The organism is Nonomuraea spiralis (assembly GCF_014648435.1).
Lineage (GTDB): Bacteria > Actinomycetota > Actinomycetes > Streptosporangiales > Streptosporangiaceae > Nonomuraea > Nonomuraea spiralis.
The window spans coordinates 350,169-462,087 of the sequence record NZ_BMRC01000001.1; the positions used below are offsets into that span (position 1 = coordinate 350,169).

At 72.6% G+C, this 111,919-nt stretch carries 107 protein-coding genes and 2 riboswitches (1 of these 109 running past the window's edge); of the genes, 54 read left to right on the forward strand and 53 right to left on the reverse strand.

Features of this window, described 5'->3' with window-relative positions; all coding sequences use genetic code 11:
• The 4 genes from IEZ27_RS01565 to def all read right to left on the reverse strand — a co-directional run.
• Nucleotides 1-190: the 5' portion of a CBS domain-containing protein gene (locus tag IEZ27_RS01565; RefSeq protein WP_189645527.1), read on the reverse strand. Its footprint begins 227 nt before the window's first position; the window shows 190 of its 417 coding nt (coding positions 1-190); it begins with the start codon at nucleotides 188-190; its stop codon lies off the left edge, out of view.
• Nucleotides 191-320: 130 nt separating this feature from the next.
• Nucleotides 321-1,724 carry a pyridoxal phosphate-dependent decarboxylase family protein gene (locus IEZ27_RS01570; protein ID WP_189645528.1) on the reverse strand — a complete coding sequence of 468 codons (1,404 nt, stop codon included), beginning with the start codon at nucleotides 1,722-1,724 and terminating at the stop codon, nucleotides 321-323.
• Entirely contained in the window at nucleotides 1,717-2,337 is a 621-nt protein-coding gene (locus IEZ27_RS01575; RefSeq protein WP_125637515.1) for a helix-turn-helix domain-containing protein, read from the reverse strand. The genes IEZ27_RS01570 and IEZ27_RS01575 overlap by 8 nt, the downstream gene beginning before the upstream one ends.
• A gap of 7 nt (nucleotides 2,338-2,344) precedes the next feature.
• On the reverse strand, nucleotides 2,345-2,890 hold the full coding sequence (gene def / locus IEZ27_RS01580; protein ID WP_379478539.1) for a peptide deformylase: 546 nt from the start codon (nucleotides 2,888-2,890) through the stop codon (nucleotides 2,345-2,347).
• Between the two features lie 147 nt (nucleotides 2,891-3,037).
• On the opposite strand from def, the gene IEZ27_RS01585 reads away from it, so the two are divergent.
• Complete coding sequence (locus IEZ27_RS01585; protein ID WP_189645529.1) at nucleotides 3,038-3,832, forward strand: class I SAM-dependent methyltransferase; 795 nt, start codon at nucleotides 3,038-3,040, stop codon at nucleotides 3,830-3,832.
• A gap of 99 nt (nucleotides 3,833-3,931) precedes the next feature.
• Here the strand turns inward: IEZ27_RS01585 and IEZ27_RS01590 are convergent, their stop codons facing one another.
• Nucleotides 3,932-4,447 (reverse strand): hypothetical protein, encoded by a 516-nt coding sequence (locus IEZ27_RS01590; RefSeq protein ID WP_125637512.1) that lies wholly within the window; start codon nucleotides 4,445-4,447, stop codon nucleotides 3,932-3,934.
• Between the two features lie 94 nt (nucleotides 4,448-4,541).
• The gene (locus tag IEZ27_RS01595; RefSeq protein WP_189645530.1) at nucleotides 4,542-5,498 is read right to left on the reverse strand and encodes a hypothetical protein; all 957 of its coding nucleotides are present in this window, start codon (nucleotides 5,496-5,498) and stop codon (nucleotides 4,542-4,544) included.
• Between the two features lie 243 nt (nucleotides 5,499-5,741).
• On the opposite strand from IEZ27_RS01595, the gene IEZ27_RS01600 reads away from it, so the two are divergent.
• Nucleotides 5,742-6,677, forward strand: a complete 936-nt coding sequence (locus tag IEZ27_RS01600) for a GNAT family N-acetyltransferase (protein ID WP_189645531.1) — start codon at nucleotides 5,742-5,744, stop codon at nucleotides 6,675-6,677.
• A gap of 30 nt (nucleotides 6,678-6,707) precedes the next feature.
• Here IEZ27_RS01600 and IEZ27_RS01605 read toward each other — a convergent pair whose 3' ends face one another.
• Both IEZ27_RS01605 and IEZ27_RS01610 read right to left on the reverse strand, forming a co-directional pair.
• On the reverse strand, nucleotides 6,708-7,475 hold the full coding sequence (locus IEZ27_RS01605; protein ID WP_229823070.1) for a nucleotidyltransferase domain-containing protein: 768 nt from the start codon (nucleotides 7,473-7,475) through the stop codon (nucleotides 6,708-6,710).
• Nucleotides 7,472-8,110, reverse strand: coding sequence for a nucleotidyltransferase domain-containing protein (locus tag IEZ27_RS01610; protein ID WP_189645532.1), 639 nt, complete (start codon nucleotides 8,108-8,110; stop codon nucleotides 7,472-7,474). Before IEZ27_RS01610 ends, IEZ27_RS01605 begins: the two co-directional genes overlap by 4 nt.
• 57 nt (nucleotides 8,111-8,167) lie before the next feature.
• On the opposite strand from IEZ27_RS01610, the gene IEZ27_RS01615 reads away from it, so the two are divergent.
• Together IEZ27_RS01615 and IEZ27_RS01620 are read left to right on the forward strand one after the other, a co-directional pair.
• Entirely contained in the window at nucleotides 8,168-10,033 is a 1,866-nt protein-coding gene (locus tag IEZ27_RS01615) for a propionyl-CoA synthetase (protein ID WP_189645533.1), read from the forward strand.
• Between the two features lie 75 nt (nucleotides 10,034-10,108).
• Nucleotides 10,109-12,919, forward strand: coding sequence for an NACHT domain-containing protein (locus tag IEZ27_RS01620; protein ID WP_189645534.1), 2,811 nt, complete (start codon nucleotides 10,109-10,111; stop codon nucleotides 12,917-12,919).
• Here IEZ27_RS01620 and IEZ27_RS01625 read toward each other — a convergent pair.
• Entirely contained in the window at nucleotides 12,904-14,043 is a 1,140-nt protein-coding gene (locus tag IEZ27_RS01625; protein ID WP_189645535.1) for a sensor histidine kinase, read from the reverse strand. The genes IEZ27_RS01620 and IEZ27_RS01625 overlap by 16 nt on opposite strands.
• Entirely contained in the window at nucleotides 14,040-14,696 is a 657-nt protein-coding gene (locus tag IEZ27_RS01630) for a response regulator transcription factor (RefSeq protein ID WP_189645536.1), read from the reverse strand. The genes IEZ27_RS01625 and IEZ27_RS01630 overlap by 4 nt, the downstream gene beginning before the upstream one ends.
• Nucleotides 14,697-14,853: 157 nt before the next feature.
• On the opposite strand from IEZ27_RS01630, the gene IEZ27_RS01635 reads away from it, so the two are divergent.
• The 6 genes from IEZ27_RS01635 to IEZ27_RS01660 all read left to right on the forward strand — a co-directional run bounded on the left by IEZ27_RS01635 (nucleotide 14,854) and on the right by IEZ27_RS01660 (nucleotide 22,105).
• Complete coding sequence (locus IEZ27_RS01635; protein WP_189645537.1) at nucleotides 14,854-16,293, forward strand: hypothetical protein; 1,440 nt, start codon at nucleotides 14,854-14,856, stop codon at nucleotides 16,291-16,293.
• Entirely contained in the window at nucleotides 16,290-17,423 is a 1,134-nt protein-coding gene (locus IEZ27_RS01640; protein WP_189645538.1) for a sensor histidine kinase, read from the forward strand. Before IEZ27_RS01635 ends, IEZ27_RS01640 begins: the two co-directional genes overlap by 4 nt.
• The gene (locus IEZ27_RS01645; protein ID WP_189645539.1) at nucleotides 17,420-18,067 is read left to right on the forward strand and encodes a response regulator transcription factor; all 648 of its coding nucleotides are present in this window, start codon (nucleotides 17,420-17,422) and stop codon (nucleotides 18,065-18,067) included. Before IEZ27_RS01640 ends, IEZ27_RS01645 begins: the two co-directional genes overlap by 4 nt.
• Before the next feature lie 109 nt (nucleotides 18,068-18,176).
• A complete protein-coding gene (locus IEZ27_RS01650; protein WP_189645540.1) occupies nucleotides 18,177-20,147 on the forward strand; it encodes an MMPL family transporter in 1,971 nt (656 codons plus the stop codon).
• Nucleotides 20,148-20,196: 49 nt separating this feature from the next.
• Nucleotides 20,197-21,084 (forward strand): hypothetical protein, encoded by an 888-nt coding sequence (locus IEZ27_RS01655; protein WP_229823073.1) that lies wholly within the window; start codon nucleotides 20,197-20,199, stop codon nucleotides 21,082-21,084.
• An 85-nt stretch (nucleotides 21,085-21,169) separates the two neighbouring features.
• Nucleotides 21,170-22,105 carry a hypothetical protein gene (locus IEZ27_RS01660; protein WP_229823074.1) on the forward strand — a complete coding sequence of 312 codons (936 nt, stop codon included), beginning with the start codon at nucleotides 21,170-21,172 and terminating at the stop codon, nucleotides 22,103-22,105.
• Here the strand turns inward: IEZ27_RS01660 and IEZ27_RS01665 are convergent.
• Together IEZ27_RS01665 and IEZ27_RS01670 are read right to left on the reverse strand one after the other, a co-directional pair.
• Complete coding sequence (locus IEZ27_RS01665; protein WP_229823075.1) at nucleotides 22,045-23,331, reverse strand: UDP-N-acetylglucosamine--N-acetylmuramyl-(pentapeptide) pyrophosphoryl-undecaprenol N-acetylglucosamine transferase; 1,287 nt, start codon at nucleotides 23,329-23,331, stop codon at nucleotides 22,045-22,047. The genes IEZ27_RS01660 and IEZ27_RS01665 overlap by 61 nt on opposite strands.
• A gap of 4 nt (nucleotides 23,332-23,335) precedes the next feature.
• Nucleotides 23,336-24,151: a formylglycine-generating enzyme family protein gene (locus IEZ27_RS01670; protein ID WP_189645929.1), complete on the reverse strand. Its 816-nt coding sequence runs from the start codon at nucleotides 24,149-24,151 to the stop codon at nucleotides 23,336-23,338.
• A gap of 267 nt (nucleotides 24,152-24,418) precedes the next feature.
• On the opposite strand from IEZ27_RS01670, the gene IEZ27_RS01675 reads away from it, so the two are divergent.
• Both IEZ27_RS01675 and IEZ27_RS01680 read left to right on the forward strand, forming a co-directional pair.
• On the forward strand, nucleotides 24,419-25,378 hold the full coding sequence (locus tag IEZ27_RS01675; protein WP_189645541.1) for a Ppx/GppA phosphatase family protein: 960 nt from the start codon (nucleotides 24,419-24,421) through the stop codon (nucleotides 25,376-25,378).
• A gap of 58 nt (nucleotides 25,379-25,436) precedes the next feature.
• Nucleotides 25,437-25,793, forward strand: a complete 357-nt coding sequence (locus tag IEZ27_RS01680; protein ID WP_189645542.1) for a hypothetical protein — start codon at nucleotides 25,437-25,439, stop codon at nucleotides 25,791-25,793.
• A gap of 112 nt (nucleotides 25,794-25,905) precedes the next feature.
• Here IEZ27_RS01680 and IEZ27_RS01685 read toward each other — a convergent pair whose 3' ends face one another.
• Complete coding sequence (locus IEZ27_RS01685; RefSeq protein ID WP_189645543.1) at nucleotides 25,906-26,337, reverse strand: ATP-binding protein; 432 nt, start codon at nucleotides 26,335-26,337, stop codon at nucleotides 25,906-25,908.
• 92 nt (nucleotides 26,338-26,429) lie between these two features.
• Nucleotides 26,430-26,978: a TetR/AcrR family transcriptional regulator gene (locus IEZ27_RS01690; protein WP_189645544.1), complete on the reverse strand. Its 549-nt coding sequence runs from the start codon at nucleotides 26,976-26,978 to the stop codon at nucleotides 26,430-26,432.
• A 97-nt stretch (nucleotides 26,979-27,075) separates the two neighbouring features.
• Here IEZ27_RS01690 and IEZ27_RS01695 point away from each other — a divergent pair, with 97 nt between their 5' ends.
• Entirely contained in the window at nucleotides 27,076-28,650 is a 1,575-nt protein-coding gene (locus IEZ27_RS01695; RefSeq protein WP_229823076.1) for an MDR family MFS transporter, read from the forward strand.
• Here IEZ27_RS01695 and IEZ27_RS01700 read toward each other — a convergent pair.
• Complete coding sequence (locus IEZ27_RS01700; protein ID WP_189645545.1) at nucleotides 28,631-28,951, reverse strand: STAS domain-containing protein; 321 nt, start codon at nucleotides 28,949-28,951, stop codon at nucleotides 28,631-28,633. The genes IEZ27_RS01695 and IEZ27_RS01700 overlap by 20 nt on opposite strands.
• Before the next feature lie 68 nt (nucleotides 28,952-29,019).
• On the opposite strand from IEZ27_RS01700, the gene IEZ27_RS01705 reads away from it, so the two are divergent.
• A complete protein-coding gene (locus IEZ27_RS01705; RefSeq protein WP_189645546.1) occupies nucleotides 29,020-29,952 on the forward strand; it encodes a GNAT family N-acetyltransferase in 933 nt (310 codons plus the stop codon).
• A gap of 13 nt (nucleotides 29,953-29,965) precedes the next feature.
• On the opposite strand, the gene IEZ27_RS01710 is transcribed toward IEZ27_RS01705, so the two are convergent.
• From IEZ27_RS01710 to IEZ27_RS01730, 5 genes are read right to left on the reverse strand one after another with little or no spacing between them, the layout of a single operon-like run.
• Nucleotides 29,966-31,243 carry an AAA family ATPase gene (locus tag IEZ27_RS01710; RefSeq protein ID WP_229823077.1) on the reverse strand — a complete coding sequence of 426 codons (1,278 nt, stop codon included), beginning with the start codon at nucleotides 31,241-31,243 and terminating at the stop codon, nucleotides 29,966-29,968.
• The gene (locus IEZ27_RS01715) at nucleotides 31,240-32,667 is read right to left on the reverse strand and encodes a hypothetical protein (protein ID WP_189645548.1); all 1,428 of its coding nucleotides are present in this window, start codon (nucleotides 32,665-32,667) and stop codon (nucleotides 31,240-31,242) included. Before IEZ27_RS01715 ends, IEZ27_RS01710 begins: the two co-directional genes overlap by 4 nt.
• Nucleotides 32,664-33,794 (reverse strand): hypothetical protein, encoded by a 1,131-nt coding sequence (locus tag IEZ27_RS01720; protein WP_189645549.1) that lies wholly within the window; start codon nucleotides 33,792-33,794, stop codon nucleotides 32,664-32,666. The genes IEZ27_RS01715 and IEZ27_RS01720 overlap by 4 nt, the downstream gene beginning before the upstream one ends.
• Complete coding sequence (locus tag IEZ27_RS01725; protein ID WP_189645550.1) at nucleotides 33,791-34,561, reverse strand: hypothetical protein; 771 nt, start codon at nucleotides 34,559-34,561, stop codon at nucleotides 33,791-33,793. The genes IEZ27_RS01720 and IEZ27_RS01725 overlap by 4 nt, the downstream gene beginning before the upstream one ends.
• Nucleotides 34,562-34,611: 50 nt before the next feature.
• Nucleotides 34,612-35,292, reverse strand: a complete 681-nt coding sequence (locus tag IEZ27_RS01730; protein WP_189645551.1) for a class I SAM-dependent methyltransferase — start codon at nucleotides 35,290-35,292, stop codon at nucleotides 34,612-34,614.
• A 53-nt stretch (nucleotides 35,293-35,345) separates the two neighbouring features.
• Between IEZ27_RS01730 and IEZ27_RS01735 the strand changes: the two genes are divergently transcribed.
• Both IEZ27_RS01735 and IEZ27_RS01740 read left to right on the forward strand, forming a co-directional pair.
• Entirely contained in the window at nucleotides 35,346-35,765 is a 420-nt protein-coding gene (locus tag IEZ27_RS01735; protein ID WP_125637490.1) for a hypothetical protein, read from the forward strand.
• Nucleotides 35,762-36,343 (forward strand): TetR family transcriptional regulator, encoded by a 582-nt coding sequence (locus IEZ27_RS01740; RefSeq protein WP_189645552.1) that lies wholly within the window; start codon nucleotides 35,762-35,764, stop codon nucleotides 36,341-36,343. The genes IEZ27_RS01735 and IEZ27_RS01740 overlap by 4 nt, the downstream gene beginning before the upstream one ends.
• Before the next feature lie 12 nt (nucleotides 36,344-36,355).
• Here the strand turns inward: IEZ27_RS01740 and IEZ27_RS01745 are convergent, their stop codons facing one another.
• The 3 genes from IEZ27_RS01745 to IEZ27_RS01755 form a co-directional block, all read right to left on the reverse strand.
• Nucleotides 36,356-37,291 (reverse strand): phosphotransferase family protein, encoded by a 936-nt coding sequence (locus IEZ27_RS01745; protein WP_189645553.1) that lies wholly within the window; start codon nucleotides 37,289-37,291, stop codon nucleotides 36,356-36,358.
• Nucleotides 37,288-38,478: an acyl-CoA dehydrogenase family protein gene (locus tag IEZ27_RS01750; RefSeq protein ID WP_189645554.1), complete on the reverse strand. Its 1,191-nt coding sequence runs from the start codon at nucleotides 38,476-38,478 to the stop codon at nucleotides 37,288-37,290. Before IEZ27_RS01750 ends, IEZ27_RS01745 begins: the two co-directional genes overlap by 4 nt.
• Nucleotides 38,479-38,718: 240 nt before the next feature.
• Nucleotides 38,719-38,904 (reverse strand): hypothetical protein, encoded by a 186-nt coding sequence (locus tag IEZ27_RS01755; protein ID WP_125637484.1) that lies wholly within the window; start codon nucleotides 38,902-38,904, stop codon nucleotides 38,719-38,721.
• Between the two features lie 340 nt (nucleotides 38,905-39,244).
• Here IEZ27_RS01755 and IEZ27_RS01760 point away from each other — a divergent pair, with 340 nt between their 5' ends.
• On the forward strand, nucleotides 39,245-39,589 hold the full coding sequence (locus IEZ27_RS01760) for a DUF6285 domain-containing protein (RefSeq protein WP_125637483.1): 345 nt from the start codon (nucleotides 39,245-39,247) through the stop codon (nucleotides 39,587-39,589).
• 3 nt (nucleotides 39,590-39,592) lie between these two features.
• Here IEZ27_RS01760 and mctP read toward each other — a convergent pair whose 3' ends face one another.
• The 4 genes from mctP to IEZ27_RS01780 all read right to left on the reverse strand — a co-directional run bounded on the left by mctP (nucleotide 39,593) and on the right by IEZ27_RS01780 (nucleotide 42,800).
• On the reverse strand, nucleotides 39,593-41,176 hold the full coding sequence (gene mctP, locus IEZ27_RS01765) for a monocarboxylate uptake permease MctP (RefSeq protein ID WP_308427241.1): 1,584 nt from the start codon (nucleotides 41,174-41,176) through the stop codon (nucleotides 39,593-39,595).
• An 8-nt stretch (nucleotides 41,177-41,184) separates the two neighbouring features.
• Complete coding sequence (locus IEZ27_RS01770; protein WP_125637481.1) at nucleotides 41,185-41,394, reverse strand: DUF3311 domain-containing protein; 210 nt, start codon at nucleotides 41,392-41,394, stop codon at nucleotides 41,185-41,187.
• A 228-nt stretch (nucleotides 41,395-41,622) separates the two neighbouring features.
• Nucleotides 41,623-42,252 (reverse strand): carboxymuconolactone decarboxylase family protein, encoded by a 630-nt coding sequence (locus tag IEZ27_RS01775; protein ID WP_189645556.1) that lies wholly within the window; start codon nucleotides 42,250-42,252, stop codon nucleotides 41,623-41,625.
• Nucleotides 42,252-42,800 carry a VOC family protein gene (locus tag IEZ27_RS01780; RefSeq protein WP_189645557.1) on the reverse strand — a complete coding sequence of 183 codons (549 nt, stop codon included), beginning with the start codon at nucleotides 42,798-42,800 and terminating at the stop codon, nucleotides 42,252-42,254. Before IEZ27_RS01780 ends, IEZ27_RS01775 begins: the two co-directional genes overlap by 1 nt.
• Nucleotides 42,801-42,877: 77 nt before the next feature.
• On the opposite strand from IEZ27_RS01780, the gene IEZ27_RS01785 reads away from it, so the two are divergent.
• Nucleotides 42,878-43,792, forward strand: coding sequence for an SDR family oxidoreductase (locus IEZ27_RS01785; protein ID WP_189645558.1), 915 nt, complete (start codon nucleotides 42,878-42,880; stop codon nucleotides 43,790-43,792).
• Here the strand turns inward: IEZ27_RS01785 and IEZ27_RS01790 are convergent.
• Together IEZ27_RS01790 and IEZ27_RS01795 are read right to left on the reverse strand one after the other, a co-directional pair.
• A complete protein-coding gene (locus IEZ27_RS01790; RefSeq protein WP_189645559.1) occupies nucleotides 43,783-44,757 on the reverse strand; it encodes a helix-turn-helix transcriptional regulator in 975 nt (324 codons plus the stop codon). The genes IEZ27_RS01785 and IEZ27_RS01790 overlap by 10 nt on opposite strands.
• The gene (locus IEZ27_RS01795; RefSeq protein ID WP_189645560.1) at nucleotides 44,739-46,331 is read right to left on the reverse strand and encodes a CocE/NonD family hydrolase; all 1,593 of its coding nucleotides are present in this window, start codon (nucleotides 46,329-46,331) and stop codon (nucleotides 44,739-44,741) included. The genes IEZ27_RS01790 and IEZ27_RS01795 overlap by 19 nt, the downstream gene beginning before the upstream one ends.
• Before the next feature lie 89 nt (nucleotides 46,332-46,420).
• Between IEZ27_RS01795 and IEZ27_RS01800 the strand changes: the two genes are divergently transcribed.
• On the forward strand, nucleotides 46,421-47,206 hold the full coding sequence (locus IEZ27_RS01800; RefSeq protein ID WP_189645561.1) for an SGNH/GDSL hydrolase family protein: 786 nt from the start codon (nucleotides 46,421-46,423) through the stop codon (nucleotides 47,204-47,206).
• Nucleotides 47,207-47,273: 67 nt separating this feature from the next.
• Here IEZ27_RS01800 and IEZ27_RS01805 read toward each other — a convergent pair whose 3' ends face one another.
• The 4 genes from IEZ27_RS01805 to IEZ27_RS01820 all read right to left on the reverse strand — a co-directional run bounded on the left by IEZ27_RS01805 (nucleotide 47,274) and on the right by IEZ27_RS01820 (nucleotide 53,508).
• Entirely contained in the window at nucleotides 47,274-50,771 is a 3,498-nt protein-coding gene (locus tag IEZ27_RS01805; RefSeq protein WP_189645562.1) for a S8 family serine peptidase, read from the reverse strand.
• A gap of 138 nt (nucleotides 50,772-50,909) precedes the next feature.
• The gene (locus IEZ27_RS01810; RefSeq protein ID WP_189645563.1) at nucleotides 50,910-52,349 is read right to left on the reverse strand and encodes a glycosyltransferase family 39 protein; all 1,440 of its coding nucleotides are present in this window, start codon (nucleotides 52,347-52,349) and stop codon (nucleotides 50,910-50,912) included.
• Between the two features lie 11 nt (nucleotides 52,350-52,360).
• Entirely contained in the window at nucleotides 52,361-52,984 is a 624-nt protein-coding gene (locus tag IEZ27_RS54855; protein WP_125637475.1) for a TetR/AcrR family transcriptional regulator, read from the reverse strand.
• On the reverse strand, nucleotides 52,981-53,508 hold the full coding sequence (locus IEZ27_RS01820; protein ID WP_189645564.1) for an SDR family NAD(P)-dependent oxidoreductase: 528 nt from the start codon (nucleotides 53,506-53,508) through the stop codon (nucleotides 52,981-52,983). Before IEZ27_RS01820 ends, IEZ27_RS54855 begins: the two co-directional genes overlap by 4 nt.
• Before the next feature lie 277 nt (nucleotides 53,509-53,785).
• Here IEZ27_RS01820 and IEZ27_RS01825 point away from each other — a divergent pair, with 277 nt between their 5' ends.
• The 6 genes from IEZ27_RS01825 to thyX all read left to right on the forward strand — a co-directional run bounded on the left by IEZ27_RS01825 (nucleotide 53,786) and on the right by thyX (nucleotide 62,562).
• Complete coding sequence (locus IEZ27_RS01825) at nucleotides 53,786-55,912, forward strand: anthranilate synthase component I (RefSeq protein ID WP_189645565.1); 2,127 nt, start codon at nucleotides 53,786-53,788, stop codon at nucleotides 55,910-55,912.
• Nucleotides 55,913-56,017: 105 nt separating this feature from the next.
• Nucleotides 56,018-57,163 (forward strand): amidohydrolase family protein, encoded by a 1,146-nt coding sequence (locus tag IEZ27_RS01830; RefSeq protein WP_189645566.1) that lies wholly within the window; start codon nucleotides 56,018-56,020, stop codon nucleotides 57,161-57,163.
• Nucleotides 57,164-57,221: 58 nt separating this feature from the next.
• Nucleotides 57,222-58,118 (forward strand): ABC transporter ATP-binding protein, encoded by an 897-nt coding sequence (locus IEZ27_RS01835; protein ID WP_189645567.1) that lies wholly within the window; start codon nucleotides 57,222-57,224, stop codon nucleotides 58,116-58,118.
• Nucleotides 58,115-58,879 (forward strand): ABC transporter permease, encoded by a 765-nt coding sequence (locus IEZ27_RS01840; protein WP_189645568.1) that lies wholly within the window; start codon nucleotides 58,115-58,117, stop codon nucleotides 58,877-58,879. The genes IEZ27_RS01835 and IEZ27_RS01840 overlap by 4 nt, the downstream gene beginning before the upstream one ends.
• Nucleotides 58,880-59,017: 138 nt before the next feature.
• Nucleotides 59,018-61,657 carry a M4 family metallopeptidase gene (locus IEZ27_RS01845; RefSeq protein WP_189645569.1) on the forward strand — a complete coding sequence of 880 codons (2,640 nt, stop codon included), beginning with the start codon at nucleotides 59,018-59,020 and terminating at the stop codon, nucleotides 61,655-61,657.
• A 122-nt stretch (nucleotides 61,658-61,779) separates the two neighbouring features.
• Entirely contained in the window at nucleotides 61,780-62,562 is a 783-nt protein-coding gene (gene thyX, locus IEZ27_RS01850) for an FAD-dependent thymidylate synthase (RefSeq protein WP_189645570.1), read from the forward strand.
• Nucleotides 62,563-62,566: 4 nt separating this feature from the next.
• On the opposite strand, the gene IEZ27_RS01855 is transcribed toward thyX, so the two are convergent.
• Nucleotides 62,567-62,875 carry a ubiquitin family protein gene (locus IEZ27_RS01855; RefSeq protein ID WP_125637467.1) on the reverse strand — a complete coding sequence of 103 codons (309 nt, stop codon included), beginning with the start codon at nucleotides 62,873-62,875 and terminating at the stop codon, nucleotides 62,567-62,569.
• A 15-nt stretch (nucleotides 62,876-62,890) separates the two neighbouring features.
• Complete coding sequence (locus tag IEZ27_RS01860; protein WP_189645571.1) at nucleotides 62,891-63,970, reverse strand: WD40/YVTN/BNR-like repeat-containing protein; 1,080 nt, start codon at nucleotides 63,968-63,970, stop codon at nucleotides 62,891-62,893.
• Between the two features lie 174 nt (nucleotides 63,971-64,144).
• On the opposite strand from IEZ27_RS01860, the gene IEZ27_RS01865 reads away from it, so the two are divergent.
• The gene (locus IEZ27_RS01865) at nucleotides 64,145-64,957 is read left to right on the forward strand and encodes a helix-turn-helix domain-containing protein (RefSeq protein ID WP_189645572.1); all 813 of its coding nucleotides are present in this window, start codon (nucleotides 64,145-64,147) and stop codon (nucleotides 64,955-64,957) included.
• 4 nt (nucleotides 64,958-64,961) lie between these two features.
• Here IEZ27_RS01865 and IEZ27_RS01870 read toward each other — a convergent pair whose 3' ends face one another.
• On the reverse strand, nucleotides 64,962-66,080 hold the full coding sequence (locus IEZ27_RS01870) for a globin domain-containing protein (protein ID WP_189645573.1): 1,119 nt from the start codon (nucleotides 66,078-66,080) through the stop codon (nucleotides 64,962-64,964).
• A 263-nt stretch (nucleotides 66,081-66,343) separates the two neighbouring features.
• On the opposite strand from IEZ27_RS01870, the gene IEZ27_RS01875 reads away from it, so the two are divergent.
• From IEZ27_RS01875 to IEZ27_RS01895, 5 genes are all read left to right on the forward strand, one after another.
• Entirely contained in the window at nucleotides 66,344-66,634 is a 291-nt protein-coding gene (locus tag IEZ27_RS01875) for a hypothetical protein (RefSeq protein ID WP_125637464.1), read from the forward strand.
• Between the two features lie 150 nt (nucleotides 66,635-66,784).
• Entirely contained in the window at nucleotides 66,785-67,471 is a 687-nt protein-coding gene (locus IEZ27_RS01880) for a gamma-glutamyl-gamma-aminobutyrate hydrolase family protein (RefSeq protein ID WP_189645574.1), read from the forward strand.
• Nucleotides 67,472-67,480: 9 nt separating this feature from the next.
• Complete coding sequence (locus IEZ27_RS01885; protein ID WP_189645575.1) at nucleotides 67,481-68,395, forward strand: alpha/beta hydrolase; 915 nt, start codon at nucleotides 67,481-67,483, stop codon at nucleotides 68,393-68,395.
• A complete protein-coding gene (locus IEZ27_RS01890; RefSeq protein WP_189645576.1) occupies nucleotides 68,392-69,171 on the forward strand; it encodes an enoyl-CoA hydratase/isomerase family protein in 780 nt (259 codons plus the stop codon). The genes IEZ27_RS01885 and IEZ27_RS01890 overlap by 4 nt, the downstream gene beginning before the upstream one ends.
• Nucleotides 69,172-69,228: 57 nt before the next feature.
• Entirely contained in the window at nucleotides 69,229-69,780 is a 552-nt protein-coding gene (locus IEZ27_RS01895) for a hemerythrin domain-containing protein (RefSeq protein ID WP_189645577.1), read from the forward strand.
• A gap of 4 nt (nucleotides 69,781-69,784) precedes the next feature.
• Here the strand turns inward: IEZ27_RS01895 and IEZ27_RS01900 are convergent, their stop codons facing one another.
• Complete coding sequence (locus IEZ27_RS01900; protein ID WP_189645578.1) at nucleotides 69,785-70,966, reverse strand: acyl-CoA dehydrogenase family protein; 1,182 nt, start codon at nucleotides 70,964-70,966, stop codon at nucleotides 69,785-69,787.
• Nucleotides 70,967-70,992: 26 nt separating this feature from the next.
• The gene (locus tag IEZ27_RS01905) at nucleotides 70,993-71,583 is read right to left on the reverse strand and encodes a class I SAM-dependent methyltransferase (RefSeq protein WP_189645579.1); all 591 of its coding nucleotides are present in this window, start codon (nucleotides 71,581-71,583) and stop codon (nucleotides 70,993-70,995) included.
• Nucleotides 71,584-71,711: 128 nt separating this feature from the next.
• On the opposite strand from IEZ27_RS01905, the gene IEZ27_RS01910 reads away from it, so the two are divergent.
• The 5 genes from IEZ27_RS01910 (at nucleotide 71,712) to IEZ27_RS01930 (ending at nucleotide 75,822) form a co-directional block, all read left to right on the forward strand.
• The gene (locus IEZ27_RS01910) at nucleotides 71,712-73,304 is read left to right on the forward strand and encodes a sensor histidine kinase (protein WP_229823079.1); all 1,593 of its coding nucleotides are present in this window, start codon (nucleotides 71,712-71,714) and stop codon (nucleotides 73,302-73,304) included.
• A complete protein-coding gene (locus IEZ27_RS01915) occupies nucleotides 73,301-73,999 on the forward strand; it encodes a response regulator (RefSeq protein ID WP_189645580.1) in 699 nt (232 codons plus the stop codon). The genes IEZ27_RS01910 and IEZ27_RS01915 overlap by 4 nt, the downstream gene beginning before the upstream one ends.
• Nucleotides 74,000-74,062: 63 nt before the next feature.
• Complete coding sequence (locus tag IEZ27_RS01920; RefSeq protein WP_229823081.1) at nucleotides 74,063-74,482, forward strand: hypothetical protein; 420 nt, start codon at nucleotides 74,063-74,065, stop codon at nucleotides 74,480-74,482.
• Nucleotides 74,483-74,492: 10 nt separating this feature from the next.
• On the forward strand, nucleotides 74,493-75,083 hold the full coding sequence (locus IEZ27_RS01925; protein ID WP_189645581.1) for a phosphoribosylanthranilate isomerase: 591 nt from the start codon (nucleotides 74,493-74,495) through the stop codon (nucleotides 75,081-75,083).
• Nucleotides 75,076-75,822 carry a GNAT family N-acetyltransferase gene (locus IEZ27_RS01930; protein ID WP_189645582.1) on the forward strand — a complete coding sequence of 249 codons (747 nt, stop codon included), beginning with the start codon at nucleotides 75,076-75,078 and terminating at the stop codon, nucleotides 75,820-75,822. The genes IEZ27_RS01925 and IEZ27_RS01930 overlap by 8 nt, the downstream gene beginning before the upstream one ends.
• A gap of 4 nt (nucleotides 75,823-75,826) precedes the next feature.
• On the opposite strand, the gene IEZ27_RS01935 is transcribed toward IEZ27_RS01930, so the two are convergent.
• Nucleotides 75,827-77,464: an aspartate-alanine antiporter-like transporter gene (locus IEZ27_RS01935; RefSeq protein WP_189645583.1), complete on the reverse strand. Its 1,638-nt coding sequence runs from the start codon at nucleotides 77,462-77,464 to the stop codon at nucleotides 75,827-75,829.
• Between the two features lie 179 nt (nucleotides 77,465-77,643).
• Here IEZ27_RS01935 and IEZ27_RS01940 point away from each other — a divergent pair, with 179 nt between their 5' ends.
• The 8 genes from IEZ27_RS01940 to IEZ27_RS01975 all read left to right on the forward strand — a co-directional run bounded on the left by IEZ27_RS01940 (nucleotide 77,644) and on the right by IEZ27_RS01975 (nucleotide 87,664).
• Nucleotides 77,644-78,225, forward strand: a complete 582-nt coding sequence (locus tag IEZ27_RS01940) for a CDP-alcohol phosphatidyltransferase family protein (protein ID WP_125637453.1) — start codon at nucleotides 77,644-77,646, stop codon at nucleotides 78,223-78,225.
• Nucleotides 78,226-78,228: 3 nt separating this feature from the next.
• Nucleotides 78,229-80,733, forward strand: a complete 2,505-nt coding sequence (locus tag IEZ27_RS01945) for a mannose-1-phosphate guanyltransferase (protein ID WP_189645584.1) — start codon at nucleotides 78,229-78,231, stop codon at nucleotides 80,731-80,733.
• A gap of 262 nt (nucleotides 80,734-80,995) precedes the next feature.
• A complete protein-coding gene (locus tag IEZ27_RS01950; RefSeq protein ID WP_125637451.1) occupies nucleotides 80,996-81,508 on the forward strand; it encodes an FHA domain-containing protein in 513 nt (170 codons plus the stop codon).
• Between the two features lie 64 nt (nucleotides 81,509-81,572).
• On the forward strand, nucleotides 81,573-82,226 hold the full coding sequence (gene ftsR, locus IEZ27_RS01955) for a transcriptional regulator FtsR (protein ID WP_189645585.1): 654 nt from the start codon (nucleotides 81,573-81,575) through the stop codon (nucleotides 82,224-82,226).
• Between the two features lie 136 nt (nucleotides 82,227-82,362).
• Nucleotides 82,363-82,833: a bifunctional nuclease family protein gene (locus IEZ27_RS01960; RefSeq protein WP_090771501.1), complete on the forward strand. Its 471-nt coding sequence runs from the start codon at nucleotides 82,363-82,365 to the stop codon at nucleotides 82,831-82,833.
• Between the two features lie 147 nt (nucleotides 82,834-82,980).
• Nucleotides 82,981-83,601, forward strand: a complete 621-nt coding sequence (locus tag IEZ27_RS01965; RefSeq protein WP_189645586.1) for a MerR family transcriptional regulator — start codon at nucleotides 82,981-82,983, stop codon at nucleotides 83,599-83,601.
• 48 nt (nucleotides 83,602-83,649) lie between these two features.
• Nucleotides 83,650-83,746, forward strand: a riboswitch (glycine riboswitch).
• A riboswitch (glycine riboswitch) is annotated at nucleotides 83,747-83,858 on the forward strand.
• Nucleotides 83,859-83,912: 54 nt separating this feature from the next.
• A complete protein-coding gene (gene gcvP, locus IEZ27_RS01970) occupies nucleotides 83,913-86,738 on the forward strand; it encodes an aminomethyl-transferring glycine dehydrogenase (RefSeq protein WP_189645587.1) in 2,826 nt (941 codons plus the stop codon).
• 125 nt (nucleotides 86,739-86,863) lie between these two features.
• On the forward strand, nucleotides 86,864-87,664 hold the full coding sequence (locus IEZ27_RS01975; RefSeq protein ID WP_189645588.1) for a hypothetical protein: 801 nt from the start codon (nucleotides 86,864-86,866) through the stop codon (nucleotides 87,662-87,664).
• A gap of 28 nt (nucleotides 87,665-87,692) precedes the next feature.
• Here the strand turns inward: IEZ27_RS01975 and IEZ27_RS01980 are convergent, their stop codons facing one another.
• Entirely contained in the window at nucleotides 87,693-88,046 is a 354-nt protein-coding gene (locus tag IEZ27_RS01980; protein ID WP_189645589.1) for a hypothetical protein, read from the reverse strand.
• 82 nt (nucleotides 88,047-88,128) lie between these two features.
• On the opposite strand from IEZ27_RS01980, the gene IEZ27_RS01985 reads away from it, so the two are divergent.
• Entirely contained in the window at nucleotides 88,129-88,764 is a 636-nt protein-coding gene (locus IEZ27_RS01985; protein ID WP_189645590.1) for an alpha/beta hydrolase family protein, read from the forward strand.
• On the opposite strand, the gene IEZ27_RS53555 is transcribed toward IEZ27_RS01985, so the two are convergent.
• Complete coding sequence (locus IEZ27_RS53555) at nucleotides 88,721-88,918, reverse strand: DUF5999 family protein (protein WP_125637444.1); 198 nt, start codon at nucleotides 88,916-88,918, stop codon at nucleotides 88,721-88,723. The genes IEZ27_RS01985 and IEZ27_RS53555 overlap by 44 nt on opposite strands.
• A 198-nt stretch (nucleotides 88,919-89,116) precedes the next feature.
• Nucleotides 89,117-89,677: a TetR/AcrR family transcriptional regulator C-terminal domain-containing protein gene (locus tag IEZ27_RS01990; RefSeq protein WP_185844849.1), complete on the reverse strand. Its 561-nt coding sequence runs from the start codon at nucleotides 89,675-89,677 to the stop codon at nucleotides 89,117-89,119.
• Between the two features lie 122 nt (nucleotides 89,678-89,799).
• On the opposite strand from IEZ27_RS01990, the gene IEZ27_RS01995 reads away from it, so the two are divergent.
• A complete protein-coding gene (locus IEZ27_RS01995; protein ID WP_189645591.1) occupies nucleotides 89,800-90,198 on the forward strand; it encodes a hypothetical protein in 399 nt (132 codons plus the stop codon).
• Between the two features lie 76 nt (nucleotides 90,199-90,274).
• On the opposite strand, the gene IEZ27_RS02000 is transcribed toward IEZ27_RS01995, so the two are convergent.
• From IEZ27_RS02000 to IEZ27_RS02010, 3 genes are all read right to left on the reverse strand, one after another.
• Nucleotides 90,275-91,606, reverse strand: coding sequence for an RNA polymerase sigma factor (locus IEZ27_RS02000; protein ID WP_189645592.1), 1,332 nt, complete (start codon nucleotides 91,604-91,606; stop codon nucleotides 90,275-90,277).
• A 171-nt stretch (nucleotides 91,607-91,777) separates the two neighbouring features.
• The gene (locus IEZ27_RS02005) at nucleotides 91,778-92,092 is read right to left on the reverse strand and encodes a hypothetical protein (RefSeq protein ID WP_125637441.1); all 315 of its coding nucleotides are present in this window, start codon (nucleotides 92,090-92,092) and stop codon (nucleotides 91,778-91,780) included.
• 43 nt (nucleotides 92,093-92,135) lie between these two features.
• Nucleotides 92,136-93,281 (reverse strand): AMP-binding protein, encoded by a 1,146-nt coding sequence (locus IEZ27_RS02010; RefSeq protein ID WP_189645593.1) that lies wholly within the window; start codon nucleotides 93,279-93,281, stop codon nucleotides 92,136-92,138.
• A gap of 82 nt (nucleotides 93,282-93,363) precedes the next feature.
• Here IEZ27_RS02010 and IEZ27_RS02015 point away from each other — a divergent pair, with 82 nt between their 5' ends.
• Nucleotides 93,364-94,257, forward strand: a complete 894-nt coding sequence (locus IEZ27_RS02015; RefSeq protein ID WP_229823206.1) for an o-succinylbenzoate synthase — start codon at nucleotides 93,364-93,366, stop codon at nucleotides 94,255-94,257.
• Complete coding sequence (gene menD, locus IEZ27_RS02020) at nucleotides 94,254-95,915, forward strand: 2-succinyl-5-enolpyruvyl-6-hydroxy-3-cyclohexene-1-carboxylic-acid synthase (protein WP_189645595.1); 1,662 nt, start codon at nucleotides 94,254-94,256, stop codon at nucleotides 95,913-95,915. Before IEZ27_RS02015 ends, menD begins: the two co-directional genes overlap by 4 nt.
• On the opposite strand, the gene IEZ27_RS02025 is transcribed toward menD, so the two are convergent.
• Both IEZ27_RS02025 and IEZ27_RS02030 read right to left on the reverse strand, forming a co-directional pair.
• Nucleotides 95,905-96,798, reverse strand: a complete 894-nt coding sequence (locus tag IEZ27_RS02025) for a 5'-3' exonuclease (protein ID WP_189645933.1) — start codon at nucleotides 96,796-96,798, stop codon at nucleotides 95,905-95,907. The two genes, menD and IEZ27_RS02025, sit on opposite strands and share 11 nt — an antisense overlap.
• Nucleotides 96,799-96,808: 10 nt before the next feature.
• A complete protein-coding gene (locus IEZ27_RS02030) occupies nucleotides 96,809-98,110 on the reverse strand; it encodes a PP2C family protein-serine/threonine phosphatase (protein WP_189645596.1) in 1,302 nt (433 codons plus the stop codon).
• 191 nt (nucleotides 98,111-98,301) lie between these two features.
• Here IEZ27_RS02030 and IEZ27_RS02035 point away from each other — a divergent pair, with 191 nt between their 5' ends.
• The 5 genes from IEZ27_RS02035 (at nucleotide 98,302) to IEZ27_RS02055 (ending at nucleotide 102,589) form a co-directional block, all read left to right on the forward strand.
• Nucleotides 98,302-99,402, forward strand: a complete 1,101-nt coding sequence (locus IEZ27_RS02035; RefSeq protein WP_189645934.1) for a M24 family metallopeptidase — start codon at nucleotides 98,302-98,304, stop codon at nucleotides 99,400-99,402.
• A gap of 5 nt (nucleotides 99,403-99,407) precedes the next feature.
• Complete coding sequence (locus tag IEZ27_RS02040; RefSeq protein WP_189645597.1) at nucleotides 99,408-100,175, forward strand: protein phosphatase 2C domain-containing protein; 768 nt, start codon at nucleotides 99,408-99,410, stop codon at nucleotides 100,173-100,175.
• 196 nt (nucleotides 100,176-100,371) lie between these two features.
• A complete protein-coding gene (locus IEZ27_RS02045) occupies nucleotides 100,372-101,238 on the forward strand; it encodes a terpene synthase family protein (RefSeq protein ID WP_189645598.1) in 867 nt (288 codons plus the stop codon).
• Nucleotides 101,239-101,486: 248 nt separating this feature from the next.
• Nucleotides 101,487-102,080, forward strand: coding sequence for a GTP-binding protein (locus IEZ27_RS02050; protein WP_189645599.1), 594 nt, complete (start codon nucleotides 101,487-101,489; stop codon nucleotides 102,078-102,080).
• Nucleotides 102,081-102,103: 23 nt separating this feature from the next.
• Nucleotides 102,104-102,589, forward strand: coding sequence for an Lrp/AsnC family transcriptional regulator (locus tag IEZ27_RS02055; RefSeq protein ID WP_189645600.1), 486 nt, complete (start codon nucleotides 102,104-102,106; stop codon nucleotides 102,587-102,589).
• Nucleotides 102,590-102,617: 28 nt separating this feature from the next.
• Here the strand turns inward: IEZ27_RS02055 and IEZ27_RS02060 are convergent, their stop codons facing one another.
• The 6 genes from IEZ27_RS02060 to IEZ27_RS02085 are packed head-to-tail and all read right to left on the reverse strand — an operon-like array spanning nucleotide 102,618 to nucleotide 109,278.
• The gene (locus tag IEZ27_RS02060; protein ID WP_189645601.1) at nucleotides 102,618-103,592 is read right to left on the reverse strand and encodes an N-acetylglucosamine kinase; all 975 of its coding nucleotides are present in this window, start codon (nucleotides 103,590-103,592) and stop codon (nucleotides 102,618-102,620) included.
• Entirely contained in the window at nucleotides 103,592-104,851 is a 1,260-nt protein-coding gene (locus IEZ27_RS02065; protein ID WP_189645602.1) for a 6-phospho-beta-glucosidase, read from the reverse strand. The genes IEZ27_RS02060 and IEZ27_RS02065 overlap by 1 nt, the downstream gene beginning before the upstream one ends.
• Nucleotides 104,848-105,738 (reverse strand): carbohydrate ABC transporter permease, encoded by an 891-nt coding sequence (locus IEZ27_RS02070; RefSeq protein WP_189645603.1) that lies wholly within the window; start codon nucleotides 105,736-105,738, stop codon nucleotides 104,848-104,850. Before IEZ27_RS02070 ends, IEZ27_RS02065 begins: the two co-directional genes overlap by 4 nt.
• Entirely contained in the window at nucleotides 105,735-106,679 is a 945-nt protein-coding gene (locus IEZ27_RS02075) for a carbohydrate ABC transporter permease (RefSeq protein WP_125637429.1), read from the reverse strand. The genes IEZ27_RS02070 and IEZ27_RS02075 overlap by 4 nt, the downstream gene beginning before the upstream one ends.
• A 6-nt stretch (nucleotides 106,680-106,685) precedes the next feature.
• Complete coding sequence (locus tag IEZ27_RS02080; RefSeq protein ID WP_229823083.1) at nucleotides 106,686-108,047, reverse strand: ABC transporter substrate-binding protein; 1,362 nt, start codon at nucleotides 108,045-108,047, stop codon at nucleotides 106,686-106,688.
• Between the two features lie 34 nt (nucleotides 108,048-108,081).
• Nucleotides 108,082-109,278 (reverse strand): ROK family transcriptional regulator, encoded by a 1,197-nt coding sequence (locus IEZ27_RS02085; RefSeq protein WP_189645604.1) that lies wholly within the window; start codon nucleotides 109,276-109,278, stop codon nucleotides 108,082-108,084.
• 315 nt (nucleotides 109,279-109,593) lie between these two features.
• Here IEZ27_RS02085 and IEZ27_RS02090 point away from each other — a divergent pair, with 315 nt between their 5' ends.
• On the forward strand, nucleotides 109,594-111,795 hold the full coding sequence (locus IEZ27_RS02090; RefSeq protein ID WP_229823084.1) for a HelD family protein: 2,202 nt from the start codon (nucleotides 109,594-109,596) through the stop codon (nucleotides 111,793-111,795).
• Nucleotides 111,796-111,919: the final 124 nt, after the last annotated feature.

Below are 111,919 nucleotides of genomic sequence, written 5' to 3' on the forward strand. Positions count from 1 at the left end.
CCCGCTCGTCGGCCACCACGCGGATCGTGATGTCGCGGTCGGTGACGATGCCCTTCATGCGCCCGTTGTCGTTGACGATCACCGCGCCGGCGTCGTGGTCGCGCATGAGTGACGCGGCGACCGACACCGGCTGGTCGCTCTCGACCGTCGCCGGGTGCGTGGTCATCACGTCTGCCACGGTCTGTGCCATGGGATCCTCCTGATTGCTCTGTCCGGGCGGCCTCCTACCCGGGCCCATGGGGCACTCACAGGGCTTTGCCGGATCCCGGCGCATGGCCATGCGTGTCCGGTACGTCCCTGGAGGAAACCTTTACCGGGCTTCAGAGCGTCTTGGCCGCCAGGCGGATCTCCTCCAGCAGGAGCACGAGGTCGTCCTCGGTGGTGTCGGGGTGCAGGAAGCAGGCGCGCAGCGCGTCCCGGCCGCCGAGGCGGGTGCCGGTGATGAAGGTGTTGCCGCGCGCCTGCACCGCGCCCGGTACGGCCCGGTTGAGCGCGTCGAGCCCGCCGTCCCGCGGCGTGTGGCGGAAGGCCGTGATGGAGGTGGCGACCGGCGCGAGCAGTTCGAAGTCCGCGGCCCGCTCGACCATGGCGGCGAGCGTGCGGGCCAGGCCGGAGGTGTGCTCGACCAGGCGCGTGATGCCCTCCCTGCCCAGGTACGACATCGTGGCCCAGGTCTTCAGCGCCCGGAACGGGCGGGTCTGCTCGGGGCCGTACTCGGAGAACCAGCCCAGGTCGTCGGCGTTGTCGTCGACCAGGTACGACGGCACCAGGCTGAAGGCGGCCCGCGCGGCGGCCGGGTCGCGCAGCAGCGCGCAGCCGCAGCCGACCGGGACGCCGAGCCACTTGTGCGGGTCGAGGGCCAGGGAGTCGGCCCGGTCCAGCCCGGCGTAGGCCGGCGCCGAGCGCGCGTCGAGCACGCCGAGCGCGCCGTACGCGCCGTCCACGTGGAACCAGAGGCCGTGCTCGGCGGCCACATCGGCGATGGCGTCGAGCGGGTCGACCGCGCCGGAGTTGACCGTGCCCGCGCTGCCCGCCACGCAGAACGGCCGCAGGCCCGCCGCCAGGTCCTCGGCGATCATCGTACGCAGCGCGCCGACGTCCATCCGGTAGGAGGCGTCGACCGGCACCTTCCGGACGTTGCGCGCGCCGAGACCGAGGAGCTGGGCCGCCTTGTGCAGGCAGCTGTGGCCCTCCTCGGTGACGTAGAGGACCATGGGCGGGCGGCCGTGCAGGCCCTCCTCGCGGGCGTCCCAGCCGTCGGCGAGCGCCGCCTGCTGCCGGGCCGTGGCCAGGCAGACGATGGTGGCCATGGACGCGCCGCTGGTCAGCAGGCCGCCGCCGGGCGGGTGGGGGAAGCCGACCAGCTCGGCCAGCCAGCGCACCACCGTACGCTCCAGCAGCGGGCCCGCGTGGTCGCCGCCGGCGACGCTCGGGTTGAGCGCGGCGGCCAGCGGCTCGATCAGCACGCCCGCGGGGGAGGGCGGCGAGTTCACCCAGCCGAAGAAACGCGGGTGCCCGTTGCCCATCGGGTACGGCAGCACATGGGCGTGTACGTCGTCGAGCAGCGCGTCGAGGGGACGCCCTGCCTCGGGCAGCCGCAGCCCGCCCAGCCAGGCGCGCCCGGCCTCGGGCACCGGCTGCCAGACCGGCCCGGCGGGCACACCCTCCAGATGGCCGGCCACGATCTCGGCCGCCCTGACGCCGGCCCGGCGCAGCTCATCCATGTGGCGATTCCCTCCAAGTCTCGTGGTGGCCGCCGCCACCCAGCTCCATGGCCAGGTAGAAGACGCAGTCGGCGGCGCCGTCGTTGGCGAAGGCGTGGCGGTGGTCGCCGGGGTAGCTCGCCGAGTCGCCGGCCGCCAGCTCGTACGGGCGGTCGTCGATCGTCAGGCGCAGCGTGCCGCGCTCCACGGCCAGGTACTCGCGCGAGCCCCGGGCGTGCGGCGCGAACTCGCCCGCGTCCACGCCGGGGCCGATCGTCGTGCGCATGAACTCGAACTCGACATCGGCCAGCACCGGCGACAACACCCGCCGCTCCCAGCCCGACGGGTCGCGCAGCACCCGCTGGCGGTCGTGGCGCAGCACCCGCACCGCCTCGCCCGCCGGCTCGTCGAGGAGCCGGGAGATCGACGTGCCGAGGGCCGTGGCCAGCCGGTCGAGCACCAGCACGGTCGGCGACTTGGCGCCGCGCTCGACGTCGGAGACCATGCTCCTGCTGATGCCGCTCAGCTCGGCCAGGCGCTCGACCGAGAGCCCGCGCCCGCGCCGCTCGGCCCGGATGCGCCCGCCCAGCTCGGCCAGGGACAGGCCGCTGGACAGTACGCCTTCACCTTGCATTTATCCACTATAGCGGAGAAATGTCCTCTTTAGCGGCCTTGGTCTGCTCGTAGGCGGCCAGCACCTGCTTGCGGCGTTTGGTGGGCAGCCGGTCGATGTACAGGTAGCCGTCGAGGTGGTCGGTCTCGTGTTGCAGGCAGCGCGCCAGCAGGCCGGTGCCCGAGACGGTGACGGGCCCGCCCGCCGCGTCGAAGCCGTGGACGGTCGCGTGGTCGGGACGGGGGAGCGGGGCGAACTGGCCGGGGACCGACAGGCAACCCTCCTCGTCGGGATCGAGGCGGCGCTCGCCGAGACCGGGCAGCTCCAGGGAGGGGTTGACGACGACGCCCTTGTGGTTGACGCCCTCGGCGTCGGGGCAGTCGTAGACGAACACGCGCAGCGGCACGCCGATCTGGTTGGCGGCCAGGCCCACGCCGTCGGCCGCGTACATGCTCGCGAACATGTCGTCGACCAGCGCCGCGAGCTCGCCGTCGAACCGGGTGACCGGCTCGCACGGATGATGCAGCACCGGGTCGCCCACGTGCACGATCGGCCGGACCTCTCCCACGACCACGCCTTCCTCTTTGCCGGAACGTTGCCGTGACCAGTCTAGGAGCGGGTCACGCACGGTCGAACCAGTCTCATATGACAAGACACATCCTCTTGAATGGTGAGACCGCCGCTAGGGTACGAGTACACATCGTCGTGAAGGAGTCTTGCGATGGACGCCGTCTACACCCATGGTCATCACGAGTCCGTGCTGCGCTCGCACCGGTGGCGTACCGCGGAGAACTCGGCCGCGTACCTGCTGCCGCACCTCCTGCCGCACATGAAGGTCCTCGACGTGGGCAGCGGGCCGGGCACGATCACCGCGGACCTGGCCGCGCGGGTCGGCCACCTGACGGCGTCGGAGGTCACCGAGGAGGCCCTGGAACTGGCCAGGACCGAGGTCGCCGCGCGGGGGCTGCGCAACGTCGACTTCGCCGTCGCCGACGTGCACGCCCTCGACTTCCCCGACGACTCCTTCTGCGTGGTGCACGCCCACCAGGTGCTCCAGCACGTGGGCGACCCGGTACGCGCGCTGCGCGAGATGCGCCGGGTGACCAAACCGACGGGCTACGTCGCGGTCAGGGACAGCGACTACTCCGCCTTCACCTGGTACCCGCACCTGCCCGCGCTGGACGAGTGGATGGCCCTCTACCAGCGGCTCGCCCGCGCGAACGGCGGCGAGCCGGACGCCGGCCGCCGCCTGCTGTCCTGGGCCCGCGCCGCCGGCTTCGAGGACGTCACCGCCACCTCCTCCACCTGGTGCTTCGCCACCCCCGAAGACCGCGCCTGGTGGGGCGGCATGTGGGCCGAACGGGTCCAGGAGTCGGCCCTGGCCCGGCAGGCGCTCGCCACGGGCGCGGCCACCGAACGGGACCTGCGGCGCATGGCCGACGGCTGGCTGGAGTGGGCCGCCCACGGCGACGGCTGGCTGTCGGTCCTGCACGGCGAGATCATCTGCCGCGCCTGACGCCGGGGCCCGCCGGGCCCCGGCGGCCGGGGGCGAAGAGGGCGAGCGGGCGAGCGGGCGAGCGGGCGAGCGGGCGAAGAGGAGGAAGAGGGTGAAGGGTCAGAGACCCAGTGTGCGGGTGCGCTGCCACTGCGGGTCGCGGTAGAGCACCTGGTCGGTGCCCAGCAGCTCGTCGGGCGCCGACAACATGGCGATCTCGCCCGCGGCCTGGAGCTGCAGCAGCAGGTCGCGCACCCGCGGCCCCACCGGCAGCCGCCCGGCCGGCAACCCGAACCCCGCCCGTACCGTGTCGGCGATCTCCGACAGATGGAACGGCCCGTCGTACCCGGCCACGATCCCGCGTACGACGGTCATCGTGATCAGCTCCTCGGCCTCGGTGTGGGCGAGCTGCCAGGTGATCTGCTCCTTGCGTCCCCCGGTCGCCGCGCAGACCGTGCAGCCCCGCGTCAGCCCGGGGGCCACCTGCTCGACCGCCGAGCCGAGACAGGCCGAGCATCGGCCGTTCTCGGCGGCGTGCAGCTCGGCCGCCATCCGTCCGGCCAGTACGGCGCCGCAGTCGCAGCCGAAGCCGTCACCCAGGATGCCGCTCTGCGGCGAGATCGTATGCTTCGTCATCGAGCCGACTCTACCGGCCGGGACCGGCGCCCCCGGCGAGCCGCCCGGACCGCGGGCCGCACGGGTCGCCGGGGCGGCGGGGCGGCCGGGCGTGTCAGCCTCGGGTGTCGGCCAGGCCGTGCAGGCGGCGCAGGGCCTTGCGGGCCGCGGCCGAGACCTGCTCGTCCGGGTGGTGGTCGATGAGCACCCGCAACACCCGGCCCGTCCAGGGGTGGTCGCCGAAGGCGAGGATGGCGATCGTGCCCGCCTGCTCCTCCGCGTCCATCCCCATGGCGATCGACTCGATCACCTCGCCCGCCTCGCCGCCGAACTCCAGCAGCGCCGCCGCCATGTCCACCAGCACCCAGGCGATCTCGTCGGGAGCCGTCCGCCGCTCCTCGCGGCCCGTCCTGGCCGCGACCACCGCGCCCAGCCTCGGCTCCTCCAGCAGCCCGTTCAGCGCCCGGCGGCCCTCGTCGCCGAGGCCCGTCGCCAGCAGCTCCACGCCGACCGCCCTGCTGAGCGGGCTCACGCCGGCCAGCGCGGTGGCGATCTCGGCCGCCCCCTGCCCGGCGTCGCGGCCGGCCAGCCAGCCCGCCAGCTCCTCGGCCCGTTCGGCCTCGGGATAGGAACGCAGGCCGTGCAGCAGCGCGGCGGCACCGGCGTCGGCGAGGGAGCCCATGACGGGGATCTCCTGCCCGGCGGTCTCGGCGATGATCAGCCGCGCCACCCACAACCCCAGCCAGCTCAGCGTGTACGGCTCCGCCTGCCGTACCAGCCCCAGGTCGGTCAGCGTCTGAGGCACCCGCCCGGCGACCGGCTCGCGGGACAGGAACATGCGGATGAGCTCCAGCAGCAGCCCCTCGTCGGCGGCCAGCCGCGTCCGGCACACCTCCGCCCAAGCCTCCAGCACCCGGGTGTCGTCCTCGGCCCCGCGGTCGTGCTCCGGGTCGAGCGCCGCCTTCAGCTCGCCGGAGAGCGGCGCGGCGCGCACCGCGGCGGCCAGCGTGGCGGCGGCGGGAAGCCGGATCGGCGGTTGCAGCGGCAGCGTGTCGTCGTCGTAGGACCTCACGAGCCCATCCTGTCCTCTTCGTCCCGCTGGATCGAAAATCGTCCCGCCGGATCGGGAAACGCCGGAAACTGAACGCGGTCCAGCGTACTCACGTCGCTGCCCGGCCACGAGGGGAAGATCACGCCGGTGGAAAACGGGAGGCGACCGAAGACGACATGCACTACAGTGCCACGAAATGTCGGCAGAAAGGAGGCTCTGAGATGTTTGTCAATATAAGGGCGCTTTCTACTTCTCGGAGGAACCGTGCAATTCCGCCCTGCGGCCGAGGCTGACCTCGACCGCCTGCTCGGCTGCGTCGTCGACGAGTCCATCAGCTGGGCCCATGCCGACCGGCTGCTCTCACTCCTGGAGAGCCGGAACTACCGCTTCGACCGTATCTGGCTCGCCGAGGAGAACGGCGAGATCATGGCCCGCGCCGTCTGGTGGGGCTTCGCCGGCGAGGAACGGCCGCTCGCCCTCGACTGCGTCTACGTCCACCCCTCGGTCGAGGACCGTGTGGGCCTGGCCGCCGAGCTGCTGAACCACGCCCACGCCGCCTTCGGCCAGAAGCCGGCCTACCACGTCTTCGTCTCCAACGGCTGGCGCGACAACCCGCAGAGCTCCGCGGCCATCGCCTGGCGCTGGGAGGCCGCCGGCCGCGCCGGGCTGACCGAGGAGCTCGAACGCCTGCGGTACGCCTGGACGTCCGGATCGCCCGTGCCCGAGCCGTCCAAGCGGCTGGTCTTCCGCGGCGAGGACGACGACGAGGTGTTCGTGGACGCCTTCCGCCAGGTCGCCGAGGGCACGCTCGACTTCTACACCCGCCAGGCCCTGATGACCACGGACCCCGTGGAGCAGGCCCGCGAGGACGTGCGCGACAACAAGTCGATGAAGGGCGACCGGTCCTGGTGGCGGCTCGCCTACGACGAGGCGGGCGACCTGGCCGGCATCGCGCTGCCGTCGGCCAACGACGCCGGGCCCGTGGTCGGCTATCTCGGCGTGGTGCCCTCGCACCGGGGCCGCGGCCTCGTCGACGACCTGCTCGGCGAGATCACCCGCTTCCACGCCGAGCGCGGCGTGCAGCGGATCGTGGCCGACACCGACGCGGGCAACGTCCCGATGGCGCGGGCGTTCGAACGCGCCGGTTACGACAACTTCGCGATCCGGCTGGTCCTGTCGGCCGATCCCGGAGCCGCCTGACCTTCCCTGACGGGCCCCTCCCGGGGCCCGTCAGGCAAGGGCCGCGAGGCGCGCCCGCACGACCAGGTCGTGCAGGGCGTCGCCCGCGGTGGCGCGCTCGGGCAGCGCCGAGCTCTCGCGCGCCGCCTCCAGCGCGGCCGTCATCCGCTCCACGTCGGCCGCCACACCGTCCAGCGCGGGCGCCGTGCCGTGCTCGGCCTCCCGTTTGGCCGCCACCAGCTCCGGCAGGTACGGCGGCCCGTACGCCATCAGCCGCGTCAGGTCGGCCTCCAGCTCCCCGGTACGCATCAGATGCGTGCCCGTCGCCAGCACCCGGAAGGTGTACAGCAGCGGCTTCAGCTCACCCGTACGCCCGAACAACCGCCACTGCGTACGCGCGAACCCCAGGTAGTGGTGGGCGTGATGCCGCGTCAGGCAGGCCGGCGCGAGCGACACCAGTTCGTCGTGCACCGGCGAGGAGGCCACCACCAGCGGCGACAGGAGCTGTTCCAGCACGTAGCCGTTGCGGTTGAGCAGCAGGCGGCAGAACTTGACCAGGTCGTGCGTGACCAGGTCCACCTCGACGCCGTCGCGCGTCCATGTCCGGTCGAGGGTCTGCGGCCCGGTGCGCAGCCCGACCACCTCCGCGACCGGCAGCACGTGCGTGCCGCGCAGGTCGACGTCGGAGTCCACGGACGGGAAACCGTACAGGTGGGCGCCGCTCACCGTGGCGAAGACCACCGGGTACGGCTGCTCGCCCGGGATCTCCGGCAACCACGACGGCAACCACGACGGCAACAAGGACGGCAGCCCGTTCACAGGTGCTCCTTCCGCACGCCGACGAGGAAGTCCTCCACCCGCTCCCGGTCCGGCCGCTCGGGCAGGACGGTCGGCGCGGCGGCCAGCTCGGCCGTCAGTTCGGCCCGCCAGGCGTCCACCTCGGCCCACGGCACCTCGCCGCGCTTGATCGCCAGCAGCCGCTCCCGGTACGCCTCGACCCCGACCAGCGGCTCGCCGTGCCGTACCAGGTGCAGGCCGCTGATCAGCAGCCGCAACATGTGCATGGCCTGCTTCAACTTGGGCGCCCGTGGGTCCAGGCGGCGGAACTGCGCCGCGGCGTACCCGGCGAACGTCTCGTGCGCCCGCCGCGACAGGAACGCCCCGCGCAGCTCCAGCAGCCGCCGTCCGGCGGGCGTGGCCACCTCCACGATCGGCGACCACAGGCACTCCAGCACCGTCGGGTTGGCCTCCAGCGCCAGCACGCAGAAACGTTCCACCTCCCACGAGAACTGCTCGGGCAGCGGCCCGTCGCGGTGGGTGGGCGGCTTGGTCAGCCGCCAGAAGTCCGCGGTGGGGGCCACGAACACGCCGCGCCGGTCGGTGTCGGACCCTTCGGTCTCCAGCCCGTACGCCCGCGAGCCCACCACGACGGACAAGATCAGGTCTTCGTTCACCCGGACACCCTCCCACGGGTCTTGCGTTCGGGGGCCGGCGGCTGATCTGATCGACAAGTGGGCGGCTATGACGAGGCGTACCGGCGCAGCATCGAGCGGCCGGAGGAGTTCTGGGCCGAGGCGGCACTCGACATCGACTGGGACGTCGCGCCCGCCGCGGTCAGCGGCGGGGGCCGCTGGTTCCCCGGCGGGCGGCTCAACACCTGCCACAACGCGGTCGACCGGCACGTCGCGGCCGGGCGCGGCGGCCAGGCGGCGCTGATCCACGACAGCCCGGTCACCGGCACGGTCCGCACGATCACGTACGCGGAGCTGCTCGACGAGGTGGCGCGGACGGCGGGCATGCTGAAGGGGCTCGGCGTGACGGCCGGCGACACCGTGGTGATCTACATGCCGATGGTGCCCGAGGCGGTCGTCGCGATGCTGGCCTGCGCCCGGCTCGGCGCGGTGCACTCGGTGGTGTTCGGCGGCTTCGCGGCCAGGGAGCTGGCCCTGCGCATCGAGCACGCCGAGCCCAAGGTGGTGCTCTCGGCCTCCTGCGGCATCGAGCCGGCCCGCGTGGTGGCCTACAAGCCGCTGCTCGACGCCGCCCTGGAGCAGTCGGCCCACCGGCCCGCCCATTGCGTGATCCTCCAGCGCCCGCAGTGCCCGGCCGAGCTCACACCGGGCCGCGACCTCGACTGGCACGAGTCCGTACGCGCCGCCGCCCCCGCCCCGTGCGTGAGCGTGGCCGCCACCGACCCGCTCTACGTGCTCTACACCTCCGGCACCACCGGCCTGCCCAAGGGCGTGGTGCGCGACAACGGCGGCCACGCGGTCGCGCTGCGCTGGAGCATGACCAACGTCTACGGCGCGTTCCCCGGCGAGGTCTTCTGGGCCGCCTCCGACGTCGGCTGGGTCGTCGGCCACTCCTACATCGTGTACGCGCCCCTGCTGACCGGCTGCACGACCGTCCTGTACGAGGGCAAGCCGGTCGGCACGCCCGACCCCGGCGCGTTCTGGCGGGTGACCGCCCAGCACGGCGTACGCACGCTGTTCACCGCGCCCACCGCGATCAGGGCCATCAAAAAAGAGGACCCCTCCGGAAACTTCGCGAAAAAGTGGGACCTGTCCGGGTTGCGGCACCTCTTCCTGGCGGGCGAGCGCCTCGACCCCGACACCTACCACTGGGCGAGCGACCTGCTCGGCGTCCCGGTCATCGACCACTGGTGGCAGACCGAGACCGGCTGGCCCGTCGCCGCCAACTGCGTCGGCATCGAGACCCTGCCGATCAAGCCGGGCTCGCCCACCAAACCCGTCCCCGGCTACGACGTGCGCGTCCTCGACGCCGAGGGCCGCGAGTGCCCGCCCGGCGTGGAGGGCGCCGTCACCGTCAGGCTGCCCCTGCCGCCCGGCTGCCTGCCCACCCTCTACCGCGACGAGGAGCGCTTCGCCGCCTCCTACCTGACCCGCTACCCCGGCCACTACCTGACCGGCGACGGCGGCCACATCGACGCCGACGGCTACCTCTTCGTCATGGGCCGCATCGACGACGTGATCAACGTGGCCGGCCACCGCCTGTCCACAGGCACGCTGGAGGAGGTGATCGCCGCCCACCCCGACGTCGCCGAGTGCGCGGTGATCGGGGTCGCCGACGAGCTGAAGGGCCAGCTCCCGGTCGGTTTCGTGGTGCTCAAGTCCGGCTCGGAGCGCGACCCGGCCGACGTCGAACGCGAGCTGACCGCCCTGGTACGCGAGCACGTCGGACCCGTCGCCGCCTTCCGCCGGGCCGTCGTGGTCGCCCGGCTGCCCAAGACGCGCTCGGGCAAGATCCTGCGCGCCACCATGCGCGACATCGCCGACGGCAGGCCGTACACCACGCCGTCCACCATCGAGGACCCCGGCGTGCTGCCGGAGATCGCCGATGCCGTGAACGGCCCATAGCGGAGCGGGCATCAGAGGAGCGCCGCGGCGCGGCCTGGCACATGATGGGACCTCCCGGTCCCGGAGAGAAGGCTGATGATCGAGACGCCGAGTTACGCCGACGCCCTGAGGGTGCTGGGCTGCAAGGAGGGCAGGCTCGTCAAGGTGGTCGGCTTCGCCGCCGCGGCCGCCCGTACGGGATGGGCGCTGGCCGGGGGCGGGCTGCTCACCATGAGCCTGGCCGACCTGCGTGCCGACATCGTGCGCTACGGCGAGGAGGTCATCCGCAGGATGCCCGAGCTGAAAGGGGGCGTGGACCGTTACACCCGCACCCAGCGCCTGGCCGCCGCGCACGCCGTCATCGTCGTGTCGGCCTGGTTCGAGGCGCTCGGGGAGGCCAAGCTGCCCTTCACCCTGGAGCAGCTCGACCGGGCCGACAAGATCTCCCACGGCGTGCCCACCCCCGAGCGCTTCGCCCGCCTGGTGGCCGGGCTGCTCATGGAACGCCTGCCCACCCCCGAGCCGCACGTGCCCTTCGCCGAGACCCGCCAGGCCGTCGAACGCGCGTACCTGCGCATGTCGGAGGCGATGGCCGAGTTCGTCGGCGGTCTGAGCGTGTGGGACGAACTGCCGGTCGACGACCAGCTCCTGTTACCCCGCATGCTGGCCGAGGGCCCGCCCCCGCACGCGCTGCGCATCTACGACGAGGACTTCCGCTCGTTGTCGCTCGACAGCCACGAGTTCGGCGTGCGCAGCCTGGTCACCGACCGCCAGACGCCGGGCACCGGCCTGTCGCGGGTGGCGTGGCTACTGGCCGAGCTGGCCCCGCCGCGGGTCGGCGACCGTCCCATGATCCATCAGGCCCGCATGGCGGCCAACGCGCTCGACCGGCCGCTGCTGGCCGCGGGCAAGCTGCCCGAGGACGTCTCGCTCCCGCTGCTCGGCGAGGGCTATCTCAGCCCGCGCTGCCGGGTGGCCGAGCTGACCCGCGAGTCCGACCCGTCCTCCATGGGCTGGTGGCAGGACCAGCGCCTGCTGCCGGACGCCGAGGCGTTCCTCGTCGGCCACCTCACCTCGCTGCGCGCCACCCAGGCGCCGCTGCTGGTGCTCGGCGAGCCCGGCTCGGGCAAGTCCAAGCTGACCGAGGTGCTGGGCGCCCGCCTGGCCAGGTCGGAGTTCCTGCCGATCAGGGTGGAGCTGCCGCGCGTCCCGCCGCGCGCGCCGGTCACCGAACAGATCGAGCGGGCCGTCGCCGCCGTGCTGGAGGAGGAGGTCGAGTACGCCGACCTGGTCGCCGCGGGCGGCGGCGCGCAGCCGGTGATCCTGCTCGACGGCTTCGACGAGCTGCTGCAGGGCGGCGTCAACCGCTACGACTACCTCGGGCACGTCCAGGAGTTCCAGCGCCGCGAGGCCGCGCTCGGGCGGCCCGTCGTGGTGATCGTGACCAGCCGGACCGTCGTGGCCGACCGGATCAGGTTCCCCGACGGGCTGCTGGCGCTGCAGCTCCAGCCGTTCGAGGACGACCAGGTGCGCCAGTGGCTGGACATCTGGGACCACTCCAACCGCGCCCTGCTGGCCAGGCGCGACCTGAAACCCCTGCCCGCGGCGACCGCGCTGGCCCAGGGCGAGATGGCCAGGCAGCCGCTGCTCCTGCTGCTGCTGGCGCTCTACGACGCCGGCGGCAACGCGCTCCAGCGCGACCACGGGCCGATCGGCCGCGCCCGCCTGTACGAGGCGCTGCTGCGCGACTTCACCGAACGCGAGACCGCCACCCCGCGGCGCGTGGTCATCGACAGCGAGCTCGTCCTGCTCGGCACGGTGGCCCTGTCCATGCTGGCCCGCGGCAGCCAGGTCATCACCGAGGACGCGCTCGCCCGCGACCTGCCCGCCCTGTGCGAGGGCGGCGACGACGAGCCCGACGAGCCGGCCCCGCCGGTCGACTGGGCCCGCAGGGCCACCGACCGCTTCTTCTTCATCCGCCGAAACGGCTACTCCTTCCTCCACTCCACCTTCGGCGAGTTCCTGACGGCCTGGCTGACCGTGTACGCCCTGCGCGACCTCGACCGGCGCCGCCGCCTGGCCGGGGACGAGCCGCTGGCCCTGGCCCAGAGCGTGGACGACGACCTGCTGTACGCGGTCACGTCGTTCTCCTGCCTGGCCGAGCGCGGGCCGACGATCGGGTTCATCCTGGAGCTGCTGGACGAGGTGCCGGCGGCCGTACGCGCCCGGTGCGTCACCCACCTGGCCGGACTGCTGCGCCGGTCCCTGCACGAGCGCCGCCGCCGCTGCTTCACCGGCTTCCGGCCGGTACGCCATCCGGTCACCCGCCGCCTGGCCGCCTACTCGGCCAACCTGGCGCTGCTCATCGTGGCCGCCGCGCAGGAGCCCGTACCCGTCTCGCACATCCTGGGCGGGCCCGACCCGCTCGACCGCTGGGCCTCCTTCAGCCACCTGTGGAAGGGCCAGCTCGGGCAGGAGGGCTGGACCGGCCTGGTCAACGCCCTGTCGGCGCACCGCGTCGCCGGGCTGGAGGAGGTGATCCTCGGCGGCACCGAGGGCACCGCCATGGGGGACGTGATCGTCGCCGCCGCCACCGGCCACGCGCCGCGCAACCGCAGGCTGCTCGACCTGCTGATGCTCGCCGTGGGGGAGGGGCGGTCCCTGCACTTCCGCGACCGGGTGGCCCTCCTGCGGGAGCTGGTCGAGACCGCCGCGGTACGGTCACCCGCGGTGCACCGGGCGCTGGGCGCCATGTGGCGCGCGGACGGCGCCGACCACGAGGCGCTGCGCGCGCTGCTGCACACCGTGCTGGCCGACCCGACCGAGCGCGTGGCGACCTGGGAGCAGCTCGTCAGGGCGGGTGTGCCGGAGGAGGAGCTCTGGCAGATCCGTCAGGGGACCGACTGATCTACCGGCAGCTCCACGGTGATCGTCAGGCCGCCCTCGTCCCGTGGCCTGGCCGACACCGTGCCGTCGTGCGCCTCGGCGATGACCCGGACGATCGACAGGCCGAGCCCGCTGCCCCGCTCCGAGCGCAGCCGGTCGCCGTGCAGCCGCCGGAACGGCTGGAAGATCGTCTCGATCTCGTACGGCGGGACGTGCAGCCCGGTGTTGGCCACCACCAGCTCGACCTGCTCGGCCCGCCGCCGCGTCGTCACCCAGACCTCGCCCTTGGGGTGGTTGTGCCGGATCGCGTTCTCCACCAGGTTCTGCACCAGCCGCTCGACCAGCACCGCCTCGCCCTTGGTCGGCGCCTGGTCGAGCAGCCGGTGGATCGTCACCTCCCGCTCGACCGCCTCGTCGCCGGCCTGGTCGAGCACGTGCTCGGCGACGTCGGTCAGGTCGAACGGCCGCCGGTCGAGCACTGACTGCTCGCCCTCGGCCAGGGCCAGCAGGCCGTCGATGAGGCGTTCGTGCCGGGCGTTGACCAGCAGCAGCGACTCGCCGAGGCGCTTGACGTCGTCCGTGGCGTCGGGACGGCGCACCGCCACGTCCACCAGCGTGCGGTTGATCGTCAGCGGGGTGCGCAGCTCGTGCGAGGCGTTGGCGACGAACCGGCGCTGCCCGTCGAAGGAGCGCGCCAGCCGGCCGAGCATGGTGTCGTAGATCTCGGTCAGCTCCTTGACCTCGTCGCGCGGGCCCTGGTAGTCGATGCGCTCGGTCAGGTCGTGGCTCTGGGCCACCCGGCGGGCGGTCTCGGTCACCGACTTGACCGGCCGCAGCACCCATCCCGCCGCCCGCCAGCCGAGCCCGAACGCGACGGCGGTGGCGGTCAGCACGATGATCCCGCCGACGGTGCGCACGCCGCTCAGCGTCTCGCGCTGGTAGGCCGCGCGCACCCGCTTCGCGTTGCTGTAGGAGCGCTCGTAGGAGTCGCCGTAGGAGTACTCACGGGGGAAGTCGGGCTTGATCAGGTCCGCCCGGAACTCAAGCTGCGACCGGACGACGAAGTACACCCCGGTCACCGCCAGGGCGCCGAGGAAGAGGAACACTCCGGCGCAGGCCAGGGCGAAACGCATGCGTACGGTCATGGGATGCGGTACCCCGATCCCGGCACGGTCTCGATGACCTGGGGCTCGCCGAGCTTCTTGCGCAGCTTCATCATCGTCGTACGAACCGTGTTGGTGAACGGGTCGATGTGCTCGTCCCAGACCTTCTCCAGCAGGTTTTCGGCCGAGACCACCGCGCCCTGGGCGCGCAGCAGCTCGGCCAGCACGCCGAACTCCTTGCGGGCCAGCGGGACGTACACGCCGTCGCGGAACACCTGGCGGTGCGCCCAGTCCAGCCGCACGCCCGCCCGCTCCAGCATCGGCGGGTCGGCCCGGCGGGCGCGGCGGCCGAGCGCGTGCACCCGCGCCACCAGCTCCTCGAACGCGAACGGCTTCGGCAGGTAGTCGTCGGCCCCCAGCGACAACCCCGACACCCGCGACCGCACGTCGCCGGACGCGGTCAGCATGAGCACCCTGACCAGCCACTCCCGCTCCACGACCGTCCGGCACACCTCGTCGCCGTGCACCCCCGGCAGGTCCCTGTCCAGGATCAGCACGTCGTAGTCGTGCACGCCGAGCCGCTCCAGCGCCGCCTCCCCGTCGTAGGCGACGTCGACGGCCAGCGCCTCGCCCCGCAGCCCCTCGGCGATCGAGTCGGCGAGCATGCGCTCGTCCTCGGCGACCAATACCCGCACTTGTAGCCCCCAACAAGATCATGAAATGCCGCAAGTCTGGACCAGACCCCATAACGCGGGCATAACCACTTCAGGTGACGCCAAGGTTATCGGCGGATCGCTGGACTGCCCTCCGAACGACCGGGATCGGCCCGGTCGCCGACGGGGGAGAAAGTCCATGGCACTCACACTGGCGCGGACGCGCCCGCGCGCGCCCGCCGCGCGCCGCCTGCCCGGCCACGGACTGTTCGCCGGCGCGCTGGCCCTGGCCGTCGCGCTGCGGGTGCTGGTCATGCTCGGGTACGACACCGCGCAGCTCTACTGGTACGACTCCTTCACGTACCTGGACACCGCCGTGCACATGCGGCCCCAGGCGGCCTTCCACCCCGCCGGGTACTCGTGGTTCCTGTGGGCGCTGCGTCCCTTCCGCAGCGTCGAGCTGATCGCCGGGGTGCAGCACGCGATGGGCCTCGGGATCGGCGTGATGATCTACGCGCTGCTGCGCCGCCGTTCGCTGCCCGGCTGGGGGGCGACGCTGGCGGCCGTGCCGGTGCTGTTCGACCCGGCCTTCGTCCGGCTGGAGCACGCCGTGTTGTCGGACCTTCAGGTCATCTTCCTGATCATGGCCGCGCTGCTCGTCCTGATGTGGCGCAACGACCCGTCCGGGGGATTGTGGCCGGGGCTGCCGTCGGGGCGGGCGGCGGCGGTGGCCGGGCTGCTGCTCGCGCTCGCCGGGCTGACCAGGACGGCCGCCGTGCCGCTGCTCGCCCTGGCCGCCGGCTGGCTGGTGCTGCGCCGGGCGCCCTGGCGGCGGGTGGCCGCGCTGGTGCTGGCCGGGACGCTCCCGCTGGTGGCCTACGCCGGCTGGTACGCCCAGCACCACGGCAGGTTCGCCCTCAGCGGCTCCGACGGCGTCGCCCTGTGGGCCCGTACCATGACCTTCGCCGACTGCTCGATCATCCAGCCGCCGCCCGCCGAGGCCCCGCTCTGCCCGAACGGCACCGTCCTCGACGCCGCCTCCGAGTACGTCTGGGACCCCGCCGCCTCGCTCAACCGGCTGCCCGGCGACCGGTTCGCCCACAACGACCTGGCCAGGTCGTTCGCGGTGCGCGCCATCGCCGCCCAGCCGCTGGACTACCTGCGCGAGGTCGTCCGCGACACCTCGCTCGCCTTCACCTGGCAGCCGGTCGCCCACCCCAAGCGGGTGAGCCCGTCCACGACCTTCCCCAAGGGCTCCTGGCCGCTCCCCGAGCAGCACGCCCTCATCGCCGAGGTACGCGCCGAGTACGACCCCGGCATCCGCGGCATGAGCTCGGCCGAGCCGGCCGCCTCCGTCCTGGCCGCCTACCCCTACCCGTGGGCCCTGCACGGGACCGTGTTCGGCGTGCTGCTCCTGGCGGGCGCGCTGGGCTCGGCCGGCCGCCGGCGGGCCGCGCTGCTGCCGTGGGCGATGGCGGCGTTCCTGCTCGTCGCGCCGGTGGCCGCCCTCGACTTCGACCACCGGTACGTGCTGCCCGCCATCCCGCTCGCCTGCGTCTCTGCCGCGCTGGCCGTAGCGGGGGTACGGCGACGGCGGTATCGCGCGAGGGAGAAGGAGCGCACTACCGTGCCGGTATGAGGACGATCGCGCTGGTGTGCGGCATGGCGGCGGTGGTGTTCGCCTCCACCGTCATGGCCTACGCCAACCAGCCGCAGGCCCGCCCCCTCGACGTGCTCGGCTGGACGCTCCTGGCCCTGAACGTGCTCGCCCTGGCCTGGCTCCCCGGCCGCGCCCCGGCCGTGCTGGCCGCCACGGCCGCCGCCACGGCGGCCTTCTTCGCACTCGGGTACGCCCTGGCCCTGTGGCCCGCGCCCGCGCTGGTCGCGCTGTTCTCGGTCGTCGCGGCCGGGCGGCGGGCGCTCGGGTGGGCGGGGGCGGCCTTCCTGGTGGCGGTGCCCGCCGCCGTGCTGATCCCGGCGCCGGAGGCCGACAACGCGGCGGGGGTGGCCCTGTGGGCGCTGATCGTGACGGCCGTGGCGCAGCTCGCCGAGGCGTCCGGGGCGCGGCGCGCCCGTGCCGCCGAGGCCGAGCGGCGGGCCGCCGAGGCCGAGCGCACCCGCGAGGAGGAGGCGCGTCGCCGGGCCCAGGAGGAACGCCTGCGGGTGGCCAGGGAGCTGCACGACGTCACCTCGCACACGGTGTCGGTCATCGCCCTGCACGCCGCGGTCGCCGCCGAGGCCGTCGCCCGCGCGGGCGGCCCGCCGGAGGCCGCCGAGGCGCTGCGGGTCATCCGCGCCTCCAGCCGCCAGGCGCTCACCGAGATGAAGGCCGTCCTGGGCGTCCTGCGCCCGCCGCACGCCCCTGGGGACGGGTACGGGGACGGTGGCGGTGGCGAGCCCAGGAGCCCGTCGCCGGGGTGCGCGCAGCTGCCCGGACTGCTCGGCGCCGCCGGGCTGCCCGTGACGCTCGACGTCGAGGGGGAGCCCCGTACCCTGCCGCCCGCCGCCGACCTGACCGTCTACCGTGTGGTCCAGGAGGCGCTGACCAACACCATCCGGCACGCGGCCGCCACCCGCGCCCGCGTGACCCTCACCTACGAGACGGGAGCCGTGACCGTGCGCGTGGACGACGACGGGAAGGGCAGCCGGGCCCCGCGCGGCCACGGCCTGACCGGCATGGCCGAGCGCGTCGCCGCCGCGGGCGGCCGCCTCGACACCGGCGACGGCCCCGGCGGCGGATTCCGGGTCGCCGCCCGGCTGCCCGCGTGATCGCCGTCCTGCTGGCCGACGACCAGCCGCTGGTCAGGGCCGGGCTGCGGGCGCTGCTGGAGACCGAGGACGACCTGACCGTGGTGGGCGAGGCCGCCGACGGCGCCGAGGCCGTACGGCTGGCCGGACGCCTGCGGCCCGACGTGGCCCTCATGGACATCCGCATGCCCGGCACCGACGGCCTCCAGGCCACCAGGACCCTGGCCGGCGGCCCCACCCGCGTCGTCGTCGTCACCACCTTCGACCTGGACGAGTACGTCTACGAGGCGCTGCGCGCCGGGGCGAGCGGCTTCCTGGTCAAGGACGCCGAACCCGCCGAGATCCGGCACGCCGTACGGGTGGCCGCCCGCGGCGACGCGCTCCTGTCGCCCGGCGTCACGCGGCGGCTGATCGAGGAGTTCACCGCCCGGCCCGCCGTCCTCGACACCGGCCGCCTGGCCCCGCTGACCGGACGCGAGCGCGAGGTCCTGGCCGGGGTCGCCCGCGGCCGTACCAACGCCGAGATCGCCGCACATCTCCTGATGAGCCCTGCCACCGTCAAGACGCACGTCAACCGTATGATGGCCAAGCTCGCCGTGCACGACAGGGCCCAGCTCGTCGTCCTCGCCTACGAGAGCGGCCTCGTCCGGCCGGGAGCGGGCTGACCGCACCCCGGCGTACTCCGGCCGGGAGCTGGCGGTACCGCGGCGGGTGCAGCCGGTCGCCCGTGCAGGGCCGATGCCTCCGGGCGGCCGCGGTTCCTACCGTCGCCCCATGATCCGATTCTGCCTACGCCACCGGCGCCTGGTCGTGCTGATGTGGCTCGCCCTGTGCGCCGCCCTCGTCACCGCCGCCGCGCTCGCCCCCGGCCCCTCCCACGACGACTTCAGCCTGCCGGACTCCGAGAGCGGCCGGGCCGCCGCGCTGCTGGGACCGGCCGCCGCCGAGCCGAAGGGCGCGATCGTCGTCTCCGTCCCCTCGGGCGTCCAGGACGCCCACGTACGCCGGGTGACCGCCGCCCTCGCGCTGCCCGGCGTACACACGGGACCCGCCGTCCTGTCCGGGGACGGCACCGTCGCCCGCGTCCCGCTGGACTACCCGGACGAGGACACCGCCCGGCGGCTCAAGCAGGCACGCGACGGCCTGCGCGTCCCCGGCGCGGACGTCGAGCTGTCGGGCGGCGACTTCGCCGACTTCGCGCCGGGAGGGCTCACCGAGGGCGTCGGCCTGCTGGCCGCCGCGGTGATCCTGTTGCTCGCCCTGCGCTCCGTGATCGCCGCCGCGCTGCCCCTGGTCGTCGGCGTGGCGGGGGTGACCTGCGGCGTCGCGCTCCTGACCGTGCTGAGCAACCTCGTGGACACCCCCGCCTTCGCCGTCTACCTGACGATCATGCTGGGGCTCGGCGTCGGCGTCGACTACGCCCTGCTGATCGTCACCCGCCACCGCGCCGCCCTCCATGAGCACGGCGACGTCGAACGGGCCGTCACCGAGGCCATGCGCACGGCTGGCCGGTCGGTGCTGTTCGCCGGGCTGATCGTGATCGCCACCGGCTCGGGCATCCTGTTCCTCGGCCCGGCGATCGGCGGCGGGATCGCGCTGGCCGCCGGATGCGGCGTGCTCATGGTGATGCTGGCCTCGCTCACCCTGCTGCCGGCGCTGCTGGCGCTGATCGGCCACCGGATCGACAGGTTCGCCCGCGGGCGCCGTACGGCCGGCGGCCCGCGGCCCGCCCTGCGCTGGAGCCGGGTCGTGCGGCGGCGTCCGAGGCTGACGGGCGCGCTCGCCCTGGTGGCGCTCGCCGTGCTCGCGCTGCCCGCCGCGGACCTGCGTACGGGCTGGTCGGACGCGGGCAACCGGCCGGTCACCGACACCACCAGGCGCGCCCACGACCTGCTCGGCCGGGCCTTCGGGCCGGGCTGGGCGGGGCCGCTCGTGCTGGCCGTCGCCGACCCGGGCCGGATCGGCGCCGAGGAGGCCGCCGCGCTGGCGGGCCGCACGCCGGGCGTGGCACGCGCCTTCGCCACGGGCGAGCGCTCGGCGCTCGTCATCCCCCGGACCGGCCCCCAGGACGAGCGGACCACCGATCTCCTCCACCGCCTGCGGGCCGCGCTGCCCGCCCCGGTGCTGGTCACCGGCGCCACGGCCGCCGCCGCCGACTACGCCGCCTTCTCCGCCGGACGCCTGCCGTGGACCGTCGGGGGTGTGCTGCTGGCCGCGTTCGTGTTGCTCACGGTGGTGTTCCGGAGCCTGGTGCTGCCCGTCAAGGCCATCGTGGTCAACCTGCTGTCCGTCGCCGCCGCCTACGGCGTGGTCGTGGCCGTCTTCCAGTGGGACGTGCTCGGCCTCGGCACCGGCGGGCCGGTGGACGCGTGGGTGCCGATGATGTTGTTCGTCGTCACGTTCGGGTTGTCGATGGACTACGAGGTGTTCCTGCTCTCCCGCGTCAGGGAGGAGTACACGCGGACCGCCGACGCGGGCGGGGCGGTGGCCGCCGGCCTGGCTCGCACCGCCGGGGTGATCACCGCCGCGGCCTCGATCATGTTCTGCGTGTTCGCCGCGTTCGGCGCCTTCGACGACCGCGCGCTGCGGATCATGGGGGTCGGGCTGGCCGTCGCGGTGCTGCTCGACGCCACGGTGGTGCGCCTGGTGCTGGTGCCCGCGGTCATGGAGGTGCTGGGGGAGCGGGCCTGGTGGTTTCCCGTCCTGACCCCGCGGAGGCTGACATCCTTGCGAAAAAATACGTAATATCCACAGCATCACGAGCGTTGGGGGCGCCAAGGTGCCGGGACAGAACGTGGGAGTGGTCGTCGATCCGGGAGTTCCCCCGGAGGTCGCGGGGTTGCTGCGGGCCAACGCGCCGCTGCTGTCCAGGATCAGGTCGGGCTGGGTGCCCCCGGCCGGGGAACGGCCCGCCCGGTTCAGGAACGTCTCCAGCGTGGCGCTGCTGGCCGCCACGCCCGCGGTGGTCGCGCTCATGACCGTGCTCCTGGCCTGGTCGCACCCGGGCGTCGGGTTCATGTTGCTGGGCGCGTTCGTGCTCGTCGTCCTGGTCAAGATCGCCTCGATGAGCGAGCTGCCGGAGGAGGACCTGTCGCGCGACCGCGGCGTGTACGAGCAGGCCCGCCTCCACCAAGGCCGCTACCTGCTCCCCGAGGACTTCGACCGGGACGCCGCGGACGTGCTGACCAGGGCGCAGGGCGCGATCGGCTCGGTGCTGCGCTCCCACGTCAACGCCGAGGGGCTGCTGGACGACGCCCGCAACGCGGCCATGCTGCCCGGCCAGGAGTGGGAGATCGCCCGCCTGCTGGCCAAGCTGTCGGCCTTACGCGCCGAGCACCGGGACCTGGTGTCCCGGGGCATCGCCCCCGAGGTGGCCGCGGTCATCGAGCCCCTGGACCGGGCCCTGGCCACCAGCGAGGCCGCCATGATCGCCCGTGTCGAGGCCCTGGAACGTTACGCCGGGCACGTCGCCGAGGCCGAGCGTGCCTTCCACGCCCGCGGCCAGATCGAGGAGCTGCGCACCCGCCTGCCGCGCTACGAGGAACTGCTGGCCGAGTCCGGCGCCGACGCGCTGGCCGTGCCGGAGATCGACCGGCTCGCCGAGGACGCCGACCACCTCGAACGGGTGTTGCGGCGCAGCGTGCGCTCGGCCCACGAGGCGTTCCGGTACCTGGAGAGCTGACCCGGACAACCCCGGCGGACCGCCCGGCCGGCGCCCGAACGGCGTTCCGCCCCTCAGGAGGTGAACTTCCATCCGATCCGACCTCATGGCGGACGTGGTCGTCGACCCCGGTGTGCCGCCGGACGACGCCTGCCTGCTCAGGGACAACCGGCGGCTGCTGCTCAGGATGCGCGGGGGCTGGGTCCCGGAACGGCCCGGCCGGGGCGGGGCCGCGTGGCCGTACTGGCGGCTGGGTGCGATCTGCGGGGCGACCGTCTGCCTCGGCATGCTCCTGGGCGCCGGGGCGTTCGGCCGCAGCTTCGGGATGTTGTTGCTCCTGCTCCTGTCCATCCCGCTGGCGATCGGGACGTTCGTCCGCAACGGGACGCCGGAGGACGAGGAGGTCGCGTACGAGCGGCAGGTCCACGCGCGGGCGGCCCGGCACGAGGGCCGGTACGTGCTCATCGACGACCTCGACGAGCCCTCGCGCAGGCTGCTGCGCCGGGCCCAGCGCGCCGTCGCCACGGTGACGGAGTCCCGCGTCAACACCCATGGGCTGCTGGACGACGTGCGCAACGCGGTGATGCTGCCCGCCCAGGAGTGGGAGATCGCCCGCCTGCTGGGCAAGCTGTCCGGGCTGCGCGCCCGGCACCGGCGGACGCTGGCCGGGGAGAGCACGCCCGAGGTGGCGGACGTGGCGCGCCCGCTGGCCAAGGCGCTGGACAGCAGCGAGCAGGCCGTCCTCGGCCGGGTGGAGGACCTGGAACGGTACGCCGCCAACGTGGCCGAGGCCGAGCGCGCCTACCGGGCGCGGGAGCAGATCGCCGAGCTGCGCGGACGGCTGCACGAGTACGAGGAGCTGCTCGCCGAGGCCGGCGCCGGCGACGCCATGACGGGCGAGCTGGCCCGGCTGACCGAGGACGCCGACCGGCTGGACCAGGCGCTGAGGCGGAGCGTCAGCTCCGCCCACGAGGCCTTCCGCTACCTGGAACCCCGCCCACCGGACCCACCGGCCCCGAAGCCCGGCCCGCCCGGTCCCTGAGCGCCGCCTCCCAGGCCACCCTGGCCGTACGGGGCGTGAGGGTCGTGCGGCACCTGGGCCTGCGGGACGTGGGACTGCGCGGCGTGCGGGGGTTGCGTTCCGGTGTGGGCGGTTTCGAGGAGCAGGTCGCAGAGCGCGTCGGCGGCGTCGACGCGGCCCAGCCTGCCCGCCGCCTGCCCCATCGCCGCCCGCAGCCCCGGATCGGCCAGCATCGGCATCAGCTCGCCGAGCAGCTGCTCGGCCGTCGGACGCGGCTCCAGCAGCGCCCGCGCCGCCCCCGCCGAGACCAGGTAACCGGCGTTCTTGCGCTGCTCGTCGCCCCCGGTCGGGATCAGCGGGATCAGCAGCGACGGCTTGCCGATCGCGGTCAGCTCCGACACCGTGCCCGCGCCGCTGCGCGAGATCACCACGTCGGCCGCCGCGAACAGGTCGGGCAGCTCGGCCCCCACGTACGGCACCGGGTGGTAACGGTCGGCCAGGTCCGGCGGCACCTCGACCGCCCGCATCTGGTCGATCCACGCCGGCCCGCACTGGTGCACGATCTGCGCGTGCGGCAACAGCCGGGGCAGGATCTCGGCGATCAGGGTGTTGATCTGCTTGCTGCCCTGCGCCCCGCCGGTCACGTAGATCAGCGGCACCTCGAACGTCAGCCCGAACAGGTCGTAGGCCGCCGCCCGGTTGCCCTGCAGCAGCTCCGGCCGCACCGGGTTGCCCGTCACCACGGCCTTGGCCCGCGCCGAGGCCGGCAGGTACTCCAGCGACGACTCGTGCGACAACGCGATCCGGGTCGCCAGCCTGGACAGGATGCGGTTGGCCAGGCCCACCACGGTGGTCTGCTCGTGCATGACCAGGGGACGCCGGATCAGCTTGGCCGCCACGCCGATCGGCACGGCCACGTAACCGCCGGTGGACAGCACCACGTCGGGCAGGTAGCGGGCGGCGTGCCCCACGGCCTGGAACACCCCGACGGGGATGCGGAACACGTCGGCGATGTTGGTGCCGAGCTCCTTGAGGTTGGGCCGGCGGCGCAGCTTGCCCGTGGTGATCGCCTTGAACGGGATGCCGTGCTCGGCCGTGATCCGGGCCTCCAGGCCGCTCTCCGTGCCCACCCACAGCACGTCGTGCGGCACCTGACGTCGCTGGACGGCCGTCAGGGTCGTCAGGGCCGGATAGGTGTGACCGCCGGTGCCGCCGCCGGTGATCAACAGTCGCAGGGTTCGTGACATGCGCTCAGACTATGGCCGCGCAGCGGAAGCCGGTGTGCCCGGTCGAGGAGTCCGGCGTGTTCGACGTACGCGCGGCCACCCGGTACCGGTTGCAGTAGGAATCGTGGCACATGTACGACCCGCCGCGGATCACCTTCGCCGTGCCGTCCGCCGGACCCGCCGGATTGCCGGACGAGGGCTCCCACGTGGTGCCCCACCAGTCGGCCGTCCACTCCCAGACGTTGCCGGAGACGTTGTAGAGCCCGTAGCCGTTGGGCTGGAACGACTTGACCGGCATCGTGCCCTTGCTCGGCGCACTCGGGAAACGGCCCTGCCAGATGTTGCAGCGCTGCCGTCCGTTGGGGGTCAGCTCGTCGCCCCAGGGGTAGCGGGCGCGTTCGAGCCCGCCGCGGGCGGCCATCTCCCACTCGGCCTCGGTCGGCAGGCGCTTGCCGGCCCACGCGGCGTAGGCGTTCGCGTCGTTCCACGACACGTGCACGACCGGGTGGTTCTGGCGGTCGCCGGCCGTCGAGCCGGGGCCCTCGGGGGAGCGCCAGGTCGCCCCTTCCACGCCCACCCACCAGGGCGCCTGCGGCACGCTCGCGTCCATGATCCCGGCCGCCGCGAACTGCCGGAACACGAACGACCAGCCGATGCTCTCGGCCTCGGTGACGTACCCGGTCTCCTTGACGAACGTGGCGAACTGCGCGTTCGTCACGCACGCCGGGTCGATCAGGAACGGGTCGAGCCGCACCTCGCGCACCGGGCCCTCGCCGTCCTCCGGGCGGCCGTCGGGGTCGTCACCGCCCATGAGGAACGTGCCGCCGGGGACGCGCACCATGCCGCGCGGCGCCGTCCGCCGCGTGATCACCTCGACCTGGCGAGGCGGGGCGTCGGCCCCCCTGCTCGGACCACAGCACGCGCTCACGGAAACCCCCCAAACGTGTCATGTCACCATGGGAAGGGTAGTCCCCTGACCATGCGTACGATGACGCGGCCGTCCCGGGCCGCGGCCGGGAGGCCACCCGGCTCCGCTCAGCCCACCGGTGTTCTCCTCAGGGTTAGAGCCGGCTTCGCCCAAAAAGTCGCAGACCGGTAGCGTTTTCCCATGCGACTAGGCGTGCTGGACATCGGCTCGAACACCGTCCATTTACTCGTCGTCGACGCCCACCGGGGCGCGCGACCCATGCCCGCCTACTCCCACAAGGAGGAGCTGCGCCTCACCCAGTACCTGGGCCAGGACAACAGGCTCGCGCCCGAGGGCATCGAGCGGCTGCGCGCGTTCGTGGACGAGGCCGTGCGCCTGGCCGAGGACAAGGGCGTGGAGGACCTGCTCGCCTTCGCCACCTCCGCCGTACGCGACTCGGCCAACGGTGAGCAGGTGCTCGCCGAGATCGACAAGCGGTGCGGCGTGCACATCGCGGTGTTGTCCGGGCGCGACGAGGCCCGGCTGACGTTCCTGGCGGTGCGCCGGTGGTTCGGGTGGTCGTCCGGGCGGCTGCTGGCCTTCGACATCGGCGGCGGCTCGCTGGAGGTCGCCGCGGGGGTGGACGAGGAGCCCGACGTGGCCGTGTCGCTGCCGCTCGGCGCCGGACGCCTGACCCGCGACTGGTTCACCGGCGACCCGCCCTCCGCCGAGGAGGTGCGCAAGCTGCGCAAGCACGTCCGTACGGAGATCGCCCGCACCGTCGGCGACGTGGCCAGGTACGGCGAGCCCGACCGGGCCGTGGCCACCTCCAAGACCTTCAAGCAGCTCGCCAGGATCGCCGGGGCGGCCCCCTCGAACGAGGGGCCCTACGTCTCGCGCGCGCTCTCGCGCGAGGACATGGCCGAGTGGGCGGTCCGGCTGACCACCATGGGGTCGGCCGAGCGGGCCGAGTTGTCCGGGGTGTCGGAGGGGCGCGCGGCGCAGCTCGCGGCCGGGGCGCTGGTGGCCGACGCGACGATGGACCTGTTCGAGGTGGACCGGCTGGAGGTGTGCCCGTGGGCGCTGCGCGAGGGAGTGATACTGCGCCGGCTCGACATGTTGCCCAGTCGGCTCGATCAGTCCGCCGGGATTACCGAGTAAGGTCGATCTATCCCCATAAATTGGCATAGTTCGCTGGTGAATGGGCACTTTTCGTCCAATGTTGACAGTCATCGGTACGATCGGCTCCCTCGTGGTGGTCTTCGTCCTCATCGTCCTGGCCGTCCTGGTCATCGCGGTGGTCGCGATGCTCGCGCTGGCGGCGCTGGCCGGATCGTTGGCGGACTGGCGCGCGTTGTGGCGGCGGCTGACCCGCCGTGGGGCGCGGCTGCCGCTGAAGCTCAGCGCCCCTGAGGCGCCGGCCCGGCTGCGGGCCGAGCTGAGCGGGGGCACGCCCCTGGTGAGCCGCCGCTTCAGGCTCGCCGCCGTCGCCCGTTCGGGCGAGCGGCGTCCCGGCGTCCGCCGCCCCGGCCGCCGGGCCCGCCTTCGCGGCCGTTCCGGCCTCACTTCTCACTGAGCCGCCCCCTGGCGCCGTCCCCTGTCCCGGAGGGCCTGTCCCGGAAGGGCTCAGGGAACGGCGAACGGCCGGGGCCGCCGTGTGAGCGGCGGCCCCGGCCGTGGGATGCGGATCACCCGGCGATGAGGTGCTGCCCCGCCGCCCCGGGGGCGAAGCGCAGTCTCTTCTCCAGGCAGACCATCGCCCCGTTCTCGCGGATGTTGGTGAAGCGGATGTCGTCGGCGAGCGCGCGCATGATCTGCAGGCCCCTGCCGTGCTCGGCCTCGGGATCCGGCTCGATCACGCGGTGCGGGTCGAAGCCGCCCCCGGTGTCGACGACCTTGATGGTGCACAGGTCGTCACGTACGCAGGCGCTGACGGTGTAGTCGTCGCTGGGCGTCGCGTGCTTGACGACGTTGGCGCACGCCTCGGTCAGCATGAGCTCGATGTCCTCGCGTACCTGGGGCTCGACGCCGAGCGACCGCAGCGTGCCGTCCAGCATCTGCCTGATCAGCGGGACGCTCGCCGCATCCCTGGGCAGTCGGAGAGCTATCGTGGCCTCCACCGCGTCTCCTCCCGTCTGGATGCGTGCGAGCATCCTGCCCCGGATCCGCTGCGGCAATCGTCGGTCCCGGCGGCAAAGTTCGGGGAAAGCGGCTACTCCTCGACGAGCCGCAGCGCCACCTCCATGCACGCCTTGTCGATTTCCTCCTCGGTCAGCCCTTGGCCGGCCATCGTCAGCCACTTCCCGGCGTGCAGCGCGAACAGCGCCAGCGACCGGCTGATGCGCTCGGTGGGCGTGGCGTCGGGGTCGCTCATCTCGGCGGTGAGCTCCATCATCGTGTCGCGCATCTTGGCGAGCTTCGGATGGTTGCGCATCGCCGTCTGGTTGCTCTCCAGGAAGCGGGCGACCGCCAGGTAGCGGGGCTGCCGGAGCCGCTCGGCGTAGCGTTCCAGCAGCTCACGGCGGGTCTCCAGGGTCTTCGGCCGGCTCTTGGCCCATTCGAGCAGCTCCTGGACCTCGGCCACCCGCAGATCGACGAGGCTGCCGACGATGTCGTCCTTCGTCTTGAAGTGGTAGTACAGAGCGGCCTTGGTCACGCCCAGCTCTTCCGCGATCTCGCGCAGCGAGGTCGCCTCGTAACCCTGCTCCGTGAAGAGCCTCAGCGCGATCTCCTGGATCCGCGTCCGCGTGTCTTCCCGCACTTCGCACCTATTTCGACTTGACGGTCGGCAAGTAAGTATCTAGCTTATTCTAAGCTTGCCGGTCGGCAAGTAAGCAAGATCTCACTGGGGGTGTGCAGTGGCAGAGGCAGTCGGACGGCGCCGCGAGGTCATGGTCGTCCTGCCGGGCCTGATGCTGGCCATGGTCCTGGCCATGCTCGACAACATGATCGTGGGCACGGCCATGCCACGCATCGTGGGCGAGTTAGGCGGGCTGACCCATCTGTCGTGGGTGGTGACGGCGTACGTCCTCGGCACGACCGTCTCGACCCCGATCTGGGGCAAGATCGGCGACCTGTACGGCCGCAAGGCCATCTTCATCACGTCCGTCGTCATCTTCATGATCGGCTCCGCGCTGTGCGGCATGGCCGGTTCCTCGATGCTCGGCGGCCCCGCCGACGGCATGACCGAGCTGATCGCCTTCCGCGCGATCCAGGGCCTCGGCGCCGGCGGCCTGATGGTCAACGTCATGGCCATCATCGGCGACCTGGTCCCGCCCCGCGAGCGCGGCCAGTACCAGGGCATCATGGCCGGCGTCATGTCGCTGGCGATGATCGCCGGCCCGCTGGTCGGCGGCTTCATCACCGACCACCTCGACTGGCGCTGGGCCTTCTACGTCAACCTGCCGGTCGGCGCGGTCGCGCTGGTCATGCTCGTGCTGAACCTCCACCTCCCCAGGACGCACACCAAGGTGCGCATCGACTGGGCGGGCGCGGTCCTGCTGTCGGTCAGCATCACCGCGATGGTGCTCATCACCACCTGGGGCGGCAACGAGTACGCCTGGGGCTCCTGGCAGATCCTCACCCTGATCGCGGTCGCCGTGGTGTTCCTGGCCGGCTTCATCGTGGTCGAGCGCCGCGTCGCCGAGCCCATCATGCCGCTGCAGCTCTTCCGCAACCGCAACTTCACCCTGATCTCGGGCATCGGCTTCCTGCTCGGCTTCGCCATGTTCGGCGCGATCAACTTCCTGCCGCTGTTCCAGCAGACCGTCCAGGGCGCCACGGCCACGAACTCCGGCCTGCTGCTGCTGCCCATGATGGCCTCGGCCATGGTCGTGTCGCTGTTCGTCGGCAAGGCCATCACCAGCACCGGCAAGTACAAGATCTACCCGATCGTCGGCGGCGTCGGCATGGCCGTCGGCATGTGGCTGCTGTCCACCATGGACGTGCACACGGCGTCCTGGCAGACCGGCGTCTACATCGCGGTGCTCGGCCTCGGCATGGGCTTCCTCATGCAGACCACCATGCTCATCGCGCAGAACAGCGTCGAGCAGAAGGACCTCGGCGTCTCCAGCAGCGCGACCACGTTCTTCCGGTCGATCGGCGGCTCGTTCGGCGTCTCGCTGTTCGGTGCGATCTTCAACAACCACTACCTGTCGGAGCTGACCGACCGGTTCGGCGCCCAGGCGGCCGAGCGGATGACCTCGGGCGGCGGCGCCAGGATGGACCCCAAGCAGCTCGAACAGCTGGCGCCGCAGATGCGCACCGGGATCCTGGAGTCGCTGGCGACCTCGATCTCCGGCGTCTTCTGGTGGGCCATCGCCTTCGCCGTCGTGGTGCCGCTGCTCGCGGCCCTCATCAAGGAGATCCCGCTGCGCGGCGGCGCCCCGGTGGACGCCGACCGGCAGGAGGTCGTCAGCCCGGCGGCAGGCTGAACAGCCGGTCGAGCGCCGTCATCAGGAACAGGCTGCGCAGGTGGGGCGTCAGCGCCACGACGCGTACCACGGCGCCGGCGTCCGCGGCCTGTTGCTGGAGGCGGACGAGCGCGGCCAGGCCGGAGGAGTCGATGAAGGTCAGCCGGGACAGGTCGACGTCGATCGCGGTGTGGCCCGGGGGCAGGGTCAGCCCGGCGAGCTGGGTCACGGAGTCGTAGTCGAGGTCGCCGCTGAGCGCGAGTGTGACGGTCGTCGCGTCGGGCGTGGCGACCTCGATGTGCAGCGGCGTCCTGTCGAGCACCCGTTCAGCTTAGCCACCGCGGGAAAAATGGGAGGCGCGGGGGTGGGGGAATGTGCACAATCCTGCTCATGCACACCTTCAGCCGCCCCCGGGTGGACGACGCCGCGGCCATCCACGAGCTGGTCGCGGCCTACGACACCGAGATCATCGGATCGCCCGACATGACGCCGGAAGACGTCGCCGACGAGCTGTCCGAGCCGGGCTTCGACCTCGACAGGGACGGCTGGCTGGCCCGCGACGAGACCGGGCGGCTGACCGGGTGGGCGTGGGCGTGCCGCGTGGGCGACGGCGACCTGGTCAACATCGAGGTCGTCACCCGCCCCGGCACGGACGGAGGCCTCCAGGACGAGTTGTGGCGCCTCGTCACCGCCCGCGCCCGCGAGCTGGGCAATGAGCGCGGCCACGACGGCGTCACCGTCGACATCGGCGTCTACCGTGAGGACCAGGCCAAACAGTCCTACGCCAAGGGCCAGGGCTTCGAGCCGGGCACCAGCTTCCACCGCATGCGCGCCGACCACACACCCCCCGTCGAACCGCCGGCCCCGCTGCCCGGCCTCACCCTGCACACGGGGGAGGACGAGGAGACCCGGCGCGCGGCGCACGGCGTGCACCAGATCGGCTTCGCCGAGCACTTCGGGTTCGTCCCGGTCGACTACGACCACTGGTACGAGCGCCGCCAGGCCATGAGCATCACCGACTGGAGCCAGCTCACCCTGGCCAGGATCGACGGCGAGCCCGCCGGGGTGCTGTTCGGCAACAACCAGTTCGTCTCCGACGAGAACTGCGGCTACGTCGCCACGCTCGCCGTGCACCCGGGCTTCCGCGGCCGGGGCCTCGGCCGTTTCCTGCTCCGCCACGCCTTCGCCGCCGACGCCGCGAGGGGCCGTACGGGCACGATCCTGCACGTCGACTCCAACAACACCACCCCCGCCCTCGGCCTGTACGAGTCGGCGGGCATGCGCCGGGTGCTGGCCATCGACGTCTGGCGCCGCCGCCTCTGACCTGCCGCCTGCCTCACACGCGGTGGCGGGCCAGATGCTCCAGCACCGACTGGTTGGCCTCCCAGCCGTCGGGGAACTTCACCGGCACCCCGAGCTGCACCGGCTCGGCCGACGGATGGGCGTCCAGCAGCTCGGCGATGCCCGCCCGCGCCACCACCACGCACGCGTGCCGGTGCCGCGAGGCCAGGACGCACAGCCGCCCCGACTCCAGGTGGAAGGCCGTCGCGTCCCGGCGGCCCGACAGGGGGTGCAACACGATCGTCACGTCGTACTCGCGGCCCTGGAGGCGGTTGGCGGTGTCGACGGTGATCTCCGGCGGCAGCCCGGCGTTCCGGATCGCGGCCACCTGGTCGCGGTGGGCCGCGCCGACCGCGATCCGGTCGGCGGTCACCGGCCGTTCGCCCTGCTCGGAGGAGGCCACGCCCCCGCGCTGCAGCAGCCGCGCCGCCAGCAGCGCCACCGCCTGCACGGCCTCGCCGTCGGTACGCACGGTGTGCCGGTTGGGCAGCTCCAGCAGCGCCCACCCCGACCGGGCGGCCTCCTCCAGCGCGCGGTCGTGCACCGTGCCCATCCCGCCGGCCGTCAGCTCCAGCCGCCGGTCGCCCTCGGACGTGCCCGACCTGAACCCGGTGAACGGGTAGAAGGCCCGCGAAACCATCGGCGCGGCCGAGGCCGGCAGCCGCCAGGACACCGGCAGCCGGTGGACCGGCAGGTCGGGGTTGTGCCGCAGCAGCACCGCGACCGCGCTCTGCAACGGGTCCCACGACAACCCCGACCAGCGGTCGCCGTCCACGATCGAGAACGGGTCGAGCTGTCCCGGGTCGCCCACGAACAGCGCCCGTTCGAACAGCCCCGCGATGCGCAGCAGCTTGTCCGAACGCATCTGGTACGCCTCGTCCACGATCGCCCACGGCCACACCCGGCCGGAGATCCACGCCCATTTGTCGGCCGTGGCGATGACGATGTCGGGGTCGCCGAGATCCTGGATCCGGGTGCCGATCGTGACGCCGGGCAGCTCCAGCATGCGCGGGTGGGGCACGTAACCGCCGGCCGACAGGCGGCCCACCTTCAGGTGGGGGTGTTTGTCGGAGATGCGCGCGACCAGGTCGTCGACCTGCTCGTTCGTCTGGGCGACGATCATCAGCGGCTCGCCGGTGGCGGCGATGTGCGCGGCGGCGCGTACGACGAGGGTGGACTTGCCCGCGCCCGGCGGGGAGTCGACCACGACGCCGCGGTTCCTGGGCAGGTCGGCCAGGACGTTCGCGATCACCTGCTCCGGGCTCTCGCTCACGACCACTCCTCCTGCGCGTCCTCGTCGTCGGGTACGTACTCCTGCGGCGGCCCGCCGTGCGTCCAGGGCGTGGCCTCGGAGTCGGGCAGCGCGGGCGAGCCCTGGAAATCGTCGGTCAGCGAGGTGTAGCAGACCCGCTCGCCGACCTCCGGCACGGCGCCGGGGACGGGCGTCCTCCCCCGGCCCATGCCCTTGGTGATCTTCAGGGTGACCAGGCCGTCGCGCGCCTCCACCAGCTCGGCGCCCTGGCCGCGCCGCTGCGGGGTGCCGAGCGAGGCGCCGGGCGGCAGGCGTACGGGGTCGTCGGTCTTGAGCACCACCAGGGGGCGCAGCTTGCGCGAGCGGCCCTCGCCCTCGACGTTGTCGGGCACGGTCTCGACCACCTCGCCGGCGAACGCCTCGCCGGTCAGCCGGTACTCGGCCATCACCAGCGGGTCGTCGTAGGCGCGCTGCACGTCGTAGCCGGCCTGGGCACGTTCCATGCGGGCCAGCCTGGCCGCGGCGGCGACCGCGCCGTCGCGCCTGGCCTGCGGCGGCCCGCCCTCGGCGAGGTGGGCGGCCATGGCGCTGAACGAGCCGCGGTCCTGCTCCCATCGCTGGGCCACGCTCGCGCCCGGCTCCAGCCCGGCCAGCAGGTCGAGGGCCTGCCACATCAGCCGCCAGGTCGGTTCGAGCTGAGTGCGCAGCGCCTCGGCGACCCGCTCGGCCGACTCGCTCTCGATGGCCGGGGCCAGCACCTCGGCGTCGAAGCCCGGATCGGTCGCGGGCCCGGCGGGCGGCCAGATCAGCGGGTCCTCGGCGTCGTCGGAGGGGCCCTGGGTGATCCAGGACAGCAGCGCGGCCAGGTTGGCGTCCTCCAGCGCGCTCTGCCCGCTGGCCCAGTGGCGGCCCAGCTCCTCGGTCACGGCCTGCGTCAGCGACGAGCCGGGATAGGCGGCCCGCTCCCCGAAGTACGTCAGCCACCGCCCGAGCAGCGGCACCTCGGCGGGCACCGGGTAGGGCCCGTCGGGCCGGCGGAAGCGCGTGGAACGGCCGAGCAGCCTGGCGAAGGCGATGCCCGCCGGGTTCGGCAGGACGAGCTGCGGCGCGTCGAGCGCCCGCTCATAGGGGTCGGCGTTCTTGCGCTCCACCGTCTCGGTGTCGCCGATGAACGACTCGATGTACGGCAGCAGCACCCCGGCCAGCTCGGCGGCCCAGGCGAAGCGCAGGTCGCGGTTGCGCGGCTGGGCGACGACGAGCAGGCGGGGCCGTTCGCGGTCGGTGCCGAGCATGGCGGCCAGCGGCGCGGCGGCCTCGCCCGACAACTTCAGCGGGACGAACACCATCGGCCGGTCGCCCACGTGGCAGTGGCGGACCGTGGCGACGGGCTGGGCGATGCCCTCGTTCAGGGCGCGCAGCCGGGCGAGCGAGGTGAGCAGGCTCAACTGAGACACTCCCTGCGCAGGCGTTCGGCGTTGCGGAGCAGGCCGGCGATCTCCTCCTGGCCGTCGGCCGGGTCGCGCAGGCCGTCGGCCAGGCCCAGCGCCTCGGCCACGGAGGCGACCCCGCCGAGCTCGTCGCGCACCTGGCGGCCGAGCAGGTCGGAGGCGCCCTCCTGGCGGGCCTCGTCGCGGCAGAAGAAGCACAGGTCGCACGTGGACAGGCAGTCGGGCGCGTAGCGGGCGGTGGTCCGGTGCAGCGCGTCGGCCAGCTCGGCGACCGGCCGGGTGGGGCGGCCGTCCTCGCCGGGGCGCAGGTCGAAGCTGAGGTCGTCGGGCAGCGCCGCGAGCAGCCGGTCGAGGCCGGTCATCCGGGTGAGCTGGCGGCGCAGCACGGCGAGCTGCCTGCGTACGTCGACCAGGGTCGCCACGGGCCGGTTGGCGAAGTTCTCCGGGCACACCAGCACCACGTCGTGGGAGACGGTGAGCGGGTCGTGCCCGAGCTCCTCCAGCATCGTGCGCAGCGCCAGCACGTAGACCGCGGCCTGGCGGGCGGCGGCGGCCACCGCGCCGGGGTCGGCCTGCCCGTCCACCACCGCGAACGACTTGATCTCCACGACGTGGAAACGGCCGCTGAGCTGGAAGGCCACCACGTCGGGTTCGAGGAAGGCGACGTGGCCGGCGATCTCCAGGCTGAGCAGCGGGTGGTCGAACAGCGTGCCGGCGTCCTGGTCGCCGCGCGCGGCCCGGTCGAACAGGGCGCGGGTGTGGGTGTGGCGCAGGTGGGCGCCGACGTTCTCCACGTCGTGGTAGGCCACCTCGGCGACCGGCAGGCCGAGCACCTCGCGCAGCAGGCGCAGCAGCTCGGCGCACCCGTCGGCCTTGACCAGCGCCTCGAACGCGTTCCCGCGGGTGATCGCGAACGGCGACTGGCCGAACGGCGCGGGGAAGCCCAGGTGGCGGGCGGCGGCGTCCTTGTCGACCCCGGCGCCGTCCATGAGGGCCCGGCGGGCGCAGCCGGGGTTGGCCGCCAGGGCCGCGATCGCGCGGGCGTCGTGCGGCTTGGGCGGTGTCGTGCCGCGCAGCGCGTCAAGCCGGTGGGCCGGGCCGTCCTCGCGTCTCAAGCCGCTCACGTCGCTGTCTCCTCCTTGATCGTGCCCAGCGTAGCGGCGCCGAACAGCCTGGCGACGTCACCGAGCTGGGATGTGGCGCGTCGTGCCAGCTCGGCGCGGTCGCGCGTGTCGCGTTCCGCGTGCACCGACAGCTCGGCCCTGGCCGCCTCGACGATCCGCCGCGGGTCGGGCGGGCCGAGGTCGGCGGCCGTGGCGCCGGGCACGTTCCTGGCCATGCGCGCCAGCAGGCGCAGGGCGCCCTCGTCCGCGCAGCCTGCGGAGGCCACGGCGATCGCGCAGGTCAGGAAGTCGACGCGGGGGCTGAGCGGGCCGACCACGCGCCGCTCCAGCGGCCACGTGCTGAGCGTGAGCAGGCCGCGGGCGGAGGAGAGGCGGTCGGTCAGCGCCGCGCACAGATAGTACGGCCTGCCGTGCGGCGTGGACCGGAACGAACGTTCCTCGTCCCTGCGCAGGCTGGTGAGCTGGGCGCTGCGGATGGTGCCGGCGAAGAACGCGCCGCTGACCGCCACCACCAGGCGGGGTTGTGCGGCGGCCCCGAGCAGCGCGAGCGCCTGGTGCACCTGCTCGCGCACGGTGACCAGCCGGGGCCCTTCCGCCCTGGCCTTGGGCTGCTCGCCGCTGACCAGGGCGTCCCAGGCGCGCTCGGCGGCACGCAGCTCGGCGCGCAGGACGCGGGCCGTGGCGCCGTCCCTGGCGCGCATGGCCTTGCGCACGCCTGCCCGGAGCCCGTCGATCCGCCGTTCGAGATCGTCCAGCCCGTCACTCATGGCGCGAGGGTATCAACAGTTCCAGTATTTACCAGTATTTATGGTGAAATCTACGTTGTAAAGGGCCGGGCCGCGAACCACGTACGGTCCTCGGTGAGGAACCGGTCCAGCCGCAACCCCACGGCGGCCAGGTCGGCGGCCACCTCCTCGTCGCTCAGCCGCCGCGAGGTGAACGACTGCGTCCAGACCCGCTCGCCGTGCGCGTAGCGCATGGTCGCCGCGTACACACCGGGGGAGATCTCCTCGACCTCCGCCATGGTGATCGTGACCTCGCCGTCGGCCCTGCCCGAGCCCGCCTGCCACACGTCGTGCCGCTCGCCGGGGATCCACTGGACCAGCACCGCCCCGCCCGGCGCGACGTGCCGGGCGCACGCGCCGAGGAAGGCCCGCCTGACCTCGCCGTCGACGACGTTGACGAGCTGGGAGCCCAGCGTGACCGTGTCGAAGCGCCGGTCGAGCCGCAGGTCCTGGAGCCGCGCCAGCACGGTCTCGGCCCCGCGCACGTGCGCGAGCATCTCGGCGGACTCGTCCACGGCGACGACGTCCAGGCCGGCGGCGACGAGCGCGTGCGTGACCCGGCCGACGCCCGCGCCCAGCTCCAGGACGGAGCCGCCGGGCGGGCTCTCCTGGATCACGAGTTCGGCGTCGCGGCCGGGTTCGAGGAGGGTGTAGAACTCCACGGGGGATCCGTCGGGGGTGATGGCGCCTGGGCCTGTTCCGCTGTTCTTCATCTTTTGAAGGTAATCGCCGCGTGAGCCGCCCGCGAAGGGGGACGATGGCCCCTGTGACCGGTGAGGTGCGAGCTCTGATCGGCGTCGGCGCGGGCCTGATCGCCGTTCCCCCCGTCTTCTACCTGACCGAGGCGGGCGCCAGGGCGCTGCGGGCGGGGCAGGCCGCGTTCGCCCCGGCCCCCGCCGGGCCCGGCCTCCTGGCGGCGGCGGCCGTGCTGGTCGCCCTGCTGACCGCCTGGCCCGCGGCGGCGCTGGCCTGTGGGTTACCGCTGGTGGTGGCCGGCGCGCTGTTCGCCCTCGACCTGCGGGCCGCGATCGGCCTGGCGGGCGCGCTGCCGGAGGTGTGGCAGCCGCCGTGGGCCGAGCCGCCCGGCACGCTGGCCGGGATGACCGGCCTGTACGCCTACACCGGCGCGTTATTGATCTTCTCGGCGCTGCTGCCGGGCCGTCTGCGATCTATCCTGAGCAGATGAGTGGACGGGACCCCGACCGGCGCAGGGCGCTGCTCGACGCCGCCGACCGGGCCATCCTGGCCGAGGGCCCCGAGGTGTCGATGGCGGCCATCGCCGCCGAGGCCGGCATCACCAAGCCCATCCTCTACCGCCACTTCGGCGACCGCAGCGGCCTCTACCAGGCGCTGGCCGACCGCCACGTGCGCACGGTGATCGCCCTGCTGCGCCCCCGCTTCGCCGAGGCCGGCACCGACCTGCGGGCCCGCGCCCGCGCCACCATCGACGTCTACCTCGACCTGGTCTCGGCCAACCTCAACCTCTACCGCTTCCTGTTCCACCGGGCCAGCGGCGAGGACACCCGGATCCGCTCCCACATGACCTCGCTCGTCAGCAGCCTGGGCGAGGAGCTGGGCCGGGTGCTGGCCGACGAGCGGGTGGTGCCCGACCCGGTGCGCGCGCAGGTGCTCGGCCACGCCTTCGTCGGCATGGTGCAGACGACGGGCGACTGGTGGCTGGAGCATCCGGAGGTCGGCCGCTCGCAGGTGGTGGAGGGGCTGGTCGACGTGATCGCGGCGGCCGTGGCCCCCGGCCGCCGGTGAACGGGGGGCCGCTCAGCGCAACAGGCCGAGCAGGTCCCACTCGGTCTCGCAGACGCGGCGGCCGAGGGCGGCCAGCTCCACCGAGGACGCGCCGCCCCGCAGGTGCCGCATCGTCTGCATGACGCAGATGATGCCCCACTTGAGCACCCCGAACGTCTCCCACCAGCGCAGCGTGTCCAGGTCGACGTGCTGCCCGCCGGCCTCCTCGTAGGCGGCGGCCAGCTCGGTGTAGCCGCCGAACCCGCCCACGGGCAGCGGCGAGCCGAACCGCCACGCCTTGACGCACAACCAGCCCAGGTCCTCCAGCGGGTCGCCGGCGTGGGCCAGCTCCCAGTCGAGCACGGCCCTGATGCCCTCGGGGCCGACGACCAGGTTGCCGTTGCGGAAGTCGCCGTGCACCACGCTCGTCCGGGAGGCGGGCGGCCGGTCGGCCGTCAGCCTGCGCAGGGCCAGCTCGAACACCGGATGCGGCTCGCCGGTCAGGTCGAGCACGTCACGCCAGCGGCGCAGCGGATCGGCCGGCTCGCTCTCCGGCAGGCACGAAAGCGGCATGCGGTGCACCGCCGCGAGCGCCCGGCCGCACTGGGCGGCCAGCCTGGGCCGGGCCCGCTCGTAGGCGTCGTCGCGCAGGATCCGGCGCGGGATGGTCTCGCCGGGGATCCGGGTCATCAGGACGTAGGAGGCGCCGGCGGCCACCACGCGCGGCACCGGAACCCCGGCGTCGCCGGCCACCCGCATCAGCCGCGCCTCGGCCGCGAGACCAGGGCCCGCCTCCAGGGCGGCCCCCGGCCCGTCGAGCCGGAGCACCAGCTCGTGCCGGTCGCCGCCGGGGACGACCACGTCCAGGGCCCAGGTCTCCCTGGAGGCCCCGCCGGGCAGCCTGACCGCGTACGGGACGGCCGCGCCGGGGCCGTACACCTCGCGGGCGATCGACTCGGGACGGTTCATCGCAGGCCGAACTCCCAGGCGCCGCCGGCCGCGTACTCGCCGAGGACGCGGCGGCCCACGGCGTCGATGTGCACCTCGTCGGGCCCGTCGTAGACGCGGGCGGCGCGGGCGTGGCGGTACATGCGGTCCAGCGGGGTGTCGGGGGTCAGACCGGCCGCGCCGTACACCTGGATGGCGCGGTCGATGACGTTGTGCAGCATGCGCGCGCCGACCACCTTGATCGCGCCGATCTCGACGCGGGCCTGCGAGCCCGCGTCCACGGCCTCGGCGGCCTGGAGCGTGAGCAGGCGGGCGGCCTGGATCTCGGTGTAGGAGTCGAAGACGTGTTGCCGCATGAGCTGCTTGGCCGCCAGGGGTTCGCCGAAGGCGGTGCGCGCGTGCAGCCTGCGGCACATCAGGTCGAAGGCCCGCTGCGCCTGTCCGAGCCAGCGCATGCAGTGGAAGATCCGGCCGGGCCCGAGGCGCCGCTGGGCGATGACGAAGCCGTGCCCGCGCTCGCCGAGCAGGTTCCCGGCGGGCACCCGTACGTCCTCGTAGCGCACCTCGCAGTGCGCGCCGTCGAGCCCCAGCACGGGCGTCTCGCGCACGATCGTGTAGCCGGGCGTGTCCGTCGGCACGAGGATCATGGAGAAGGCCCGGTGGGGCGGCGCGTCCGGCTCCGTACGGCACATCACGGTCGTGTACGCCGCCACCGACGCCCCCGTGGTGAACCACTTGTGCCCGTTGATCACCCATTCGTCGCCGTCGAGCACGGCGGCGGTGGTGATCTGGGTGGGGTCGCTGCTGGAGACCGCCGGCTCGGTCATCGCGAAGCTGGGCGAGATGTCACCGCGCACCAGCGGCTCCAGATAGCGTTCGCGCTGCTCGGGGGAGGCGTGCTCGTGCAGCATGAGCGAGTCCTGGAGGGTGAACGTGCCGAGGGCGAGCTGCCCGTACTCGCTGCGGCCCTGGACCTCGTTGACGTAGACGTAGTCGAGGAACGGCAGCCCGCCGCCGCCCAGCTCGCGGGGGTGGCCGAGGGCCCACAGGCCCTCTTTCCTGGCCTCGTCCCGCAGCCCGGCCATGGTGGTGGCGGCCTCCGGGCCGCCCTCGTGCAGGATCTCCTCCGCCGGTTCGACGCGCTCGGTCATGAACGCGCGCACGGCGTCACGGATCGGCCGGACATGGCCGGGTACGGCGAAGCTCATGGGGTGATCTCAACCGAAATCCGTTGCGCGGTCAACGGTCGGCGCGCCGGCGCGGCAGCAGCGGTCGAAGCTGAACCGCTCGGCCGAGGCCCGTTCCCAGATGCGCGCGGTGTTGCCGTTGGCGCGCGGGAAGACCAGCCGCGCGCCGACCGACAGAACCGGCTCCCATCGTGCCGCGTCCCCGCCGGGAGACGGGGAAGGGCCCGGCGGCGGCCGCCGGGCCCTTCGGCGTGGAACGGGTCAGGCCGCGTTCTCCTCGGCCTTGCGGGGCAGGATCTCCAGCTCGAACGCGCCGGACCTGACCGCCTCCAGGAAGTCCTGCCAGTCGCGGCGCGGGATCTCCAGGACCACGTCCGGCGCGGAGTCGTGGATGAGCTCCACGTGGTCGTTGATGCGGCAGGCCTTGACGCGTACGTCGTCGTTCATGCTGCGCTCCCTAGGGTCGACTGCGGCTGAGCGGCCCGGGAGACCTGTGGTCCGGGAAGCTGCGCCGGGCGACTTCCCCAGCCGTCCGGGCCGTCCGCGTGACCCCGGGGGCCGGGCCGCTCGGGAAGCCTGTCATCGCCGCCGCGAGCCCGCCAGCGGGCGATCGGGCGGCCGGGTAGAGACACGCCGACCGCGGACGAGTGTCTGTCGTCCCGGGGTGGAGAAAGGTCATCCGCGCGCCGGAGGCTTGACACGGGAGGCGGTGATCCTTATGCCTGGGCTCACGACAGGCCGTGCGCGGCGCGTACGGCTCCGGAGCGAGGTGACGGGAGTGCCCCCGATGGCGCAGCCCCATGACGTGCCCACCGCCGCGCAGCTCGTCGCGGCCGTACGGGAGTTCCTGCGGGACGACGTGCTGCCCGCGGTCGAGGGGCGGGTGCGCTTCCACACCCGGGTGGCGATCAACGTGCTCGGCATGGTCGAACGGGAGATCGAGCTGGGCCCGGACCAGGCCGCCGAGCACGCCGCGCGGCTGGCGGAGCTGGGCGTGGCCGACGACGCCGAGCTGGCCGCCGCCGTCCGCGCGGGCCGCTTCGACGGCGACGACGCGCTCACCGAGGCCCTGGTCCAGGCCGTACGGGCCAAGCTGGAGGTGGCCGATCCCGGCTACCTCCAGCGGCCGTGAGCGTCAGTGGGAGCCGGCCAGGTCCAGGTCCTTGACGTCGGGGTCGCCCTCGTCGGCGAAGTAGTCGCCGCGCTGCGTCGTGTCGGCGCCGTCGGCCACCTTGGCCGCCCGGAAGATCAGCGTGCCGAGCACGGCGACGACCAGGTTGACGATCAGCGCGAGGAAGCCCGCGTAGATGGTCATCTTGGTGTCGAAGCCGAGGTTCTCCAGGCTGAAGGCCGAGCCGCCGAAGTGCGCCTTGCCCTTGGCCGGGTTGGGGATGAGGTAGAGCATCCACACGCCCGCCGCCAGGCCCGCCGCCCAGCCCGCCATCAGGCCGCCCTTGTGGAACCAGCGCGTGTACAGGCCGAGCGCCACCGACGGCAGCGTCTGCAGGATGATCACGCCGCCGATGAGCTGGAGGTCGATCGAGAACTGCGGGTCCAGCAGCAGGATGCACAGCACCGCGCCGACCTTGACCACGAGCGAGACCACCTTGGAGACCTTGGCCTCCTGGGCGTCGGTGGCCTGCTTGTTGATGTACTCGCGGTAGATGTTGCGGGTGAACAGGTTCGCCGCCGCGATCGACATGATCGCCGCCGGGACCAGCGCGCCGATGCCGATGGCCGCGAACGCCACACCGGTGAACCAGTCGGGGAAGAGCTGGTCGAACAGCATCGGCACGACCGTGTTCGTGTCGGTGCCGATCGGCTTGGTGCCGGCCGCGATGGCCATGAAGCCCAGCAGCGCGATCAGGCCGAGCACGAAGCTGTAGGCCGGCAGCGCCGACATGTTGCGCTTGATGACGTTGCGGTTCTTGGAGGCCAGCACGCCGGTGAGGCTGTGCGGGTAGAGGAACAGCGCCAGGGCCGAGCCGAAGGCCAGCGTGATGTACTGGAGCTGGTTGGCGCCGTTGAGCAGGATGCCGTCGCCCGGGGCCGGGGTCTTGTCGAACTTGGCCTGCGCCATGTCGAAGATGTGGCTCCAGCCGCCCAGCTTGGCCGGGATGTAGATGACCGCGGCCAGGATCACGATGTAGATCAGCGCGTCCTTGACGAAGGCGATCAGCGCGGGGGCGCGCAGGCCCGACTGGTAGGTGTAGGCGGCCAGGATCGCGAAGGCGATGACGATCGGCAGGTGCCCGGTGATGCCCATCGACTTCAGCACCGCCTCGATGCCGACGAGCTGCAGCGCGATGTACGGCATCGTGGCCACCAGCCCGGTGATGGCGATCAGCAGAGCCAGCGTCGGCGACCCGAAGCGCGCCCGGACGAAGTCGGCGGGCGTGACGAACCCGTGCACATGCGAGACCGACCACATCCGCGCCAGCACCAGGAACACCAGCGGGTAGACCACCACGGTGTACGGCAGCGCGTAGAACCCGAGCGCGCCGGAGCTGAACACCAGCGCCGGCACGGCCACGAACGTGTAGGCGGTGTACAGGTCGCCGCCGACCAGGAACCAGGTGACCCAGGAGCCGAAGCTGCGCCCGCCGAGGCCCCATTCGTTGAGGCTGGCCAGGTCGGTGGGCCGCCGCCAGCGGGCCGCCACGAAGCCCATGCCGCTGACCAGGATGAACAGCAGCGCGAAGACGACCAGCTCGGTCACGTGCCCGCTCATTTGGTCATCCGGTAGACGATCGTGGTGCAGCCGACGCCGACCACGATGAAGGCGAGCTGCAACCAGTAGAACAGCGGGAAGCCGAGCACGCGCGGCTCGTCGGAGTTGAACAGGAACGTGAGCAGGGGGAGCACGATCGGCACGACCAGCAGCCAGTTCCACGGGCTGCGGTCGGTACGTGGCTGCCCGGAATCCCCGGTAGTCATCGACCCTCCGATTGGGGATCAGGACCGGTTTGTTGACCGGTTCCTGACAATGTCGTCAATGGAGGGAGGTTAGCTTTCCGGAGGTATTGAACCCAATGTCCGGAGTATTACGGTTTGGCCTAAATGTCGAGATGAACTCTCAACAAGTGAGACGTGAAGCCCCCTCCGTCACCGGCACGTTAAGTCGCCCTCGCGCCGGGCGGAACCGCCCGATCGGCGAATGGTCGGCTACTCGCGACGAACGGTCACTTCGTCGGCGATGTCCCTCGTGCCGTACCCCTCGGGCGCGGGCACCTCGATGATCGGGTCGGGGCGGTCGTCGAACTCCAGCCGCAGTGCCCGTGCCATCGTGGCGTGCATCTCGTACAGGCAGACGATGTAGGTCAGCTCGAGGATCTGCTCGTCGGGCAGATGGGCGCGCAGTACGGCGAACACCTCGTCGTGCACCCGGCCGCCGTCGAGCACCAGGCCGTCGGTGTAGGCCAGCACCGCCCGTTCCAGCTCGCCGAACCGGTCGCTGACCTGCCAGGACGCGACCGCCGCCACCTTCTCCTCGGGCACGCCGAGCGCCCGGAGCTGCTTGCAGTGCTGGGAGTAGACGAACTGGCTCTGCCGCGCCCAGCCCGCCCTGGTCTGCCCCAGCTCGCGCAGCACCGGGTCGAGCCGGGACTCCCGGTAGATCTGGAAGCCCTTGACGCAGTGGCGGAAGATCTTGGGGTCGAGGGCGAAGACCGTCCACCAGTCGCCCGGCGAGCCGGTCGCGGTCCCCGTGCCGTCGGGGGACAGCAGCCGGTCGTGGAAGAACCGGACGACCGGGTCGCTCACCTCCTCGGGCGGCACCCGGCGCAGGCGCGGCATCAGACGGTCCTGTCGGCGGCCGTCTTGGGCTCGTGCCGTACGTCGCCGGGCTGCCCGACGGGCCGCGTCCAGGCGGCGAACTCCACCAGGACCCCGTCGGGGTCCTTGAAGTAGATGGACCTGACGAACACGCCGTCGTGCATCTGCGCCGCCACGCCGAACTCGCTGTCGTCGTGGTTGAGCAGCACGCCCACGTCGATGCCCTTGGCGACCAGCCGGTCGCGGTACTCATCGATGCGCTCGGGCGGCACGTCGAAGGCGAGGTGGTTCATCGAGCCGACCGCCGACAGCAGCTCGCCCCGGTCGGGCAGGCTCTTCGGCGCCGACACCCCGGGCACCCCCTCGGGCGCGTCGGGGAACCAGAAGAAGGCCAGCGCGTTGCCGCCGCCGCAGTCGAAGAAGAAGTGCTGGCCCCAGCCGAAGGGCAGCTCGATCGTCTTGATCAGCGGCATGCCCAGCACGCCGGAGTAGAAGTCGACGGTCTGCTTCATGTCCGAGCAGACCAGGGCGATGTGGTTGACCCCGCGGAGCTCGAATTCGCTGTTCATAGTAATCAACTACTTATCACAGGGTTTCGGCATAAAACATGACATGGGGTGACGGGTATTCGGGACACGATCGGCCCATGATTGTGGTGGTGGCGGGCGCGACCCGCGGTACGGGACGAGGCATGGCGGTCGCTCTGGGGGCGGCCGGGGCGACGGTCTACTGCGCCGGCCGGAGCACGCGGGAGCGCCGTTCGGAGATGGATCGTCCCGAGACGATCGAGGAGACCGCCGAGCTGGTGAGCGCGGCCGGCGGCACGGGCATCGCGGTCGCGGCCGACTTCCTTGACCCCGCGCAGGTCGCGGACCTGGCCGCGCGGGTCGAACGCGAGCAGGGCCGGCTCGACGTGCTGGTCAACGACGTGTGGGGCGCCGACCGCCTGTGGAAGTGGGAGACCCCCGTCTGGGAGCACGACCTGGACGACGGGCTGCGCCTGCTCAGGCTGGCGATCGACACCCACCTGATCAGCGCCCGCCACCTGCTGCCGCTGCTGATCCGGCGCGAGGGCGGCCTGGTCGTGGAGGTCACCGACGGCACCTGGGAGTTCAACCGGACCCGCTACCGCGAGAACGTCTACTACGACCTGGCCAAGCTGTCGGTCAACCGGCTGGCCTTCGCCTGGTCCCACGAGCTGCGCCCGTACGGCGGGACGGCGGTGGCCGTGACACCCGGGTTCCTGCGCTCGGAGGCGATGCTGGAGGGCTTCGGCGTCACCGAGGAGAACTGGCGCGAGGCGAAGGCGGACGGTGCCTGGATGGTCTCGGAGACCCCCGCCTACGCCGGTCGCGGCGTGGCCGCCCTCGCCCAGGACCCCGGCCGCAAGCGCTGGTCGGGGGCCTCGGTCACCAGCGGCGAACTGGCCGAGGCGTACGGGATCACCGACGTGGACGGCAGCCGCCCGCAGGTGTGGCGCTACCTCGCCGAGGCCGGCGAGAAGGCCGGCGAGAAGGCCGGCGAGAAGGGCGGCGACGGCGGCTGGGAGGCCTATCGCTGACCCGCAGAGGAGGGCGGCTCCTCGCCCGCGTAGAGCGCCGCCGTGCGGGCGGCGGCGCGGGCGACCAGGGTACGCAGCTCCGCCGGTTCGAGCACCTCGGCCTCCGGCCCGAACCGCAGCACCTGCGAGTACGCCACCTCCACCGACTCCACGGCCAGGCGTACGACCCCGTCCGGCGTGAGCGAGGCCAGCGCGTCGTCCACGGCGGCGGGGTCGGCGACGTACCGCAGCATGCGCCGTCCCGCCGGGCTGAGCCGCAACGTGATCACGTCCCTGAGCAGCGAGCGGCTGAACGCGGCCGCCTGCCCGGCCCAGAACCCGGCCAGGTCGAAGCCCGCCTCCCGATCAAAACGCGGCTCGCGCAGGCGGACGTCCCCGATCCGGTCCACCCGGAAGATCAGGAACCGGGTGCCCAGCCGGGCCGCCAGGTACCAGCTGCCCGCCTTCAGCACCAGCCCGTACGGCTCCAGGTCCCGCCTGCGCTCCTTGTAGTCCAGCGTGACCGGCAGGTCGTTCCACACGGCCCTGGCCAGCGGGGCCAGCGCCGCGGGCGGCGGCACGTCGCCGGCGAACCAGCCGGGCGCGTCCAGGTGGAAGCGCTGCGCGGCGGTCGCGGGCGCGTCGCGCAGCGCGGGGGACAGCGCCGCGGCGGCCTTGAGCCGGGCCGTCGCCGCCACCTCCTGCAGTCCCATCTCGCGCAGCGCCCCGGGCACCCCCGACAGGAACAGCGCCTCGGCCTCGGACCGGTCCAGCCCGGTCAGCCGGGTGCGGTAGCCGTCCAGCAGCCGGTAGCCGCCGCCGCGCCCGCGGTCGGCGTAGACCGGTACGCCCGCCTCCGACAGCGCCAGCACGTCGCGGTGCACCGTGCGCTCGGAGACCTCCAGCTCCTTGGCCAGCTCGGCCGCCGTCATCCCGCCCCGGCCCTGCAGCAGCAGGACCAGCGACATCAGCCGCGCGGCGCGCACAGCGGCAACACCACGGCCGAGGGGCGGTCGGGGGAGTGGAACACCTCGACGTCGGCGGGCACCATCGGGCCGCCCGCCGCGTCCACCGGCTCGCCGGTGCCCGGGTTGCGGGCGATCGTCGGGTACGCCCCGGCCGCCACGTGCACCCGGATCCGGTGGCCGCGACGGAACCGGTGCCCGATCGGCCACAACTCCACCCGTACGCGGCGCACGCCGTCGCCGTCGCCGGTCACCGGGCCCAGCCGGCGCACCCCCTCGCACAGGTTGAGCGAGCGCCCGTCGGGGTGCACGTCGCACACCCGGACCACCACGTCCACGTACGGCGTGCTGGAGCGCAGGTAGACGTCGGCGTGCACCGGGCCGATCATCTCCACGTCCGACTCCAGCGTCGCGGAGCTGTGGACCAGCACGTCGCGCCGGGCCTCCAGGCGCCGCTGGTCGCGCGGCCTGGAGTCGGCCAGCAGCACCGGTCCGCCGATCACCGGCGTCGGGTGGGCGGGGTGGTAGCGGAACCGGCCGGACCCGGCCTGCGCCGGCACCTCCGGCGCCAGCCCGCCACCCTCCTGGAGGTGCCAGCGCTGCTCCCGCATGCCCGGCACCGGCCAGTCGGGGTAGTCGCGCCACTCGCCGGCCCCGGTCACGTAGAGCCGCACCGGGTCGGGACGCAGCCCGGACGAATCGCCCATCAGGTGGGCGCGGAACCAGGCCAGCGCCTCGGTCATCGAGGGCCGCCCGTGCCGGGAGTCGACGTGGTACCAGGGCCCGATCGTCAGGTACGGCCGCCGTCCCGCCGCCCGCATCGCCGCGTAGTCCTTGAGCTGCCAGGGCAGGAAGACGTCGTACCAGCCGCCGAGCATGGTGACCGCGGCCTCCACCTCGCCGACCTTGGGGGAGAAGTCGCGCTTGGCCCAGTACGGCACGGCCGGGTCGGCATGGTGGGCCAGCAGGTCGCGGAAGAAGCGCAGCGGCCGGCCCGCCGAGGCCAGGTCCAGCTCGGCCACCGGCCGCCCCGACAACACCGCCCGCCGGGTCGACCTCGGCGCGGTCAGCATCGCCGCCCCGCCCACGAACCGGCGCGTCATGGTCTCGGTCAGCGTGGTCCAGCTCAGCGCCGACTCCAGCGCGAACGCGCCGCCCACGTACGCGGCGTCCCTGAACTGGGAGGCGGTGATCTGCGTGGCCATGGCCTTGAGGTCGGGCCCGGCCTCGGACGCCACGGCCCACTGGGCGTAGCCGAGGTAGGAGGGGCCGAACATGGCGAACGAGCCGCCGTACCAGGGCTGTTTGCGCAGCCAGGCGATCGTGGCCAGGCCGTCGTCGTGCTCGTCGCCGAGCGGGTCGAGGCTGCCGCCCGAGCCGAAGCCGCCCCGGCAGCTCTGGATCAGCACGTGGAAGCCGTTCCTGGCGAACCCGCGGCCGTACATCCAGCCGAACAGGCCGCGCCTGCCGTACGGCGAGCGGATCAGGACCGCCGGGGCCGCCCGCCCGTGGGGCGGGGCGTAGTGGTCGGCCAGCAGCGTCACGCCGTCGGGCATGGGGACGGGGATGTTCCGCCGGAGCCGCACGCGTCTCATGTCCTAACCAGTAACAGATGCGACGGGACGGGTGATAGGCGGGGGTTACGGTCGCGTAAGGAGAATTCCCCTTGGCAAACTATCCGGTCATGGGACGAATCACTACTTACGTCGCCCTAGGGGACAGTTTCACCGAGGGACTGGAGGACCCGGCCGCGTACGGGTTCCGCGGCTGGGCCGACCGGCTGGCCGAGCACATCGAGGCCGACCACCTCCAGGCCGGACAACCCGGCCTGCGGTACGCCAACCTCGCCGTCCGCGGCCGCCTGATCGACGACATCGTGTCCGAGCAGGTGCCGAAGGCGGTCGAGCTCGGCGCCGACCTGGTCTCGCTGTGCGCCGGGGGCAACGACATCCTGCGGCCGGGCAGCGGGCCCGCGTCCGTGGCCAAGCGGCTGGAGCAGGGCGTCAGGACGCTGACCGAGGCGGGCGCCCGGGTGCTCATGTTCACCGGGTTCGACCTGCGGCACGTGCCGGTCATGCGGCTGGCCCACTCCAAGATCGAGGTCTACAACCTGCACATCCACGACATCGCCCGCCGCTACGACGCGCTGCTGGTCGACCTGTGGCCGATGACGGTCTTCCGCGACGCGCGCGCCTGGAACGCCGACCGCCTGCACCTCAGCCCCGACGGCCACCGCAGGGTGGCGCTGCGGGCCGCCGAGGTGCTCGGCGTGCCGGTGGACGCGGACTGGCGGGAGCCGTACCCGGTCAGGCGGCCGCCGGTGTGGACGGCCGCCCGCCGCGAGGACCTGCGCTGGGCCAGGACCTACCTCGGCCCGTGGATCGGCAGGCGCATCAACGGGCGTTCCTCGGGCGACGGGGCGCTGCCCAAACGCCCGGACCTCGCCCCGCTGACGGCCGCCGACCGCTGACCCGGGGGCCCGCCGTACGGGATGACCCGGGGTCCCGCCGCACCAGGGACGGCGGGACCCCGGGTGGTCACGGCAGCGCCTTGTCGGGGCGCTCGGAGATGCGCACGCCGCTGACCAGCGTGGCCCCCTGCCGGGCGGCGAAGCGTACGTTGAGCTGACCGTCGCTCACCTTCACCGTGTACTGCCTGGCCACGGCCGTGTACGTGCCCGCCTCCAGCGCCAGGTCCAGCGCCGGGATCGCGAGCTGCCCCTCGACGAGCACGTCGAACACCCGCTTGCCCATCTGGGTGCTCTTCACCTCGGCGAAGTCCAGCTCCACCGTGTACGTCCCGGCCGGCACGCCGTCGAACCGGTACTCCAGCATGCCCTCCCTGGCCGTCCTGAACAGCGCCTGGTCGGCGGTGCCCGCGATGGTCCTGGACGTGCTCTGCGTCTTGCTGGAGGTCGCCACGTAGCCGTAGCCGCCCTGGGTGTAGCGGCGGTCCGGCGTCCAGGCGTCGCCGTCGGCGTCGGTCAGCGCCTTGGAGCCGCCGGCGTCGATCGCCACCTGGAGCTTGGGCACCACCACGGTCACCTTGACCTCGATGGCCGGCTGCCGCCCGCTGGCGGACTTGACGACCAGCTTGCCGGTGCGCGTCCCGCCGGCGGTGACCCCGGCGCTGGAGAGCGTCACCCGCAGCGTGGCCTTCTGGCCCTTGGCCAGCTCGCCCGCCTGCGGCGTGACCGAGGCCCAGGCCGCGTCGCTGGTCACGGTGTAGGCCGTCGGCGAGCCCAGGTTCGTCAGCTCCAGCGTCCGCGTCCGGCTGGACTCGGCCGGCAGGACGACGGTCAGCTCGCCGGCCGAGGCGCTCACCCGTCCGGTGATCAGGGCGGTGTCGATCCTGGTCAGCGTGCCGGGCGCGACCGTGACCGGCTTGGTGAACGTCCCGTAGTGCTCCTTGGACACCACCACGTCGTGGTCGCCCGCCGGGACCTGCCCGAAGAACGACCCGTCCGCGCCGGTCGTGAACGAGGCCACGTCGCCCAGCTTCACCGACGCCCCGGCCAGCGGCTGGCCGTCGTTGGCGTCGGTGACCACACCGGTCACCAGCCCGTGCCGGCTCGCGGTGAACGTCAGGCCCTGCCCGGTCGAGAGCGCCGCCTCCTCGTAGGAGTACAGCAGCGCGTCGGTGCCGGCGGCGTTCTCGATGCCGACCGTGGCGCTGGAGCCCTGGTCGCGCTCGCTCTCGATGTCCTTGTAGCGGAAGGAGACCGAGCCGTCCTCGCCCAGCAGCGCCGAGAACGACACCCGCTGGCCGGTGTCGCTGTAGAAGTTCACGTTGCGCCACTCCACGACGTACTGGCGGTGCGGGGCGGCGCCCACCACGCCGGTGTAGACGCCCGCCTCGGCGTCCACCTTCAGGTCGTCCCAGTATGGGTAGACCGCGTTGTTCGGCGTGCCGGTGGTCGGCAGGCCGCCGTTGCTGCCGGTGACGATCCGGTCGGTGGCGAAGCTGACGAACCCGTTCGTGCTGATCCACGCCTTGGCCTGCCCGGTGCCGTAGAACGGGACCGCGAACGGCAGCGTCACCTGCACGGCCTCGTCGTCGCCGGTCAGCGCCAGCTTCTCGGTGCCGGCCACGTACGGCTGCGCGCCCGACCGGCAGGTGTAGCCGAAGCCGTCGCCGCGCAGCGGCAGCTCGACGTCCCTGACCACGTCCCCGTCCACGGTGACCTGGGCGCTCGACCCGCTGGAGCAGCGCGAGACCGGGGTGACCGTCAGCGTGTACGTCCCGGCCGGGAGTGTCATCGTGTACCGGCCGGCGGCGTCGGTGACCGCGCTCACCGGCGTGCCCGTGGCGGCCACCGTCGCGCCGGGCTCGGGCGTGCCCGCCGTGGTGACCGTGCCCGACACCGTTCCCGCCGGTTGCCTGGTGAGCGTCACGTCGCCGGTCGTGACCTGCTCGGCGGTGACGGCCGCCGTGGCGGTGGCCCGGTCGTAGCCGAACTTCTCCGCCGTCAGCGCGTACTCGCCGGGCAGCAGGCGCGGGATCGTGTACGTGCCGTCCTGGCCGGTGACGACCGAGCGCGCCAGCGGCCCGGTGACCTTGACCGTCACGCCCGGCACCGGCGCGCCCGCCGCGGTGACCGTGCCGCGCAGCTCGCCCAGCCCCTCGTCCGGCGCGGCCTGGACGGCGGCGTAGGCGTCGAGCCGGCCCTCGCCCCAGACGTTGTTGTCGGCCGCGGTGCCGCCGCAGCTCGTGTCGGCCACGTCGATCGCCGTGCTGTCCAGCAGCGGCCGGGTGGCGGCCACGTCGCCCTGCAGCCGCGGCGCGGCCGACCAGATCAGCGCCACCGTGGCCGCCACGTGCGGCGAGGCCATCGAGGTGCCGGTGTAGGAGTCGTAGCCGTCGCCGGGGACCGAGGAGCGCACGTTCACGGCGGGGGCCGCGATGTTCGGCTTGATCTCGCCGTCCTGGCCCTCGCCCTTGCTCGACCTGGCGTACAGCACGTTGTTCACGTCGAAGCCGCCGGCGCTGTAGCTGATCGCGTACTGGCCGGGCGAGCCGCTCGTCCGGCAGGCCGGGCCCTCGTTGCCGTTGGCGAAGGCGGGGAAGATGCCGGCGGCGATCCACGCCTGGACGGTCTCGACGTACCAGGGGTCGTAGCCGTTGCCGCCCCAGGAGTTGTTGACGATGTCCGGCGCGAGGTCGGGGCGCGGGTTGCGGCCGTTCAGGTCGGTCGGGGCCAGCACCCACTGGCCCGCGGCCAGCAGCGAGGCGTCCGTGCAGGTGTTGACCTCGCAGCCCTTGGCGGCGATCCAGCGCACGCCCGGCGCGACGCCGATGCCGTTCGCGCCCGCCATCGTGCCCATGACGTGCGTGCCGTGGCCGTTGTTGTCGCACGGCGCCGCCGACGGGCAGACGCGCGCCGGGTCGAACCAGTTGTAGTCGTGGGTGTAGGAGCCGTCGGGGTTCCTGCCCCGGTAGCTCGTGGCCAGGTCGGGGTGGTCGTACTGGACGCCGGAGTCGATCGAGGCGACCACGATGCCCTCTCCCCGGTCGCCCAGCTCGCTCCACACGCGCGGGGCGCCGATCCGGTCGACGTTCCACTCGACGGCGCCGGCCTTGGCCTCGGCCCGCCCGGCCACGGGCTTGGGCAGCGAGACGACGGTGACCGGGTCGATCCGGTCCACCTCGGGCAGCTCGCTGATCGCGGCCGCCAGCTTGGCGTCGGCGGTCACCCGTACGGCGTTGACGATCCAGTAGGAGGAGTATTCGGCGTCCTGGGAGTCCAGCAGCTTGACCAGCCCGGCCTGGGACGTCCTGGCCCGCTCGGTCTTGGCCTCGTAGACCAGCTCGGTCCTGGCCCGCTTGGTGGCGGCCCGGCGGGCGGCGGCCAGGTCGGCCGTGCCCTTCATCCGGACCCAGAAGGTGGCCTTGCCGTCCTTGTCCAGCTCGGCCCGGACAGTCTGGGAGATCTTGCCGGGATCGGGCGCCGCCTGTGCCGGGGCCTGGGGTACGGCCAGGGCGGCGGCGGTGACGATCCCGGTCAGGATCGCACGCCAGGTGAGGGTGTTGCGCACGTGCTCTCCTTCACGACGTTCACGACGGTGAGGAAGAGGTGATCTTTCCGCCTCTGTCGAGAAGGGTGAAGAGATCCTGTCGGGAAAGCAAGGGTGCTGACGCTAACAAGCCCTGACAAATCCCGAAATGTAATGTGGTCAGCTGAAATGTCGCCACATTGGCCAGGTGGCGGACCAGGGCCGCACCGGGTCCCGGCAGACCCACACCGGCATGCCCTGCTCCTCGTTGCCGACGTCCACGCCGTTGTCCACCCGGGCCTTCTCCTCGCAGGCGGCGAACAGCTCACGGGCCCGCGGGCCCACGTTCACCAGGATCGCCACGGTCCCGTCCGCCGGTGGCGGGCCGTACTCCCAGAGCTGGTTGTGGCCGGAGTACACGCGGGTCAGGCCCGCCAGGTCGAGCGCGCCGTACTCGCCGTAGTTGCCCGTCACGATCACCGCGCGGGCCCGCTCGTCCGGCGGCAGCGCCCGCAGCACGCCGCCGACGGCGGCGGCGAAGCGCGGCCAGCCGACCGACTCGCGGGCCACCTCGTTGATCGCCGGCACCGGCGTACTGGCCAGCTCGCCCGCAGGCACGACCGGCAGCGCCAGCACCACCGAGACCAGCGCGTTCACCGCGAGGAACGCCCACGCCAGGCGCACCCGCCCGGCCCGCGCCCGCGACAGGCCGACGCACCCGGCCGCGAACAGCGCCACGATCAGCCCCGCGGTGTAGTCGAACCGCCCGCCGCTGACCAGCGTCAGCGCCGCCGTCACCGGATAGGCCACCGCCAGCGCCCGCACCCGCCGGTCCCGCCACAGCCGGGCGAACCCGAACGCCGCGATCACCGACACCACCGGCCCGAACAGCGTGAGCTGCATCGGCACGAACAACACCCGCAGCTCGGCGCCCTCGTCCGCGCTGAGCGCCGCGGCCATCGTGAGCTGCGGCCAGCCGTGGGTGGCCTGGTAGAGCAGGTTCGGCGCGGCCAGTACCGCCGCCACCAGCGCCCCGGCCCACAACCACGGACCGGCGAACGGCCGCCGCGGCCCGGCGATCAGCAGCCCGGCCGCCAGGCCCAGCACCAGCAGCACGACGAGGTGCTTGTTGTAGGTCGCCAGGCCGATCACCGCGCCCGCCGCGAGCCACCAGCGCGGCTGATCACGCAGCAGCGCCCTGAGCGCGAACAGGATCGCCGCCGTCCAGAACGGCAGGTCGAAGCTGACCGTCAGCAGCGTGTGCCCGGCGATCAGCGTGTACGCCCCGGTCGCCACGCCCGCCGCGGCCATCGCCTGGGCGCGGCGGTCGCCGCCCAGCTCCCGCGCGACCAGCGCCACCAGCACGACCAGGACCGCCATGGCCAGCGCCGGGAACACCCGCAGCGCCGTCACCGTGTCGCCGAACAGCCCGAGCGCGGCCTTGCCCAGCATCGGCGTCAGCGGCGGCTGGTCGACATAACCCCAGGCCGGACGGCCGGCCAGGACACGGAAGTACAGTTCGTCGCGGTGGTAGCCGTACCAAGGGCTCAGCGCGAGCGTCGCGCCGGCCGTCAGTACCGCGATCACCGTCACCGGACGCCACGCCCAGGGCCGCTCCATGAACGCCGAGGCTAGATGCTCCCGCCCCCGTCTGTCACCGCCGGCCGGTGACCGATCTGCTTCACGACGGCCAGGAAGTACGCCTTGATCTCGTCCGGGCCCTCGTCGTCGGGGTGGGAGCCGAGGTGGTTGAGCACCGCCCCGGTGAGCATCTCCTGCACCACGCCGAGGTCGAGCCCACCGGGCAGCTCCCCGCGCCCGGCGGCCCGCTCCAGCGTCTCGCGCACCACGGCCGCCCGCCGCCCGCCGTTGAGCCGCCGGTACGTGCCGATCAGCTCGGGATAGTCGTCGACCAGCGCGTTGACCCGGCGCAGCAGGCGGCGGTTGCGCGGCTCGGCCAGGTGGGCGGCCCAGTCGGCGAACATGTGGCCGAGGTCGCGCCAGCCGGTGAAACCGGGGTCGTGGTCGTGGTTGGCCCACTCCAGGGCCTCGACCAGCAGCGCGGTCTTGCCGGCGAACCGGCGGTAGACCGTCGCCCTGGTCACCCCGGCGCGCCTGGCGACCTGCTCGATGCTGGTCTGCGCGGCGCCCAGCTCGATCAGCAGGTCGAGCGCGGCCGTGAGGATGGCCGTGTCGGCCTCCCGGCTGCGCGGGCGGCCCGCCGTACGGGCGCTCGCCGGAGCTCGCTGCGTCATGCCTGCCTGGTCACCATCTTGTCGTAGAGGCGGTCGGGCAGGAGTCTATTGAGCCACAGCAGCAGCCGCGCGTACTTGCCGACGGCGTACCGGGGTCTCGGGGCAGGCGTCGCGGCGATCCGGCGCACCAGCCGGGCCACGACCAGCGGGTCGGAGCCGGTGGCCCGCTCGCCGAGCGACCGCTCGGCCCGCCGCGCCATCCACTCCGCGGTCCCGGCGTACGCGCCGTGCCCGGAGATCTCGCGCAGCTCGCCCGGCGTGCCGTCCTCGAAGCCGGTCCTGATGATGCCCGGCTGGACCACCACCCGCACCCCGAACGGCCCGGTCTCCTGCCGCAGGCTGTCGGAGTAGGCCTCCAGCGCGTGCTTGGAGGCGTAGTACCAGGACCCGAGCGGCAGGGCGATCTCGCCGCCGATGGAGGAGATGTTCACGATCGTGCCCGAACGCCGCTCGCGCATGCCCGGCAGGACGAGCTGCGCCAGCCGGGCCGGGCCGAACAGGTTGACGCGCCGGTGACGAGACACACCTTGCCTGCCATGTCATGACTCCTTCTGAGGGCTGCCCACTATTTCGATACAGTACAGCACTGTATTGAAATGCGTCCGTACCGGGGTGTCGCGTTGCGCGATCTTGGACGGGCGGTTAACCTGTGGGCATGCGAAATCGCCCTCAGATCCAGTGGTGGCGCCGCTTCTAGGCGGCGCGTGTTTCGCATTCCTCCCAAAGGACGGCCGCCCCGGATGGCGGCCTTTCGCGTGTCCGCCCCCGGGGCCTCATGATTGACGTGGTTAGGGGCAGCAAGTGGAGAGCAGCGGATATACCACCGCCGGGGGCGTAGGCGTCGAGCGTGAGGCGCGCGAGGTCGGCGAAGAGTCACTCGAAGAGATCGTGACCGCGCTCGGCGAGCGGCGCGGCGGCGCCTTCTCGTCCGGCATGGACTATCCGGGCCGCTACAGCCGATGGGCGTTCGGCTACGTCGACCCCTGCCTGGAACTGGTCGCCAGGGGGCGGGTCATCTCGGCGACCGCGCTCAACGAGCGCGGCCGGGTCGTGCTGCCCGCCGTGGCCTCGTGCCTGCTGGCCGCGGGCAAGCCGGTCACCGAGCCCACGCCCGACCGCGTCGAGGTCTACGTCGCCGAGTCGGCGGACCTGCTGCCGGAGGAGCTGCGCAGCCGCCGGCCCACCGTGTTCACCGCGATCCGCGAGGTCGTCGCCGCCTTCGCCGGCGACGACCCCCACCTCGGCCTCTACGGCTCCTTCGGCTACGACCTGGCCTTCCAGTTCGAGCCCATCAGGCAGGAGCTGACCCGCCCCGACGACCAGCGCGACCTGGTGCTCCACCTTCCCGACCGGATCGTGGTGATCGACCGCCAGCGCGAGTCCAGCATCGAGTACCGCTACGAGTTCACCGTCGACGGCGCCACCACCCGCGGCCTCGAGCGCACCGGCTCCTCCGTGCCGCAGGTCGTCCCGGGCGAGCTGCCGAAGGACCCCGTGCGCGGCGAGTACGCCAAGGTCGTGGCCGCCGCCAAGGAGCGGTTCAAGCGCGGCGACCTGTTCGAGGTCGTGCCCGGCCAGGTGTTCCACGCCGCCTGCACCGACCCGTCGGCCTTCTACCGCGGCCTGCGCCAGAGCAACCCGGCGCCGTACGAGTTCATCATCAGCCTCGGCGACGGCGAGCACCTGGTGGGCGCCTCGCCCGAGATGTACGTCCGGGTCAACGGCGACCGCGTCGAGACCTGCCCGATCTCCGGCACCATCGCCCGCGGCAGCAACCCGGTCGAGGACGCCGAGGCCATCCGCACCCTCCTGAGCAGCGTCAAGGAGGAGTCGGAGCTGACCATGTGCACCGACGTCGACCGCAACGACAAGTCGCGCATCTGCGTCCCCGGGACGGTCAAGGTCATCGGCCGCCGCCAGATCGAGCTCTACTCCCGCCTGATCCACACCGTCGACCACATCGAGGGCCGCCTGCGTCCCGAGTTCGACGCCCTCGACGCCTTCCTCACCCACATGTGGGCCGTCACCGTCACCGGCGCGCCCAAGACGTGGGCCATGCAGTTCATCGAGGACCACGAGGCCACCACCCGCCGCTGGTACGGCGGCGCGATCGGCTTCATCGGCTTCGACGGCTCCATGAACACCGGCCTGACCCTGCGTACCGCCCAGATCAAGAACGGCGTGGCCACGGTCCGGGCCGGGGCGACCCTGCTGTTCGACTCCGACCCCGAGGCCGAGGAGCGCGAGACCGAGCTGAAGGCCAGCGCCCTGCTCGGCGCCCTGGCCGCGGTCAACCAGCCCGACGCCGTCCCGCCCGTCGTGGTCAGGGAGCAGCCGGGCGCGGGCATGAAGGTGCTGCTCGTCGACCACGAGGACTCCTTCGTCAACACGCTGGCCGACTACTTCCGCCAGGAGGGGGCCGACGTGGTGACGCTGCGCCACGGCTTCCCGGCCCAGATGATCGACGAGATCGCGCCCGACCTCGTCGTGCTCTCGCCCGGCCCCGGCTGGCCGTCCGACTTCGGCATGGCGGCGCTCATCGACGAGATCTACGCCCGCGACCTGCCGGTCTTCGGCGTGTGCCTGGGTCTGCAGGCCATGGTCGAGCACGCCGGCGGCTCGCTGGAGCTGCTCGACTACCCCGAGCACGGCAAGCGCGGCCAGGTCGCCCGGCTCGGCGGCGGCGCGCTGCTGGACGGGCTGCCCGAGCAGTTCACCGCGGCCCGCTACCACTCGCTGCACGCCAAGCGGCCCGGCGTGATCGGCTTCACCCCGACCGCGCTCACGCCCGACGGCAACGTCATGGCCATCGAGGACGTCGAACGGCGGCGCTTCGCCGTGCAGTTCCACCCCGAGTCGATCCTCACCCAGGAGGGCGGCGCCGGCGCGAAGGTCATCGCCAACGTGCTGCGCCTGACCCGCCGCTGAGTCCGCCGCCGCCGAGGGGCCGGGTTCGTCTGGGAACGGGCAGGGTGTTCCTGTCGTAGGTTAAAACGTCCGCGGGCGCGTGCGGGGCTCCCCTAGAGTCTCCGCATGCTCCCCGTAGCCCTGCCCGACACGGTGCGTGACGCGCTGCTCGCCCCGCTCGTCGATCATCACTGTCACGGGGTGCGCCGGGACGACCTGACCCGGTCCCAGTTCGAGCCGCTGATCAACGCGGGCGGCGTCCCGGCCCCGCCCGGCACCACCCACTTCGACTCGCCGTTCGGCATGGGCCTGCGCCGCTGGTGCGCGCCGCTGCTCGACCTTGAGCCGCACGCGCCCCCGGCCGTCTACCTCGCCCGGCGGGCCGAGCTGGGCGCGGGCGAGGTCAACCGGCGCCTGCTGGCCGGGGCGGGGGTGGTGGCGTTCCTGGTGGACACCGGCGACGAGGACATCGACCTGCTGTCGGCGGCCGAGATGGGCCGCCACGGCGGCGCCGCCGCCGACGAGATCGTCCGGATCGAGCAGATCGAGCAGGACGTCGCCGCGACGGCGCACATCGCCGTCGACTACCTCGACGGCCTGGCCGAGGAGCTGTCGGCCAGGGCCGCCAGGGCGGTCGGGCTGAAGACGGTCATCGGCGGGCGCTGCGGGCTCGACTTCGAGCCGGCCAGGCCGAGCACCGGCTCGGTGATCGCCGGGGCCAACCGCCGCCTGTCCGACCCCAAGCCGCCGCTGACCGACCCCGTGCTGCTGCGCCACCTGCTGTGGAGCGCGATCGACGTGGCCCGCGAGCGGGGGCTGCCGGTGCAGTTCCAGGCCGGGTTCGGCGGCCGCGGCCCCGGCCTGCACCGTACGGACCCGGCCCGGCTCAGCGAGCTCATGGACGCGCTGCAACCCCTCGGCGTGCCGGTCATCCTGCTCCACTGCTACCCCTACCACCGCGCCGCCGCCTACCTGGCCGGCGTCTACCCCCATGTCTACGTCGACGTCGGCCTCGCCCTCCCGCACACGGCCGCCGCCTCGGCCCGCGTCATGGACGAGCTGCTGGAGCTGGCGCCGTTCCACAAGCAGTTGTTCAGCTCCGACTGCCACGGCGTGGCCGAGACCGGCTACCTCGGCGCCCTGTACTACCGGCAGGCGCTGGGCACGGCGCTGCTGGCCAGGCTGGAGGCGGGGGAGTGGAGCGCCGCCGACGCGGCCCGGGTCGCCCACATGATCGGCTCGGGCAACGCCCGCCGCGTGTACCGCCTGTGACATCTCCTCCGCGAGGAGGAGGTGTGATCCAGGTCTCGTCGAGGATAATCGCGGCACCATGAGTGCTATCGAGATCCGAGACCTCTCCAAGTCCTTCGGTCCGGTACGCGCGGTGGACGGGGTGTCCTTCACAGTCGATTCCGGCACGATCACGGGCTATCTCGGCCCGAACGGGGCGGGCAAGACGACAACCCTGCGCAGCCTGTTAGGGCTGGTCACCGCCGACTCCGGCAGCGCGCTGGTCAACGGCCGGCGCTATGTCGAGCTCGCCCACCCGCTCAGCGAGGTGGGCGCCGTGCTCGAAGCCACCAACTTCCACCCGGGCCGTACGGCCTACAACCACCTGCGCGTGTTGTGCACGGCCGCCGGCCTGCCCCGCCGCCGCGCCGACGAGGCGCTGGAGCACGTCGGCCTGAGCGACGTGGCAGGCAAGCGCGTACAGGGCTTCTCGCTCGGCATGCGGCAGCGGCTCGCGCTGGCCACGGCGCTGATCGGCGAGCCCAGGGTGTACATCCTCGACGAGCCCGCCAACGGTCTCGACCCGGCCGGAATCCAGTGGCTGCGCGGGTTCATGCGCCACCTCGCCCACGACAAGGGGGCCGCGGTACTGGTCTCCAGCCACGTGCTGGCCGAGGTCGAGCAGATCGTCGACAACGTCGTGATCATCGCCAAGGGCCGCCTGGTACGCCAGGGCAGCCTCGCCGACCTGGTCGCCAACGGTGAGACCCCGGTCATCAGGGTCCGTACGGCCAAGCCCGACGCGCTGCGGCCCGCGCTGGAGCGGCACGGCGGCGTCGTGGAGGCCGACGGCGAGGTGCTGCGGGTGCGCGGCCTCGACGTCGACCGCATCGGCGGCATCGCGCTGGACGAGCGGGTCGTGCTGACCGAGATCACCCAGGAGCGCGGTGACCTGCAGCGCGTCTTCCTGGAGCTGACGGGGGAGGGGCAGGCATGATCGCGATCGTCCGGGCCGAGCTGCTCAAGGTGACCACCACCAGGCTCTGGTGGATCATGCTGATCGTCATGCTGGCCTACACCTCGCTCCCGCTCGGCTTCACCATCGCCTTCGCCGGGCAGCAGGGTTTCCCGGACCGCGGCACCCCGCCGTTCCAGGAGACCTTGTGGGGCCTGGGCCAGGGCGGCGTGCTGTTCGCGGCCGTGCTCGGCGTCGTCATGATGACGGCGGAGTACCGCTACCAGACGATCACGACGACCTTCCTCGTCACACCGCGCCGCGTGCGGGTGGTGGCCGCCAAGCTCCTCGCCACGCTGGTGGTGGGCGCGCTGCTCGGGCTGGCGGTGCTGGCGCTGACCGCGCTGGCCGTGGTCGGCAGCGTCGTGGTGGCGGGCACCGATCTGATCCTCACGGGCACGATCGTGCGGATCGTCGCCGGGGTGCTGGTGGCGCTGGCCCTCTACACGCTGTTCGGGCTGGGGCTCGGGGCGCTGGTCAGGAACCAGGTCGCGGCGGTCATCGCGGTGGTGGTCTGGGTCTACGTCGTCGACTCCGTCGTCAACGCGATCCCGGTGCTGCACCCGGTGGCCAGGTGGACGCCGGCCGGCGCGGCCTCGGCGCTGACCAACACGGGCAACACACTGGGGCTGGACACGACGTACCTGCTGCCGGCGTGGGCGGGTGGGCTGGTGCTGCTCGGGTACGCGCTGGTGTTCTCAGCGGTGGCCTCGTTCACCACTCTGCGGCGTGACATCACCTGACGAAAGCCATTCATTCCCGAAATTTCATTGGTAATCGGGAATTTCAATTTCCGGTTATTAAATTGTGATTTGTCTGATTGTCAAAACTGCTGTGATGATCGGGGACGCCAGAACCCCTACGCCACACCTGGAGGTGTCGTGTCCTGGCGTCCCTTCGTTCTCACGGCCACAGCCTTATCCCTCGCGCTGGCCGTTCCCGGAGTCGCGGCGGCCGACGATCCGCCGCAACCGCAGGTGGAGTCACGGGCCGGCACCCTGGCCCCGGCCGAGGTGAGCGGGCTGGCCGAGCCCGCCGCCGCCGGTGACCCCGTCGCCGCGGCCAAGACCCACCTGGCCGACCCGCGCTACCACCTCGACCCGGCCGACCTGGTGCCGCTGACCACGGTCGTCAACGGCCAGGACGAGACCGTCAGGTTCGCCCAGCGGTACCGGAACCTGCCCGTCTTCGGCGCCCAGTACCTGGTGCGCTTCCGCAAGGACGGCACCGGCCGCGCGGTGACCGGGGCGGGCGGCCGCTTCCTCACCGAGCTCGACGTCGACCCCACGCCCACGGTCACCCCCGCGCTCGCGGCCCGGCTGGCCCGCTCCCGGCTGGTCCGGGACGAGCGGATCCGCGACACGATCAAGGCCACGCCCGGCGAACTGCTCGTGGTCCCGCGCGGCAAGGGCGTGCTGGCCTGGCACGTCACGCTCACCGGCGCCGACGCGGCCAAGAAGCGGCCCGTCCTGCTGGACGCGTACGTGGACGCCCACTCCGGGCAGCCGCTGTTCGCCGTGGACCGGCTGCGCTTCGCCGGCCCGGCGACCGGCAGCGGGAAGACCGCGCACGGCAAGGACGTCCCGCTCAACGCCTTCCAGCGGGCCGACAACGCGTACGAGCTGCGCGACCGCGCCCGCCCGATGTGGAACGGCACCACCGGCGAGATCCTCACCTACGACGCCGCCGGCGCCGACGTGCAGGACTTCCTCGACCCGGGCATCCCCGCGGGCACCGAGCTCGCCGAGTCGCCCACGCCCGCCTTCGGCGCCGAGCACACCGAGAGCGGCGCCGTGGACGGCCACTGGGGCGCGGGCAAGGTCTACGAGTACTACAAGGCGCTCGGCCGCGACGGGCTCGACGGCAAGGGCGGGACGATGTACTCCGTCGTCAACGTCACCTACTACGGCGGCCCGTTCGAGAACGCCTTCTGGGACGGCACCAAGATGGTCTACGGCGGCGGCGGCGCCGACCTGCACTCCTTCGCCGCCAGCCTCGACGTGGTCGGCCACGAGATGACCCACGGCGTCATCACCCACAGCGCCGACCTGGTCTACCTCGGCCAGTCCGGCGCGATGAACGAGGGCCTGGCCGACTACTTCGGCAACGCCATCCAGACCGGCGCGCTCGGCATCCCGACCAGCGACCCGGACGCCAGCCTGCTGGGCGAGGACCTGTGCAAGAACCTCCCGCCCGCCCAGTGCGCCATCCGCGACCTCGACGACGACCGGAACGCCGCCAAGGACTACCTCGGCGTCACCACCGCCCTCGACAGCGGCGGCGTGCACCTCAACTCCACGATCTTCTCCGGCGCCCTGTGGGACGCCAGGGAGAAGCTCGGCACCGGCTTCGACAAGGTCGTCTACAAGGCGCTGACCGAGTACATGACCCCGCTCGACGACTTCGGCGACGGCCGCCGCGCCGTCGAGTCGGCCGCCCGCGCCGCCGGGCTGAACGCCCGTGACCGGATCGCGGTCGCGCAGGCGTTCGACCGGCACGGCATCAGGCCCGGCTGGGAGCGGCTGATCCGTACCGACAGCCGCGTCGTCCTCGACGGCCTCACCGACGCCCTCGACCCGCCCGCCCTGGCCGGCGACCGGTACGCCGTCACCAACAACACCCCCGACACCAACGGCTCCACCGTCATCCAGACCGGACGCGTGAGCGGCGGCCGGGCCACCACCCTGTCCGACGACGGCCGCTGGGACTGGACGCCCGCCACCGACGGCAGACGCGCCGTCTGGGTCTCCCTCGACCCCGCCGCGGGCGTCTTCCAGATCCGCTCCCGCCCGCTCGACGCCTCGGCGCCCTCCACCGTCGTGCACGAGAGCACCGGTTACGTCTACGCCGCGGCCGTCTCCGGCGACACCGTCGCCTGGTCCGGAGAGGACCCGGCGACCGGCGAGGTCGAGATGTGGCTCAAGCGCGGGAACGCCGCCCCGGTCATCCTCACCGAGGGCAAGGGCGTGGCCGGCTACATGCCCTCGATCAGCGGCGGCCGGCTCGTCTACATCCGGGTGACCTTCGCCTCGGGCAGCAGCCACAGCACGCCCGTCGTGCGCGACCTGGCGGCCGGCACGGAGGTCGTGGTGCCCGAGGTGCCGCCGACCGGCGTGCTCCCATCGCTCTCGATCTCCCCGGCGGTGACCGCCAAGCACGTCGTCTGGCTCTACGACGCCAACCGCGACGGCCGGATGGGCGTCATGCGGGTCGCCCTCGACGGCACCGGCCAGACGCCGGTCGTCGCCGACGGGCCGCAGGCGCCGCACCCCACCTGGCTCGACGCGAGCGAGTCACGGGTGACCGTCGGCGTGCAGCCGGAGGGCACCACGCTGGAGAACGTGAACCTGTCAAAGATCTACCAGGTGCCGGTCACCGGCGGAGCCCTGGAACGCTACTCCTGCAACAGGGGAGAGCAGTCGCTGTTCGCCGCCGGAACCGGGGGCCGCGTCCTGTGGCTCGACGGGACCGCCGGTGACACCGACCTCGTCACCCGCGACAGGCCCGCACACCGCTGCTGACCTGGCGTCGGCGCCCGCCGTGCCCTCGGAGGGGGACGGCGGGCGCCGAGTCGCGCGCAGCCCCGGGAGCTGGTTTGCTTGAGCCCGTCACAAACCACAGAACCCGAGCGGGGGGCTCCCATATGCGCAGTGTCGAACCCGAGGTCTTCATCGTCGCCCGTCCCGAGCTTGACTACGACGAGCTCGGCCGTTATCTCGGCGAGGTCGGCGGCGAGAGCTGGCTGGAGCGGCTCGACCGCGGCGACCTCGACGCCCAGAACCTCGCCGAGTTCGCCGGCCGGCTCTGCTACCGCTCCTTCGAACCCGGCCTCAACCCCAACGTGGTGCGCATCAGGGAGAACCAGGACGACTACCTGCGTAACATCCTGGCCAGCGCCCACGGCTCGGTCCTGGAGCACGTCAGCTTCAGCTTCGTGCTCCACAACGTCAGCCGCGTCCTGACCCACGAGCTGGTGCGCCACCGGCCCGGCGTGGCCATCTCCCAGGAGTCGCTGCGTTTCGTCCGGCTCGACGAGCTGCCGTTCTGGTTCCCCGACTGGGCCCGGCAGGACGACGAGCTGATGGAGCGGGCCACGGCCGTGCTGGAGCAGCTGGAGCAGTTCCAGCTCTGGATGGCCGGGCACTTCGGGCTCGACGAGGAGGGCGTGCCGTTCTCGGAGAAGAAGCACCGCACCTCGTTCATGCGCAGGTTCGCCCCCGAGGGGCTGGCCACCGGGCTGGTCTGGACGGCCAACGTGCGCACGCTGCGGCACACGATCGAGGCCCGCACCGCGGTCGGCGCGGAGGAGGAGATCCGCCTGCTGTTCCAGCGCATCGGCGAGCTGATGCGCAAGGAGGCGCCCGCCCTGTTCGGCGACTACGTCGTCGAGGACGGGGCCTGGGTCCCGGGCTGGCGCAAGGTCTGAGGCGTCAGGCGAGGGCGGGCAACACGTAGACCTCGGCGCCCGGCGGCAGGGCGTAGTCCAGGCCGCCGAGGCCGCGGGCGTTCTCCCCGCACACGATCATGCTGATGTGCCGGCGGATGCGCCCGTAGTCGTCGCGCAGGCGCTCCTCCAGCATCGGGTGGGTGCGCCGCAGCATGTCGAGCGCCGAGCCGAGGGTGGGCGGGGAGTCGCGGTCGGCGCCGATCGCGAACACCTTGACCTCGGTGCGCCCGCTCACCCACCGGCGCAGCGAGGCGGGCAGCACGAACACGACCATCGTCACGGGCTTGGTCATCGACCTGGCCATCGGTTAGAGCACCGCCGCGCGCACGCTCAGCACGTCGGGCAGATGGCGGCCGACCAGCGACCAGCTCTCGCCGTCGTCGCGCGAGCAGTGGACCTCGCCGTCGCGGGTGCCGAAGAACAACCCGGCCGGGGAGGCGGTCATCGCGTCGCGCAGCACGGTGGCGTGGACCGGGCCCTCGGGCAGGCCCTCGCCCAGCTCCTCCCAGGTCGCGCCGGCGTCCTGGCTGCGGCAGACCCGGTAGCGGTGGCCGACCGGGGTGCGGTCGACGTCGGCCGTCAGCGGCAGTACGAAGATCGTGTCGGGGCGGGACGGGTGGACCACGATCGGGAAGCCGAAGTCGGAGGGCAGGGCGGAGCCGATGTCGTGCCAGCTCCCGCCGAAGTCGTCGCTGCGGTAGACGCCGAAGTGGTGCTGGAGGTAGAGCCGCTCGGGCTTGGCGGGGTCGATGCAGACCTTGTGCACACAGTGCCCGAACTCGGGATACTGCTGCCCCTCCGGCAGGAACGGCGCCCGGATGCCCTGGTTGGCCGCCTCCCACGACATGCCGCCGTCGCGGGTGCGGTAGAAGCCGGCGGCCGAGACCGCGATGCCCATGACCTCGGGGTCGGTGGGATGGGGGACGATCGTGTGCAGGCACAGCCCGCCGCCGCCCGGGTGCCAGCTCGGCCGGTGGGGATGGTCCCACAGGCCCTCGACCAGCCGGTAGGTGACGCCGTGGTCCTCCGAGCGGAACAACGCGGCCGGCTCCACACCGGCCCACACGACGCCCGGCTCCGACGGCGAGGGCGTGAGCTGCCACACCCGGGTCAGCGTCGTCTCGGTCTTGTCGGGGAACGCGATGGGCGGTTGAGGCGCCTCGCCCCAGGTTGCCCCGAGGTCATCTGAATACATCACTGACGGACCGAAATGGCCGTATTCGATGCCGGCCAGCAGGCGAGGTGTGGCGCCGCGGGTGTCGATGGCCACCGAGGGCACCGCGACCGTGGAGAACTGGATCGGCTGGATCTCGAACGGGCCGCCGTCCGCCGAGCGGGCGAGGAACAGGCCCTTGCGGGTGCCGATCGCGAGCACTGCGTCACTCATTGCTTCGCTCCCATGTTCGCTTGCCGCCATCGTGCCACGCGGGCGGCGGCGGTGCCGAGCACTGGGAGATTTGCCGCAGTGCGTCCGGCCCGTCCTGGGGCGGGCGGCCGAAACGGGTGCGCATTACCAGGGAGGTAATCGTGATGCTTCCCTGCTCCCGGTAAGTTCTCCGACATGGGAGCACTAGCCGTACAAGATGAGACTTTTGGGGATTTGTTGCGGTCGTGGCGGCAGCGACGCCGCGTGAGCCAGCTCGACCTGGCGATCGAGGCGGACGTCTCCGCGCGGCACGTCAGCTTCCTGGAGACCGGACGCGCCCGGCCGAGCCGCGAGATGGTGATGAAACTGGCCGAGGAGCTGGACGTGCCGCTGCGCCACCGCAACAGGCTGCTGGTCGCGGCCGGGTTCGCGCCGCTCTTCCCCGAGCGCGAGGTCGGCGCCCCGGAGATGGCCGTCGTACGCCAGGCGCTGGAGAAGATCCTGGCCGGGCACGAGCCGTACCCGGCGCTGGTCGTGGACGCGGCCTGGAACCTGGTGGCGGCCAACTCGGCGGCGGCGATGTTCATGGACGGCGTGCCCGCCGAACTGCTGGCCGAGCCGGTCAACGTCATGCGGCTGTCGCTGCACCCCGACGCCATGGGCGGCCGGCTGCTGAACCTGGCCGAGGTGCGCGCCTATCTCCTGCACCAGCTCCGCAGGCAGGCCGAGGCGTCGGCCGACGGCCGCCTGGCCGAGCTGCACGACGAGCTGGCCGCCTACACCTACCCGGGCGTGGAGCTCAACGTCGCCCACGTGCCCGGCCCCGGCGACATCCTGCTGCCGCTGCGCATAGCCGCCGGCGACCGGGTGTTGTCGATGTTCACCACCATCGCCACGTTCGGCACGCCCATGGACGTGACCGTCTCGGAGCTGGCCATCGAGACGTTCTGGCCGGCCGACGAGGAGACCGCCGCCGCCTTCGGCCGGCCCGCCCCGGCGGCCTCCTAGCGGCTCAGTGTCCCCCCCGGACGACGTCGCGGTGGATGCGGGGCAGCGGCACGCCGTCGTCCCGCAGCCGGAGTACGGTCTCCTCCACCATGTCGGCCGGGCCGCACACGTACACGTCGTGCTCGGACCAGGAGCGGAAGCGCCGGGTCACCTCCGGCAGGTGCCCGCGCATCCCGTCGTAGGAGGGGTCGCCGGAGACCACCGGCAGGACCTGGAGCCAGGGGAAGGACTCCTGCATCCGCAGCAGGTCGGGCAGGTCGTACAGCTCGGCCGCGGTGCGCGCGCCGTGCAGCAGGTGGATCCTGGGCCGGTGGCCCGAGGCGATGACGTGCTCGACGATCGCCTTCAGCGGGGCCAGCCCCGTGCCGCCGGCCACGCACAGCACGTCGCGGGTGCTGTGCTCGCACGGCGTCATCGTGCCCATCGGCGGCCCGAGCATGAGCGTGTCGCCGATCCTGGTGTGCCTGGTCAGCGCCGTGGACACCCAGCCGCCCGGCACCGAGCGCACGTGCAGCCTGATCGTGTTGTCCGGGCGCGGCGCGTTGGCGATCGAGAACGTGCGCCACACCCGCGGCCAGCGCGCGGTCTGCACGGTGACGTACTGGCCCGCCGTGTACGGCAGCCGCTGCTCCGGCCGCAGCGTGACCACCGCGATGTCGGGACGGCGCAGCTCGTGGTCGACGACCTCGGCCAGCCACCACGCCGGCGAGACCCCCGCGTCGGACTCGGCCGACCCGATCATCAGATCGGCCGCCGCCGTGTACGCCGCCACCCACGCGGCCTCGATCTCGTCGTTCCAGATCTCGGCGGCGAAGCGCCGGATCGTGGCCAGCAGGGCGTTGCCGACCGCGGTGTAGTGCTCGGCGAGCACGCCGTACTTGCGATGGTCCCTGCCGAGCTGCCCGAGATGGGCGGCCAGGCCGTCCGGGCTGTCCAGGCTCCACACGACCCGGGTCAGCGCGCGGAACAGCCGGTCGCGCTGGACGTCCATGGCGGGCGGAAACATCCCTCGCAGGTGCGGGCTCTCGGCGAACAGCCGCCCGTAGAAGTACGCGGTCGCCTTGTCGGCCACGGGCTCGACGAGCGAGAAGCTCTCCTTCACCAGGCGCGGATTCAACGACATGCACTCAACCCCACCCCATTGGGCCGGAAAGTCGATTCCGGCCGCGTCGTCCACCTCCTGACGGCTCCGGGTCGCGAACGCGCGGTGTGCCCCGGCACATCCCGCCCGCTCGAAAATGAGTCTTACACCACCTCTGACACGGCACAACCGATTCACCCGAATTGTGGGATGAAGTTGTTGAAAGCCGAATGCGAATACAATTAATGTTTGTTTTCCCCTTTTCCGGCTTTTCCCGCCGCCCGGCGGGGGCGTAGCATCCGGCCATGGCAGTCCTCCATCCCAGGCGGGTGGCCTGGGAAGGCGCCCACACGTTCGTCTCGGCCGCGACCACGGACGCCTACTGGTGGCTCAGCGACGCGGTCGGCCACTACCTCGGGCTCATGTACCAGCTCCAGCTCTGCCAGACCCGGCTGCGCCTCCAGGCCGAGGCCGACGCCTTCTACGCCGAGGCCGGCGCCTGGCGGGCCCGCCTGGACGAACTGGTCGACACCGGCCCCGGCGCCGCCTCCGTCCTCACCCAGCTCACCGCCGAGACCTCCGCGCGCCTGCCCTGAGGCGTCCCCACCGGTGGGAGGACACCGGTGGGAGGACATCTGTGGGAGGGGTGACATAAGGGAAACGGTGTGCGCCATGATGGGCACTGCGGCCGTCGCCGGTGACCGGCTGGTGGCGGCACGCGCTCCGCCGTGCCCCCTGGAGTCCGCATGTCCCGACCGCTGATCGGCATCACCGCCTACCTCGAAGCCGCCCGCTGGGGCGACTGGGTACGCGAGGCCGTGGTGTCACCGCCCTCCTACGCCAAGGCGATCGAGCGGGCCGGGGGCGCGCCGGTGGTGCTGCCGCCGCTGGGCCCGCACGGCATCGGCGACTACGTCGGCGGCCTGTCCGGCGTCGTACTGGCCGGGGGCGTCGACCTGGCCGCCGGCACCTACGGCGGCGAGCAGGACGAACGCGCGGCCGAGCCGCAGGCCCACCGCGACCGGTTCGAGCTGGCCCTGGCCAGGGCCGCGATCGCGGCCGACCTGCCGATCCTGGCGATCGCGCGCGGCATGCACGTGCTCAACGTCGCCCAGGGCGGCACCCTGATCCCGTGGCTGCCCGAGGTGCTCGGCCACGCACGCCACGGCGAGCCCGGCGCGGCCCACAACATCCAGGTGAGCGCGTCGAGCAGGCTCGGCAAGGCCGTGGGCGACCACGTCGAGGCGGTCGCCCCGCACCACCAGTCCGTACGCCGCCTGGGCAGCGGCCTGCTCGCGGTGGCCTGGGCCGACGACCAGATCGTCGAGGGCGTCGAGCTCCAGGGCCACCGGTTCGGCGTCGGCGTCCAGTGGCATCCCGAACGCGCCACCGACAATCGGCTCTTCCATGCGTTCGTCGAGGCGGCCCGCTAGGCTGCGATCATGCCGCTGCACCCCCAGGCGCGGGACTACGTCGCCCTCTACCCGTCGGATCTCAACACCGACCTGGCCACGCTCGACCTGGCCACGATCCAGGAGATGCGCGCGCAGGACGGCTTCGCGGCCTACAGAGGCCCGCTCCCCAAGCTCCCGTTCGTCCGCGACGAGCTCGCCGGCGAGGTGCCGATCCGGATCTACCGCGCCGACCCCGGCGACGGCCTGCTGCCCGTCGTCGTCTACTTCCACGGCGGCGGCTGGGTCTTCGGCAGCGTCAGACGCAACGACGCCGTCGGCCGCGACCTGGCCGTGCGCACCGGCGCCGTGGTGGTCTCGGCCGACTACCGGCTGGCCCCCGAGCACCCCTTCCCGGCCGCCGCCGACGACGCCTGGACCGTCGTACGCGACGTCTTCGCCAGGCCCGCCTTCTACCAGAGCAACGGCAGCGTGGCCGTGGTCGGCGACAGCGCGGGCGGCAACCTCGCCGCCGTCGCCGCCTGGCGGGCCGCCGGGTCCGGCATCCGGCTGGCCCACCAGGCGCTGGTCTACCCGGTGCTCGACGTGGCCATGGACACCCCGAGCTACCGCGCCTACGCCAAGGGCTACGGGCTCGACGCCGCCGAGATGGCCTGGTTCGCCGCCCGGTACGCGCCCGGCGCCGACCCGGCGGACCCGCTGCTGAGCCCGCTGCGGCTGCCCGACCTGACCGGCCTGCCGCCCGCCACCGTCCTCACCGCCGAGTACGACGTGCTCAGGGACGAGGGCGAGCACTACGCCCGCCGCCTGGCCGACGCCGGCGTGCCGGTGGAGGCCCGCCGCTTCGACGGCGCCGTCCACGGATTCTTCGGCCTGCCCGGCCTGTTCGACCAGGCGGCCGAGGCAAGGCAGTACATCGCCGAGCGCCTGCGGGAGCATCTGTGACCTTCGACAAACTCAAGCTCGACACCCCGGCCGAGGGCGTGCTGCGCGTCACGATCAGCGAGCCGGGCCGGCTCAACGCCGTCGACATGACCGGCCACCGCGAGCTGAGCGAGGTCTGGCGCGAGGCCGACCGCGACGACTCCGTCAGGGCGATCGTCGTCAGGGGCGAGGGCACGGCGTTCTCGGCCGGCGGCGACCTGTCCATGATCGAGGAGATGACCCGCGACCACGCCACCCGGATGCGGGTGTTCGCCGAGGCCCGCGACATCGTCTACAACGTGCTCAACTGCTCCAAGCCGATCGTCTCGGCCGTCCAGGGGCCGGCCGTGGGCGCCGGGCTCGCCGTGGCGCTGCTGGCCGACATCTCGGTCGCCGGCCGTACGGCCCGGATCATCGACGGCCACACCCGGCTCGGCGTCGCCGCCGGCGACCACGCCGCGATCATCTGGCCGTTGTTGTGCGGCATGGCCAAGGCCAAGTACCACCTGCTGCTGTGCGAGCCCGTCACCGGCGAGCAGGCCGAGCGCATGGGCCTGGTCAGTCTGTGCGTCGAGGACGACCAGGTGCACGACAAGGCCATGGAGATCGCGGTCCGCCTCGCCCAGGGCTCCCAGGAGGCGATCAGGCTGACCAAGTACTCGCTCAACAACTGGCTGCGCCTGGCCGGCCCCGCCTTCGACGCCTCGCTGGCCATGGAGTTCCTCGGCTTCACCGGCCCAGACGTGGTCGAGGGCGTGCGCGCGGTGCGCGAGAAGCGGCCCCCCGCGTTCGGCTGAGCCGGGCGGTCGTACCGGGCGGGTGTGCCGGTCCCGGCCTCGGGTAGGCGCAGGGTCATGACCGACGACGATGTGGTCGACCTGCTGGTGCGCCAGCACGAGAGGATCAGGAGCCTGTTCACGGAGGTCGAGAACGCCGCCCCCGAGGACAAAGCAGCGGCTTTCCAGAGGCTGGTGCGCCTGCTGGCCGTCCACGAGACAGCGGAGGAGGAGATCGTCCACCCGTACGCGCGCCGCAAGGCCGGCCACGGCGACGACCTGGTGGACGAGAGACTGGCCGAGGAGAACGCGGCCAAGGACATGCTCACCCAGATGGAGCGGGCAGGCGTCGACGACCCGCAGTTCGCGGCCAACCTGGCCACCCTGCGCAAGGCCGTCGTCGAGCACGCCGAGGCCGAGGAACGCGAGGAGTTCCCCACGCTGAGGCGGGCCGCCGGCGAGAGGGAACGGCACGCGATGGCGCTCGGCGTCAAGGCCGCCGAGGCGATCGCGCCCACGCATCCGCACGCCGGCGTCGAGACCGCGCCGAAGAACCTGCTCGCCGGGCCGCCCGTCGCGATCATGGACAGGGCCCGTGACGTGATCCGCAAGGCGATGGGCAGGGCCTGAGGGCTCAGAAGCTCCGGGGCAACCCGAGCACCTGTGTAGCGAGGTAGTTGAGCAGAAGCTCCTCGGTCACGGGCGCGACCCTCCCGATACGGGCGTCGGCCAGCAACCTGGCCACCGGGTACTCCAGCGAGTACGCCATGCCGCCGTGCGTCTGGAACGCGGCGTCTGCCGCCTCCCACGCGGCCTGGGAGGCGGTCAGCTTGGCGATGTTGGCCTCGGTGCCGCACGGCAGGCGCCGGTCGAAGGACCAGGCCGCCTTGTAGAGCATCAGCCGCGCCAGCTCGATCTTGGCCTTGACCTGCGCCAGCGGGAACGCGATGGCCTGGTTGGCGCCGATCGGGCGGCCGAACACCTCGCGTTCCTTGGCGTAGCCGACGGCCACCCGCAGCGCCACCTCGGCGCCGCCGAGCGCGGAGGCGGCCAGCAGCACCCGCTCGGGGTTGAGGATGTCCCACAACACGGCCGCGCCGCCGTCCACCTCGCCGACCACGTTCGCGGCCGGCACCCGCAGGTTGTCGACGAACACCATGTTGGACGGCGTCGTGTTCGCGCCCATCTTGGGGATCGGCCGGTAGGACAGCTGCCCGGCGGCGACCGCCTCGGGCACGTTCACCAGGAACACGGTCAGCCCGTGGGTGCGCGGCCTGGCCTCGGCCGCCGGGACGGTCCTGGTCACCAGCAACATCCAGGTGGCCCGCTGCACGCCGGTGATCCAGATCTTCTGCCCGTTGAGCACGTAGTCGCCGCCGTCGCGGCGGGCGGAGGTGGCGATCGCCAGGGAGTTGGAGCCGGCGTCCGGCTCGGTCAGGGCGAAGCACGTCTCGATCTCACCCGTGGCCAGCCGGGGCAGCAGCTCGGCCCGCTGCTCGGCGGTGCCGTGCCGGGCCACGGTGAGCGCGCCGAAGCCGGGGGTGAGCACGTACGTGAAGGCCGAGCCGCCCGCCGCGCCCGAGGACGACAGCGCTTCGGTGGCCACCGCGAGCTCCAGCAGTCCCTGCCCGCCCCCGCCGTACTCCTCCGGCACGGCCAGGCCCAGCCAGCCGCCCTTGGCCAGGTCGGCCCAGACCTCCTCCGGCCACCGCTTGTCGCTCTCGCACCGCTGCCAGTAGTCGAGGTCGTAGCGGGCGCAGATCTCGGCGACGCCGCGCTGGACGGCCTGGGCGCTCTCGGGAAGGGTGAAATCCATCACACCATCGTAGAATCTCGTTCTGTTCAGGGTCGAGGTCTGCGGGCGTGGAACACGAAGGCCGGGGGAGTGTTGCGCCAGACCGTACGTCCGGGCACGACCTCCTCGAACCGCTCGGCCAGCAGCCCACGGAACCGCCGGGCCGAGCTGAGCGGGATGGCGTGGATGTAGGAGAAGGTGGTGAAGGCCGCGCCGGGGCTCATCACCGACGTCACCGCGTCCAGCAGCTCGTGCTGCAGCTCCGTCGGGAAGGCCGCCCACGGCAGGCCGCTCACCACGACGTCGGCGTGGCTCAGCCCGCGCTCGCCCAGCAGCTCGCCCAGGCGCGCCGCGTCGGCGTGCGCCACGTCCACACCGGGGAAACGCGCCGCGAGCAGTCCCGCGAGCCGTCCGTTCACCTCGACGGCCAGGTGGTGGCCGCGCCCGGCGAGCCGCTGCTGGATCTCCGCCGTGAACGGGCCCGTGCCCGGGCCGAGCTCCACCACGGTCGGCTCGCCGCGCTCCGGGACCGGCGCGCAGACGGCCGCGGCCAGCCGGCGCGAACTGGGGGCGACGGCGCCGATCACGGTGGGGGCGCGCAGGAACTGGCCGAGAAACAGTGCGGTGTCGTTGGACATGGCCCCGAACGTACCGGGAAGATCACCCTCCGCGGTCCGCCGTCTGGACGGATCCGCGGCCAGTAGGAGGAGGCGGGGTCCTCCCAGCGGAGGATCAGGTATCGGCGGCGGGTGGATAGCGTGAGTCCATGCGTTGGCGTGGTGTGCCGCTCGATGCCCTGCTCGCGATCTCGGGCGTGGGCCTTGACCTGTTGACGACGGCCCACGCGGGCGACACCGCGTATCTGCCGGCGGCGATGAACATCCCCATGGCCCTGCTGGTGGGCCTGCCCATGGGGCTCGTACGGCGATGGCCGCTGCCCGTCACCCTCTACCTGGCCGCCTTCCTCGTCATCAGCGACCAGCTCGGCTCCTACACCTCCAACACCGCGCAGATCCTCATCTGCGTCGCGCTCGGCGTGGTCGGCTTCCGCGTCGCCTGGAAGCCCGCCCTCCTCGGCGTGGGCGCCACCGTGATGGCCACCGCGGTCAACATCGCCGACCCCGGCATCGCGATGACCGGCAACACCTGGATGTACTCGGTGCTGCTGCCCACCTTCCCCACCGTGCTCGGCGCCTACCTGCGCAGCTCGGCCGACCGGCTGGAGGAGCGCGACGTCACGCCCGACGCGCTGCTGGCCGCCGGCGGCGTGGCGATCACCGTACTCAGCACCTGGACCACATGGCACGGCGGCGCCCAGCCCGTATGGGTGATCGGCCTGCTCGCCGTGGTCGGCGGGTTGTCGCTCGGCGTCGCCCGGCGCCTGCCCGGCCTGGTCTTCCTGCTGCAGGGCGTGCTGCTCATCTCCGCCGACACCTATCTGAACGACGCCGTCAACACCTGCGTGATCCTCACGCTCATCGCCATCGGCGTCTTCGCGATGCGCGTCGACTCCTGGGCCTGGACGGCCGCCGCGTACCTCACCGGGTGCCTGCTGACCGCGATCGCCGTCGTCGGCGACGGCACCGAGATCACCCCCTTCCGCGTCGGCGTGCTGATGACCCTGGTGGCCACGCCCATCGCGATCGGCCGCTACCTCGGCATGCGGCAGGCCGCGTCCGCCGCCGAACGCCTGCGCGCCGAGGAGTCGGCCCGGCTCGCGGTCGCCCAGGTGCGCGCCGACCAGCTCGCCGAGCGCGAGCGCATCGCCCGCGACGTGCACGACATCGTGGCCCACCACGTCGGCGCCATGGTGCTGCGCGCCAGCGCCGCCCGCTACACCGCGCCCGACGGGCCGGTCGCCGACGCGCTGTCCGACATCCGCGAGACCGGCCACCAGGTGCTGCAGGACCTGCGCGACCTGCTCGACCTGCTGCGCGACCCCGACCGCGGCCCCGACCTGCTGGCCAACCCCGCCGACGTGGTCCGCGAGTCCGCCGAACGCATGGCCGCCGCCGGCCTCGTCGTCGACCTCGACCTCGACCCGGCCAGCGACCGCGCCCCGCTCATCGCCCGCGCCTCCGCCGCGCGCATCGTCCAGGAAGGTCTCACCAACGTGCTCAAACACGCCGGACCCGGCACCCGGGTCCGCGTCATCGTGGCCCCCGCCCAGGAAGGGCTGGCCATCGAGATCCGCAACGGCCGCCCGCCCACCGTCATCGAACGCCTGCCCTCCTCCGGCCGCGGCCTGGCGGGCATGCGCGAGCGCGTACGCGCGCTGGGCGGCACCCTGAGCGCCGGTCCCGACGGAGAGGGCGGCTGGCTGCTGCTGGCCAGCCTGCCCGCCAGGATCGCCGCGTGATCCGGGTCCTGGTGGCCGACGACCAGGCGCTGGTACGCGCGGGCGTACGCATGTTGCTGCAGGCGGCGGGCGACATGGAGGTCGTGGGCGAGGCCGAGGACGGCGCCGAGGCCGTACGCCTGGCCGAACGCCACGTCCCCGACGTCATCCTCATGGACCTGCGCATGCCCCGGGTCGACGGCCTGGAGGCGATCAGGCGGGTGCTCGCGGCCCGTCCGGGGGCCCGCATCGTCGTGCTCACCACGTTCGCCGAGGACGCCGACGTCCACGCCGCCCTGCGCGCCGGCGCCGTCGGCTTCCTGGTCAAGGACGACGAGCCCGAACGCATGGTCGACGCCGTACGCCGGGCCGCGACGGGCGAGCAGCTGCTGGCCCCCTCGGTGCTGCGCCGGGTCGTCGAACGGTTCCTCGCCGCCGAGGAGCAGGCCGCCGCGCCGCCGCCGTCCGGGCTGACCGAACGCGAGCTGGAGGTCCTGGCCCTGGTCGGCACCGGCCTGTCCAACGCCGAGATCGCCGAGGAGCTGCACGTGGGCGTGACCACCGTGAAGACCCACATCGCCGCCGCCATGGACAAGCTCGGCCTGCGCAACCGCATCCAGGCCGCCGTGGTCGCCCACCGCGCCGGTCTCGTGGACGCCGCCTTCCGCCCGGTCCGTCCGCCACGTGGGGGAGCGGGGGGTCATCCCGCAGGCTGACGACCGTCCGCGGCCGCCCCCGACACGATATGGGTCCTTCGCTTCGCAGAAAGGATCCACATCATGGGGGAGACCCAGGTCATGCCGCGCCCCGGCACGGCACGACAGGTGCCGGGCGGGCTGCTCCACAGCCTGCGCATCGTCATCATCGCCCAGGCCGCCGCGCTGCTCGTGGCCGCCTCGTTCGCCGGCCAGGCGGTGGCGGCGGGCGGCGGGGCGCTGTCCGAGACGCACGTCATGGCGGGCATGGTCGTGCACCTGGTGGCGCTCGTGCAGATCGTGCTGGCCGTCCTGGTCTGGCGGCCCGGACGCGGCGCCGGCTGGCCGGTGTGGGCCAGCGTCGCGCTGTTCGTCGTCGGCGCGCTCCAGCACGTCACCTGGCTGTGGCTGGGCGCCCACCTGCCCAACGGGGTGCTGCTGTTCGGCCTCATCGGGGCGCTGCTGATCTGGTCGTGGTCGCCTTCGGCCGCCAGGCGCCGCTAAGGTCTGAGGTGTGTATGTGAAGATCTGCGGGTTGAGCGAGCCCGAGCACGTCGAGGCCGCCGTCGAGGCCGGCGCCGACGCCATCGGGTTCGTGCTGACCCGGAGCCCGCGCAGGGTGACGCCGGAGCGGGCGGCCGAGCTGGCCGCGGCGGTCCCGGCCCACGTGCTGACCGTGGGCGTCTTCAGGGGGGAGGACCCGCAGACGGTCAGGGAGGCGGCGCTGGCCTCCGGCGTACGCGCCGTCCAGCTCCACGGCCGGCACCCCCACGCCGACTTCACCGCGCTCAAGGACCTCGGCCGCCCGCTCGTACGCGCCGTCGACGCCTCGGCCGACCTGCGGTGCGGCGCCTACGACGAAGACCTGCTCATCGTCGACGCGCCCCGTCCCGGCTCGGGGGAGCCCTGGGACTGGGCGGCGGTGCGCGGCCGCCCCTCCGGCCGGTGGATGCTGGCCGGCGGGCTCGACCCGTCGAACGTGGCCGAGGCCGTCGAGGCGGCCGGCCCGTGGGGGGTCGACGTGTCCAGCGGCGTCGAGACCGCGCCCGGGGTCAAGGACTCCGCCCTGATCAGAGCCTTCCTGCGCGCGGCCCGCCATGGCTGACGAGCTGGGCCGGGCCATCGCCTTCCAGCACGCCTTCGCCCGCCGCAAGTCGCCGGCCGTGCTGCCCGTCCCGGGCGGTTTCGCGGTGCTCGACGAGCGTTACCCGATGTCCCACGACGACAACAGGCTGATCGTCGAGAGCGGCCGCCCCGGGGCTGCGCTGGCCGCGGCCGAGGAGACGCTCGCCGGGCTCGGCCACCGCCTGGTGTGCGTCGACGACGACCGGCTGGGCCAGGAGTTCCGGCCCGCGTTCGCCGCCGCCGGCTACGAGCACGACACCAACCTCGTCATGGCCTTCCACGGCGTCCGCCCGGCCGCGTCCGCGCCCGCCCAGCGGCTCGGCCTGGAGGAGCTGCTGCCCGTGCTGCGCGCCGAGTGGCGCGAGTCGCTGCCGCACGCCTCGGAGCAGGTGGTCGAAGGGCTCGCCGCGCGCGCCGCGACCCGTACGGCCGGCGCCGACCGGGTCGAGTTCCGGGCCGTACGCGCCCCCGGCGGCCAGGTCGCCGCCCGCGCCGACCTCTACGTGCACGACGGCGTCGCCCAGATCGAGAACGTCTACACCGGCGAGCGCCACCGGGGCCAGGGTCACGCCCGCGCCCTGATGACCGCGCTGCTCGCCGAGACGGCCGACGCCGAGCTGACCTTCCTGGTCGCCGACGCCGCCGACTGGCCGCGCGAGTTCTACGCCCGCCTCGGCTTCGTCCCCCTGGGCCGCACCCACGCCTTCCTGCGCACCTGACCTCTCACCCCACCCAGCGGGCCAGCGCCACCGCGGCCGGCCCCAGCAGCGCCAGCACGGCCCCCGACAGCGCGTGCACCACCGTGTACGCCAGCAGCGGCGTCCCGTTCCCCGACATCCGGCGCACCGCGCCCAGGATCGCGCTCAGGCCGTGCTGGCCGGTCACCGCGCCCAGCACCAGCGGCGGCGGCAACATCATCAGCTTGGCCGCCATCGCCAGCGAGATCACCACGGGCACGGCGGCCGCCGCGACGGCGCCCAGCGCCACCTGCCAGCCGTGCCGCCCCACCAGTTCCACGGCCGCCGGTCCCGCCGACAACCCGAGCGCCGCCACGAACACGCCCAGCGCCAGCTCGCCCACCACCCGCGCCGCACCGGCGTCGTACTGCCCGAAGCGGGCCCGGCCCGCCCGTACGCGCCCGAACACCAGCCCCGCCAGCAGGCAGCCCACCGACACCGTGAGCCCGCCCGCCAGCCCCGCCACCAGTCCCGCCACGAGCCCGGCGGACAGGTAGACGACGTCGGCCCGCCTCCCCGCGTCCGCCCGCGCCCCGAGCCAGGCCGCGGCCCGGTCCACGTCCCGCTTGATGCCGGTCACCCGCACCACGTCCCCGGCGTACAGCGGCGTCCCCGGCCGGACCGGCAACCGGCACCCCACCCGGGTCACCTCGCACACGTGCAGGTCCTGCACGCCCTGGCCGGACAACCCCGCGCGCAGGGCCCGCACGGTCGCCGGGGGCCGGCCCGCGAGCATCACGTCGGCCACCTCCAGGTCCAGGTCCAGCTCCCGCCCGCCGGGCACCTCGGGCCCGATGACGGCGCACGCGTTCACCACGTCCTGGCGTACGCCGACGACCACGGCCTCGTCGTCCCGTTCCAGCAGCGTGTCCGGGCCGAACGCGATCGGGCGGCCGTTCCTGCGCAGCCGTTCCACCGAGACGCGGGTGCCCATCGCGATCTCGGCCTGCGCGACCGTCCTGCCCTCGCCGGTGGTGACCTGGTGGGCCCGGCCCAGCACCGCCGGGGGCGGCGTCTCCTCCTCGCCGTCCAGCCGCCGCCACAGCGCCGCGGCCGCCTCCGCCGGGTCGAACCGCAGCACCGCGGGCGCGGCCCTGCTCGTCAGCAGCGCGATCGTGACCAGGGCGAAGAGGTACGACAGGACGTACGCGGGCCCGAGCGCGCCCTGCGCCGACCCGATCCCGGCCGCCTGCAACGCGTCGGCCGACGTGCCCAGCGCCACCGGTCCCGCCGCCGCCCCCGCCACCAGGCCCGCCGTGGTCGCCGGGTCGAGCCCGAGCACGTCCGCGACGAGCGCCGCGGCCGCCAGCGCGCCCACGACCTCGATGACCGTGAACCAGACGTAGCGCAGGTTCGGCCCGGCGAAGGCCGCGAAGAAGGCGGGCCCGAGGGTGTAGCCGAAGGTGAAGGCGAACACCGCGAAGGCGATCACGCGTACCTGGGGGTGGACCGTGACGCCCCCGGCCAGCAACCCGACGGCGAGCGCCGCGGCGAGGGTGCCCGCCACCCCGCCGACCGCGACCCCGCGGAACCTGATCCTGCCCAGGGCGAACCCGAGGGCCAGGCAGAGGAACAGCGCGACCTCCGGCGCGTCCCGCAGCACGTCGGACTCCCAGGGCCACATCCGATCCCCCCATGCCCAGGCCGGCACCGCAGGGGGGATCGATCACCCAGCCCCTTCCCGGCCCGCGGGGCGGCGAAACCCCCGCTCACCGAGGCCGCCCCGGGCGCCCGTGGGGGCCCGTGGGGGTTCGTCAGCGGTGGGGGCGACTGTGCCGGAGTTCCACGCAGTAGGGTCTCTGCGTGAGCGAAACTTCCGCCGAGGACCGGATCTGGACGGTTCCCAACCTGCTGAGCTTCCTGCGCCTGCTGGGTGTGCCCGTGTTCCTCTGGCTGGTGCTCGGTCCCCGGGCGGACGGCTGGGCCATCGCCATCCTGATCGTGGCCGGGTTCACCGACTGGCTCGACGGCAAGATCGCTCGCGCGTTCAACCAGACCAGCAAGCTCGGCCGGGTCATCGATCCGGCGGCCGACAAGCTGTACGTGTTCGCCACCATCCTGGCGCTGCTCCTGCGGGAGGTCATCCCGTGGTGGCTGGTGGCCGTCATCGTGGCGCGGGAGATCTTCGTCGCCTGTTCCTTCCCCGTACTTCGCAAACACGGATATAAGGCACTTCAAGTGCATTTCCTGGGCAAGGCCGCCATGTTCAATCTCATGTACGCCTTCCCTCTCCTCTTCCTGGCCTCCCACACCGGGTGGTATGCCGATATAGCGCGAATTGTCGGGTGGGCCTTCGCGCTCTGGGGAACCGGCCTGTATTGGTGGGCGGGGATCCTCTACGTGGTGCAGGTCCGCCAACTCGTAACCGCGACCTCGAAGGAGTGATCGGTGAAGGCGGTCGTCATGGCGGGCGGGGAGGGGACTCGGCTGCGTCCGATGACCGCCAACCAGCCCAAGCCTCTGCTTCCCGTGGTCAACCGCCCGATCATGGAGCACGTGCTCCGCCTGCTCAAACGCCACGGCATCACCGACACGGTCGTCACCCTGCAGTTCCTCGCCGCCCTCGTGCGCAACTACTTCGGCGACGGCGACGAGCTGGGCATGAACCTCCAGTACGCCACCGAGGACCTTCCCCTCGGCACCGCCGGCAGCGTCAAGAACGCCGCCGCCCGCCTGCGCGACGACCGCTTCGTGGTCATCTCCGGCGACGCCCTCACCGATATCGACTTATCCGACATGATCCGGTTCCATCGCGAAAATTCGGCTCTTGTCACCATCGGTCTGAAACGCGTCCCCAACCCGCTCGAATTCGGGATCATCATCCTCGGCGAGGGCGGCCGCGTTCAGCGCTTCCTGGAGAAGCCCACCTGGGGCCAGGTCTTCTCCGACACCGTCAACACCGGCATCTACGTCATGGAGCCCGAGGTGCTCGACGCCGTGGCCGCCGGCGAACCGGTCGACTGGTCGTCAGACGTCTTCCCCGCCCTCCTGGAACGCGGCGCCCCCATCTACGGCTACGTCGCCGGCGGCTACTGGGAGGACGTCGGCACCCACGCCAGCTACCTCAAGGCCCACGCCGACGCGCTGTCGGGCCGGGTCGCGCTCGACATCGGCGGCTTCGAGCTCTCCCCGGGCGTGTGGGTGGCCGACTCGGCCACGGTCGACCCCGACGCCGTACTCAAGGGCCCGCTGCTGATCGGCGACTACGCCAAGGTGGAGGCGGGCGCCGAACTGCGCGAGTACACCGTGCTCGGCAACAACGCGGTCGTGCGCGAGGGCGCCTTCCTGCACCGCGCGATCGTCCACGACAACGTCTACCTCGGCCCCGGCGCCCACCTGCGCGGCTGCGTGATCGGCAAGAGCACCGACGTCATGGCCGGCGCCCGCGTCGAGGAGGACGCCGTCATCGGCGACGAATGCGTCATCGAGGCCGAGGCGTACGTCTCCAGCGGCGTCAGGGTCTACCCGTTCAAGACCGTCGAGGCCGGCGCGGTCGTCAACACCAGCGTCATCTGGGAGTCGCGCGGCCAGCGCAACCTGTTCGGCCCCCGGGGCGTCAGCGGCCTGGTCAACGTCGAGATCACCGCCGAGCTGTGCGTCCGCCTGGCCGGCGCGTACGCCACCACCCTGCGCAAGGGCGCCTACGTGGTCACCTCCCGCGACTGCTCCCTGGCCGCCAGGGCGCTCAAGCGGGCCGTGATCGGCGCGCTGACCGCCGCCGCGATCAACGTCCTGGACCTGGAGGCCGCGCCGCTGCCCGTGGCCCGCTTCCACACCGCCCGCGAGTCGGCCGCCGGCGGCATCGCGCTGCGCACCACGCCCGGCGACCCGCAGAGCGTCGACATCGTCATCATGGACGACCGCGGCGCCGACCTGCCCCCGGCCGCCCAGCGCAAGCTGGAGCGGGTCTTCTCCCGCCAGGAGTACCGGCGGGCCTTCCCCGGCGAGATCGCCGAGCTGCACTACCCGGCCAGGGCCGTCGAGGGCTACACCCACGAGCTGATGCGCACCATCGGCGTGACCGGCGTCAAGGACATGAAGGTCGTGGTCGACTGCGCCGGCGGCACCTCCTCCCTGGTGATGCCCACGTTGCTCAGCCGCGCCGGCGTCGAGGTGCTGACCGTCAACGCCCGGCTGAACGACGTCTCGCCCACCGAGACGCTGGCCGAGCGCCGCCGCGACCTGCAACGCCTGTCGGAGCTGGTCAGCTCCTCGCGGGCGGCGTTCGGCGTACGCTTCGACCCGGTCGGCGAACGCATCGCGCTGGTGAACGAGACCGGCCGGCTCATCAGCGAGGAACGTGCCCTGCTCGTCGTGCTCGACCTGGTGGCGGCCGAGCGCAGAAGCGGCCGGGTGGCCCTGCCGGTCACCACCACCCGGGTCGCCGAGCAGGTCTGCCGCTTCCACGGCGTCCAGGTGGAGTGGACCTCCACCTCGCTCGACGCCCTCACCTCCGCCGTCGCCGGCCCTGACATGATCTTCGCGGCCGACGGGCGCGGCGGGTTCGTCGTGCCCGAGTTCAGCCCGGCCATCGACGGCCTGGCCGCGTTCATGCGCCTGCTCGGCCTGGTGGCCCGCACCCGGCTGACGCTCAGCCAGATCGACGCCAGGATCCCCGAGGTCAAGCTGCTCAGGCGCAGCGTCCCCACCCAGTGGGCGGCCAAGGGCGCGGTCATGCGCTCGGTCATCGAGGCGGCCGAGGCCGAGCCGGGCGGCTGGCGCGTCGACACCACCGACGGCGTGCGGGTGGCCCGCGACGACGGGTCGTGGGTGCTGGTGCTGCCCGCCGCCGCCGAACCGGTGACCGAACTGTGGGCCGAGGCCCCCGACATGGACGGCGCGCAGGCTCTGCTCGAACGATGGGCCCGCATCGTCGAGCGGGCAGCCATCTGATCACGTAGAGTAGCGGAAAATCCGTTGCCCGCGATGTGCGCGCGGAGTGCCGCAAGATCGTAATGTAGAAACGCGCGGCGGCATGGACCACGGGGCGGGAGCGGCGGTAACTTTGTCAGCGTCCGAACCACCAGTCCAGTGCCCCGCCTTGACCTTTGCCGCTGATCAGCGTAAGTTGCGGCATTCGCAAACTTGAAGAGCGAAGGCAGGCGCGCCCCGAGCACCGTCGCCGCGTCTTCGCGGTAGGAGGCCGAGCCGATCGATGCCGAGCGTCTACTGCACGCAGTGCGGGCACGCCAACCCCGAGGATGCCCGTTTCTGTTCCCGCTGTGGGTCACCGTTGACCAGACCCGAGGTCTCCGGGGACACCACGTCGACGATCTCGGTCGCGGGAATCGAGGCGTACGAGGCTGAGACAGGCGACATGCTCCTGGCCGAACGGGCGCTGGTCGAACAGCTCCCGCCCGGCACGGCGTTGCTCTCGGTGACCAGGGGGCCCAACCAGGGGAGCCGGTTCCGGCTCGACAAGGACCTCACCACGACCGGGCGCCACCCGGAGAGCGACATCTTCCTCGACGACATCACCGTCTCCCGCCGCCACGTCGAGTTCTACCGCCATCGCGGCGGCCAGTTCTCCGTGCGCGACGTCGGCAGCCTCAACGGCACCTACGTCAACCGGGAGCGCATCGAGGAGGTCCCCTTGCACTCCGGAGACGAGGTGCAGATCGGCAAGTTCCGCCTCGTCTTCCTGATGAGGGTCAACGCCGGCGCATGAGTGAGCGGAGCGGGCGACCCGTGCACACGGCATCCCTGTCACTCGTGCCATCGGAGGCGGTGGCATGAGCTCCCAGGCGGCACGCTCGCACATGAGCATCGGGGAGGTGCTCGCCCTGCTGCAGGGCGAGTTCCCCGACGTCACCGTCTCCAAGATCCGCTTCTTGGAGGGCGAGGGGCTGATCGAGCCGGAGCGCAGCCCCTCCGGCTACCGCAAGTTCACCCACCTGCACGTCGAGCAGCTGCGCTTCATCCTGACCGAGCAGCGTGACCACTACCTGCCGCTGCGGGTGATCAAGGACAGGATGGCCGAGAGCTTCGGCCTCCCGCGCGCGGTGCAGCAGGCGCAGGAGATCCGGTTCAGCCGGGCCGAGCTGCTGGAGGCCGCCGGCATCGACGAGGAGACCCTCGCCGAGCTGGAGGACTACGGCCTGCTGGCCCCCGTGGCCAGGCGCTACGACGAGGAGGCGCTCAAGGTCGCGCGCAGCGTCGGCGCCCTGCGCCGCTTCGGCCTGCACGCCCGCCATCTGCGCGCGGTCAAGGCCGCGGCCGAGCGTGAGTGCGGGCTGGTCGAGCAGGCCGTCGCGCCCATTCTCAAGCGGCGTGCCCCCGGCGCCATCGGCGAGGCCGACGAGGCGGCGAGGGAGTTGTCGACGCTCCTGCTCGACCTGCACGCCTCGCTCGTACGCAGCGGCGTGAGGTCTGTGCTCGGCCGCTGAGGGCAGCACAGAGCTGGAAGGCCGGGGCACATTCCAGGCCCGACGGGTGTTACGTTGAAATGCACAAGCGTGTCAGCAGAAGCGACCCAGTCCACAGCTGTGCCGGGCAACCGGCCGGTCGAATACGGAGCAGCCCGTGTTGCAGATGGAGGTCGTGGGCGTTCGAGTAGAAATGCCCACAAATCAGCCGATCGTCTTGCTCAAGGAGGCACACGGGGAACGGTTCCTTCCGATCTGGATCGGCATGACGGAGGCGACCGCCATCGCCCTTGCCCAGGCCGAGGAGCCGCCGCCCAGGCCGCTCACCCACGACCTGTTCAGGGACGTGCTGAGCGCGCTCGGCGTCGGGCTGCGCGCGGTCAACATCGTGGCTCTGCGTGACGGCATCTTCTTCGCCGACCTGGTGTTCTCCAACGGTGTGGAGGTCAGCGCCAGGCCGTCCGACTCGATTGCCCTCGCCCTGCGCACCGGCGCCCGCATCTTCGCCAGCGAAGAGGTGGTCCAGGAGGCCGGTGTGATCATTCCTGACGACCAGGAGGACGAGGTGGAGAAGTTCAGGGAGTTCCTTGACACGATCACTCCCGAGGACTTCGGCAGGGCGGGGTAGGTATTTCAGTGCATTTACGCTTCACGACGCGCCGAGCCGGATCGTTGACTGGGCATGGTCACGGTCCTACGGTGCAAGTGAAACCCGTGGTCGCCCTTTACGAACCCCCAGATCAGGCCGCGGGATGAGAGAAAGCCGGAGGTCCGCGTGGCGGTCAGCAGCGGCGAGGGAAAGACGGCCGGCCAGGAAGATCCGGTGCGGCGTGAGAGCGCGCGGCAGCGTGCCGGAGAGCAGGGCCTGCTCTTCGACGAGCAGCCCGCGAAGCTGCCGGACGACATCGGATATCGCGGGCCGACGGCCTGCTCGGCGGCCGGCATCACCTACAGGCAGCTCGACTACTGGGCGCGCACTGGCCTGGTGGAGCCCACGATAAGAGCCGCGCACGGCTCGGGCTCGCAGCGGCTCTACAGCTTCCGCGACATCCTGGTGCTCAAGGTCGTCAAGCGGCTGCTCGACACCGGCGTGTCACTGCAGCAGATCCGCACCGCCGTGCAGCACCTGCGTGACCGCGGGGTCGCCGACCTCGCGCAGATCACGCTCATGAGCGACGGAGTCAGCGTCTACGAGTGCACCTCGGCCGACGAGGTGATAGACCTCCTCCAGGGCGGGCAGGGCGTGTTCGGCATCGCGCTCGGCCGGGTCTGGCGCGAGGTCGAGGGCTCCCTCGCGGAGCTGCCGGGGGAACGGGCGGCGGTCGAGGACACCGTCCCGGCCGACCATCCCACTGACGAGCTCGCCAAGCGGCGTCGCGCACGCCGCACGGGGTGAGCTGAACCGCTGAACACACCGTAGTAATCTAGGACAGAGTAAGGCTGACGACCCCGTGCGGGAGAGTCCCTGGGCCTCGGTCCTGGGGCGCCGAAGGAGCAACCCTCCCCGGAATCTCTCAGGCATCCCGTACCGCTCGGGCGAGGCAACTCTGGAAAGCAGGTGCGCCCGCCAGGCGCACCTCACCGACGGTGCAAGCCCCACGGTGGGGTGAAGCTCTCAGGTCGCGATGACGTCGCGATGACAGAGGGGGAGATCCGGCACTCGCCCGCGCCCTGGCGCCGGTCTCCAAGCCTCAGGAGGCAACCTCCATGACCGACCTGTCCGCTCCGCCGTTCTCGTCCAGGCATATCGGGCCCTCCGAGTCCGAGCAGCAGCGCATGCTCGAGGCCGTGGGCTTCGAGTCCGTCGGCGATCTGGTGGCCGTGGCCGTCCCCGAGGCCATCAGGGCCAAGGACCGGCTGCAGCTTCCGCCGGCCGCGAGCGAGGCCGAGGCCATCGCCGAGCTGCGCGAGCTGGCCTCCCGCAACCGGGCGCTGACCTCGATGATCGGACTGGGCTACTACGACACCGTCACGCCCGCCGTCATCCGGCGCAACCTGCTGGAGAACCCGGGCTGGTACACCGCCTACACGCCGTACCAGCCGGAGATCTCGCAGGGCCGCCTGGAGGCGCTGCTGAACTTCCAGACGGTCGTCTCCGACCTGACCGGCCTCGACGTGGCCGGCGCCTCGCTGCTGGACGAGGCCACCGCCGCGGCCGAGGCCATGACGCTGGCCCACCGCGCCGGCAGGTCCAAGAGCGACGTGTTCGTCGTCGACGCCGACACGCTGCCCCAGACCAAGGCCGTCCTGGCCACCCGCGCCGAGCCGCTCGGCATCACGCTGGTCGAGCACGACCTCGACGGCGAGCTGCCTGACTGCTTCGGCGTGCTCGTGCAGTACCCGGGCGCCTCGGGGCGCCTGCGCGACTTCCGCGGCGTGGCCGCCAGGGCGCACGAGGCGGGCGCGCTCGTCGTGGCCGCGGCCGACCTGCTGGCCCTCACGCTCGTGGCCGCCCCGGGCGAGCTGGGCGCCGACATCGCCATCGGCTCCTCCCAGCGCTTCGGCGTCTCCTTCGGCTTCGGCGGCCCGCACGCGGCCTACATGTCCGTACGCGAGGGCCTGCAGCGGCAGATGCCCGGCCGCCTGGTAGGCGTGTCGGTCGACGTCGACGGCGACCCCGCCTACCGGCTGGCCCTGCAGACCCGCGAGCAGCACATCCGCCGCGAGAAGGCCACCAGCAACATCTGCACCGCCCAGGTCCTGCTGGCCGTGATCGCCGGCATGTACGCCGTCTACCACGGCCCCGAGGGCCTGCGCCGCATCGCGCTGCGGGTGCACCGGCACGCCGTCGCGCTGGCCACCGGGCTGCGCGAGGCCGGGCTGGAGGTCGTGCACGGCGAGTTCTTCGACACCGTGCTCGTCCGCGTGCCCGGCCGGGCCGCCGACGTGGTGGCCGCCGCCGCCGAGCGGGGCGTCAACCTGTGGCAGGCCGGCGACGACCACGTCTCGATCGCCTGCGACGAGAAGACCGGCGCCGCCGAGCTGGCCAAGGTGTGGGCCGCCTTCGGCGTCGAGCGCGAGGAGGCGGACCTGTCGGCCGACGCGCTGCCGGACGGGCTGCTGCGCGAGTCGGACTACCTGACCCACCCGGTCTTCCACAGCCACCGCTCCGAGACCGCGATGCTGCGCTACCTGCGCCGCCTCCAGGACAAGGACATCGCGCTCGACCGTTCGATGATCCCGCTGGGCTCCTGCACGATGAAGCTCAACGCGACCACCGAGATGGAGCCGATCACCTGGCCGGAGTTCGCCGGCGTCCACCCGTATGCGCCCGAGGCCCAGACCGAGGGTTACCGGGAGCTGATCGGCACCCTGGAGGGCTGGCTGGCCGAGGTGACCGGCTACGACGCGGTCTCCATCCAGCCGAACGCGGGCTCCCAGGGCGAGTTCGCCGGCCTGCTGGCCATCCGCGCCTACCACCAGGCCAACGGCGACACCGGCCGCGACGTGTGCCTGATCCCGTCCTCGGCCCACGGCACGAACGCGGCCAGCGCCGTCATGGCGGGCATGCGGGTCGTGGTCGTGGCCTGCGACACCGACGGGAACATCGACCTGGCCGACCTCGACGCCAAGATCGCCAAGCACCGCGAGCGGCTGGCGGCGATCATGGTGACGTACCCGTCCACGCACGGCGTGTACGAGGAGTCGATCACCGAGGTCTGCGCCAAGGTGCACGAGGCCGGCGGCCAGGTGTACGTCGACGGCGCCAACCTCAACGCCCTGGTGGGCCTGGCCAAGCCGGGCGAGTTCGGCGCCGACGTGTCCCACCTCAACCTGCACAAGACGTTCTGCATCCCGCACGGCGGCGGCGGCCCCGGCGTCGGCCCGGTCGCGGTGCGCGGCCACCTGGCGGCGTACCTGCCCGGCCACCCGCTGCGCGACGGCAGCGCGGTCGGCCCGGTCTCGGCCGCCCCGTACGGCTCGGCCGGCATCCTGCCGATCTCGTGGGCGTACGTGCGGATGATGGGCGCCGAGGGGCTCACCGCGGCCACCGAGCAGGCCATCCTGTCGGCCAACTACCTGGCCAGGCGGCTGGCCCCGCACTTCCCGGTGCTCTACACCGGGCGCGGCGGCCTGGTGGCCCACGAGTGCATCGTGGACCTGCGGCAGATCACCAAGGAGACCGGCGTCACCGTCGACGACGTGGCCAAGCGCCTGATCGACTACGGCTTCCACGCCCCGACCATGTCGTTCCCGGTGGCCGGGACGCTGATGATCGAGCCGACCGAGAGCGAGGACCTCGACGAGCTCGACCGGTTCGTGGACGCCATGATCGCCATCCGCGGCGAGATCGCCAAGGTGGCCTCCGGCGACTACGACAAGACCGACAACCCGCTGCGCAACGCCCCGCACACCGCCGAGTCGGTCACCGCCGACGAGTGGGCGCACCCGTACTCGCGGACCGAGGCGGCCTACCCGCTGACCTCGCTGCGCGAGGGCAAGTACTGGGTGCCGGTGCGCCGGATCGACCAGGCCTACGGCGACCGTAACCTGGTGTGCTCCTGCCCTCCGCTGGAGGCGTACGAGGACTGAGTCTCAAGCGGGCCCCCTGCCGGGGGCCCGCTTCGGGCATGGGCCAGTCCTACACCGTCAAGTGAGCAGACATGATCGCGACGAGCCGTTAGGCTCGGTGCGATCCGTCGCCAGAAGGAGCTCTCTTGACGTCCTCAGAGCTGGAGACGCCGCCCCTCGACACCGCCCGCCGCCTCGCCGAGGGCGGCGACCTCGAGGGTGCGGCGGCGATACTGACCGAGCTCGTCGCCGACCCCGCCAACCCCGACCGGGCCCAGGCGGCCGTGGGGCTGGCCGTGGTGCTCGACGAGCGCGGCGACACCGACGCCGCCCGCGCCGCGGCCCGTACGGCGCTGGCCACCGGCCATCCCGAGTACGCCGCCCAGGCCGCCTGCCACCTGGCCCAGGGCTTCGAGCGCGAGGGCCGCGACGACCAGGCCAGGGCCGCCTGGCAGGCCGTGCTCGGCATGGGCACGGCCGCCTACCTCCCGCTGGCCCATCTCGCGCTGGCCCGGCTGGCCGGCGGCGCGGCGGAGGCGGAGAAGGAGCTGCGCGCCGCCATGGAGAGCGGCGAGCGGGCGGGCGACGCCCAGGCCGGCGCGCACGCGGCGCGGCAGCTCGCCGAGATGCTGCTGGAGCACGGCGATCCGGGCGAGGCAGCCGAGCTGCTGCTGGACGCGCTGGAGTTCGCCCCGGCGGGGGAGCTGCCGGGGCTGCGGGTGCTGCTCGGCATCGCCCACCTGGAGCTGGCCTGCGCGGAGTTCGCCGAGGCCGTCGAGAGCGGGGCCGACCCCCAGACGGGGGCGCTGGCCATCGAGCTGCTGGCCCGTACGCTGCCGCTGCGCGGGCGCACCGAGGACGCCGGTCAGGTGTGGACGTACGGCCTGGAGCACGAGGACGAGATCCTGGCCGCCGAGGTCCGGCTGCGTTTCCACCGCGACGCCTGAGCGCGCGGCAGAAAGCAGAGGCGCGGGCTCAGGCGCGGCGCATGATGGCCACGGCGGCGGCCACGTTGATGGCGACGATCGCCAGCCACGTGATCGTCAGGCCCACCAGGCCCGCGTTGCTCGCCGCGATGGCGGTCAGCGGGATGCCGATGCCCATCGAGCCCAGCGCGACGGGGATCATCGCCGCGCCGCCGTTGTGCTGCTTGGGCCTGGCCGGCGCGACGCCGTGGCCGTTCGGCTCGGCCTGTACGCGGGCGGCGATGGCGGCGTCGAGCCGTTCCACGAAGGAGTCGACGAGCGCGGCCTCGTAGTCGGGGCCGAGGTCGCGGCGGGCGTCGAGGGTGGCCTGCAGGTCATCCCGGATGGGGCGCATGTCTGGCATAAAGGCCATCATCCCTGGTCTTCGGCGCGCCGTCATCCGACCTGGGAGCTAGGGGCGGATCCTCCCCAGGTACGGTGCTGCCATGGAGATCATGACTCCGCGAGGGCCCGCGCTGGTGCAGGTGGACGAGGTGGCCGAGCCCCGGCTGCTGCTGGTGCTGACCCACGGGTCGGCCGGGGGAGTGGACGCCCCCGACCTGCTGGCCGTCCGCGACGCCGCGCTCGGGGCCGGGGCGGTCGTGGCCAGGGTGTCGCAGGCGTTCCGGGTGGCGGGGGCGCGGGCGCCGGGCTCGGCGGTCAAGCAGGACGAGGCCTGGGAGATCGTGCTGGGCGAGCTGCGCGCCAGGTGGCCGGACCTGCCGCTGGTGCAGGGCGGGCGGAGCAACGGCGCCCGGGTGGCCTGCCGTACGGCCTCGGCCGTGGGCGCCGCGGCGGTGGTCGCGCTGGCCTTCCCGCTGCACCCGCCGGGCAAGCCGGAGCGTTCCAGGGCCGAGGAGTTGCGCGGGGCCGGGGTCGACGTGCTGGTGGTGAACGGGGACCGGGATCCGTTCGGAGTGCCGGATCCGGCGGACTGCGCCCGGCTGGTGGTGTTGCCGGGAGAGGGCCACGACCTGAAGCGGGACCCCGCCCGGGTGGGCGAGGTCGTGGCCCGGTGGATCGGCGGACTGGCCGCCGTCAGGCGGCGCCGACCAGGGGGTCGGGCCGGTGCGGCGCGATGACGGTGCCGCTGGGCAGGAGTTCCCCGGTGTCCTCGAACAGGACGACGCCGTTGCAGAGAAGGCTCCACCCCTGCTCGGGGTGGCATGCGAGGGTGCGTGCTGCCTCGCGGTCCGGCGCCTCGGCAGACGGACAGGCCGGGTCGTGCGGGCACATCGGCGTGCCTCCGATATCTCGTGGGTGCTCCCGGGAGAGGGACGGGAGCGGCTCGGGTTTGTTGTTCTGGCAAGTGTGCGGCGTGTGTCACACGGTCCGACATAGCCCGTTCGGACTGTTACAGGAGGATCCCCCGATCGTGTGACCTTCGACACAGCGTGCCTTATGCAGGATAACGGGCCAAGCGTGACACGCGCACTACGTTTGCAACCCCTTAAGCAAAGCGTCGAGCCCTCTTTCGAAGTCCACATCGGCTCTTTCGTCACGCCTGACCCATTCATCAACTTCTGGGTCAGCCCATCCGGATTGCTGGACCTCGACCGCCACGCTGCCGAACACGAACGCCCGTAGCGCCCGTACGGCCTCGGGGGCGTCGCGCAGGCCCCCGTCGGCGAGTTGCTCGGTCTGCTCGCTGATGGCCACCGCGGTGGCGCCCTTGGGCGGCTTGGTCAGGGCCAGGGCCAGCACGCCGGGATGCTCGCGCAGCAGCTCCCGGCCTGCCCGGCACCACGCCCTGGCCGTCTCCTGCCAGGTGGCCGCCTGCTCCACGTGCACGGACGTGACGTGCTCGGCCAGCGCGTCCATCAGCGCCTCCTTGCCCCGGGGCAGGTGGTGGTAGATGGCCATGGCCTCCACCTCCAGCGCGTCGCCCAGCCGGCGCATGGTGAGCCGGCGCAGGCCCTGGCTGTCGGCGATGTGGAGTGCGGCCTCGATGATGCGCTCGCGGGAGAGTGGGACGGGAGGTCGCTTTGCGGGCATGGTGATCATCTTACTGGGCGGCCCCGTCCGCCGCCCGGACTTCGGAGGCGGTGTCAGAAGGTGGTCACGGACGGCGTACCCTTGTCGGTTGAACAGCAAAGACTGCGTGAAGGGCAGGGTCGATGGCGTTTTTCCGTCCGCGGGTGAGCCGGGAGGCCGAGGTTCGCTACCACGCGGACCAGGAGATCTCCAAGAGCTTCCCGCAGCTGCTTGAGAAGGCCAGGCAGGCCGAGGGGACCGTGCGCGACCTGCGTGCCGCCGCGGCCGACGAGATCGAGCTGCTGGCCGCGGGCCGGGTGTTCGACGTCGCGCTGACCGAGGCGCTGCGGGCCGCCGAGGCGGGTCAGCGGGCCACGTTCGGCGTGCGCGCCTACGACGACCGCATCGCGCGCCGCAAGGCCAAGGCCACCCCCCGCGGGGCCATGTGGACGGCCGAGGTCGACCGGCTGCGCACGCTGCGCGAGGAGAACCGCATGTGGGGCATCCCGCGCATCCCCCGCCCGGTGCCCGCCACCGCCTGACCTCCGGCGACAGAAAAGCCCCGGCACCTGTGGTGTGCCGGGGCTCTTCGTGCGTGCCGGGATCTCCGGCGGCCGGTCAGCTGGCCCAGTCGAGCAGCGGACGGGTGTTGCTCGGGTGGCGCAGCTTCGACAGCGACTCCTTCTCGAGCTGGCGGATGCGCTCGCGGGTCAGGCCGAGGTGCTTGCCGATCTCGTCCAGGGTGTGCGGCTTGCCGTCCACTAGGCCGAAGCGCAGGGCCATGATCTTCGCCTCGCGCGGCGAGAGGTTGTCGAGCACGCCGCGCAGCTGGTCGCCCAGCAGCTGGCGGTCGACGATCTCCGAGGCCTCGGGCGAGTCGACGTCCTCGATGAGGTCGCCGATCGTGGTCTCGCCGTCCTCGCCGATCGTCGCGTTGAGCGAGATCGGCTGGCGGCTGGTGCGCAGCAGCTCCTCGATCTGGTCGGGGGTCTTGTCGAGTTCGACGGCCAGCTCCTCGGGCGTGGGCTCGCGGCCCAGCCTCTGGTGCATGTCACGCTCGACCCGCGACAGCTTGGAGAGCATCTCCAGCACGTGCACGGGCAGCCGGATCGTACGGGCGGAGTCGGCGAAGCCACGCTGGATGGCCTGCCGGATCCACCACATGGCGTAGGTGGAGAACTTGAAGCCCTTGGTGTAGTCGAACTTCTCCACGGCCCTGATCAGGCCCAGGTTGCCCTCCTGGACGACGTCCAGCAGCGACATGCCGCGGTCGGTGTACTTCTTGGCCACCGAGACGACCAGCCGCAGGTTGGCCTCCAGCATGTGGTCCTTGGCCTGACGGCCGTCCTCGACCACCAGGTTCAGGTCGTCGCGCACGGCCGACGGCACGTCGGGGTCGGTCTCCAGCTTGTACTCGGCGTACAGGCCGGCCTCGATCCGGCGGGCCAGCTCGACCTCCTGGGCGGCGGTGAGCAGCGTACGGCGGCCGATCGACTTCAGGTACGTGTGCACCGAGTCGCCCATGACGGACTGGGTGTCGTCCAGGTCGCTGGTCTCGTTCTCGATCTCGACGTCCTCGGCGGTGAGCTCGATGTCGTCGGGGGCCACGTCCTCCTCGTGCTCCGGCTTGCCGTCCGCCGGGTTTTTTGCCTCGGCGGCCTTGCGGCCGGTAGCCTTTGCCCCGGAAGCCTTCCTCGGCTTCGGAGCGCTCGCGGTCTTCTGGGTGGTCTTCCTGGCGGCGGTCTTGGCCAGTGACGGCTCGTTCTCGGCGGCCAGGCTCACGCCGGCCTCCGACAGCTCGCGCAGGATCGTGCGGCCTTCGGACGGGCTGATGCCGGCCTGGGCGAACGCGTCACGCAGCTCCGCCAGAGAAAGGTGACCCTGGGCTCGCCCTCGTTCAATGAGCTGGTCGAGAGTCGCGGGTGGGGTCGCCACGGCGGTTCTGGGCATGAGGACACCTCCTCCGTACGGAGTCGAAGCGATCAGGCAGGTTGTGGTGGGGCGGTGTTCACTCCGCACGGCACACCAGTATCAATAACGCCATCCGCCGTTATTTGTTCCCGGACGGATGAAAAAGGGGCGGAACGCCCAGAGGGCGCGCCACCCCGGGAAGGCGGGAATCTACTCCGCCACCTCGAAGTTTCCGGTCGCCTCGGGCATGGGCATCGGTTCGGCCTCCTCCATGCGCTTGTCGGTCCAGTAGTCGACGACCGCGCCCGGATCGGGGTTGACCTCCTTGGAGACCACGATGCCGTCGGTGTTGTCGGGCGCGGGGACCTGAACGCCGGTGGGCGGGGCCTGCTCGACCACGGCCCTGGTCTCCCTCGCGACCGCGTCGAGCTTGCCCGCCGAGGCGGCCGCCGCGACCGAGGCGCCACCGACGACGATCACGCCGACGACGCCCGCGGATGCCCACATCTTGCGGGTCTGGTTCATGAAGGCTCCCTTCCTTCTTCCGGTATGACGCAGCCGCACCCCGTCAGGTTCCTGTCCGCAGCCGTACGAGATCGGTCTTGCCGTTGGGCAGCAGCGGGAGGCCGGGGAGCAGGCGCAGGCCGCGGGGGGCGGCGTGGGCGGGCAGCAGGTCGCGGCAGTGGGCGCGCAGCTCGGCCAGCGTGGGCGGCGCGGCCGGGTCGGCGGGCACCACGAACGCCGTCACCGCCTCGCCCCACTCCGGGTCCGGCAGGCCGGCCACGGCCACGTCCCTGACCTGGGGATGGGCGCCGAGCACCGCGGTCACGGCACCGGCCACGACCTTCTCGCCGCCGGTGTTGATGACGTCGTCGGCCCGGCCGAGCACGCGCAGGCGGCCGCCGGTCAGCTCGCCGAGGTCGGCGGTGACGAACCAGTCGCCGTCGAAGGCGGCCGGCTCGCCGAAGCGGTAGCCGGAGAACAACACGGGCCCGGTGATCCTGATCAGGCCGTCCTCGCCGATTTTGAGATCTACATTGTAAAGGGGCTGGCCGTCGTACACGCAGCCGCCGCTGGTCTCGCTCATCCCGTACGTGGTGAACACCCGCGCGCCGAGCTCCCCGGCCCGCTCGACCAGGCCCGCGCGCGGCGCCGCGCCGCCCAGCAGGATCGTGCGGAACACCGACAGGTCGGCCTCCATCTCGACCAGCCGGTGGAGCTGCGTCGGCACCAGGGACACGTGGTGGGCCCCCGACGACAACACGGCCCGCGCGTCGAAGGAGGGGTGGATGACCGGCTCGCTGCCCGAGAGCAGCGCGCGGACCAGCACCTGAAGGCCGGAGACGTGGGAGACGGGCAGGCAGCACAACCACCGGTCGCCGTCACCGGCCCCGATCCGGCCCAGCGAGGCCGCCGCCGAGGCACGCAGCGCGGACGCCGACAACATCACGCCCTTGGGGACGCCGGTGCTGCCGCTGGTGGCGATCACGACCGCCACGTCGCCGGGGACGCCGGCGCCGCCGACCCGCGGCTCGCCGTCGGCGTGGGTGGGGCGGAGGGTCTCCAGGACCCGGTGTTCGTGGCCCGGCTGAAGAGGCAGGACGGCGGGACCGTCACCCGAGAGCGCGTCGCGGATCGCGGTGAAAAGGGCGGGTCCCGGAGGCTGCACAATGGCATGCAGCGGACGGTCCGGATGCGACGGGTTCCTCCACATGCTCGTAAGGTTAATGGCGACAGGTCGGACACAGGTGCAGGGTAGGGTCGTGACGCGTTCTCCCGTGGTCTTCCGGATTCCGATGCGGACGCGGTTCCGAGGACAGACCGTCAGGGAAGGCGTGCTGCTGCACGGTCCGGCGGGCTGGGGGGAGTTCTCCCCGTTCCCCGAGTACGGTCCGCGCGAGTGTGCCCGCTGGCTGGCGTGCGCCCGTGAGGCGGCCTTCGAGGGGTGGCCCGAGCCGGTGCGCGACAGCGTCCCGGTCAACGCCACCGTCCCGGCCGTCGATCCCGAGCAGGCTCATGAGCTGGTGCGGCGGTCCGGCTGCGACACGGCGAAGGTGAAGGTGGCCGAGCGCGGCCAGACGTTCGCCGAGGACCTGGCCAGGGTGGAGGCCGTACGCGACGCCCTGGGGCCGTCCGGGCGGCTGCGCGTCGACGTCAACGGCGCCTGGGAGGTCGGCGAGGCCGTCACCCGGATCAAGCGCCTCGACCGGTTCGGGCTGGAGTACGCCGAGCAGCCGTGCGCGACGCTGGAGGAGCTGGCGGCCGTGCGCAGGGCGGTCGACGTGCCGATCGCGGCCGACGAGTCGATCCGGCGCGCCGAGGACCCGCTGCGGGTCAGGGCGGCCGAGGCGGCCGACATCGCGGTGGTCAAGGTGCAGCCGCTGGGCGGGGTGCGCGCCGCGCTGCGCGTGGTGGAGTCCTGCGGGTTGCCCGCCGTGGTCTCCAGCGCGGTCGAGACGTCCGTGGGGCTGGCGGCGGGGGTCGCGCTGGCGGCGGCGTTGCCGTCGCTGCCGTACGCGTGCGGGCTCGGCACGATGTCGCTGCTGGCGGGCGACGTGGTGGCGGAGTCGCTGGTGCCCGTGGAGGGACGGCTGCCGGTCCGCCGCCCCTCGGTGAATTTTCAGCATTTGTCGGAATTTGAGATTGAATCTCCCCAGTGGCTTGGCCGGATGCAGGAGGCGTCACGTTGAACCCCGCTACCGCGCTGGCCACGGTGCTCGTCGACGAGCTGGTGCGCTGCGGCCTGACCGACGTGGTGCTCGCCCCCGGCTCACGCTCGGCCGCCCTGGCCCTGGCCCTGCACGCCGAGTCGCGGGTGCGCCTGCACGTACGCATCGACGAGCGCTCCGCGTCCTTCCTGGCGCTCGGCCTGGCCCGGCGCTCCGATCGGCCGGTGGCGCTCATCTGCTCCTCCGGCACCGCCGCGGCCAACTTCCACCCGGCCGTGATCGAGGCCAACGAGTCGGGCGCGCCGCTGCTGGTGCTCACCGCCGACCGCCCGCCCGAGCTGCGCGGCACCGGCGCCAACCAGACGATCGACCAGGTCAAGCTGTACGGCACCGCCGTACGCTGGTTCGCCGAGGTCGGCGTGCCCGAGGACCGGCCCGGGATGGTGGCCTACTGGCGTTCGCTGGCCTGCCGCGCCTACCAGCGCGCCGCCGGACCGGCCAACCCCGGCCCGGTGCACCTCAACCTGGCCTTCCGGGAGCCGATGATCCCCGACGGCGACACGAGCTGGTCCGAGCCCCTCGACGGCGGCGCCGGCGGCCCCTGGGTACGCGCCCGGGTCGCGCCCCCGCCCATCGCCCTGCACATCCCGCCCACCAGGCGCGGCGTGCTCGTGGTCGGCGACGGCGCGGCCAACGTACGGCGTTACGTGGCCGCCGCCGGCATGGCGGGCTGGCCGGTGTTGTCGGAGCCCAACGGCGGCGCCCGCTACGGCGACCACTCCATCTCCACTTACCACTACCTGCTGGGCACACCCGAGTTCGCCGACGCCCACCGCCCCGACGTGGTCGTCACGCTGGGCCGCCCGGGGTTGTCGCGCCCGCTGCTGTCGTGGCTGAGGCGGGCCGATGAGCACATCGTGGTCGCCCCCGACCTCGACCGCTGGCCCGACCCGACCAGGTCGGCCACGCAGGTCGCGCAGGCCGTGGAGATCCCGGTGGCCTCCGGCGACGACAGCTGGCTGCACGCCTGGCGGCAGGCCGACGCCGCGGTCAGGTCGGCCCTCGACGCGGTCCTGGACCGCTCCGGAACCAGCGAGCCGCGCCTGGCCCGCGACCTGGTCGACGCGCTGCCCAACGGCGCGCTGCTGTTCTGCGGCTCCTCGATGCCGATCAGGGACCTCGACCAGGCCATGCGGCCGCGGCGCGGGATCAGGCTGATGGCCAACCGGGGCGCCTCGGGCATCGACGGGCTGGTGTCCACGGCCATGGGGGCGGCGCTGGCGCACAACGGGCCCTCGTACGCGCTGCTCGGCGACCTGTCGTTCCTGCACGACCAGAACGGGCTGATCCTCGGGCCGCGCGAGCCCAGGCCGGACCTGTGCCTGGTGGTCGTCAACAACGACGGCGGCGGCATCTTCTCGCTGCTGCCGCAGGCGGCCGTCCGCGACTCGTTCGAGCGGGTCTTCGGCACGCCGCACGGCGTGGACCTGGCGTACGTGGCGGCCTCGACGGGGACGCCGTACACGCTGCTCGGGGACATCAGTGAGCTGCCCAAGGCGATGCGCGGCGAGGGGCCGCGGGTGGTGGAGGTGCGTACCGACCGCGAGGAGAACGCGGCCGTGCACGGCCGCCTGCGCGAGGTGGCCCAGGACGCCGTGCGCGAGTTCCTCAGCTCCTGAGCGCCTCCAGCAGGCGGTTGAGCGGGCTGTCGAGGCCGTAGCGGTCGGCCAGCGCGACCAGGGCCTCGGGGTCGCGCGGCTTGTCCGGCAGTGTCAGGTCGGCGGCGGGCAGCGGGGCGTCGGAGGCCACCTCGACCACACCCGGCGCGGCGTCGAGGTAGTCGCGGGCGGCGGCCAGGCGGTTGCGGCTGCCGGCCGGGAAGCCCTCGGTGAGGCCGGAGTCGAGCGCCTCCAGCAGCGCGTCGAGCGAGCCGAACCGGGTGATCAGCGCGGCGGCGGTCTTCTCGCCGACGCCGGGCACGCCGGGCAGGCCGTCGCTGGGGTCGCCGCGCAGGGTGGCGAAGTCGGCGTAGGCGCGGCCGGGGATGCCGTACTTGGCAGTGACGAACGCCTCGTCGACGAACTGCAGGTTGCGGATGCCGCGCGCGGTGTACAGGACGCGGACCGGGCGGGAGTCGTCGACGAGCTGGAACAGGTCGCGGTCGCCGGTGACGATCTCGACGGCGCCCTCGGCCTGGTGGGTGAGGGTGCCGATGACGTCGTCGGCCTCGTAGCCGGGCGACTCGGGACGGGCGATGCCGAGGGCGTCGAGGACCTCGTTGATGACGGCGATCTGCGGCACCAGCGCCTCGGGCACCTCCTCGACGTCGCCGTGGGCCACCCGGTGGGCCTTGTACGTCGGGATCGCCGCCACCCTGAAGGCGGGCCGCCAGTCGGCGTCCATCGTGGCGGCCAGCGCGGCCGGGGAGTGTCGGCGTACCAGCGTGGCGATCATGTCGATGAGGCCGCGTACCGCGTTGACCGGCGAGCCGTCGGGCGCCTTGATCGACTCGGGGATGCCGTAGAAGGCCCGGAAGTAGAGGGACGGTGTGTCCAGAAGCATGAGCACCCGTCTATGGTCGCACTCCCGCCGCCCTCCCGTCCGGCTCCGGCGCTCCCGGCCCCTCCGGCCCCTCCTGCGGCTCCGGGACGGCGACGGCCAGCAGGCAGGCGTCGTCCTCGGGGTTGGGGCCGCCGATCTGGGCCAGGAGGCGGTCGAGCCCGGCTTCGAGGTCGTGGGCCGACAGGCCGTGGGCGGCGGCGAGGACCAGCTCCAGGCCGACGTCGATGTCGCGGGTGCGCCGCTCGACCAGCCCGTCGGTGAACATCAGCAGCAGGTCGCCGGGGCGCAGCCGGGTGCGGGCCAGCTCGTAGGGGCGGCCGGAGACCGCGCCGAGCAGCACACCCGGCGGCCTGCCCAGCCTGGTCGCCAGGCCGCCGCGGACGAGGATGGGGTCGAGGTTGCCCGCCTGGCCCCAGGTGAACAGCAGCGTGGCGGGGTCGAGGTGGCCGATGACTGCCGTGGCGGTGGTGTCCTTGAGCTGGTGGAGGACCAGGTCGTTGAGCCAGGACAGCAGGCGGTCGGCGGGCTTGCCGGTCATGGTGAGGCCGACGAGCGCGTGGCGCAGGTGGGCCATATGGGCGATGGCGGGCAGGCCGTGGCCCGACACGTCGCCGATGGCCAGCAGCAGCCGGCCGTCGGGGGTGGTCGCGGCCTCGAACCAGTCGCCGCCCAGGCTCGCGGTCTTCTCGGCCGGCACGTAACGGACGGCGATCCTGGCGCCGGGCAGGTCGAGGCAGCCGGTGGGCGCGGGCAGGATGGCCTCGCGCAGCGCCAGCATCACGTTGCGCTCCTCGGCCGCCTGCTCGCGGGCCTCCAGGAGCTGGCGGCGCGACTCCGACATCATGCGCTCGGCCCGGCGGCGGCCGGTGATGTCCTGGATGACGCCGTGCATGCCGACCGGGCCGCCGGGCGCCATCAGCGGTTCGAGCACGACGCGCAGGTCGCGCAGCTCGCCCGTGCCGCGCCTGACGCGGAACTCGGCGTGGACGGGCTCGACGCCCGCCACCACGTGCCACAGCAGCCGGTCGAGCGCGTCGAGGTCGGCGGGCTCGACCATGGCGGCCAGGTCGGGAAGGGACAGCGGGCCCTCCTCGCGGTCTCTTCCGAAGATCGCGTAGACCTGGTCGGACCAGATGGCCGCGCCGGTGCGCAGGTTCCACTCGGCCCAGCCCATGTTGCCGAGCCGCTCGGCGTGGGCGAGCCGGACGGACAGCAGCTCCGCGCCGGCTCCGCGGCCCCGCTCGTGCGGGACCTCCTGCCTGACCAGCTCTGCCCGCCTGACCAGCTCTGCCGCGCCTGCGAAGTCGACCATGGCCTCACTCTCAAACTGCAGTGGAACTGGACAATTGGCCCCACACTACGTGATCGATGTGGAACGGAGTGTAGTCAGGGGTCGCTGTGTTGTGAGAAGTTTTCGCGGATTTTAGCCGTGGGCGGACAAGCGGCCTGCTGGAGTGAGGGCGCCGGTCGTCCGAGTAGATTTGGCCTGTGACGTCCTCAGACTTGTATCCCGTGTCCCGTCTGGCCGCCGCGCAGGAGGCCACCGCCAAGGCCGGGCTCGACGCCCTGCTGCTCACGCCGGGGCCCGACCTGCGTTATGTCAGCGGTTATGACGCCAAGCCGCTGGAGCGGCTGACCTGCCTCGTGGTGCCCGCCTCAGGCGAGGCGTACATGATGGTGCCGCGTCTTGAGCTGCCGGCCGCGCAGGCCTCGCCCGCCTCCCGGCTCGGGCTGGAGTTCGTGGCCTGGGACGAGACCGACGACCCCTACGCCGTCGCCGCCGCCCGGCTCGGCCGGGTGGCCAAGGTGGGGCTGGCCGACCGCATGTGGGCCATGTCGTCGCTGCGTTTCCGCGAGGTGCTGCCGGAGACCGAGCAGGTGCTGGCCGGCACGGTGCTGCGCGAGCTGCGCATGCGCAAGTCGCCCGCCGAGGTGGCGGCCCTGCGTGAGGCGGGGGAGGCCATCGACTCCGTCCACCGGCAGGTGCCGGGGCTGCTGCGCGCCGGTCGCACCGAGCGCGAGGTGGGCCGTGACATCGCCGAGCTGATCCTGGCCGCCGGCCACGACAGTGTCGACTTCGTCATCGTCGCCTCCGGGCCCAACGGCGCCAGCCCCCACCACGACGTGTCCGACCGGGTGATCCAGGCGGGCGAGCCGGTCGTGGTGGACATCGGCGGCCAGCTCCACAACGGCTACTGCTCCGACTCCACGCGCACCTACTGCGTGGGCGAGCCGCCGGCCGAGTTCGCCGCCTACTACGAGGTGCTGCGCCGCGCCCAGGACGCGGCCTGCGCGGCGGTGCGGCCGGGCGTGTCGTGCGAGTCGATCGACGCCGCGGCCCGCGACGTCATCACCGAGGCCGGCTACGGCGACTACTTCATCCACCGCACCGGCCACGGCATCGGCATCGAGACGCACGAGGAGCCGTACATCATCTCGGGCAACGGCGAGCCGCTGGAGGCCGGGTTCGCCTTCTCCGTCGAGCCCGGCATCTACCTGCCCGGCCGCCACGGCGCCCGGATCGAGGACATCGTCGTCTGCACCGAGACCGGCGGCGAGCGGCTGAACAACACGCCGCGCGAGCTGGTGACCGTCCAGCCGTAACTGGCGTGTTCACCGAGGTCAGATACGCCACCCGGCCGGGGTCGGCGCGGCCCAACGAGGACCTGGCGGTGGCCGGGCCCTCGTGGGCGGTCGTGCTCGACGGCGCCACGGCGGCGGCCGGGGCCGGCGGCGGGTGCGCCCACGGCGTCGCGTGGCTGGTCGGGCGGCTCGGCGGGGCGCTGGCCGCCGGGCTGGCCGCGGGCGGGCGCGCCCCGCTGGGCGACATCCTGGCCGAGGCCATCTCCGTCACCATGGGCGCCCACGAGGGCACCTGCGACCTGGACGATCCCGACTCCCCGTCGGCGACCGTGGCCATGCTGCGCTTCGGCGGGGGAGTGGTGGAGTACCTGGTGCTGGGGGACTCCCCGGTCGTGCTCGCGCGGGCCGGGGGCGGGACCGAGGTCATCGGGGACGACCGGGTGGAGCGGCTGCCGGGCGGGCGGCCGTACTCGCTGGAGCTGGTGCGGCGCATGCGCAACGCCGACGGCGGGTTCTGGGTGGCCTCCACCCGGCCCGAGGCCGCCGGGCGGGCGGTCAGCGGGGTGGTGGAGGCGGCGGGGTTGCGCGGCGCCGGGCTGTTCACCGACGGGGTGACGCGGCTGGTCGAGTGGTACGGGTGGAGCTGGGAGGCCGTGCTCGCCGAGCTGACCGGCGGGGGGCCGGAGGCGCTCATCTCGGCGGTGCGGGAGCTGGAGGCGGCGCGCGGGCCGGTGCGCGGCAAGCGCCACGACGACGCCACCGCCCTGTGGGCGGGTTTCCCGCTCATCGGCTGACCTGGGGCTTCTCGCGGGTGGGGCCCTCATGGCTTTCCGGGGCGGCGTACGGACTCGTGGGCTCGGGCTGGCCCCCCAGGTCGGCGATGCCTTGATCGGCAGTACGTGATCATGAAACAATTCCCCGGCAGGTGTATTCGTCCGGGGTGTTGGGGGGGCGTCGCCATGATGTGCGAACCGTCCGGGCGGCGCTAGGGTGCCCGGCGAGGAGCTGGACGAGGCGTTCAGGCTCGGCCGCACCTGCGCGCTGGCCGCCGAGTGCGGCAGGGACCTGCGGCGCTGCGCCCAGATGTACGACGGCCTGTTCCCCGCCGCGGCCTTCGACGACGAGTTCTACCACGCCCTGACCCTCGGCACCGCCTTCAGTGCCCCCTGGGCCGGCGCGGGCGGGCTGAAGGCGGTCAACCGCAGCGCCCTGTGGGTGCTGGCCGTCGGCCGCCTGGTCGACCACACCGCCACCACCCGCGAGCAGGTCGAACGGCTGACCCGCGACTGCCTGGCGGTCGCCCGCGGCGCGGTGCCGCGATCGGCGGCCACCCGTTTCCTGGCCGACCTGCGCGACGAACTGGCGACGGCCGAGAGGTTCGGCGCGGCGCGGCGGCTCTGGCACGACCAGCTCGCCAGGACCCTGGCCGGGATGGCCAGGGCGTGGGTGTGGCGGGAGACCCGCGCCGTGCCCACGCTGGAGCACTATCTTGACAACGCCGACAGCCGCGGCTCCTGCTTCGTGGACCTGTCGCACTGGATCTACACCGGCGACGGCTGGATCGGCGGCCACCTGGAGGAGGCGCGGGCGGTCAGCCGGCAGGTCCAGCGCTACCTCCACCTGCTCGGCGACGTCGCCTCCTACCGCAAGGACCTCAACTGGGGCGACCTCAACGTCCTGGGGCTCGGCGTCACCGGCGGCGAGGTCGCCGAGACGATGGACGGCCTGGCCCGCGAGGCGATCGGCCTGATCGAGGCGTTGCGCGGGTGCAGCCCCCGTACGGCCGCCTACCTGCGGCGACGGATCGGCTTCAACGCCGGCTTCACCGGTATTTCGGACTTCGGTCCTGCAACCTAACGATCTCGTCGAATATCCTGACAAGGATCTTGACTTTCCTGCACAAGTCGGGCGACTTATAGGACTACCGGCGATAAATCGTGACATTTTGTTCCTTGTAAAAATTTGTGTCTTGAGTGGAAAATGTGGCGTTGCTAGGGTGGCTCGATGCCAGGCATGTGGGACGACCTTCACAACGTGCCTTGACAGATACCACTGACCATGGGCGAAGGTCGCACGTGCGCGCGGACCTGTACGGGCGGTGCTGGATGGAATTCGGTCGCGTCGACCGCTGGCGGCTCCCGACCGCCATCAAGATCTTGATCGCGGGCGGGTTCGGCGCGGGCAAGACCACGATGGTCGGCGCCGTGTCCGAGACCCGCCCGCTGCGCACGGAAGAGGCGCTCACCCACGTCGGCACGCACGTGGACGACCTGTCGGGCGTCGAGCGCAAGCTCACCACGACCGTCGCCATGGACTTCGGCCGCATCACCATCCGCGACGACTACATGCTCTACCTGTTCGGCACCCCGGGCCAGGAACGTTTCTGGTTCGTGTGGGACGAGCTGGCCATGGGCGCGCTGGGCGCCGTCGTGCTGGCCGACACCCGCCGCCTGGCCGACTGCTTCCCGGCCGTCGACTACTTCGAGAAGCGCGCGCAGCCGTTCATCATCGCGCTCAACTGCTTCGACGGCACCAGGCCCTTCACCGTGGGTGAGGTGCGCCAGGCCATCGGGCTGGAGCCCGACGTCCCCATCGTGCTGTGCGACGCCCGCAGGCGCGACTCGGGCCGCCAGGTGCTCATCACCCTGGTCGAGCACGCGATGAACAGAGGGGTCGCTCCCGTCGGGACCATGTCGTGACCATCACCGGCTACCTTTGACCGATGGAGGAGATCGACCGCCGGATCGTCACGCTGCTCGCCCACGACGGCCGCATGAGTTTCACCGACCTGGCCAGGGAGACCGGGCTCTCCGTCTCCGCGGTCCACCAGCGCGTACGCCGTCTGGAGAAGCGCGGGGTCGTCCGCGGCTACGCCGCCATCATCGACCACGACGCGATCGGCCTGCCGCTGACCGCGTTCGTCTCGATCAAGCCGATCGACCCCGCCGCCCCCGACGACGCCCCCGTACGGCTGGCCCACCTGAGCGCCATCGAGGCCTGCCACAGCGTCGCCGGGGACGAGAGCTACATCCTCAAGGTCCGGGTGGCCTCGCCGGTGGCGCTGGAGGACCTGCTCCAGCAGATCCGCGCCTCGGCCAACGTCTCCACCCGTACGACGGTGGTCCTGAGCACCCCCTACGAGCACCGCGCCCTCGTCGCGGCCCCCGAGACCACCCCCGGCGAGGCCGGGCAGGACGCCTCGGCCTGACCGGCCCCCGCAGGCGCCCCCGGGCCGGTCAGCGGCGGACCGGGGGCTCGAAACGCGCCCGCAGGCGGGCCAGCGCGGCCTCCGGGGCGCCCAGGTGATCCAGCCCCAGCAACGCCGCGCCCGCCACCGGCGGCAGGTCCGGCACCACCAACTTGGCCTGCGCCGCCCTGGCCGCGAACGCCGACTCCAGCAGCGAGGTCAGCAGCGGGTCCCCGGCGGTCAGCATGCCGCCGCCGAGCACCACCTCGACCGGCGTCTCCAGCAGGCCGAGCCGCCGCAGGCACACCTCGGCCATCACGGTCACCTCCTCGGCCTGCCGCCCGGCCAGCTCGCGGGCGAGCGCGTCACCGGCCGCCGCGACGGCCAGCACGCCGGGGGCCAGCTCGTGCAGCCGTCCCTCGTCCACGCGGCCGAAGTGCAGGTCGAGCACCAGTTCCTCGACGGTCGCCGTGCCGAAGTGGGTGGTGACGAGCTCCACCAGGGCGGTCGGCGCGCCGCGGCCGTCCTCGGCGCGCACCGCGTGCCACAATGCCTCCTCGGCGACGCCCTGGCCGCCGCCCCAGTCGCCGCTGAGGCGGCCGAGCGAGGGGAAGCGGGCCACCTGGCCGGTGGGGGAGACGCCGATCGCGTTGATGCCCGCGCCGCACACCACCGCGACCCCCCACGGGGCCGAGGTGCCGGCCCGCAGCAGCGCGAAGGTGTCGTTGCGCACCACCACGTCGCCGAACCCGCGCGCGGCGAACTCCGCCGCCAGCGCCTCCTCCTCCACCGGGAAGTCGGCCCCGGCCAGGCAGGCCGACACGTGCTCGAACGCCGGGGCCGGCACACCGCAGCGGTCCGCGGCCTGCGCCACCACGTCCACGGCCGCCGCCACGCCCGCGCTCTGCGGCTCGAAGGGGCCTGTCCGGGCGGTCGCGACCACCTCGCCGTCGGCCGCGACCACCGCGACGTCGGTCTTGCTGTTGCCGCCGTCGACGGCCAGGAGCAGCCGGGGGCCCGCCACTAGTCCACCGTCCAGGGCAGGTGCGCGCGGTTGGCCTCCAGCAGCAGGCCCGTCAGCTCCTCGGCGATCTCGTCCTGGCCGATCAGCGGGTGCGCCAGCAGGGCGTCGCGCACCCGGTCGGCGCCGCCCTGGCGGGCGGCCTCCAGGGCCAGGGTCTCGTACGCCGACACGTGCGCGATCAGCCCCGCGTACAGCGGCTCGACGGGTGGCATCGGCAGCGGCGCGGCGCCGGCCGCGGTGATCGCGGCGGGCACCTCGATGACCGCGTCGTCGTCCAGGAAGGGCAGTGTGCCCCGGTTGCGCACGTTGACGACCTGGGTGTCGCCGCGGTCGCCGAGCAGCGAGGCGATCAGCGCCACGGCCGACTCTGAGTAGAAGGCGCCGCCCCGCTGGGCCAGCAGCTCGGGCTTGGTCACCACCGACGGGTCGCCGTACATCTCCAGCAGCCGCCTCTCCATCTCCGCCACCTCGGCCGCCCGCGACGGCTTGGCGCGCTGCTCGCTCACCACCGCGTCGTGGGCGTAGAAGTAGCGCAGGTAGTAGGACGGGACGGCACCCAGCCGCCTGATCAGCTCCAGCCGCAGCCCGAGGGCGGCGGCGATCTCCTCGCCGCCCCGCTCGATGATCTCGGGCAGCACGTCCCGGCCGTCGAGGTAGACGGCCCGCTCCCAGCTGAGGTGGTTCAGCCCGACGTGGCCGAGCGTCAGGCGCGCGGGGTCCACGCCCAGGCCCTCGGCGAAGTGGCGCTGGAACCCGATCGCCACGTTGCACAGCCCGATGGCCCGGTGGCCGGCGTCGAGCAGCGCCCTGGTGACGATCCCGACCGGGTTGGTGAAGTCGATGATCCAGGCGTCGGGCGCCTCCCGGCGTACGGTCTCGGCCAGCTCCAGCACGACCGGGACCGTACGCAGCGCCTTGGCCAGGCCGCCCGCGCCCGTCGTCTCCTGGCCCACGCAGCCGCAGCGCAGCGGCAGGGTCTCGTCCACGTTCCTGGCCGCCTGCCCGCCCACCCGCAGCTGGAACAGCACGACCTGCGCCCCCGCGACCCCCTCGGCCACCGAGGACGTGGCCAGCACGCGCGCCGGATGCCCGGCGTGCGCCAGCATGCGCCGCGACATCCCCGACACCAGCTCCAGACGGGACGGATCCGGATCGACCAGGGCGATCTCCGTCACCGGCAGCTCGTCCCGCAGCCGCGCGAACCCGTCGATCAGCTCCGGCGTGTACGTCGAGCCGCCCCCGACCACGGCGAGTTTCAACCCTTCACTCCTGTCAAGGTCACGCCCTCGATGAACACCTTCTGGGCGAAGAAGAACACGATGATCACCGGGGCGGTCACCAGCAGGGTGGCGGCCATGGTGAGGTTCCACTGCACGCTGTGGAACGCCTTGAACGTGGCCAGGCCGAGCGACAGCGTCCAGCCCTCCTGTTCCACGCCGGCGTACAGCAGCGGGCCGTAGTAGTCGTTCCAGCAGTAGAAGAACTGGAACAGGGCGACGGCGGCGACCGCCGGGCGGGCCATCGGCAGGATCACCCGCAGCAACGTCCGGACGTCCGAGCAGCCGTCCACCTTCGCCGCGTCGATGTACTCGCGCGGGATCGTGATCAGGAACTGCCGGAGCAGGAAGATCGAGAACGCGTCGCCGAACAACATCGGCAGGATCAGCGGCCACAGGCTGTCGGTCAGCCCCAGCCGCGCCCACACCAGGTAGATCGGCACCGCGATGACCTGCGGCGGCAACATCATCGCGGTGATCACCAGCAGGAACGCCGCCCGCCGCCCCCGGAACCGGAACCGGGCCAGCGCGTAGGCCACCGGGACCGAGGAGACCAGCGTGAACACCGTGCCGAGGCCCGCGTACAGCAGGGTGTTGATCCCCCAGCGCAGCAGCTTCGACTTCTCGAACACCACCACGAAGTTGTCGAAGTTCCACGTACGCGGCCACAGGTCGCCGGTCAGCGCCTGCTCGTCGGTCATCAGCGCGGTCAGCGTCAGGAACACCACCGGCGCCAGGAACATCAGGGCCAGCACGATCGCCGTCGCGTGCGTGGCGATCCACACCAGCGTGCGCCGCCGCCGCGCCCTGGCGCCCGCCCGCCGCGCGGGCGCCACCGGCGGGGCCGGGGCGGTCATGGTCGCGCTCATATCGCCTCCTCGGCCCGGCGGAACTGCCGCAGCAGGATCAATGTGAAGATCATCGACGTGGCGAACAGCAGCAGCGCCAGCACGCACGCGTAGCCCATCGTCCAGTCGCGGAACCCCGACTGGAACAACCACTGCGGCAGCGTCAGCAGCGACTCGTCCGGGTAGCCGGGGGTGAAGGCCGAGCCGGGGGAGTCGGTCGAGCCCGAGGCCACCCTGGAGGCGATCATCGCCTGCGTGAAGTACTGCAGGGCGTAGATGACGTTGGTGACCAGGGCGAACATCAGCACCGGCGCGATCGTCGGCAGGGTCACGCTGCGGAACTGCCGCCAGGCGCCGGCGCCGTCGATGGCCGCGGCCTCGTACAGGTGCTTGGGGACGTCCAGCAGCGCCGCCATGAAGATCACGGCGAGCTGGCCGCAGCTCCACAGCGACAACAGCGTCAGGCTCGGCTTGGACCAGGCCGGGTCGCCGAACCAGTCGGGCCCGTGGATCCCGAACAGGGCCAGGAACTTGTTCCACGGCCCGGTCGCCGGGTTCATCAGGAAGACGAACGTGATCGTCCCGGCCGCCAGCGGGACCAGCGAGGGCAGGTAGAAGATCGTCCGCAGGATGCCGATCCCGGCCTTCAGCCTGACCACGAGCTGGGCCAGGGCCAGGGAGAACAACACCGTGGCGGGCACCATGATCGCCACCAGCCACAACGTGTTCTTCGCCGACATCCCGACCCTCGGGTCGTGCAGCAGGTACGCGTAGTTGTCCAGCCCGATGAACTCCGGCGTGCTGGTCATGTCGTAGCGGTAGAAGGAGAAGTACACCGTGGACAACAGCGGATAGACGAAGAAGACCGACACTCCGACGATCCACGGCGACAACCACAGCAGGGCGCGCAGGCCCTCACCGCGCCGCCATCGCGACGGCGCGGCGTGAGGGGACGAGGCCATCGCGGATCAGCCCCCGGACAGCTTCAGCTTGTCGTCGATCTGCTTGTCCACGCCCTTGAGCCCGGCGTCCAGATCGGTGACCGCGCCCTTCTCCCACTTGACGACGAAGGTCGCCAGCGCCTCCTGGTTGAAGACGCTGTTGACGCTCGGCGGCAGCGTCGACGTCTTGGGGTGGGCGAAGACGTCGAGGAAGGTCGCGAAGTTCGCGTCCTTGGTCAGGTCGGGCGATTCCATCGCGGCCTTGGTGGTCGGCACGTTGCGCAGCGCGTTGGACAGCGTCACCAGCGAACTGGTGTCGGTGGTCAGGTACTTGACCAGCTCCCACGCCTGCTGCGGGTTCTTGGCGCCCTTGGGCACGCCGATCACGGTGCCGGCGGTGAAGCCGCTGCCGTACAGGTCGGGTTTGTCGTCGGCGACGGGCAGGGGAGCGGTGGCGTAGTCGAGGTCCTTGGCGTCGTTGGCGATCATGGCGTTGCGCCACTCGCCGTCCAGGACCATGGCCACCTTGCCCTTGTAGAACGGGTGGTCGGCGCTCCACTCGTCGCCCAGGCTCTTGCGGAACTTCTCCAGCTTGTCGTAGCCGTACCAGTCGATGAGGTCCTTCTGCCAGCGCAGCAGCGCCTTCCACGCCGGGTCGGTGCCGACGGCCGAGGTGCCGTCGGCGTTGTACCAGGTGGCGCCGACCATGGGGGCGAGGTGGCTGGGGCTGTTCTCGTAGTACTGGGTGCTGGGGATGAACCCGGCCACCTTGATGTCGCCGTTCGCGTCCCGGACGGTCAGCTTCTTGGCCAGGTCGGCCAGCTCGGTCAGCGTCTTGGGCGGCTGGCTGCCCTTCATCAGGGCCTTGTTGTAGTACATGCCGTACGCATCGGCCAGCAGCGGCAGCGTGCACTGCCGGCCGCCGAAGCCGGTGTAGGAACGTGCCACCTCGGGCAACACCGACAGGTCGATCCCGTCCTGCTTGATCACCGGTGTGAGGTCTTGGAACGATCCCGACTTACACCATTGGGCCACGTTGTCCGTGGTGAACGAGGCCGCCACGTCCGGCGCGTTGCCGCCCCGGATGGCCTGCGTGATCTGGTCGTCCTGGACGCCCTTGGTGGCCTTGACGGTGATCTGCGGGAACTTGGCCTGGAATCCGGCGATGGCCTGCTCGAACGCCTTGACCTCGGCGTCGGTGGAGAATCCGTGCCAGAGCTGGATGGTGGCCGCCGGGAGGGCCGCTGAGGCCGAGCCCGAGGGCCGGGGCTGGGAGCCGAGCGAGGGCCCGGCCTCCCTGCCGGCGGTGCAGGCGGTGAGCGCGAGGATCGCGACGGCCGCCAAGGGGACGAAGCGCACTGGGGGTGCCTCCTGCTGCTGGGGGGTCATGAAGGAGAGAGTGCGGAACGGGAAGAAAAGGGGCTTACGACGGGACGGTGGAGCTGAAGACCTCGTCGCGTACGGTGTCGAGGGCCAGGTCGAGCGCGCCGGCCAGCACGGGGTTGCCCTCCACGCTCGACAGGCGCACGGCGGGCCTCGGGATGGTCAGGGCGTGCAGCTCGTGCTCGACCAGCTCGCGCAGCGGCTCGCCGCCCGACAGCACGACGCCGCCGGTCAGCACGATCAGGCCGGGATCGATGACGGAGGTGATGGCCGCCAGGCCCACGGCAAGCCGGGCGGCGATGTCGCGCAGCCCGGCCTTGGCGTCGTCGGCCTTGTGCCCCGAGCCCTCCGCCACGCGCACCGCCTTGGCGATGGCCTGGCGGAAGTCGGTGCCGTGCACGCCGTACGAGCGCAGCAGCCGCAACACGGCCGGGCCGCCGGTCAGCGCCTGGTAGCCGTGGTTGGCGTAGCGGCCGGCCTCGCGGGCCGTGGGCGCGCCCGGGGTCGGCATGTAACCCACCTCGCCCGCGCCGCCGGTCGCGCCCCTGTGCATGCGCCCGCCGAACACGATGGCCGAGCCGATGCCCTCGTCCGCCCACAGCAGGACGAAGTCGGAGTGCCCGCGGGCCGCGCCGTGCGCCTGTTCGGCGAGGGCGACCAGGTTGACGTTGTTCTCCACGTCCACGGCCACGCCGAGACCCGCGCTGAGGGTGGGCACCAGGTCGTCGATCTGCCAGCCGGGGACGTCCTTGGCGGCGGCGTAGCCGAGCCTGCCGGTCGCCGGGTCGATGGCCGCCTGCACGCCGATCACGACCCGTCGCAGCTTGTCCGGCGGGTTCGCCCCGGCCAGCGCCGCGCCCAGCCGGTCGACCAGCTCGCCGCCCGGCCGCCGGGGTGTCGGCAGCGTGTACGAGCCCACGACCGTCCCGGTGATGTCGGCGACGCGGGCCTCGATACGGTCGGGGGCGACGTCGAGCGCGCCCACGTAGGCCGCGGCCGGGTTGATCCGGTAGACCTCGGCGGTACGGCCCGGCAGGCCCTCCCTGATGCCGTCCAGCACGACCAGGCCGGCCTCCTGGAGGCGCGACAGGAGCTGGGAGGCGGTCGGCTTGGACAGGCCCGTCAGGGCGCCCAGCTCCGGACGGGTCAGCGACCCGCGTTCGAGGAGCGCCCGCAGGGCCGCGCGGTCGTTGATCGCACGCAGCAGACTGGGCGTCCCGGGAACTGGACCGCTCATCAAGAGGACTCCTTCACGCGAAGTTAGGAAACTTTCCTAACTCGTGAACATAGGGAGTTCTCCCATACTGGTCAAGAGGGCGAAACCAAGCCGTGACCCGGCAGGGGGAAGGGAAGATGGGAGTGCCTCGACAGGCATGCTAATGTCGTCGTTTGTAGTAACAACAAGCAGAATGGCCCGGAGTGTCCCATTAACCACAATAATGGTCAGGCGGCAACTCGTCAAACGGAGCTCGCCAAGGAGCAGACGTACGTCACCGGTCTCTACGACCGCCTCGACGAGCTGCGCGAGCGCACCCAACGCCGGCTGAAGGAGGTGCTGGCCACAGGCGCCGTCGGCACGATGCAGAACAGATCCGAACGCGACTCCTTCGCCGACATGTACGCCGGCCGCCTGGCCCGGCTATGGGCGGTGGAGCGCGGCCTGGTTTTCGGTCGTCTCGATCACACCGACGAGGGGCGGCTCTACATCGGCAAGCTCGGCCTCACCGACGACGAGCAGCGCCGCCTGCTCATCGACTGGCGCGCGCCGGTCGCGCAGCCGTTCTACCGCGCCACGCCCGCCGCGCCTATGGGCGTGACCAGGCGCCGCCACCTGCAGACCAGGGAACGGGCCGTCGTCGGCGTCGACGACGACCTGCTCGACCTCGACGCGCTGACCGACGACGACCGCGCCACGCTCAACGGCGAGGCCGCGCTGCTGGCCGCCCTCGACGAGCACCGCACCGGACGCATGCGCGACATCGTCGCCACCATCCAGTCCGAGCAGGACCGCGTCATCCGCAGCGACCTGAACGGCGTCCTGGTCGTGCAGGGCGGGCCCGGCACCGGGAAGACCGTCGTGGCCCTCCACCGAGCCGCGTACCTGCTCTACACCCACCGTGAGCGCCTGGAGCGCCGCGGCGTGCTCATCCTCGGCCCGAACCTCACCTTCCTGCGCTACATCGAGCAGGTGCTGCCCTCGCTCGGCGAGACCGACGTGCTGCTGTCCACGGTCGGCGAGCTGTACCCGGGCGTGACCGCCACCCGGCGCGACCGTCCGGAGGTGGCCGCGGTCAAGGGCGACCCGCGGATGGCCGAGGTGATCGCGCGGGCCGTGCGCGACCGGCAGAAGGTGCCGCGCAAGCCCATCGAGCTGACGATGGGCCGGCTGACGCTCACCATCGACCGCGCCATGCTCGACGGGGCCAAGAACAAGGCCACCCGCTCGCGCCGCCCGCACAACCAGGCGCGCGCGGTGTTCGTCAGGTCGCTGCTGAACGCGCTGGCCCGCCAGCAGGCACGCAAGATCGGCAAGGGGCTCATCGACGACGACGAGCTGGCCGACCTGCGCGAGGAGCTGCGTACCGAGCCGGTGGTCAAGTCGGCGCTGAACCGGCTGTGGCCGTACCTGACGCCCCAGCGGCTGCTGCTCGGCCTGTACGGCTCGCCCGAGCGGCTCGATTCGGCGGGCGCCGCGCTGACCCCGCGGGAGCGGGCGTTGCTGCGCCGCGACTCGGCCGAGTGGACCGACGCCGACGTGCCGCTGCTGGACGAGGCCGCCGACCTGCTCGGCGACATCGACGAGCAGGTGCTGCGCGCCTCGGCGATGCAGGCCGAGGAGGAGCTGGCCGCCGCCCGCCAGGCCGAGGAGCACCAGCGCGAGGCCGAGCTGGCCTACGCGCGCGAGGTGCTGGAGCTGACCGGCCTGTCCGACGTCATGGAGGCCGAGCGTCTGGCCGAGCGGCAGCGCGGCGACGGTCCGTACCTGACCACCGCCGAACGTGCCGCCGCCGACCGCACCTGGGCCTACGGCCACGTGATCGTGGACGAGGCGCAGGAGTTGTCGCCGATGGCCTGGCGGGCGGTCATGCGGCGCTGCCCGACGCGCTCGATGACGATCGTCGGCGACATCGCCCAGACCGGGTCGGCCGCCGGGGCGCGGTCGTGGTCGCAGGTGCTGGACCCGTACGTGGCCGGACGGTGGCGCCAGGAGCGGCTGACCGTCAACTATCGTACGCCGGTGGAGCTCATGGAGGTGGCCGCACGCGTGCTGGCCACCATCGACCCCGCCCTGGAGGCGCCGGCGTCCGTACGCGAGCTCGGCGCGCGGCCGTGGGCGGCGCCGCTGTCGGCCCTGCCCGAGCTGGCCGTGGCCGAGGTGGGCGAGGGCGGCGACGGGGGCAAGGTCGCGGTGGTCGTGCCCGACGCGCTGCTCGACACGCTCGGCGCCCAGGTGGTGTCGGCCGTGGAGGGCGCCGTGGTGGTCACGCCCGGCGCCGGACGGGCCAAGGGGGCGGCCGCCCTGGACGCGCCCCTGGCCGTGATGGGCGTGGCCGACGCCAAGGGGCTGGAGTTCGACTCGGTGATCGTGGCCGAACCGGACCTCATCGCCGCCCAGTCGCCGCGCGGGCTGAGCGACCTGTACGTCGCTCTCACGCGTGCCACGCAACGGCTCGGGATCGTCCATGAAAAGCCGTTGTCGCAGGCTCTGTCGGGCCTGCCGGGCAGGTCGCCGACGTCGGCAAATGGGCTTTGACCCGCTTTAAGATGGCAGGCCGAACATGCCCCACCTGCGGAAACTTGGTGTTTCTGCTGATCGGGACACGGTTGACATCTGAGGTGGAGTCGGTAGTTTGCTGCGCAGTCCAGCACGGGACTTG

Coding starts and splice junctions, on each gene's coding strand:
- IEZ27_RS01640 (WP_189645538.1), top strand. CDS start 16,290: ATGAGGACGATCGCGCTGGTGTGCGGCATGGCGGCGGTGGTGTTCGCC.
- IEZ27_RS01660 (WP_229823074.1), top strand. CDS start 21,170: ATGGCGGACGTGGTCGTCGACCCCGGTGTGCCGCCGGACGACGCCTGC.
- IEZ27_RS02005 (WP_125637441.1), bottom strand. CDS start 92,092: ATGAACCAGACCCGCAAGATGTGGGCATCCGCGGGCGTCGTCGGCGTG.
- IEZ27_RS01990 (WP_185844849.1), bottom strand. CDS start 89,677: ATGCCCGCAAAGCGACCTCCCGTCCCACTCTCCCGCGAGCGCATCATC.
- IEZ27_RS01780 (WP_189645557.1), bottom strand. CDS start 42,800: ATGAACAGCGAATTCGAGCTCCGCGGGGTCAACCACATCGCCCTGGTC.
- IEZ27_RS01870 (WP_189645573.1), bottom strand. CDS start 66,080: ATGTCGTTGAATCCGCGCCTGGTGAAGGAGAGCTTCTCGCTCGTCGAG.
- IEZ27_RS01750 (WP_189645554.1), bottom strand. CDS start 38,478: ATGAGCTTCGCCGTACCCGGCCATGTCCGGCCGATCCGTGACGCCGTG.
- IEZ27_RS01830 (WP_189645566.1), top strand. CDS start 56,018: ATGCTCCCCGTAGCCCTGCCCGACACGGTGCGTGACGCGCTGCTCGCC.
- IEZ27_RS01665 (WP_229823075.1), bottom strand. CDS start 23,331: ATGTCACGAACCCTGCGACTGTTGATCACCGGCGGCGGCACCGGCGGT.
- IEZ27_RS01730 (WP_189645551.1), bottom strand. CDS start 35,292: ATGAAGAACAGCGGAACAGGCCCAGGCGCCATCACCCCCGACGGATCC.
- IEZ27_RS02030 (WP_189645596.1), bottom strand. CDS start 98,110: ATGGTCGACTTCGCAGGCGCGGCAGAGCTGGTCAGGCGGGCAGAGCTG.
- IEZ27_RS01675 (WP_189645541.1), top strand. CDS start 24,419: ATGCGACTAGGCGTGCTGGACATCGGCTCGAACACCGTCCATTTACTC.
- IEZ27_RS54855 (WP_125637475.1), bottom strand. CDS start 52,984: ATGACGCAGCGAGCTCCGGCGAGCGCCCGTACGGCGGGCCGCCCGCGC.
- IEZ27_RS01920 (WP_229823081.1), top strand. CDS start 74,063: ATGGGGGAGACCCAGGTCATGCCGCGCCCCGGCACGGCACGACAGGTG.
- IEZ27_RS01770 (WP_125637481.1), bottom strand. CDS start 41,394: ATGACTACCGGGGATTCCGGGCAGCCACGTACCGACCGCAGCCCGTGG.
- IEZ27_RS01570 (WP_189645528.1), bottom strand. CDS start 1,724: ATGGATGAGCTGCGCCGGGCCGGCGTCAGGGCGGCCGAGATCGTGGCC.
- gcvP (WP_189645587.1), top strand. CDS start 83,913: ATGACCGACCTGTCCGCTCCGCCGTTCTCGTCCAGGCATATCGGGCCC.
- IEZ27_RS01590 (WP_125637512.1), bottom strand. CDS start 4,447: ATGACGAAGCATACGATCTCGCCGCAGAGCGGCATCCTGGGTGACGGC.
- IEZ27_RS01800 (WP_189645561.1), top strand. CDS start 46,421: ATGGGACGAATCACTACTTACGTCGCCCTAGGGGACAGTTTCACCGAG.
- ftsR (WP_189645585.1), top strand. CDS start 81,573: ATGAGCTCCCAGGCGGCACGCTCGCACATGAGCATCGGGGAGGTGCTC.
- IEZ27_RS02050 (WP_189645599.1), top strand. CDS start 101,487: ATGGAATTCGGTCGCGTCGACCGCTGGCGGCTCCCGACCGCCATCAAG.
- IEZ27_RS01950 (WP_125637451.1), top strand. CDS start 80,996: ATGCCGAGCGTCTACTGCACGCAGTGCGGGCACGCCAACCCCGAGGAT.
- IEZ27_RS01810 (WP_189645563.1), bottom strand. CDS start 52,349: ATGGAGCGGCCCTGGGCGTGGCGTCCGGTGACGGTGATCGCGGTACTG.
- IEZ27_RS01905 (WP_189645579.1), bottom strand. CDS start 71,583: ATGTCCAACGACACCGCACTGTTTCTCGGCCAGTTCCTGCGCGCCCCC.
- IEZ27_RS01840 (WP_189645568.1), top strand. CDS start 58,115: ATGATCGCGATCGTCCGGGCCGAGCTGCTCAAGGTGACCACCACCAGG.
- IEZ27_RS01680 (WP_189645542.1), top strand. CDS start 25,437: ATGTTGACAGTCATCGGTACGATCGGCTCCCTCGTGGTGGTCTTCGTC.
- IEZ27_RS02015 (WP_229823206.1), top strand. CDS start 93,364: ATGCGGACGCGGTTCCGAGGACAGACCGTCAGGGAAGGCGTGCTGCTG.
- IEZ27_RS02010 (WP_189645593.1), bottom strand. CDS start 93,281: ATGTGGAGGAACCCGTCGCATCCGGACCGTCCGCTGCATGCCATTGTG.
- IEZ27_RS01900 (WP_189645578.1), bottom strand. CDS start 70,966: ATGGATTTCACCCTTCCCGAGAGCGCCCAGGCCGTCCAGCGCGGCGTC.
- IEZ27_RS01880 (WP_189645574.1), top strand. CDS start 66,785: ATGTCCCGACCGCTGATCGGCATCACCGCCTACCTCGAAGCCGCCCGC.
- IEZ27_RS01930 (WP_189645582.1), top strand. CDS start 75,076: ATGGCTGACGAGCTGGGCCGGGCCATCGCCTTCCAGCACGCCTTCGCC.
- IEZ27_RS01785 (WP_189645558.1), top strand. CDS start 42,878: ATGATTGTGGTGGTGGCGGGCGCGACCCGCGGTACGGGACGAGGCATG.
- IEZ27_RS01875 (WP_125637464.1), top strand. CDS start 66,344: ATGGCAGTCCTCCATCCCAGGCGGGTGGCCTGGGAAGGCGCCCACACG.
- IEZ27_RS01635 (WP_189645537.1), top strand. CDS start 14,854: ATGGCACTCACACTGGCGCGGACGCGCCCGCGCGCGCCCGCCGCGCGC.
- IEZ27_RS01575 (WP_125637515.1), bottom strand. CDS start 2,337: ATGCAAGGTGAAGGCGTACTGTCCAGCGGCCTGTCCCTGGCCGAGCTG.
- IEZ27_RS01895 (WP_189645577.1), top strand. CDS start 69,229: ATGACCGACGACGATGTGGTCGACCTGCTGGTGCGCCAGCACGAGAGG.
- IEZ27_RS53555 (WP_125637444.1), bottom strand. CDS start 88,918: ATGTGCCCGCACGACCCGGCCTGTCCGTCTGCCGAGGCGCCGGACCGC.
- IEZ27_RS01855 (WP_125637467.1), bottom strand. CDS start 62,875: ATGACCAAGCCCGTGACGATGGTCGTGTTCGTGCTGCCCGCCTCGCTG.
- IEZ27_RS02080 (WP_229823083.1), bottom strand. CDS start 108,047: ATGACCCCCCAGCAGCAGGAGGCACCCCCAGTGCGCTTCGTCCCCTTG.
- IEZ27_RS02070 (WP_189645603.1), bottom strand. CDS start 105,738: ATGAGCGCGACCATGACCGCCCCGGCCCCGCCGGTGGCGCCCGCGCGG.
- IEZ27_RS01705 (WP_189645546.1), top strand. CDS start 29,020: ATGCACACCTTCAGCCGCCCCCGGGTGGACGACGCCGCGGCCATCCAC.
- IEZ27_RS01795 (WP_189645560.1), bottom strand. CDS start 46,331: ATGAGACGCGTGCGGCTCCGGCGGAACATCCCCGTCCCCATGCCCGAC.
- IEZ27_RS01995 (WP_189645591.1), top strand. CDS start 89,800: ATGGCGTTTTTCCGTCCGCGGGTGAGCCGGGAGGCCGAGGTTCGCTAC.
- IEZ27_RS01585 (WP_189645529.1), top strand. CDS start 3,038: ATGGACGCCGTCTACACCCATGGTCATCACGAGTCCGTGCTGCGCTCG.
- IEZ27_RS01625 (WP_189645535.1), bottom strand. CDS start 14,043: ATGACCGTACGCATGCGTTTCGCCCTGGCCTGCGCCGGAGTGTTCCTC.
- thyX (WP_189645570.1), top strand. CDS start 61,780: ATGCGCAGTGTCGAACCCGAGGTCTTCATCGTCGCCCGTCCCGAGCTT.
- IEZ27_RS01775 (WP_189645556.1), bottom strand. CDS start 42,252: ATGCCGCGCCTGCGCCGGGTGCCGCCCGAGGAGGTGAGCGACCCGGTC.
- IEZ27_RS01985 (WP_189645590.1), top strand. CDS start 88,129: ATGGAGATCATGACTCCGCGAGGGCCCGCGCTGGTGCAGGTGGACGAG.
- IEZ27_RS01865 (WP_189645572.1), top strand. CDS start 64,145: ATGGGAGCACTAGCCGTACAAGATGAGACTTTTGGGGATTTGTTGCGG.
- IEZ27_RS01650 (WP_189645540.1), top strand. CDS start 18,177: ATGATCCGATTCTGCCTACGCCACCGGCGCCTGGTCGTGCTGATGTGG.
- IEZ27_RS02000 (WP_189645592.1), bottom strand. CDS start 91,606: ATGCCCAGAACCGCCGTGGCGACCCCACCCGCGACTCTCGACCAGCTC.
- IEZ27_RS01620 (WP_189645534.1), top strand. CDS start 10,109: ATGATCGAGACGCCGAGTTACGCCGACGCCCTGAGGGTGCTGGGCTGC.
- IEZ27_RS02055 (WP_189645600.1), top strand. CDS start 102,104: ATGGAGGAGATCGACCGCCGGATCGTCACGCTGCTCGCCCACGACGGC.
- IEZ27_RS01935 (WP_189645583.1), bottom strand. CDS start 77,464: ATGTGGCCCTGGGAGTCCGACGTGCTGCGGGACGCGCCGGAGGTCGCG.
- IEZ27_RS01910 (WP_229823079.1), top strand. CDS start 71,712: ATGCGTTGGCGTGGTGTGCCGCTCGATGCCCTGCTCGCGATCTCGGGC.
- IEZ27_RS02025 (WP_189645933.1), bottom strand. CDS start 96,798: ATGCTTCTGGACACACCGTCCCTCTACTTCCGGGCCTTCTACGGCATC.
- IEZ27_RS02085 (WP_189645604.1), bottom strand. CDS start 109,278: ATGAGCGGTCCAGTTCCCGGGACGCCCAGTCTGCTGCGTGCGATCAAC.
- IEZ27_RS01860 (WP_189645571.1), bottom strand. CDS start 63,970: ATGAGTGACGCAGTGCTCGCGATCGGCACCCGCAAGGGCCTGTTCCTC.
- IEZ27_RS01745 (WP_189645553.1), bottom strand. CDS start 37,291: ATGAACCGTCCCGAGTCGATCGCCCGCGAGGTGTACGGCCCCGGCGCG.
- IEZ27_RS01760 (WP_125637483.1), top strand. CDS start 39,245: ATGGCGCAGCCCCATGACGTGCCCACCGCCGCGCAGCTCGTCGCGGCC.
- IEZ27_RS02075 (WP_125637429.1), bottom strand. CDS start 106,679: ATGGCCTCGTCCCCTCACGCCGCGCCGTCGCGATGGCGGCGCGGTGAG.
- IEZ27_RS01885 (WP_189645575.1), top strand. CDS start 67,481: ATGCCGCTGCACCCCCAGGCGCGGGACTACGTCGCCCTCTACCCGTCG.
- IEZ27_RS01980 (WP_189645589.1), bottom strand. CDS start 88,046: ATGCCAGACATGCGCCCCATCCGGGATGACCTGCAGGCCACCCTCGAC.
- IEZ27_RS01725 (WP_189645550.1), bottom strand. CDS start 34,561: ATGAGTGACGGGCTGGACGATCTCGAACGGCGGATCGACGGGCTCCGG.
- IEZ27_RS01670 (WP_189645929.1), bottom strand. CDS start 24,151: ATGGTGCGCGTCCCCGGCGGCACGTTCCTCATGGGCGGTGACGACCCC.
- IEZ27_RS01755 (WP_125637484.1), bottom strand. CDS start 38,904: ATGAACGACGACGTACGCGTCAAGGCCTGCCGCATCAACGACCACGTG.
- IEZ27_RS01835 (WP_189645567.1), top strand. CDS start 57,222: ATGAGTGCTATCGAGATCCGAGACCTCTCCAAGTCCTTCGGTCCGGTA.
- IEZ27_RS01740 (WP_189645552.1), top strand. CDS start 35,762: ATGAGTGGACGGGACCCCGACCGGCGCAGGGCGCTGCTCGACGCCGCC.